The 113,676-nt window shown below is 66.8% G+C and carries 103 protein-coding genes, 6 tRNA genes, 1 other RNA gene, 1 pseudogene and 1 riboswitch (1 of these 112 only partly in view); of the genes and pseudogenes, 59 read left to right on the top strand and 52 right to left on the bottom strand.

All coding sequences use genetic code 11. From position 1 onward, the window contains the following. On the top strand, positions 1-1,312 hold the 3' portion of the coding sequence (gene mltB / locus CFB89_RS04810) for a lytic murein transglycosylase B (protein WP_179233375.1). It extends 32 nt beyond the left edge of the window; the window shows 1,312 of its 1,344 coding nt (coding positions 33-1,344); the start codon falls outside the window, past its left edge; the stop codon is at positions 1,310-1,312. Positions 1,313-1,399: 87 nt separating this feature from the next. Here the strand turns inward: mltB and cysM are convergent, their stop codons facing one another. The 16 genes from cysM to gyrA form a co-directional block, all read right to left on the bottom strand. Continuing rightward, positions 1,400-2,302, bottom strand: coding sequence for a cysteine synthase CysM (gene cysM / locus CFB89_RS04805; RefSeq protein ID WP_089466938.1), 903 nt, complete (start codon positions 2,300-2,302; stop codon positions 1,400-1,402). Positions 2,303-2,523: 221 nt separating this feature from the next. Next, complete coding sequence (locus CFB89_RS04800) at positions 2,524-2,871, bottom strand: helix-hairpin-helix domain-containing protein (RefSeq protein WP_089466937.1); 348 nt, start codon at positions 2,869-2,871, stop codon at positions 2,524-2,526. A 74-nt stretch (positions 2,872-2,945) separates the two neighbouring features. Continuing rightward, positions 2,946-3,938, bottom strand: coding sequence for an ADP-glyceromanno-heptose 6-epimerase (gene rfaD / locus CFB89_RS04795; protein ID WP_089466936.1), 993 nt, complete (start codon positions 3,936-3,938; stop codon positions 2,946-2,948). Between the two features lie 63 nt (positions 3,939-4,001). Beyond that, on the bottom strand, positions 4,002-4,952 hold the full coding sequence (gene rfaE1 / locus CFB89_RS04790) for a D-glycero-beta-D-manno-heptose-7-phosphate kinase (protein ID WP_089466935.1): 951 nt from the start codon (positions 4,950-4,952) through the stop codon (positions 4,002-4,004). Between the two features lie 7 nt (positions 4,953-4,959). Further along, a complete protein-coding gene (locus tag CFB89_RS04785) occupies positions 4,960-6,360 on the bottom strand; it encodes a UDP-glucose/GDP-mannose dehydrogenase family protein (protein WP_089466934.1) in 1,401 nt (466 codons plus the stop codon). A gap of 90 nt (positions 6,361-6,450) precedes the next feature. After that, positions 6,451-7,623: a lipopolysaccharide assembly protein LapB gene (lapB, locus tag CFB89_RS04780; RefSeq protein ID WP_089466933.1), complete on the bottom strand. Its 1,173-nt coding sequence runs from the start codon at positions 7,621-7,623 to the stop codon at positions 6,451-6,453. Positions 7,624-7,677: 54 nt separating this feature from the next. Then, positions 7,678-7,971, bottom strand: a complete 294-nt coding sequence (locus CFB89_RS04775; protein WP_012328123.1) for a lipopolysaccharide assembly protein LapA domain-containing protein — start codon at positions 7,969-7,971, stop codon at positions 7,678-7,680. 221 nt (positions 7,972-8,192) lie between these two features. After that, positions 8,193-8,516, bottom strand: a complete 324-nt coding sequence (locus tag CFB89_RS04770) for an integration host factor subunit beta (protein WP_089466932.1) — start codon at positions 8,514-8,516, stop codon at positions 8,193-8,195. A gap of 22 nt (positions 8,517-8,538) precedes the next feature. Beyond that, complete coding sequence (gene rpsA / locus CFB89_RS04765; RefSeq protein WP_011544885.1) at positions 8,539-10,251, bottom strand: 30S ribosomal protein S1; 1,713 nt, start codon at positions 10,249-10,251, stop codon at positions 8,539-8,541. 142 nt (positions 10,252-10,393) lie between these two features. Next, the gene (gene cmk, locus CFB89_RS04760; protein ID WP_044844836.1) at positions 10,394-11,080 is read right to left on the bottom strand and encodes a (d)CMP kinase; all 687 of its coding nucleotides are present in this window, start codon (positions 11,078-11,080) and stop codon (positions 10,394-10,396) included. Positions 11,081-11,093: 13 nt separating this feature from the next. Then, a complete protein-coding gene (aroA, locus tag CFB89_RS04755; protein WP_089466931.1) occupies positions 11,094-12,398 on the bottom strand; it encodes a 3-phosphoshikimate 1-carboxyvinyltransferase in 1,305 nt (434 codons plus the stop codon). 13 nt (positions 12,399-12,411) lie between these two features. After that, positions 12,412-13,341 (bottom strand): prephenate dehydrogenase/arogenate dehydrogenase family protein, encoded by a 930-nt coding sequence (locus CFB89_RS04750; RefSeq protein WP_089466930.1) that lies wholly within the window; start codon positions 13,339-13,341, stop codon positions 12,412-12,414. 186 nt (positions 13,342-13,527) lie between these two features. Next, entirely contained in the window at positions 13,528-14,610 is a 1,083-nt protein-coding gene (gene pheA, locus CFB89_RS04745; RefSeq protein ID WP_034206715.1) for a prephenate dehydratase, read from the bottom strand. A 33-nt stretch (positions 14,611-14,643) separates the two neighbouring features. Continuing rightward, complete coding sequence (serC, locus tag CFB89_RS04740; protein WP_089466929.1) at positions 14,644-15,726, bottom strand: 3-phosphoserine/phosphohydroxythreonine transaminase; 1,083 nt, start codon at positions 15,724-15,726, stop codon at positions 14,644-14,646. A gap of 154 nt (positions 15,727-15,880) precedes the next feature. Then, positions 15,881-16,480: a DUF2059 domain-containing protein gene (locus CFB89_RS04735; RefSeq protein WP_006486966.1), complete on the bottom strand. Its 600-nt coding sequence runs from the start codon at positions 16,478-16,480 to the stop codon at positions 15,881-15,883. 83 nt (positions 16,481-16,563) lie between these two features. Further along, positions 16,564-19,167, bottom strand: coding sequence for a DNA gyrase subunit A (gene gyrA / locus CFB89_RS04730; protein WP_089466928.1), 2,604 nt, complete (start codon positions 19,165-19,167; stop codon positions 16,564-16,566). A gap of 555 nt (positions 19,168-19,722) precedes the next feature. Between gyrA and ompA the strand changes: the two genes are divergently transcribed. The 4 genes from ompA (at position 19,723) to ssrA (ending at position 22,356) form a co-directional block, all read left to right on the top strand. Beyond that, the gene (gene ompA / locus CFB89_RS04725) at positions 19,723-20,391 is read left to right on the top strand and encodes an outer membrane protein OmpA (RefSeq protein ID WP_006476579.1); all 669 of its coding nucleotides are present in this window, start codon (positions 19,723-19,725) and stop codon (positions 20,389-20,391) included. A gap of 152 nt (positions 20,392-20,543) precedes the next feature. Next, positions 20,544-21,242, top strand: coding sequence for a bifunctional 2-polyprenyl-6-hydroxyphenol methylase/3-demethylubiquinol 3-O-methyltransferase UbiG (gene ubiG, locus CFB89_RS04720; protein WP_089466927.1), 699 nt, complete (start codon positions 20,544-20,546; stop codon positions 21,240-21,242). A 13-nt stretch (positions 21,243-21,255) separates the two neighbouring features. After that, a complete protein-coding gene (gph, locus tag CFB89_RS04715) occupies positions 21,256-21,969 on the top strand; it encodes a phosphoglycolate phosphatase (protein WP_089466926.1) in 714 nt (237 codons plus the stop codon). Positions 21,970-21,986: 17 nt separating this feature from the next. Next, positions 21,987-22,356, top strand: a transfer-messenger RNA (tmRNA) gene (gene ssrA, locus CFB89_RS04710). A gap of 282 nt (positions 22,357-22,638) precedes the next feature. Here ssrA and CFB89_RS04705 read toward each other — a convergent pair. From CFB89_RS04705 to CFB89_RS04695, 3 genes are all read right to left on the bottom strand, one after another. After that, positions 22,639-22,992, bottom strand: a complete 354-nt coding sequence (locus tag CFB89_RS04705; protein ID WP_089466925.1) for a DUF4148 domain-containing protein — start codon at positions 22,990-22,992, stop codon at positions 22,639-22,641. A gap of 354 nt (positions 22,993-23,346) precedes the next feature. Then, positions 23,347-23,616 carry a hypothetical protein gene (locus tag CFB89_RS04700; protein ID WP_089466924.1) on the bottom strand — a complete coding sequence of 90 codons (270 nt, stop codon included), beginning with the start codon at positions 23,614-23,616 and terminating at the stop codon, positions 23,347-23,349. A 101-nt stretch (positions 23,617-23,717) separates the two neighbouring features. Then, complete coding sequence (locus CFB89_RS04695) at positions 23,718-24,824, bottom strand: substrate-binding domain-containing protein (protein WP_089466923.1); 1,107 nt, start codon at positions 24,822-24,824, stop codon at positions 23,718-23,720. Between the two features lie 131 nt (positions 24,825-24,955). Between CFB89_RS04695 and CFB89_RS04690 the strand changes: the two genes are divergently transcribed. Genes CFB89_RS04690 through CFB89_RS04675 form a run of 4 tightly spaced genes read left to right on the top strand, consistent with a single transcriptional unit; the run spans position 24,956 to position 30,258 of the window. After that, positions 24,956-25,456, top strand: coding sequence for an NAD(P)H-dependent oxidoreductase subunit E (locus tag CFB89_RS04690; protein ID WP_089466922.1), 501 nt, complete (start codon positions 24,956-24,958; stop codon positions 25,454-25,456). Further along, a complete protein-coding gene (locus CFB89_RS04685) occupies positions 25,453-27,030 on the top strand; it encodes an NADH-quinone oxidoreductase subunit NuoF (RefSeq protein ID WP_089466921.1) in 1,578 nt (525 codons plus the stop codon). The genes CFB89_RS04690 and CFB89_RS04685 overlap by 4 nt, the downstream gene beginning before the upstream one ends. A 17-nt stretch (positions 27,031-27,047) precedes the next feature. Continuing rightward, positions 27,048-29,999, top strand: coding sequence for a formate dehydrogenase subunit alpha (fdhF, locus tag CFB89_RS04680; protein ID WP_089466920.1), 2,952 nt, complete (start codon positions 27,048-27,050; stop codon positions 29,997-29,999). Between the two features lie 7 nt (positions 30,000-30,006). Further along, positions 30,007-30,258: a formate dehydrogenase subunit delta gene (locus tag CFB89_RS04675; protein ID WP_089466919.1), complete on the top strand. Its 252-nt coding sequence runs from the start codon at positions 30,007-30,009 to the stop codon at positions 30,256-30,258. Positions 30,259-30,266: 8 nt separating this feature from the next. Here the strand turns inward: CFB89_RS04675 and CFB89_RS04670 are convergent, their stop codons facing one another. Further along, on the bottom strand, positions 30,267-31,922 hold the full coding sequence (locus CFB89_RS04670) for an FAD-dependent monooxygenase (protein WP_089466918.1): 1,656 nt from the start codon (positions 31,920-31,922) through the stop codon (positions 30,267-30,269). A gap of 58 nt (positions 31,923-31,980) precedes the next feature. On the opposite strand from CFB89_RS04670, the gene CFB89_RS04665 reads away from it, so the two are divergent. Then, on the top strand, positions 31,981-33,888 hold the full coding sequence (locus CFB89_RS04665) for a tetratricopeptide repeat protein (protein WP_089466917.1): 1,908 nt from the start codon (positions 31,981-31,983) through the stop codon (positions 33,886-33,888). A gap of 82 nt (positions 33,889-33,970) precedes the next feature. Here CFB89_RS04665 and CFB89_RS04660 read toward each other — a convergent pair whose 3' ends face one another. Further along, positions 33,971-35,266, bottom strand: a complete 1,296-nt coding sequence (locus CFB89_RS04660) for an MFS transporter (protein ID WP_089466916.1) — start codon at positions 35,264-35,266, stop codon at positions 33,971-33,973. Positions 35,267-35,467: 201 nt separating this feature from the next. Between CFB89_RS04660 and CFB89_RS04655 the strand changes: the two genes are divergently transcribed. Then, positions 35,468-36,568, top strand: coding sequence for a hypothetical protein (locus CFB89_RS04655; RefSeq protein WP_256979577.1), 1,101 nt, complete (start codon positions 35,468-35,470; stop codon positions 36,566-36,568). Positions 36,569-36,647: 79 nt separating this feature from the next. Here the strand turns inward: CFB89_RS04655 and CFB89_RS04650 are convergent, their stop codons facing one another. Both CFB89_RS04650 and CFB89_RS04645 read right to left on the bottom strand, forming a co-directional pair. Continuing rightward, positions 36,648-37,352, bottom strand: a complete 705-nt coding sequence (locus tag CFB89_RS04650) for a DUF2968 domain-containing protein (protein WP_089466915.1) — start codon at positions 37,350-37,352, stop codon at positions 36,648-36,650. A gap of 115 nt (positions 37,353-37,467) precedes the next feature. Next, the gene (locus tag CFB89_RS04645) at positions 37,468-38,658 is read right to left on the bottom strand and encodes a gamma-glutamyl-gamma-aminobutyrate hydrolase family protein (protein WP_089466914.1); all 1,191 of its coding nucleotides are present in this window, start codon (positions 38,656-38,658) and stop codon (positions 37,468-37,470) included. Between the two features lie 254 nt (positions 38,659-38,912). Here CFB89_RS04645 and CFB89_RS04640 point away from each other — a divergent pair, with 254 nt between their 5' ends. From CFB89_RS04640 to CFB89_RS04595, 7 genes are all read left to right on the top strand, one after another. Further along, positions 38,913-39,593 carry a GntR family transcriptional regulator gene (locus CFB89_RS04640; protein ID WP_089466913.1) on the top strand — a complete coding sequence of 227 codons (681 nt, stop codon included), beginning with the start codon at positions 38,913-38,915 and terminating at the stop codon, positions 39,591-39,593. 6 nt (positions 39,594-39,599) lie between these two features. Next, the gene (locus CFB89_RS04635) at positions 39,600-40,976 is read left to right on the top strand and encodes an amidase (protein WP_089466912.1); all 1,377 of its coding nucleotides are present in this window, start codon (positions 39,600-39,602) and stop codon (positions 40,974-40,976) included. A gap of 157 nt (positions 40,977-41,133) precedes the next feature. Further along, positions 41,134-41,646: a disulfide bond formation protein B gene (locus tag CFB89_RS04630; RefSeq protein WP_089466911.1), complete on the top strand. Its 513-nt coding sequence runs from the start codon at positions 41,134-41,136 to the stop codon at positions 41,644-41,646. 620 nt (positions 41,647-42,266) lie between these two features. Next, the gene (gene xdhC, locus CFB89_RS04620) at positions 42,267-43,271 is read left to right on the top strand and encodes a xanthine dehydrogenase accessory protein XdhC (protein WP_089466910.1); all 1,005 of its coding nucleotides are present in this window, start codon (positions 42,267-42,269) and stop codon (positions 43,269-43,271) included. A 17-nt stretch (positions 43,272-43,288) separates the two neighbouring features. Next, positions 43,289-44,314 (top strand): adenosine deaminase, encoded by a 1,026-nt coding sequence (locus CFB89_RS04615; RefSeq protein WP_089466909.1) that lies wholly within the window; start codon positions 43,289-43,291, stop codon positions 44,312-44,314. A gap of 403 nt (positions 44,315-44,717) precedes the next feature. Next, complete coding sequence (guaD, locus tag CFB89_RS04605) at positions 44,718-46,037, top strand: guanine deaminase (protein ID WP_089466907.1); 1,320 nt, start codon at positions 44,718-44,720, stop codon at positions 46,035-46,037. A gap of 100 nt (positions 46,038-46,137) precedes the next feature. Continuing rightward, positions 46,138-46,275, top strand: a riboswitch (yybP-ykoY riboswitch). A 78-nt stretch (positions 46,276-46,353) separates the two neighbouring features. Next, on the top strand, positions 46,354-46,926 hold the full coding sequence (locus CFB89_RS04595; RefSeq protein WP_012328109.1) for a TMEM165/GDT1 family protein: 573 nt from the start codon (positions 46,354-46,356) through the stop codon (positions 46,924-46,926). Positions 46,927-46,980: 54 nt separating this feature from the next. On the opposite strand, the gene CFB89_RS04590 is transcribed toward CFB89_RS04595, so the two are convergent. Further along, positions 46,981-47,691, bottom strand: coding sequence for a DUF4136 domain-containing protein (locus CFB89_RS04590; RefSeq protein ID WP_089466906.1), 711 nt, complete (start codon positions 47,689-47,691; stop codon positions 46,981-46,983). Between the two features lie 187 nt (positions 47,692-47,878). On the opposite strand from CFB89_RS04590, the gene pepN reads away from it, so the two are divergent. The 4 genes from pepN to CFB89_RS04565 all read left to right on the top strand — a co-directional run bounded on the left by pepN (position 47,879) and on the right by CFB89_RS04565 (position 53,324). Continuing rightward, positions 47,879-50,572, top strand: coding sequence for an aminopeptidase N (pepN, locus tag CFB89_RS04585; protein ID WP_089466905.1), 2,694 nt, complete (start codon positions 47,879-47,881; stop codon positions 50,570-50,572). 283 nt (positions 50,573-50,855) lie between these two features. Further along, complete coding sequence (locus CFB89_RS04580; RefSeq protein WP_006485729.1) at positions 50,856-51,869, top strand: class 1 fructose-bisphosphatase; 1,014 nt, start codon at positions 50,856-50,858, stop codon at positions 51,867-51,869. A gap of 206 nt (positions 51,870-52,075) precedes the next feature. Further along, positions 52,076-52,151: transfer RNA gene (locus CFB89_RS04575), tRNA-Thr, on the top strand. Positions 52,152-53,069: 918 nt separating this feature from the next. After that, complete coding sequence (locus CFB89_RS04565) at positions 53,070-53,324, top strand: GlsB/YeaQ/YmgE family stress response membrane protein (RefSeq protein ID WP_006476609.1); 255 nt, start codon at positions 53,070-53,072, stop codon at positions 53,322-53,324. Positions 53,325-53,424: 100 nt separating this feature from the next. On the opposite strand, the pseudogene CFB89_RS04560 reads toward CFB89_RS04565, so the two are convergent. From CFB89_RS04560 to CFB89_RS04550, 3 genes and pseudogenes are all read right to left on the bottom strand, one after another. Then, positions 53,425-53,589: pseudogene (locus tag CFB89_RS04560) on the bottom strand (TlpA family protein disulfide reductase); the annotation flags it as partial. Positions 53,590-53,678: 89 nt separating this feature from the next. Beyond that, a complete protein-coding gene (locus CFB89_RS04555) occupies positions 53,679-56,042 on the bottom strand; it encodes a TonB-dependent receptor (RefSeq protein WP_089466904.1) in 2,364 nt (787 codons plus the stop codon). Positions 56,043-56,169: 127 nt separating this feature from the next. Then, positions 56,170-56,559: a DUF2946 domain-containing protein gene (locus CFB89_RS04550; RefSeq protein WP_089466903.1), complete on the bottom strand. Its 390-nt coding sequence runs from the start codon at positions 56,557-56,559 to the stop codon at positions 56,170-56,172. A gap of 240 nt (positions 56,560-56,799) precedes the next feature. Between CFB89_RS04550 and CFB89_RS34765 the strand changes: the two genes are divergently transcribed. Both CFB89_RS34765 and CFB89_RS04545 read left to right on the top strand, forming a co-directional pair. After that, positions 56,800-56,904, top strand: a complete 105-nt coding sequence (locus tag CFB89_RS34765) for a chorismate mutase (RefSeq protein WP_179233363.1) — start codon at positions 56,800-56,802, stop codon at positions 56,902-56,904. 223 nt (positions 56,905-57,127) lie between these two features. Further along, entirely contained in the window at positions 57,128-57,721 is a 594-nt protein-coding gene (locus tag CFB89_RS04545) for a chorismate mutase (protein WP_089466902.1), read from the top strand. Positions 57,722-57,751: 30 nt separating this feature from the next. Here the strand turns inward: CFB89_RS04545 and CFB89_RS04540 are convergent, their stop codons facing one another. The 3 genes from CFB89_RS04540 to CFB89_RS34760 form a co-directional block, all read right to left on the bottom strand. Next, positions 57,752-58,879: an exonuclease domain-containing protein gene (locus CFB89_RS04540; RefSeq protein WP_089466901.1), complete on the bottom strand. Its 1,128-nt coding sequence runs from the start codon at positions 58,877-58,879 to the stop codon at positions 57,752-57,754. Between the two features lie 141 nt (positions 58,880-59,020). Beyond that, the gene (locus CFB89_RS04535) at positions 59,021-59,224 is read right to left on the bottom strand and encodes a cold-shock protein (RefSeq protein WP_027783827.1); all 204 of its coding nucleotides are present in this window, start codon (positions 59,222-59,224) and stop codon (positions 59,021-59,023) included. A gap of 231 nt (positions 59,225-59,455) precedes the next feature. Continuing rightward, positions 59,456-59,620 carry a hypothetical protein gene (locus tag CFB89_RS34760; RefSeq protein ID WP_179233374.1) on the bottom strand — a complete coding sequence of 55 codons (165 nt, stop codon included), beginning with the start codon at positions 59,618-59,620 and terminating at the stop codon, positions 59,456-59,458. Here CFB89_RS34760 and CFB89_RS04530 point away from each other — a divergent pair. Both CFB89_RS04530 and CFB89_RS04525 read left to right on the top strand, forming a co-directional pair. Beyond that, positions 59,619-59,885 carry a hypothetical protein gene (locus CFB89_RS04530; RefSeq protein ID WP_089466900.1) on the top strand — a complete coding sequence of 89 codons (267 nt, stop codon included), beginning with the start codon at positions 59,619-59,621 and terminating at the stop codon, positions 59,883-59,885. The genes CFB89_RS34760 and CFB89_RS04530 overlap by 2 nt on opposite strands. Before the next feature lie 498 nt (positions 59,886-60,383). Next, positions 60,384-61,529 carry a porin gene (locus tag CFB89_RS04525; protein WP_089466899.1) on the top strand — a complete coding sequence of 382 codons (1,146 nt, stop codon included), beginning with the start codon at positions 60,384-60,386 and terminating at the stop codon, positions 61,527-61,529. Positions 61,530-61,612: 83 nt separating this feature from the next. Here CFB89_RS04525 and greB read toward each other — a convergent pair whose 3' ends face one another. Further along, on the bottom strand, positions 61,613-62,176 hold the full coding sequence (gene greB, locus CFB89_RS04520) for a transcription elongation factor GreB (protein WP_089466898.1): 564 nt from the start codon (positions 62,174-62,176) through the stop codon (positions 61,613-61,615). Positions 62,177-62,305: 129 nt separating this feature from the next. Between greB and CFB89_RS04515 the strand changes: the two genes are divergently transcribed. The 3 genes from CFB89_RS04515 to CFB89_RS04505 all read left to right on the top strand — a co-directional run bounded on the left by CFB89_RS04515 (position 62,306) and on the right by CFB89_RS04505 (position 62,663). Beyond that, positions 62,306-62,382: transfer RNA gene (locus tag CFB89_RS04515), tRNA-Arg, on the top strand. 66 nt (positions 62,383-62,448) lie between these two features. After that, positions 62,449-62,525 (top strand) — tRNA-Arg (locus tag CFB89_RS04510). A 61-nt stretch (positions 62,526-62,586) separates the two neighbouring features. Beyond that, positions 62,587-62,663, top strand: a tRNA-Arg gene (locus CFB89_RS04505). 201 nt (positions 62,664-62,864) lie between these two features. Here the strand turns inward: CFB89_RS04505 and CFB89_RS04500 are convergent. The 4 genes from CFB89_RS04500 to CFB89_RS04485 form a co-directional block, all read right to left on the bottom strand. After that, positions 62,865-65,231 carry a bifunctional (p)ppGpp synthetase/guanosine-3',5'-bis(diphosphate) 3'-pyrophosphohydrolase gene (locus tag CFB89_RS04500; protein WP_089466897.1) on the bottom strand — a complete coding sequence of 789 codons (2,367 nt, stop codon included), beginning with the start codon at positions 65,229-65,231 and terminating at the stop codon, positions 62,865-62,867. 63 nt (positions 65,232-65,294) lie between these two features. Continuing rightward, the gene (gene rpoZ, locus CFB89_RS04495) at positions 65,295-65,498 is read right to left on the bottom strand and encodes a DNA-directed RNA polymerase subunit omega (RefSeq protein WP_006025620.1); all 204 of its coding nucleotides are present in this window, start codon (positions 65,496-65,498) and stop codon (positions 65,295-65,297) included. Positions 65,499-65,556: 58 nt separating this feature from the next. Next, the gene (gmk, locus tag CFB89_RS04490) at positions 65,557-66,240 is read right to left on the bottom strand and encodes a guanylate kinase (RefSeq protein WP_089466896.1); all 684 of its coding nucleotides are present in this window, start codon (positions 66,238-66,240) and stop codon (positions 65,557-65,559) included. A 7-nt stretch (positions 66,241-66,247) separates the two neighbouring features. Next, positions 66,248-67,171 carry a YicC/YloC family endoribonuclease gene (locus CFB89_RS04485; protein WP_089466895.1) on the bottom strand — a complete coding sequence of 308 codons (924 nt, stop codon included), beginning with the start codon at positions 67,169-67,171 and terminating at the stop codon, positions 66,248-66,250. 173 nt (positions 67,172-67,344) lie between these two features. Between CFB89_RS04485 and rph the strand changes: the two genes are divergently transcribed. From rph to CFB89_RS04435, 9 genes are all read left to right on the top strand, one after another. Continuing rightward, complete coding sequence (gene rph, locus CFB89_RS04480; RefSeq protein ID WP_089466894.1) at positions 67,345-68,085, top strand: ribonuclease PH; 741 nt, start codon at positions 67,345-67,347, stop codon at positions 68,083-68,085. Further along, positions 68,078-68,704 carry an RdgB/HAM1 family non-canonical purine NTP pyrophosphatase gene (rdgB, locus tag CFB89_RS04475; RefSeq protein ID WP_089466893.1) on the top strand — a complete coding sequence of 209 codons (627 nt, stop codon included), beginning with the start codon at positions 68,078-68,080 and terminating at the stop codon, positions 68,702-68,704. The genes rph and rdgB overlap by 8 nt, the downstream gene beginning before the upstream one ends. 34 nt (positions 68,705-68,738) lie before the next feature. Beyond that, positions 68,739-69,953: a radical SAM family heme chaperone HemW gene (gene hemW, locus CFB89_RS04470; protein ID WP_011544847.1), complete on the top strand. Its 1,215-nt coding sequence runs from the start codon at positions 68,739-68,741 to the stop codon at positions 69,951-69,953. 44 nt (positions 69,954-69,997) lie between these two features. Continuing rightward, positions 69,998-70,085 (top strand) — tRNA-Ser (locus CFB89_RS04465). 141 nt (positions 70,086-70,226) lie between these two features. Then, positions 70,227-70,622, top strand: coding sequence for a hypothetical protein (locus tag CFB89_RS04460; RefSeq protein ID WP_089466892.1), 396 nt, complete (start codon positions 70,227-70,229; stop codon positions 70,620-70,622). Positions 70,623-70,865: 243 nt separating this feature from the next. Then, positions 70,866-71,159 carry a hypothetical protein gene (locus tag CFB89_RS04455; RefSeq protein ID WP_089466891.1) on the top strand — a complete coding sequence of 98 codons (294 nt, stop codon included), beginning with the start codon at positions 70,866-70,868 and terminating at the stop codon, positions 71,157-71,159. A gap of 315 nt (positions 71,160-71,474) precedes the next feature. Continuing rightward, complete coding sequence (locus CFB89_RS04450) at positions 71,475-71,966, top strand: energy transducer TonB (protein ID WP_089466890.1); 492 nt, start codon at positions 71,475-71,477, stop codon at positions 71,964-71,966. A gap of 306 nt (positions 71,967-72,272) precedes the next feature. After that, positions 72,273-73,583 (top strand): MFS transporter, encoded by a 1,311-nt coding sequence (locus CFB89_RS04440; RefSeq protein ID WP_089466889.1) that lies wholly within the window; start codon positions 72,273-72,275, stop codon positions 73,581-73,583. A gap of 104 nt (positions 73,584-73,687) precedes the next feature. Further along, the gene (locus CFB89_RS04435) at positions 73,688-73,867 is read left to right on the top strand and encodes a hypothetical protein (protein WP_089466888.1); all 180 of its coding nucleotides are present in this window, start codon (positions 73,688-73,690) and stop codon (positions 73,865-73,867) included. 14 nt (positions 73,868-73,881) lie between these two features. Here the strand turns inward: CFB89_RS04435 and waaC are convergent, their stop codons facing one another. Next, the gene (gene waaC, locus CFB89_RS04430; protein ID WP_089466887.1) at positions 73,882-74,880 is read right to left on the bottom strand and encodes a lipopolysaccharide heptosyltransferase I; all 999 of its coding nucleotides are present in this window, start codon (positions 74,878-74,880) and stop codon (positions 73,882-73,884) included. 191 nt (positions 74,881-75,071) lie between these two features. Here waaC and CFB89_RS04425 point away from each other — a divergent pair, with 191 nt between their 5' ends. After that, a complete protein-coding gene (locus CFB89_RS04425) occupies positions 75,072-76,628 on the top strand; it encodes a chloride channel protein (protein WP_089466886.1) in 1,557 nt (518 codons plus the stop codon). Between the two features lie 116 nt (positions 76,629-76,744). Here CFB89_RS04425 and CFB89_RS04420 read toward each other — a convergent pair whose 3' ends face one another. The 5 genes from CFB89_RS04420 to CFB89_RS04400 all read right to left on the bottom strand — a co-directional run bounded on the left by CFB89_RS04420 (position 76,745) and on the right by CFB89_RS04400 (position 80,026). Next, positions 76,745-77,146, bottom strand: a complete 402-nt coding sequence (locus CFB89_RS04420; protein ID WP_089466885.1) for a YXWGXW repeat-containing protein — start codon at positions 77,144-77,146, stop codon at positions 76,745-76,747. A gap of 161 nt (positions 77,147-77,307) precedes the next feature. Further along, a complete protein-coding gene (gene minE / locus CFB89_RS04415; RefSeq protein ID WP_006476634.1) occupies positions 77,308-77,562 on the bottom strand; it encodes a cell division topological specificity factor MinE in 255 nt (84 codons plus the stop codon). 12 nt (positions 77,563-77,574) lie between these two features. Further along, positions 77,575-78,390, bottom strand: a complete 816-nt coding sequence (minD, locus tag CFB89_RS04410; protein ID WP_006476635.1) for a septum site-determining protein MinD — start codon at positions 78,388-78,390, stop codon at positions 77,575-77,577. 59 nt (positions 78,391-78,449) lie between these two features. Then, positions 78,450-79,232: a septum site-determining protein MinC gene (minC, locus tag CFB89_RS04405; RefSeq protein ID WP_089466884.1), complete on the bottom strand. Its 783-nt coding sequence runs from the start codon at positions 79,230-79,232 to the stop codon at positions 78,450-78,452. A gap of 170 nt (positions 79,233-79,402) precedes the next feature. Then, positions 79,403-80,026 (bottom strand): GNAT family N-acetyltransferase, encoded by a 624-nt coding sequence (locus tag CFB89_RS04400; RefSeq protein ID WP_256979659.1) that lies wholly within the window; start codon positions 80,024-80,026, stop codon positions 79,403-79,405. 556 nt (positions 80,027-80,582) lie between these two features. Here CFB89_RS04400 and CFB89_RS04390 point away from each other — a divergent pair. After that, positions 80,583-81,743 (top strand): alkane 1-monooxygenase, encoded by a 1,161-nt coding sequence (locus CFB89_RS04390; RefSeq protein ID WP_089467907.1) that lies wholly within the window; start codon positions 80,583-80,585, stop codon positions 81,741-81,743. 338 nt (positions 81,744-82,081) lie between these two features. Here the strand turns inward: CFB89_RS04390 and CFB89_RS04385 are convergent. Beyond that, positions 82,082-82,172 (bottom strand) — tRNA-Ser (locus CFB89_RS04385). Between the two features lie 115 nt (positions 82,173-82,287). Further along, positions 82,288-83,589, bottom strand: coding sequence for a serine--tRNA ligase (gene serS / locus CFB89_RS04380; RefSeq protein ID WP_089466883.1), 1,302 nt, complete (start codon positions 83,587-83,589; stop codon positions 82,288-82,290). Positions 83,590-83,834: 245 nt separating this feature from the next. On the opposite strand from serS, the gene CFB89_RS04375 reads away from it, so the two are divergent. Then, positions 83,835-84,104, top strand: coding sequence for a DUF2164 domain-containing protein (locus CFB89_RS04375; RefSeq protein ID WP_089467906.1), 270 nt, complete (start codon positions 83,835-83,837; stop codon positions 84,102-84,104). A 16-nt stretch (positions 84,105-84,120) separates the two neighbouring features. On the opposite strand, the gene CFB89_RS04370 is transcribed toward CFB89_RS04375, so the two are convergent. The 3 genes from CFB89_RS04370 to CFB89_RS04360 all read right to left on the bottom strand — a co-directional run bounded on the left by CFB89_RS04370 (position 84,121) and on the right by CFB89_RS04360 (position 88,740). Further along, positions 84,121-85,431, bottom strand: a complete 1,311-nt coding sequence (locus CFB89_RS04370) for a replication-associated recombination protein A (RefSeq protein WP_089466882.1) — start codon at positions 85,429-85,431, stop codon at positions 84,121-84,123. A gap of 260 nt (positions 85,432-85,691) precedes the next feature. Continuing rightward, the gene (gene lolA / locus CFB89_RS04365; RefSeq protein ID WP_089466881.1) at positions 85,692-86,384 is read right to left on the bottom strand and encodes an outer membrane lipoprotein chaperone LolA; all 693 of its coding nucleotides are present in this window, start codon (positions 86,382-86,384) and stop codon (positions 85,692-85,694) included. Between the two features lie 46 nt (positions 86,385-86,430). Further along, positions 86,431-88,740 (bottom strand): DNA translocase FtsK, encoded by a 2,310-nt coding sequence (locus CFB89_RS04360; RefSeq protein ID WP_089466880.1) that lies wholly within the window; start codon positions 88,738-88,740, stop codon positions 86,431-86,433. Positions 88,741-89,122: 382 nt separating this feature from the next. Between CFB89_RS04360 and trxB the strand changes: the two genes are divergently transcribed. The 3 genes from trxB to CFB89_RS04345 all read left to right on the top strand — a co-directional run bounded on the left by trxB (position 89,123) and on the right by CFB89_RS04345 (position 91,611). After that, complete coding sequence (trxB, locus tag CFB89_RS04355; protein WP_089466879.1) at positions 89,123-90,085, top strand: thioredoxin-disulfide reductase; 963 nt, start codon at positions 89,123-89,125, stop codon at positions 90,083-90,085. 136 nt (positions 90,086-90,221) lie between these two features. Continuing rightward, a complete protein-coding gene (locus CFB89_RS04350; protein WP_089466878.1) occupies positions 90,222-91,001 on the top strand; it encodes a Smr/MutS family protein in 780 nt (259 codons plus the stop codon). Continuing rightward, positions 90,988-91,611 carry a trimeric intracellular cation channel family protein gene (locus tag CFB89_RS04345; RefSeq protein ID WP_089466877.1) on the top strand — a complete coding sequence of 208 codons (624 nt, stop codon included), beginning with the start codon at positions 90,988-90,990 and terminating at the stop codon, positions 91,609-91,611. Before CFB89_RS04350 ends, CFB89_RS04345 begins: the two co-directional genes overlap by 14 nt. 97 nt (positions 91,612-91,708) lie before the next feature. Here the strand turns inward: CFB89_RS04345 and CFB89_RS04340 are convergent, their stop codons facing one another. The 4 genes from CFB89_RS04340 to CFB89_RS04325 all read right to left on the bottom strand — a co-directional run bounded on the left by CFB89_RS04340 (position 91,709) and on the right by CFB89_RS04325 (position 96,111). Beyond that, positions 91,709-92,827 (bottom strand): ABC transporter ATP-binding protein, encoded by a 1,119-nt coding sequence (locus CFB89_RS04340; RefSeq protein WP_089466876.1) that lies wholly within the window; start codon positions 92,825-92,827, stop codon positions 91,709-91,711. Positions 92,828-92,939: 112 nt separating this feature from the next. Continuing rightward, entirely contained in the window at positions 92,940-93,797 is an 858-nt protein-coding gene (locus CFB89_RS04335; protein ID WP_089466875.1) for a carbohydrate ABC transporter permease, read from the bottom strand. Continuing rightward, a complete protein-coding gene (locus tag CFB89_RS04330; protein ID WP_011544827.1) occupies positions 93,787-94,725 on the bottom strand; it encodes a carbohydrate ABC transporter permease in 939 nt (312 codons plus the stop codon). Before CFB89_RS04330 ends, CFB89_RS04335 begins: the two co-directional genes overlap by 11 nt. A 138-nt stretch (positions 94,726-94,863) precedes the next feature. Continuing rightward, positions 94,864-96,111: an ABC transporter substrate-binding protein gene (locus tag CFB89_RS04325; RefSeq protein WP_089466874.1), complete on the bottom strand. Its 1,248-nt coding sequence runs from the start codon at positions 96,109-96,111 to the stop codon at positions 94,864-94,866. Between the two features lie 431 nt (positions 96,112-96,542). Between CFB89_RS04325 and zwf the strand changes: the two genes are divergently transcribed. The 6 genes from zwf (at position 96,543) to CFB89_RS04290 (ending at position 102,565) form a co-directional block, all read left to right on the top strand. Continuing rightward, positions 96,543-98,012 (top strand): glucose-6-phosphate dehydrogenase, encoded by a 1,470-nt coding sequence (zwf, locus tag CFB89_RS04320; protein ID WP_089466873.1) that lies wholly within the window; start codon positions 96,543-96,545, stop codon positions 98,010-98,012. 88 nt (positions 98,013-98,100) lie between these two features. Next, positions 98,101-98,781 carry a 6-phosphogluconolactonase gene (pgl, locus tag CFB89_RS04315; protein WP_089466872.1) on the top strand — a complete coding sequence of 227 codons (681 nt, stop codon included), beginning with the start codon at positions 98,101-98,103 and terminating at the stop codon, positions 98,779-98,781. Next, a complete protein-coding gene (locus tag CFB89_RS04310) occupies positions 98,759-100,687 on the top strand; it encodes a bifunctional transcriptional regulator/glucokinase (RefSeq protein ID WP_089466871.1) in 1,929 nt (642 codons plus the stop codon). The genes pgl and CFB89_RS04310 overlap by 23 nt, the downstream gene beginning before the upstream one ends. 558 nt (positions 100,688-101,245) lie before the next feature. After that, positions 101,246-101,677: an STM2901 family protein gene (locus CFB89_RS04300; protein WP_089466869.1), complete on the top strand. Its 432-nt coding sequence runs from the start codon at positions 101,246-101,248 to the stop codon at positions 101,675-101,677. Continuing rightward, entirely contained in the window at positions 101,677-102,033 is a 357-nt protein-coding gene (locus CFB89_RS04295; protein WP_089466868.1) for a DUF1493 family protein, read from the top strand. The genes CFB89_RS04300 and CFB89_RS04295 overlap by 1 nt, the downstream gene beginning before the upstream one ends. A 103-nt stretch (positions 102,034-102,136) precedes the next feature. After that, positions 102,137-102,565 (top strand): type VI secretion system amidase immunity protein Tai4, encoded by a 429-nt coding sequence (locus tag CFB89_RS04290; protein ID WP_089466867.1) that lies wholly within the window; start codon positions 102,137-102,139, stop codon positions 102,563-102,565. Between the two features lie 60 nt (positions 102,566-102,625). Here CFB89_RS04290 and CFB89_RS04285 read toward each other — a convergent pair whose 3' ends face one another. Next, positions 102,626-103,843: a Bcr/CflA family multidrug efflux MFS transporter gene (locus tag CFB89_RS04285; protein WP_089466866.1), complete on the bottom strand. Its 1,218-nt coding sequence runs from the start codon at positions 103,841-103,843 to the stop codon at positions 102,626-102,628. Positions 103,844-104,091: 248 nt separating this feature from the next. Here CFB89_RS04285 and CFB89_RS04275 point away from each other — a divergent pair, with 248 nt between their 5' ends. From CFB89_RS04275 to CFB89_RS04235, 9 genes are all read left to right on the top strand, one after another. After that, positions 104,092-104,550, top strand: coding sequence for a hypothetical protein (locus CFB89_RS04275; RefSeq protein ID WP_089466865.1), 459 nt, complete (start codon positions 104,092-104,094; stop codon positions 104,548-104,550). A gap of 171 nt (positions 104,551-104,721) precedes the next feature. Beyond that, entirely contained in the window at positions 104,722-106,005 is a 1,284-nt protein-coding gene (gene hemL / locus CFB89_RS04270; protein ID WP_089466864.1) for a glutamate-1-semialdehyde 2,1-aminomutase, read from the top strand. Between the two features lie 15 nt (positions 106,006-106,020). Continuing rightward, entirely contained in the window at positions 106,021-107,142 is a 1,122-nt protein-coding gene (ribD, locus tag CFB89_RS04265) for a bifunctional diaminohydroxyphosphoribosylaminopyrimidine deaminase/5-amino-6-(5-phosphoribosylamino)uracil reductase RibD (protein ID WP_089466863.1), read from the top strand. A 14-nt stretch (positions 107,143-107,156) separates the two neighbouring features. Further along, positions 107,157-107,786, top strand: coding sequence for a riboflavin synthase (locus CFB89_RS04260; RefSeq protein WP_089466862.1), 630 nt, complete (start codon positions 107,157-107,159; stop codon positions 107,784-107,786). A gap of 315 nt (positions 107,787-108,101) precedes the next feature. Continuing rightward, a complete protein-coding gene (locus CFB89_RS04255) occupies positions 108,102-108,620 on the top strand; it encodes a DUF1993 family protein (protein WP_089466861.1) in 519 nt (172 codons plus the stop codon). A gap of 195 nt (positions 108,621-108,815) precedes the next feature. After that, positions 108,816-109,958 (top strand): bifunctional 3,4-dihydroxy-2-butanone-4-phosphate synthase/GTP cyclohydrolase II, encoded by a 1,143-nt coding sequence (gene ribBA, locus CFB89_RS04250; RefSeq protein ID WP_089466860.1) that lies wholly within the window; start codon positions 108,816-108,818, stop codon positions 109,956-109,958. A 53-nt stretch (positions 109,959-110,011) separates the two neighbouring features. Beyond that, on the top strand, positions 110,012-110,527 hold the full coding sequence (gene ribH / locus CFB89_RS04245) for a 6,7-dimethyl-8-ribityllumazine synthase (protein WP_006476661.1): 516 nt from the start codon (positions 110,012-110,014) through the stop codon (positions 110,525-110,527). After that, positions 110,524-110,961, top strand: coding sequence for a transcription antitermination factor NusB (gene nusB, locus CFB89_RS04240; RefSeq protein WP_006476662.1), 438 nt, complete (start codon positions 110,524-110,526; stop codon positions 110,959-110,961). Before ribH ends, nusB begins: the two co-directional genes overlap by 4 nt. A 70-nt stretch (positions 110,962-111,031) precedes the next feature. Continuing rightward, on the top strand, positions 111,032-112,228 hold the full coding sequence (locus CFB89_RS04235; protein ID WP_089466859.1) for a pyridoxal phosphate-dependent aminotransferase: 1,197 nt from the start codon (positions 111,032-111,034) through the stop codon (positions 112,226-112,228). Between the two features lie 85 nt (positions 112,229-112,313). On the opposite strand, the gene CFB89_RS04230 is transcribed toward CFB89_RS04235, so the two are convergent. After that, a complete protein-coding gene (locus CFB89_RS04230) occupies positions 112,314-113,642 on the bottom strand; it encodes an IS4 family transposase (RefSeq protein WP_089466718.1) in 1,329 nt (442 codons plus the stop codon). Between the last annotated feature and the right edge of the window lie 34 nt (positions 113,643-113,676).

The following is a 113,676-nucleotide window of genomic DNA, read 5'->3' as shown; positions in this document are numbered from 1 at the left end:
TAACTTACCACAACGGGGGCCGGCTTCGGCCCGGCGCGCCGGATGCGTCGGGTATACTGCGCCGAACACCATCGCCCTGCCCGCCCGCTTCGACATGAATTCCAGCAAGCCTGCCGCCCTTCTCTCCGCGCTGTTCCGTGTCCGCGCTCCGCTCGTCGCCGCTGCCGTCGCCGCTGCCCTCGGCACCGCGCCTGCCGTCGCGCAGACGCAGCCGGCGAAGCCCGCCGGCATGCTCGTCGCCCAGTCGCAGCCGCAGCAGCCGACCCCGCAAGGCCAGACCTTCGAAGAGGAAATCGTTCCGCAGCGTTACGCGAACAACGCGAAGGTCGACGCGTTCATCGACGAGATGGTGAGCCGCAACGGCTTCGATTCGGCGAGCCTGCATGCGCTGTTTTCGCGCATCAGCTATTCGGCGACGGCCGTCAAGCTCGTGAAGCCGGCCCCGACGCCCTCGGTGAAGAACTGGCGCGTCTATCGCTCGCGCTTCATCGAGCCGATCCGCATCAATGCGGGGGTGAAGTTCTGGAAGGCGAACCAGGCGACGCTGCAGCGCGCGTCCGAGCAGTTCGGCGTGCCGCCCGAGGTGATCGTCGGCATCATCGGCGTCGAAACCATCTATGGCCGCTACATGGGCAATTTCCGTGTGCTGGACGCGCTGACGACGCTCACGTTCGACTACCCGGACACGCCGAATCGCGACAGCCGCCAGGCCACGTTCCGCAAGAACCTCGAAGACTTCCTCGTCTGGACCCGCGACAACCAGCTCGACCCGACCACCGTGCTCGGTTCGTACACCGGCGCGATCGGGATTCCGCAGTTCCTGCCGAGCAGCATCCGGGAATATGCGGTCGACTTCGACGGCTCGGGCCACGTCGATCTGCGCAGCAGTCCTGTCGATGCGATCGGCAGCGTCGCGAACTACCTGAAACAGCACGGCTGGGAAACCGACCGCCCGGTGGTCTGGCAGATCACGCCCGACACGGGCAGCCTGGGCATCGCACAGGCCGCCGCCGACGGCCAGCCCGAACCGCACTGGGCGCTGTCGCAACTGCTGCGCGCGGGCATGACGCTGAACGAGCCGACGGTCAACATCACGACCGAAGCCGGCACGCCGGTGACCGTGGTCGACCTGCCGACGCCGGGGCGCGCGACCGAATACATGCTCGGCCTGAAGAACTTCTACGTGCTGACGCGCTACAACCGCAGTTTCTTCTACGCACTCACCGTGTACCAGCTCGGCGAAGCCGTGAAAGCGCAGATGGAAGCGAGCGGCGCGCTGCAACCCACCGCTGACGACGCGCAGCCGCAGTAATCACCGGCCACGCCCAAAGCAAAAGCGCCGCAGTTCATAGAACGCGGCGCTTTTTTCATCGATGCGCGAATCGCGCACCCCTGTCGCTCACGCGGGAAACACGCCCGTGGACAGGTAGCGGTCGCCGCGATCGCAGACGATGAACACGATCGTCGCATTCTCGACCTGGCGCGCGATGCGCATCGCGACTTCGCATGCGCCGCCCGACGAAATGCCCGCGAAGATGCCTTCGACCGCCGCGAGCCGGCGCGTCATCGTTTCCGACGCTGCCTGGCTCACGCTCTCGACGCGGTCGACGCGGCTGCGATCGAAGATGGTCGGCATGTACGCTTCCGGCCACTTGCGGATGCCCGGGATACGCGAGCCGTCTTCCGGCTGCGCACCAACAATCTCGATCGCCGGATTCCGTTCCTTCAGGTAACGCGACGTGCCCATGATCGTACCCGTCGTGCCCATCGCGGACACGAAGTGCGTGATACGCCCTTCGGTATCGCGCCAGATCTCCGGCCCCGTTGCTTCGTAGTGCGCGACGGGATTGTCGGGGTTGCCGAACTGGTCGAGGATCACGCCCTTGCCTTCGCGCTGCATCTGCTCCGCGAGGTCGCGCGCCAGTTCCATCCCGCCCTTCACCGGCGTCAGGATGATTTCGGCGCCGTACGCCGCCATGCTCTGGCGGCGCTCGACCGACAGATCCTCCGGCATGATCAGCACCATCTTGTAGCCGCGGATCGCCGCGGCCATCGCGAGCGCGATGCCCGTGTTGCCGCTCGTCGCCTCGATCAGCGTATCGCCCGGCTTGATGCGGCCACGCGCCTCGGCCTTGCTGATCATCGACAGCGCCGGGCGATCCTTCACGGAACCGGCCGGATTGTTGCCCTCGAGCTTCGCGAGCAGCACGTTGTTGCGCGCGCGAATCTCGTCGTCCGGCAGGCGGACCAGTTGCACGAGCGGCGTATTGCCGATCGTGTCTTCGATAGTTTTGTAAGCCATGGATATACCGTGAGTGCGAGGCCGATCAATCGATCGATTGTAAACCAGCACCGGCACCCGCGCCGGCAACCCCATTGCGACGATGGAATACGCGTGCCGCGCGGTTCGCGGTTCGCGTTTCGCCGCGCACGTGGTCCCACGCAAAAAACCCGCGGCATGCCGCGGGAAGCCGTCGCAACGACGGCGACTGAAGGAGCCCTGTGTCGGGTACGCGCGACCCGTTATTTCTGCGCGGTGCGGGCCGGTGCGGCGGCAGGCTTCGCTGCCGCCGGTTTGGTTGCGGCCGACGGCGTGGCACCCGGACTGGCCACCGCACCGATCGTCAACCCTTCCTGCTGAAGCCGCTCGACGGTATGCCCGCCCATGCCCTTCACGCGCGCGGCGAGATCGTCCGCATTCCTGAACGGACCGCGCGCGCCGCGCTCGTCGAGAATCGCCTTCGCCCGCGCCGGCCCGATGCCCTTGATGCCGACGAGCGCGTCCTCGTTCGCGGTGTTGACGTCGACGGCCGCCCACGCCGACGCCACTGCGCCGAGCATGACCGCTGCGGCAAACCATTTCCTGATCATGTGCTGGATCTCCGAAGAAAAACGGCCGGCGGCTGCCGACCGTGAGACCCAGTCTATCGATGCAACGCGCCGGTTTAAACCTGGCCGGATAGCCAACGCACGTAGCGGTCGACGCCTTCCTGCACGGTCAGGAACGGTGCGTCGTAGCCGGCCGCGCGCAGTTTCGTCTGGTCCGCCTGCGTGAAGCACTGGTACTTGCCGCGCAGCGCATCGGGAAACGGCACGTACTCGATCAAGCCCTGCTCGACCTGTTGCGCGAGCGTCAGCGGCGGCTGGTTGTCGAGCGCGCGCAGCGTGTTCACGACCGTCGACGCGATATCGTTGAACGGCTGCGCCCGGCCCGTGCCGAGGTTGAAGATGCCCGACTTCTCCGGATGATCGAAGAAGAACAGGTTCACCTTGGTCACGTCCTCGACCGACACGAAATCGCGCGTCTGTTCGCCCGGCGCATATCCGTTGTACTCGCCGAACAGCTTCACCTTGCCTTCCGCGCGGAACTGGTTGAAGTTGTGGAACGCGACCGACGCCATGCGGCCCTTGTGCGTCTCGCGCGGGCCGTACACGTTGAAATAGCGGAAGCCCGCGATCTGGCTCGTCGCGCTCGGCAGCACGCGTCGGATCACCTGGTCGAACAGGAACTTCGAGTAGCCGTACACGTTCAGCGGCGCCTCGACGTCGCGCTCCTCGACGAAGCGCGTCGAGCCGCCGTAGATCGCGGCCGACGATGCATACAGGAACTGCGTGCCCTGCGCGAGGCAGGTATCGAGCACCGCGCGGCTGTAGCGGAAGTTGTTGTCCATCATGTAGCGGCCGTCGGTTTCCATCGTGTCCGAACAGGCGCCTTCATGAAATACCGCGCGTACCTTGCCGAAATCGCCGCGCGCGAAGCGTTCGACGAATTCGGTCTTGTCGAGATAGTCGTCGATCTCGCAGTCGACGAGATTGCGGAACTTGTCCGCGCGCGTCAGATTGTCGACCGCGATGATGCGCGTCTCGCCGCGCGCGTTGAGCGCCTTGACGATGTTCGCGCCGATAAAACCGGCTGCGCCGGTGACGATGAGGGTCATGATCGTCCTGCCTGAAAAGTGCGAGCCATTCGCGCGGCGCGCTCGTCGCGCCGCCGAATGCGCTCAGTGAAACAGTTCGTCGTAGTCCACCGTGGCCGTGCCGAGCTTGCCGACCACGATGCCTGCCGCGCGATTCGCGAGCACCACGGCGTCGACGAGCGGCACACCGGCGCCGAGCATCGTCGCGACCGTCGCGATCACGGTGTCGCCCGCGCCCGACACGTCGAACACTTCGCGTGCGAGCGCCGGCGCATGCAGTTCGCCGCCCGCGGAAAAGAGCGTCATGCCCTCTTCCGAACGCGTGAGCAGCAGCGCGTCGATGCCGAGATCCGCACGCAGAGTCGCGACGCGTGCGCGCAGGTCGTCTTCCGATTTCCACTGCCCGACCACCTCGCGCAATTCCGCGCGATTCGGCGTGATCAGCGAGGCGCCGCGATAGCGTGCCCAGTCGTCGCCCTTCGGATCGACCAGCACCGCCTTGCCGGCCGCACGCGCCTTCTCGATCATCGTCGTGACGTGCGTGAGGCCGCCTTTGGCGTAATCCGACATCAGCACGACGTCGTGCTGCGGCAGCAGCGCATCGAAGCGCGCGAGCCCCGCGAGCAGCACCTCGTGCGTCGGCATCGCCTCGAAGTCCACGCGCAGCAGTTGCTGCTGGCGGGCGAGCACGCGCAGCTTGATCGTGGTCGGCAACGCCGGATCGCGCTCGAGATGCGGCGTCACGCCGCTGCTGCCGAGCAGCTCGACGATCCGCTCGCCGGGTTCGTCGCAACCGACGACGCACAGCAGCCCGGCCTGGCCGCCGAGCGTCACGGCATTGCGCGCGACGTTGGCCGCGCCGCCGAGCCGTTCTTCCTGACGCTGCACGTGCACGACCGGCACCGGCGCTTCAGGCGAAATGCGATCGACGTTGCCGAACCAGTAGCGGTCGAGCATCACGTCGCCGACGACGAGCACACGCGAACGCGCGAGTTGCTCGCGCGGCACCGGAACGACTTCGCGAAGAGTATTCATCGTACGTTCAGCCACGGGAAAACGACTGGGGATCGACGTACGGCCGGCCGATCGCGTAGTAGTCGATGCCGAGTTCGGCCATCGCGTCCGGCTCGTACAGGTTGCGCCCGTCGAAGATCACCGGCGCCTTCAGCTCGGCCTTCAGGCGCGTGAAATCGGGGCTGCGGAACTCCTTCCACTCGGTCACGATCACGAGGGCGTCCGCACCCGTGACCGCGGCGTCCTGCGTGTCGACGAGATGCAGTCGCGCCAGCACGGTCGCATCGTCGCCGAAATCCAGCGCGAACACGCGCCGCGCTTCGTCGACGGCCACCGGATCGTAGGCGCGCACGGTCGCGCCGCGCTCGAGCAGCGCGGCGATCAGGCGGCGGCTCGGCGCCTCGCGCATGTCGTCGGTGTTCGGCTTGAATGCCAGGCCCCAGACCGCGAACTCGCGGCCCGTGAGGTCGACGCCGAAGCGCTGCTCGATCTTGCCGATCAGCACGTCCTTCTGCGCATGGTTGGCGGCCTCGACGGCCTCCAGGATGCGCAGCGGCTGGCCGTTCTCGCCCGCGGTGCGGATCAGCGCCTGCACGTCCTTCGGGAAGCACGAGCCGCCGTAGCCGACGCCGGCGTACAGGAAGTGGTAGCCGATGCGCGGATCGGAGCCGATCCCGCGGCGCACGGCCTCGATGTCGGCGCCGACCTTGTCGGCGAGATTCGACATCTCGTTCATGAACGAGATACGCGTCGCCAGCATCGCGTTCGCCGCGTACTTCGCGAACTCCGCCGACCGCACGTCCATGTAGATCGTGCGCTCGTGATTGCGGTTGAACGGCGCGTAGAGCTTCTTCATCTTCTCGCGCGCGATCGTGCCGGCTTCGTCGTCGTCGACGCCGATGATGATCCGGTCCGGGCGCATGAAATCCTCGACCGCTGCGCCTTCCTTCAGGAATTCCGGGTTCGAGACGACCGAGAAGCGATGCGCGACGCTGCCCGCGAGCCCGCGGGCGGCGAGCGCCTCGTCGACCACGCCGCGCACGCGACGTGCGGTGCCGACCGGCACCGTCGACTTGTCGACGATCACCTTGAAGCCCGTCATGTGGCGGCCGATGTTGCGCGCGGCCTCGAGCACGTATTGCAGGTCGGCCGAGCCGTCCTCGTCGGGCGGCGTGCCGACCGCGATGAACTGGATCTCGCCATGCGCGACGCTCGCCTCGATGTCGGTCGAGAAACGCAGGCGCCCCGCCGTGCGGTTGCGCGCGATGATGTCCAGCAGCCCCGGTTCGTGAATCGGCATCCCGCCGTTGTTCAGGATGTCGATCTTGCGCGGATCGACGTCGAGACAGAAGACGTCGTGACCGATCTCCGCGAGGCAGGCGCCCGTGACGAGACCGACATAGCCGGTGCCGATGATGGTGATTTTCATAGATGTTCCGGTACTTCCCGGTAATTGACTAACTTGGCCGCCGGGCCGGGCCCGGCGGCAACCGCAGCGCGTTGGCTCCGCGTGCCGGGATCAGCCCGGCATCGCGGGTTCGACGCGGCGCGGCGCATAGGTTTCCCAGCCGCTGCATCCGGGGCACTGCCAGTAGAAGAGGCGTGCCCGGAAACCGCAATTCTGGCACGTATACCGTGGCAGATTTTTCGTGCGCTGCTTGATCAGCGCACGCATCATTTCAAGTTCCTTACGGCGCGGTTCGTCGGCCGCCGCGATCTGCGCATCGAGCAGGTGCAGCATTCCCGACAGGTTCGGCGACTTTTCCATCTGCGTGCGTGCGAGCGTGTGAGCCGCATCCTGGCCGCGCAACCCGGCAATATGCTGATAGGCGATGTCGAGCAAGTCGTTCGACGGATAACGATCGACGTACCCCATCAGCAGTTCGGCGCCTTCGACGTTCTTGCCGAGCGCGACATACGCCTTCATCAGCTTGTCCGCAACGAGCGGCAGATACGCCGGGTTCTGCGCTTCGACGCGCTTCCAGTGCTCGATCGCGGCCGCGTGGTCGCCCGCCGCTTGCGCCGCGTCGCCCGACAGGATCGTCGCACGGACATTCTGCGGATTCACGGTCAGCGCAAGGCGCAACTGCTCCGCCGCCGCCGCGGCATGCTTGCGCTGCAGCGCGTCCTGCGCGAGTTCGCAGTGAAACTGCGCAATTTCGATGCCAAGCGGCTTGTCGCTCATCGATTCGATGCGTTTCGCCGTATCGATCGACTTGTTCCAGTCCTTCTCGATTTCGTAGATCGTCAGCAGCGCCCGCTGTGCGCCGAGCGCGTAGTCGCCGTCCGCGAGCTTGTGGAACGCCTCTTCGGCGCGATCCAGCAGCCCGGCTTTCAGGAAATCCTGGCCCAGTTCGTACAGCGCGTGGTCGCGCTCGTTGACCGGCAGATCGGTACGGCTCAGCAGGTTCTGGTGCACGCGAATCGCGCGGTCGGTCTCGCCGCGGCGGCGAAACAGGTTGCCGAGCGCGAAGTGCAGCTCGACCGTTTCGGGGTCGAGCTTGGCCACCTCGATGAACGCATCGATCGCCTTGTCGGGTTGTTCGTTCAACAGAAAATTCAGGCCGCGAAAATACGAGCGCGGCAGGTTGGCGCTCTCCGACAGGAGATTCTTCAGGTCATAGCGTGACGCCGCCCAACCGAGCGCGAACGCGACCGGAATCGCGAGCAACCACCAGAAATCCAGATCCATGCGAAATATCGAAGCAGAGACGAAAACCGCGCGATTGATCGCGCGGCGTCCGGGTTAAATGACGGGCGGCATCGGCGGCTGATCGATGACGGCAGGCGTTTCGCGCGCCGCACGCAGATCGCGCTTCAAACGCCCGTTCTCGAGACGCAGACGGAAGATCGAAGGCAGCGCGGACAGCAGGCCGGCCAGCAGCCCCACGGCGAAGAATGCCAGGCCGATCAGGATCAGCGGCGCTTGCCATGCGTAGCCGGCAACGAAATTCAGCGTCGCGGTTTGTGTATTGGCCAGCGCAAGCACCAGCAGCAGGACGAACACCAATACCCGGATCAGCCAGACGATAAACTTCATGAAGCCCTCTCTTTGTTGAGGTTTGCCGCGGCGCGCGACTCCCCTTCGTCGCACCGAATCGACCCGTATTGTAAAGGAAGCGTTTCCGCGGCTGCGCACATCCTGTGCGCAGCATTGCGGGTCGGTTGCCGGACATGCCGCCGGAAATGAAAAAAGCGCCCGCAAGGGGCGCTTTTCTTTTCAGCCTTCGCCGGACAGGTTCCGGGCACACCGAACGACGCTCAATGCTCGTCGTCCGGATCGTCAGCCTTCAGCGGTTCACCGGCGCGGCCGTCGACGCGTTCACGCAATTCCTTGCCGGGTTTGAAGTGCGGCACGAACTTCTCGGGCACCTGCACTTTCTCCCCCGACTTCGGGTTGCGTCCGACGCGCGCCGGGCGACGATTGAGGCCGAAGCTGCCGAAACCCCGAATTTCAATGCGATGCCCTTTCGCCAGGGCGTCGGACATCGCATCGAGCATCGTTTTCACCGCGAAATCCGCATCCTTGAGGACAAGTTGCGGAAATCGCGATGCCAGCTGCGCGACCAACTCGGATTTGGTCATACTTCAGCAGACCTCGTAAGGCTTACTGGTTCTGGCCGTCGAGCTTCGCCTTCAGCAGCGCGCCGAGGTTGGTCGTACCGGTCGCAGCAGCGCTGGAGTCCGACTGCAGGCCGCGGATCGCTTCCTGTTGTTCAGCCGAATCCTTCGCCTTGATCGACAGGTTGATGCCGCGCGACTTGCGATCGATGTTGATCACCATCGCGTTGACCTTGTCGCCTTCCTTCAGCACGTTGCGTGCATCTTCGACGCGATCCTGCGAAATTTCCGATGCACGCAGGTAGCCTTCGATGTCGCCCGTCAGCGTGACGACCGCACCCTTCGCATCGACCGTCTTCACGACGCCGTCGACGATCGAGCCCTTGTCGTTCATTGCAACGTAGTTGCTGAACGGGTCGCCTTCGAGCTGCTTGATGCCGAGCGAAATGCGCTCCTTCTCGACGTCGATACCGAGCACGATCGCTTCGACTTCGTCGCCCTTCTTGTACTTGCGAACGGCTTCTTCGCCGGCTTCGCTCCACGACAGGTCCGACAGGTGGACCAGGCCGTCGATGCCGCCCGGCAGACCGATGAACACGCCGAAGTCGGTGATCGACTTGATTGCACCCGTGATCTTGTCGCCCTTCTTGAAGTTGCGGCTGAAGTCATCCCACGGATTCGGCTTGCACTGCTTCATGCCGAGGCTGATACGACGACGATCTTCGTCGATCTCGAGGACCATGACTTCGACTTCGTCGCCCAGCTGGACAACCTTCGACGGCGCAACGTTCTTGTTGGTCCAGTCCATTTCCGACACGTGGACGAGGCCTTCGATGCCCGATTCCACTTCGACGAATGCGCCGTAGTCGGTGATGTTCGTGACCTTGCCGAACAGGCGCGTGCCCGACGGGTAACGGCGCGAGATGCCTTCCCACGGATCGTCGCCCAGTTGCTTGATGCCCAGCGACACGCGGTTCTTCTCTTGGTCGAACTTGAGGATCTTCGCGGTGACTTCCTGGCCAACCGACAGGACTTCGCTCGGGTGACGCACGCGACGCCATGCGATGTCGGTGATGTGCAGCAGGCCGTCGATGCCGCCGAGGTCGACGAACGCGCCGTAATCGGTGATGTTCTTGACCACGCCGTTGACGATCGCGCCTTCCTTCAGCGTCTCGAGCAGCTTCGCGCGCTCTTCGCCTTGGGTTGCTTCGATCACTGCACGACGCGACAGCACGACGTTGTTACGCTTGCGATCGAGCTTGATCACGCGGAACTCGAGCGTCTTGCCTTCGTACGGCGTCGTGTCCTTGACCGGACGCGTGTCGACCAGCGAACCCGGCAGGAACGCGCGGATGCCGTTGACCATCACGGTCATGCCGCCCTTCACCTTGCCGGTGATCGTGCCGGTGACGAGTTCGTTGTTGTCGAGCGCCTTTTCCAGCGACAGCCACGATGCAAGGCGTTTTGCCTTGTCGCGCGACAGGATCGTGTCGCCGTAGCCGTTTTCGAGTGCGTCGATCGCGACGGACACGAAATCGCCCGACTGCACCTCAACCTCGCCCTGATCGTTCAGGAATTCCTCGATCGGAATGTAAGCCTCGGACTTCAGGCCTGCATTGACGACCACGAAGTTGTGGTCGACGCGCACGACTTCGGCGGAAATCACTTCGCCGGCGCGCATGTCTTGGCGGGTCAGCGACTCTTCGAACAGAGCCGCAAAGGATTCGGTATTCGGGGTGGAGGTTTGCAGGTCGGACATAAAAATCTGATTGTGCATGGCTCGCTGTGCCACGCCGGCCGGAATGGCAGGCTGAAAGGGCCAGATCGAGGACCACACGGGGTTAAGGGTTCGAAACACGCTCCGCGCTTGCGACGCGGAGCACCTACCGCTGCCCGCCTTCTCAGGCGGGCTGGCCGAGCGCCCGGTACCACTGCAGCACCTGGTCGACGGCTTCATCGACCGAAAGCGCCGACGTATCGAGCAGCTTGGCATCTGCCGCAGGCTTCAGCGGCGCGGCTGCGCGATTGCTGTCGCGCGCGTCACGTTCACGAAGATCCCGGAGCAAGTCATCTATATTAGCAGAAAAACCTTTTTGCATCAATTGCTTATGCCGCCTGGCCGCGCGCGCCTCGGCGCTGGCCGTCAGGAACACCTTCAGCACGGCGTCCGGGAAGATCACCGTGCCCATGTCGCGCCCGTCCGCGACGAGGCCCGGCGTCTTGCGGAACGCGCGCTGGCGCGCGACGAGCGCGGTGCGCACGGGGCCGTGCACGGCGATCGCCGACGCGCGGTTGCCGACCGCTTCGGCACGAATGTCGTTCGACACGTCGACGCCGTCGAGCTGCGCACAACCTTCACGGAACGTGATGTGCAGATCGTCGATCAGCTTCACCAGCGCGTCGATGTCTTCCGCGGCGATCCCGTAGCGCACGCTCGCGAGCGCGGCGAGCCGGTACAGCGCGCCGCTGTCGAGCAGGTGGAAGCCGAGGTGCGCGGCGACGAGCGCCGCGACGGTCCCCTTGCCGGAAGCGGTCGGGCCGTCGATCGTGATGACGGGGGTCGGGTGAAAGGGTCGGGTCGATTTCATCGGGTCAGTCGGGTCAGGCCTTGGCGAGCGCGGCGAAGCGGTCGAAATAGTCGGGGAACGTCTTGCCGACGCACTTCGGATCGTTGATCCGCACGGGCACGCCGCCCAGGCTGACGAGCGAGAAGCACATCGCCATCCGGTGATCGTCGTACGTATCGATCGCCGCGTTCGGCGTGAGCTTTTCCGGCGGCGTGACGACGAGATAGTCGGGGCCTTCCTCGACGATCGCGCCGACCTTGCGCAGCTCGGTCGCCATCGCGGCGATGCGGTCCGTCTCCTTCACGCGCCAGCTCGCGATGTTGCGCAGCGTGCTCGTGCCGTTCGCGAACAGCGCCGCGACCGCGATGGTCATCGCCGCGTCGGGAATCAGGTTGAAGTCCATGTCGATCGGCTCGAGCTTGCCGTGATCGTGACCGATGCCGCGCACGTCGATCCAGTCGTCGCCCATCGTCACGTTCGCGCCCATCTGCATCAGCGCGTTCGCGAAACCGACGTCGCCCTGGATGCTCGCCCGCCCGACGCCCTCGACCCGCAGCGGGCCGCCGCCCAGCGCGCCGGCCGCGAGGAAGTACGACGCGGACGACGCGTCGCCCTCGACCATGATCCGCCCCGGCGAGCGGTAGCGGACGCCGGCCGGCACGACGAAACGCTGCCAGCCGTCGCGCTCGACGGTCACGCCGAAGCGCGCCATCAACCGGATCGTGATGTCGATGTACGGCTTCGAGATCAGCTCGCCGTCGACTTCGACGACGGTCCTGCCGTCCTTCGCCTTCACGAGCGGCAGCGTCATCAGCAGCGCGGTGAGGAACTGGCTCGACACGTCGCCGCGCACGCGGATCGGCGCATCGACCGAAATCGTCGCGGGCTTGATCCGCAGCGGCGGGTAGCCTTCGTTCAGCTCGTAGTCGATCTGCGCGCCGATCTGGCGCAAGCCGTCGACGAGATCGCCGATCGGCCGTTCATGCATGCGCGGCACGCCGTGCACGCGATAGTCGCCGCCGTTTACCGCGAGCGCGGCGGTCAGCGGCCGGACGGCCGTGCCCGCGTTCCCGAGGAACAGGTCGGCCGTCTTCGCGGTGAACGCGCCGCGCGTGCCGGCGACCACGCAGGTGTCGCCGTCGCGCGCGAGCTTCACGCCGAGCTTGCCGAGCGCGTCGAGCATCACGCGCGTGTCGTCGGAGTCGAGCAGGTTGGTGATCGTCGTTTCGCCTTCGGCGAGCGCCGCGAGCAGCAGCACGCGATTCGAAATGCTCTTCGAGCCGGGCAGGCGCACGGTGCCCGAAGCGCTGGAATACGGGCCGAGATCGAGGTAGTCCATGGGAATCGTCCTGTTATTTCTTGACCGGTTCGGCGGCGGGCGCGCCGCCGCGCTCCTGCCATGCCTTGCGTGCGGCGCGCGAGCGCGTGAATACGGCTTCGAGCGCCGCGCCGTCGCCGGCGTCGATCGCCGCGCGCAGCCGCGTGAGCACGCGCGTATAGCCGTCGAGTTCGTCGAGCAGCGCCGCGCGGTTCGCGACGCACACGTCGCGCCACATTTCCGGGTTCGACGCCGCGATGCGCGTGAAATCGCGGAAACCGCCGGCCGCGTACGAGAATTTCAGTTCCGCGTCGGCCTCGCCGAGAATCTGCTCGACGAGCGCGAACGACAGCACGTGCGGCAGATGGCTGATCGATGCAAATACGCGATCGTGCTGTTCGGTGCTCATCATGCGCACGTCGGCGCCGGTCGCGCGCCACATCGCGTCGATCCGGGCCACCGCGTCGGGCGCGTTCTCCGGCAGCGGACACAGCACGACGTTGCGGCCGACGTAGAGATCCGGCAACGCTGCCTCGACACCGCTCGATTCGCGCCCCGCGATCGGATGACCGGGCACGAACTGCGCGATCCGCTCGCCGAGCGCGTCGCGCGCGGCCGCGACGACGTCGGACTTGGTGCTGCCCGCATCGGTGACGATCGTCGCGCCGTCGAGCCACGGCGCGATGCGCGCGAGCAACGGGCCCGTCTGCGCGACGGGCGCGGCCAGCAGGACGAGATCGGCGCCGGCGAGCGCGTCGCGCAACTGCGCGTCGTCGTCGTCGAGCGCCGCCGCGCGGTCGATCACGCCGAGCGACAGCGCGCGCTCGACCGACGCACGCGAACGGCCGACGCCGACGATCTCGCCCGCGCCGCCCGGCGCGCGCTCGCGCAGCGCGCGGGCCAGCGATCCGCCGATCAGGCCGACGCCGAAGATGACCAGTTTGTTGAATGCAAAGCCTGACACGACAAGAGCCAAGTTACGCGCGCGAAACGACGCCCCGCACGCGGAATTCCAGATTCCGGGCAACGGGCCCGCACCCGGCACAACCTGCGCCGGATACCGCCCGAACCCGCCTTCGACAGCGCCGATCGGCCTGCCCTGCCCGCCCGGCCGCCCCGCCTGCGTCAAGCACGCGACGGCCGCCGCGCGTCAGCGTGCGCGAGGATACGAACCGAGTATCTTCAGGAACGCGGCCTTCTGGCCGAGTTCCGCGAGCGCGGCCGCCACCGCCGCATCGTCGCGATGCCCTTCGATGTCGATGTAGAAGTAGTACTCCCACGTGCCGACGCGGGCCGGACGCGACTCGAAGCGCGTCATCGACACGCCGTGCCGCGCGAGCGGCTCGAGCAGCTTGAACACGGCGCCCGGCTCGTTCTTCACGGACACGATCAACGACGTCTGGTCGTGACCGCTCTGGCCGGCCGGCTGCTTGCCGACGATCACGAAGCGCGTGCGGTTGTGCGGATCGTCCTGAATCAGCGAGAACGCGATCTGCAATCCATAGTGTGCGGCCGCGCGGTCGCCGGCGATCGCCGCGACGGTCGGGTCGGCCGCCGCGAGGCGCGCGGCCTCCGCGTTGCTCGCCACGGCCTGCCGCTCGAGCTGCGGCGCATTCGCCGCGAGCCACTGCTGGCATTGCGCGAGCGCTTGCGCATGCGCGCAGACGCGCTTCACGCCGTCGAGCGTGCCGCTCTGCGTGAGCAGGTTGTGATGGATCGGCAGCGCGAGCTCGCCGCTGATCACCAGTTGGGTCTGCAGCAGGAGGTCGAGCGTGCGCGATACGGCGCCTTCGGTCGAATTCTCGACCGGCGCGATACCAAACGCGGACGCACCGGCCTCGACCGAGCGGAACACCTCGTCGATCGACGGGCACGGCAGCCCTTCGATCGACTGGCCGAAATACTCGAGCATCGCCTGTTCGCTGTACGTGCCGACCGGCCCGAGGAACGCGACGTGGATCGTCTGCTCGAGCGCGCGGCTCGCCGCCATGATCTCGCGCCAGATGGCGCTGATGTGCTCGCTCGCGAGCGGCCCGGCGCTCATGTCCTGCAGCCGCGCGATCACCTGCAGCTCGCGCTCCGGCCGGAACACCGGCGCGTTGAAATGCTTCTTGACCTCGCCCACCTCGAGCGCCACCGCGGCGCGCTGGTTCAGGAGCGCGATCAGCTGCGCGTCGATCGCGTCGATGCGGTCGCGCAGCGGTTTCAGGCGGGAATTCAGTTCGTCGTCCATGCGTTTTGCCGTGCTGTTTGAACCGCGCCGCCGTCAGGCGCCGCGCTGCTCGAAGTCCTTCATGTACTCGACGAGCGCCTTCACGCCCTCGAGCGGCACCGCGTTGTAGATCGACGCCCGCATGCCGCCGACGGACTTGTGGCCCTTCAGCTGCAGCAGCCCGCGCGCCTTTGCGCCGGCAAGGAAGTCTTCGTTGCGCGTTTCGTCGGCCAGGAAAAACGGCACGTTCATCCGCGAACGTGCTGCCGGCTCGACCTTGTTCAGATAGAAGCTGCTCGCGTCGATCGTGTCGTAGAGCAGCTTCGATTTTTCGATGTTGCGAGCCTCGATCGCTTCGAGGCCGCCCTGCCGCTTCAGCCACTGGAACACCAGGCCCGCGATGTAGATCGCGTAGGTGGGCGGCGTGTTGTACAGCGAATTGTTCGCGGCGATGGTCTTCCATTCGAACGCGGACGGGCAGATCGACAGCGCGCGATCGAGCAGATCCTCGCGCACGATCACGACCGTCACGCCGGCCATCCCGATGTTCTTCTGCGCGCCGCCGAACAGCACGCCGTACTTCGCGACGTCCATCGGGCGCGACAGGATGTGCGACGAGACGTCCGCGACCAGCGGCACGTCGCCGAGATCGGGAATCTCGAACGTCTCGACGCCATCGATCGTCTCGTTGGTGCACAGATGCACGTAGGCCGGATCGTCCGACAGCTGCCACTCGGCGCGCGCGGGCGCACGCGTGAAGCCGTCTTCCGTCTTGCCGCTCGCGGCCAGATGCGGCGTGCAGAACTTCTTCGCCTCGCCGAACGATTTCTGCGACCACGAACCCGTCACGACGAAGTCGGCCGTCTTGCGCGCGCCGAGCAGGTTCATCGGCACGATCGCGTTTTCCGCGATGCCGCCGCCCTGCAGGAACAGGATCCGGTGGCTCGCCGGCACGTCGAGCAGGTCGCGCAGGTCGGTCAGCGCGGCCTCGTGGATCGACATGAATTCCTTGCCGCGATGGCTCATCTCCATCACGCTCATGCCGCTGCCGTGCCAGTCGAGCATTTCGTCGGCGGCCTGCCGCAGCACTTCCTCGGGCATCGCCGCAGGGCCGGCGGAGAAATTAAAGACGCGCATCGTGAAAACCTCGGGAGGGACGCGACCGGCTTGCGCCGGCAGACCGCGCCAGAAAAGAAATGGCCGCTTGCGCTCGCGCGCAAACGGCCATTATCGCACTGTCGTCAGGCTCCCGCCAAACCCGGCCGAACGGCCGGGGGCGCGCCCGGACAGCTTACTTGCCCGGCTTGACTGCTGCGACTTCCTTGTCAGCCTGCGTACGCGTTGCCTGGATCGCTTGCGGCATGTACTTCTGCATCAGGCCGTTGACCACGTCGCGACCGACCTGATCCTGAACCTGGATGAACTTGCGGCCCGTCGGGCTCTTGTAGAACGTCGTCAGATCCTTGATCTCCGACGTGCTGTAGTACTTCGCGTATGCGTCGTACTGAGCCGACATCGCGTCGCTCTGGAACTGTTGCGTGCCGAACACCTTGCCCGCGCCGTCGACCAGCTTCGGCACCGCGTTCTTCTGCAGCGTCGGAACGGCAGCCTGCTTCTGCTTGTCGTTCAGCGTCTTGTTTTCCGACAGCGCGTCCGACAGGATAGCCGGCACGAGCTGCTTCGCCTGCATTTCGGCGCTGTTGCCGATTGCCGACACGAGCTTCGGCGCGTCGATCGCGTCGAGCAGATCCTTGATCGCTGCCTTCTTGTCGGCGTCGATCGGCGCAGCTGCCGCCGGAGCAGCCGGTGCGGAATTCGACAGCGCTTGCGCCATCGCGAACGTCGGCACCAGTGCAGCCAGCAGAACCAGTTGCTTGAATTGCTTTTGCATCATCACTCCCTTTTGGAAATATGAATGGTTGCTCGCCGGCCGCGGCGCTTTGCGCCCGCGGCGGCCAGAGTCTCATCCGTTCTTCAGGCTTCGCCGTCCGACGCCTCGTCGGCCTCGCCCTCTCCCTCTTCGGCCTCCGCGATCTGCTGCAGGCCAGAGAGCTTCGTACCCTCATCGAGACTGATGAGTGTAACACCTTGCGTGGCGCGACCCATCTCGCGTATCTCGGAAACACGGGTGCGAATCAACACGCCGGCCGTCGTGATCAGCATGATCTGATCCTCGGCGTCGACGAGCGTAGCGGCCACGACCTTGCCGTTGCGCTCGGACGTCTGGATCGCGATCATACCCTTCGTGCCGCGGCCATGGCGCGTGTACTCGGTGATCGGCGTGCGCTTGCCGTAGCCGTTTTCGGTCGCGGTGAGCACGGTCTGCTCCTCGCTGCCCGCGACCAGCATCGCGATGACCTGCTGCCCCTCCTCGAGCTGCATGCCGCGCACGCCGCGTGCCTCGCGCCCCATCGGACGCACGTCGTTCTCGTCGAAACGCACGGCCTTGCCGGAGTCCGAGAACAGCATCACGTCGTGCGCGCCGTCGGTGATCGACGCACCGATCAGGTAGTCGCCGTCGTCGAGGCCGACCGCGATGATGCCTTTCTTCATCGGGCGGCTGAACGCTTCGAGCGGCGTCTTCTTCACGGTGCCGAGCGACGTCGCCATGAAGATGAACTTGTCGGCCGAGAATTCCTTGACCGGCAGCACGACGTTGATCTTCTCGCCTTCCTGCAGCGGGAACATGTTGACGATCGGGCGACCGCGCGAGTTGCGCGAACCCTGCGGCACTTCGTAGACCTTGACCCAGTACACGCGGCCGCGGTTCGAGAAGCAGAGGATGTAGTCGTGCGTGTTCGCGATGAAGAGCGTCTCGATCCAGTCGTCTTCCTTCATCTGCGTCGCCTGCTTGCCGCGGCCGCCGCGCTTCTGCGCACGGTACTCGGACAGCGGCTGCGACTTCACGTAGCCCGCGTGCGACATCGTGACGACCATGTCCTGCGGCGTGATCAGATCCTCGGTGTTCAGCTCGGTCGCGTTCAGCTCGATCCTCGAGCGGCGCGCGTCGCCGAATTCGGCCTTCACCGCGGTCAGTTCCTCGCCGATCATCGTCGTGATCCGCTCGGGGCGCGCGAGGATGTCCAGCAGGTCGGCGATCTGTGCCATCACGTCGCGGTACTCGCCGATGATCTTGTCCTGCTCGAGGCCGGTCAGGCGCTGCAGACGCATCTGCAGGATTTCCTGTGCCTGCGTGTCGGACAGGCGATACAGCCCGTCGGTCTGCATCCCGAACGCCGGGTTCAGGCCTTCCGGACGGTACGCGGAACGGCCGCCGGCCGCCGCGTTCTCACTCTCGGCGCGCGTCAGCATCTCGCGCACGAGCGACGAATCCCACGGCTTCGCCATCAACTCCTGCTTCGCGATCGGCGGCGTCGGCGCGGCCTTGATGATCGCGATGAACTCGTCGATGTTCGCGAGCGCGACCGCGAGACCTTCGAGCACGTGGCCGCGTTCGCGGGCCTTGCGCAGTTCGTAGATCGTGCGGCGCGTCAGCACTTCGCGTCGGTGCGACAGGAAGCACTGCAGGATTTCCTTCAGGTTCAGCAGCTTCGGCTGGCCGTCGACGAGCGCGACCATGTTCATGCCGAACGTGTCCTGCAGCTGCGTCGCCTTGTACAGGTTGTTCAGCACCACTTCCGGCACTTCGCCGCGCTTGAGCTCGATCACCACGCGCATGCCGCTCTTGTCGGACTCGTCGCGGATGTCGGAAATGCCTTCGAGCTTCTTTTCGTTGACGAGCTCGGCGATCCGCTCGAGCAGCGAGCGCTTGTTCACCTGGTACGGCAGCTCGTCGACGATGATCGCCATCCGCTGACCGCGGTCGATCTCCTCGAAGTGCGTGGCCGCACGCATCACGACGCGGCCGCGCCCGGTGCGATAGCCGTCGCGCACGCCGGCGACGCCGTAGATGATGCCGGCCGTCGGGAAGTCCGGCGCGGGGATGATCTCGATCAGCTCGTCGATCGTCGCCTCCGGGTTGCCGAGCAGATGCTGGCACGCGTCGACGACTTCGTTCAGGTTGTGCGGCGGGATGTTGGTCGCCATGCCGACCGCGATGCCCGACGAGCCGTTGATCAGCAGGTTCGGAATGCGCGACGGCAGGACCGACGGCTGCATTTCGTTGCCGTCGTAGTTCGGCTCGAAATCGACCGTTTCCTTGTCGATGTCGGCGAGCAGCTCGTGACCGATCTTCGCCATGCGAATTTCGGTGTAACGCATCGCCGCGGCATTGTCGCCGTCGATCGAGCCGAAGTTGCCCTGCCCGTCGATCAGCATGTAGCGCAGCGAGAAATCCTGCGCCATCCGCACGATCGTGTCGTAGACCGCGGTATCGCCGTGCGGGTGGTATTTACCGATCACGTCGCCGACGATACGCGCCGACTTCTTGTACGCGCGGTTCCAGTCGTTGTTCAGTTCGTGCATCGCGAACAACACGCGCCGGTGCACCGGCTTGAGGCCATCGCGGACATCCGGGAGGGCACGTCCGACGATCACGCTCATCGCGTAATCGAGATACGAACGGCGCATTTCCTCCTCTAGGGAGGTGGGCAGGGTCTCTTTGGCGAATTGATCCATGTATCCGTATCGTTTCGGAGCGAAGACGGCGAACGCCTTTCGCGTGGGCGCTGCATGCGCAACGCAACGCGAGATTCTAACATGCGCCCATCAGCCGCCAATCCGCCTCCCCCTCTATATGTAAACAGCAAAAATCGCGGCCGCGACGAATCGACCGACATCATCGGTCGGAATCCGCACCGGCGAAATGACACGCGACGCGACGTCGAAGGCGATCGCATCCGCCATGTTTCCCGCGCACGAGTAAACAACTGCACGCGATCGCGCGATTTCGCCGCCCCGCTCTTGACAATCTCTAAAAGTTACGGCAGGCCGGTGTTGCGCATGCACCACAAAGTTGAAGCGATCTTGGGGTGGGGAGGATTTTTTTTCGTAGGAAGGGAACGATATGGCAAAATGCCAACGCACTGAAAGTTAGACGCTGCTCGAAGTCTACACAGAGCGGTGCCGCGTTTTTTGTGCCGCACCAATGTTATACTTCGAGCAATGTATGACTTGTCACCGTCAACAGGCTCGCAGTAAACCTGCGGTAATCTCAATTTCGAGAGGAGAAATATGAATAAACTTTCAAAGCTCGCGTTCATTGCAGCTACCGCAGTTATGGCTGCATCCGCTTCGGCACAGTCGGTGCCGGCGTCGCGTCAAGCCGTCAATGACAACTGGGTGAACGGCACGGGCGAATGGGTGTGGATGAACGGCACGAACGAGCTCTGCTGGCGCGATGCGTTCTGGACGCCGGCCACCGCCAACGCGAAGTGCGATGGCGCACTGGTCGCCCAGGCACCGCAGCCGCCGGTCGCTCCGGTCGCTCCGGCCATCACGAGCCAGAAGATCACGTATCAAGCTGATGCACTGTTCGACTTCGACAAGGCAACGCTCAAGCCGCTGGGCAAGCAAAAGCTGGACGAACTGGCTTCGAAGATCGAAGGCATGAACACGGAAGTGGTCGTCGCAACGGGCTACACGGACCGCATCGGTTCGGACAAGTACAACGACCGTCTGTCGCTGCGCCGTGCGCAAGCCGTGAAGTCGTACCTGGTCAGCAAGGGTGTGCCGGCCAACAAGATCTACACGGAAGGCAAGGGCAAGCGCAACCCGGTTACGACTGGCTGCAACCAGAAGAACCGCAAGCAACTCATCGCCTGCCTCGCACCGGATCGCCGCGTGGAAGTCGAAGTGGTTGGTACGCAGCAAGTGCAGAAGACGACCGTTCCGGCAAACTAAGCCGCGGTTTTCGACTGCTTCAAAGCCCCGCTCCGGCGGGGCTTTTTCATTGACGCCCGTCCAGGCGCTCGCTGGCCTCGTCGTCCGCCCGCTTATATACTCGGGGCTGACGCACCGAAGCACCGCCCTCCTCTCGTAGCCCGTTTGCCGACATGACCAACGCCGATCCGCACGAACTCCAGAAATTCAGCGACCTCGCCCACCGGTGGTGGGATCCGAATGCCGAATTCAAACCGCTGCACGACCTGAACCCGGTCCGGCTCGGCTGGATCGACGCGCATGCGCACCTGGTCGGCAAGCGCGTGCTCGACATCGGCTGCGGCGGCGGCATCCTGTCCGAATCGATGGCCGGACTCGGCGCCCAGGTGAAAGGCATCGACCTGTCGACCGAAGCGCTCGGCGTGGCCGACCTGCACAGCCTCGAAAGCGGCATTTCGGTCGATTACGAGGCGATCGCCGCCGAAGCGATCGCCGCGCGCGAACCGGGCACCTACGACGTCGTCACGTGCATGGAGATGCTCGAGCACGTGCCGTCGCCCGGCGATATCGTGGCCGCGTGCGCGACGCTCGTGAAGCCGGGCGGCTGGGTGTTCTTCTCGACGCTGAACCGCAACCTGAAGTCCTACCTGTTCGCGGTGATCGGCGCGGAATACATCGCACAAATGCTGCCGAAGGGCACGCACGATTACGCACGCTTCATCCACCCGTCGGAACTGGCCGGCTTCGTGCGCGCGACGGATCTGCACATCGCCGAGATCAAGGGCATCACGTATCACCCGATCGGCAAGCGCTTTGCGCTGTCCAACGACACCGACATCAACTACCTCGTCGCATGCCGACGCGGCGCATGACCTTTTGACCGGCATGACGACTCCCCTTTCGACCGCGCGGATCGCAGACGAACCGCGCCTGTTGCACTGCGATGCGGTCCTGTTCGATCTGGACGGCACGCTCGCCGACACGGCGCCCGATCTCGCGGCAGCCGTCAACAAGATGCAGCGCGAGCGCGGCCTGCCCGAAACGTCGATCGACGTGCTGCGGCCGCTGGCCTCGGCCGGCGCGCGCGGGCTGCTCGGCGGCGCGTTCGGCATCGATCCGCACACGCCCGGCTACGAGGCGATGCGCGACGAGTTCCTGGCCAACTACGCGGCCGACCTCTGCGTGCATACGACGCTGTTTCCCGGCATCGGCGACGTGCTCGACGAACTCGATGCGCGCGGGGTGCGCTGGGGCATCGTCACGAACAAGGCAATGCGGCTCACGGCGCCGCTCGTCGAACTGCTCGGCCTCGCGCCGCGCGCGGCCTGCATCGTCGGGGGCGACACAACGCCGCACCCGAAGCCGCATCCGGCCCCGCTGCTGCATGCGGCCGACCAGCTGACGCTCGCGCCCGCGCGCATCGTCTACGTCGGCGACGACCTGCGCGACATTCAGGCCGGCAGCGCCGCCGGGATGGCCACCGTCGCGGCCGCGTACGGCTATTGCGGCGACGGCGTCGCGCCGGCCGACTGGCAGGCCCAGCACCTCGTCGACACGACGCAGGAACTGCAGGCCCTGCTGCGCGATGTTGGGCTATAATGATCGATCTTATCCGCGGGGGCGACCTGGTTTCGACAGGGGTTGTGAAGCGGCTAGGGCATGTCGAGGACCCGTCACCTCGTTAATCAATGGGAAAATCGTAACTGCAAACGACGATACGTTCGCACTGGCAGCCTAAGGGCCGCCGTCCTCTGCCTAGTTCACTGACGGGCTAGTGTCGCAAGACCGGTAGCAATACCGCCAGAGGTCATTTACGTCAGTTAAGCCCTGTCGGCGTCGCGACGCCAGGGTCGAAAATCTAGCGAATCGCCGTAGTGCAGCGTGTTCGTCCGCGTCGCTGCGGTTAAATCAAAAGACTGGACTAAACATGTAGAACTAGTCGTGGAGCGCTTCTGGACGCGGGTTCGATTCCCGCCGCCTCCACCAAATTCCGCGCTCGTCGCACGAACCCCGCATGACGCAAGTCTGCGGGGTTTTTTGTTGCCGGCGAAACGCGCACGCCTGCCTCCTTCCCTTCCGAAAAAGCGCCCAGCCGCGGACGGGCCGGGCGGAATGCCGCCGGTATTCGGCGGCCGGAGGTGACCGATGTTTCTGCCGCGCCCGGGCCATCATCGATCGCGCCGGGCGGCGGCCGGCCCGGCGGCCAGGCTTCGGGCAACGCACGACGCGTCGCCGCGCCAGCGCCGCCCATACCGGGCGATGTGCGGCTTAGCTGCCGCGATACAGCGACTTCATTTCTTCCGCGCTGGCCGGGCGTACGCCCATTGCTCGCGAACCCGACGCCGATGCGCCCTGTGCCTGCGCACCGTAGCCACTGGCGTCGGCGCCTTGCGCTTGTGCGAGCGCACCGCGCTGCTGCTCCGCGATACGCGCCGTTGCGGCCTGGATGGCTTCCGGATAATGCGGATCCTCGCCGCGGGCGGTGTTGTAACCGGCCTGCTGGAGTTGAACCAGTTCGGCACGGACCTGCGCACGGGTGATCGCCGAACCCGACTGGGCGAACGACACGACCGGAGCAACGAGAGCTGCAGCAACGACGACGGCTTGAACGAGCGATTTCATGATGACCTACCTCCAGATTTGTCTGATTCGGCGGTGAACACCTTGATCAGCGCCGACAAACCGAAGTTTATGTAGGTGGATGCTTAAGAATAAGGCAGGTTTCAGGAAGACAGCCTTCCTGATTTACGGGTTAACCCTGAATTGCTTTCGGCGCGGCGTCGGCGAACGGCGGCCTCCTCCATGCTTGCATGGCACGAACGCTCGCAGAAAAGCACGAGCCCCGCGAAGCGACGGGCTTCGCGGGGCTCGAATCGAGCGGGATGGGGACGAAACGTACGCAGCGTCTGTCAGTTGATCAGGTCGCGGCGCAGAAGACAGACGCCCCGCTCGGAACGCCGACACGTTGCCTGCGCGTTACCGGGTATCCATTGGGCACTTCAGGTTGCAGCCGTTCGGGTCGCCCAGGTCACCCTTGCGGCGCAATGCGGACTTCTTGCCGCTCTGGTATTTCTCCGACGGCGCCGACGCCGCGAACGGCATCTGCGGATGTTCGTTCAGGCGGAACTGTTCGCTCAGGATGCCGCCGGGCACACCCGGGGAATTCTGCGCGAGCGCCAACGGAGAAGCGACGACCAGCAGCCCCGCGGTCAACGCTGCCGCGGCAAGGGGAACGGAAAATTTCATGGCGGGATGACGCCTGAACGGCGTGCTTGTTGGAACGTTGATCAAGCGGCAAGCGTAGCGCAAATCCCCCGCTGCTGCAGCGCGGTTCGATCGCCGTCTCGTTACCGGAAATTGCCGTCCGGCACACTCGCGCCGTCGCCGCCGGCCAGCCCCGTCGCGATGTGTTCCAGCGCGCCGCACGCGGCCGGATCGTAGCCGTCGAGATGCGCGACGCGCTCGACGAAGCGTGCGTCGCGCAACAGCGCCAGCACATCGGCCAGCGGTCGCACATCGAGCCGCGCGCGTTCGCATGCGAAGTAATAGTCCTCGTCGACGACCGGGATGAAGTCCAGCCCGAAATGACGGGCAGCCGGCTCGACGCCGAAACCGAGATCGGCCATGCCGCTCGCGACGAACGCCGCGATCGCCGAATGCGTGAGTTCGGCCGACGCATAGCCGTCGATGCGCTCCGGATCGATGCCGATCGCGCGCAGCGCGAGATCGAGCAGCATCCGCGTGCCCGACCCCGGCTGGCGGTTGACGAAGCGGATGTCGTTGCGTGCCAGATCCACAAGCCCGCGCACCTGTTTCGGGTTGCCGCGGGGGACGAACAGCCCCTGCTGGCGGCGCGTCAGGTGGATCAGCACGTGGCGCGTGTCGTCGAGCCACGGCCGGTAGATTTGCGCGCACTGCGCGCGAAACGCACCGCGCGGCAAATGGAAACCGGCGAGGTCGCATTCGCCGCGCGCAAGCGCCTGCACGGCCTCGACGCTCTCGCGGTATTTGATGTCGACGGCCGCCTGCGCATCGACGAGCGCGGAAACGAGCGTCGCCACCGCATACCCGTGCGACGCATGAATGCGCACGGCCCCGTCGCGCTGCGCGAGCCGCCGGTTCAACTCGCTGGCCACTTCGGCCGCCAGCGTGCGCAGGTTCCCGTCGAGGCGGCTGCGCGCGAGGCGCTGCGCGTCGACGACCGCCTGCCCGAGCGCCGACAACGTCGAACCCTTGCCGCGCGCGGTTTCGATCAACTCGCCGCCGATGCACGACTCCAGCGCGCGGAGCATGCCCCACGCGTGCCGGTACGACAGCCCCTTGGCTTGCGCGGCCTGCGAGATGCTGCCCGTATCGGCCACGAGCTCCAGCAGCGGCGCGACGTCGGACAGGCTGGCCGACCGGCCTTCGGTGTCGCGTACGGTCAGATACGCGTCGCATTCGATCCGAATCAATTATGCACTCCGATTTCCTATTGCGACCGCGAAATCTTCCGCTTATCGTTGGTGAAAATCAATCAGAACGAAGTCCCGCTGCGCACTATATGAATTTCGAGCGCATATGAGACTTTGGAGGAGCATAACCGATGTCCCCGAATTCCCCTGCGCCCGATGCGCTCGTCGAGCGCCATGCGCGCGCCGGCCGGTCGCTCGTCGCGATCCTGCACGCGATCCAGGACGATGCGGGCTACGTGCCGTCGGGCTGCGTCGCGCCGCTCGCCAAGGCGCTGAACCTGTCGCGCGCGGAAGTGCACGGCGTCCTGACCTACTACCACCATTTCCGCGCCGCGCCGCCCGCGCGCGTGACGATCCAGATGTGCCGCGCCGAAGCGTGCCGCAGCATGGGCTGCGAAACGCTCGCCGCCCACGCGGAAGCTCGCACCGGCTGCCGGTTCGACGCCGCGCACGGCGACGGCGCCGCAGGCCGCACGCCGGACGACGTCGCGCTCGAATCGGTCTACTGCCTCGGACTGTGCGCGCAATCGCCGTCGATGACGGTCAACGGCGTGCTCCACGCCAAGGTCACGCCGGAGAAGTTCGACGCGCTGCTGGCCGACGCGGTCGCCCATACGCCGGAGGCCGCATGACGACCCGCATCTACGTTCCGCGCGATTCGTCCGCGCTGGCGCTCGGCGCCGACGCACTCGCCGCCGCGATCGCGGCCGAAGCCGCACGCCGCGGCATCGCGATCGAACTGGTCCGCAACGGCTCGCGCGGGCTGCTGTGGCTGGAGCCGCTCGTCGAGGTCGGGACGGCCGCGGGCCGCGTCGGCTATGCGAACCTGTCGGCCGCCGACGTGCCGGCCCTGTTCGACGCCAACTGGCTCGACGGCGGCGCGCATCCGAGCGGCGTCGGCCTCGTCGACGCGCTGCCCTATCTGGCGCGCCAGCAACGGCTCACGTTCGCGCGGATCGGCCTGACCGATCCACTGTCGATCGACGACTACCTGCAACACGAAGGCCTCGCCGGCCTGAAGAACGCACTGGCGCTCGACGGCGATGCCGCATGCGAAACGCTGATCGAGTCGGGTCTGCGCGGCCGCGGCGGCGCGGCGTTCCCGGCCGGCATCAAGTGGCGCACCGTGCGGCAAGCCCGCGCCGCGCAGAAATACATCGTCTGCAACGCGGACGAAGGCGATTCCGGCACGTTCTCCGATCGCCTGCTGATGGAATGCGATCCGTACTGCCTGATCGAAGGGATGATCATCGCGGGCGTCGCCACCGGCGCGACGGTCGGCTACATCTACGTGCGCAGCGAATACCCGCACGCGATCGCCACGCTCGAAGCCGCGATCGTCCGCGCGCGCGAAGCCGGCTGGCTCGGCGAGCACGTGCTCGGCTCCGCGCACGCATTCGAGCTGCACGTCGCGAAAGGTGCGGGCTCGTACGTATGCGGCGAGGAAACGGCGCTGCTCGAATCGCTCGAGGGCAAGCGCGGCGTCGTGCGCGCGAAGCCGCCGCTGCCCGCGCTCGCCGGCCTGTTCGGCCAGCCGACCGTGATCAACAACGTGATCACGCTCGCGACCGCGCCCGTGATCTTCGCGCGCGGGGCCGCGTTCTATCGCGACTACGGGATGGGCCGCTCGCGCGGCACGCTGCCGTTCCAGCTTGCCGGCAACCTCCGTCACGGCGGCCTCGTCGAGCTCGCGTTCGGCGTCACGCTGCGCGAGCTGCTGTTCGACTTCGGCGGCGGCACGGCCAGCGGCCGGCCGGCCCGCGCCGCGCAGGTCGGCGGCCCGCTCGGCACCTACCTGCCCGACCACCAGTGGGACGTGCCGCTCGACTACGAAGCGTACACGGCGATCGGCGCGGTGGTCGGCCACGGCGGCATCGTGCTGCACGACGACACGTCGAATCTCGCCGAGCTGGCCGAATACGCGATGAAGTTCTGCGCGATCGAATCGTGCGGCAAGTGCACGCCGTGCCGGATCGGTTCGACGCGCGGCGTCGAGACGATCGCGCGGATTCGCGACGGCGACACGTCGGAGCGGCAAATCACGCTGTTGCGCGACCTCTGCGACACGATGCTCGCCGGTTCGCTGTGCGCGATGGGCGGCATGACGCCGTACCCGGTGCTGTCCGCGCTCGACCATTTCCCCGAAGATTTCGGGCTCGCTGCCGGCAAGGATGCCGCGTCGGGCCCGGTCAAGGCTGCGGCCTGACCCAGAAGGAGCCCTGCATGTCCCTCGACACGAACAACGTCCGCCAAGGCGGCTGCGGCTCGGGCCAATGCGCGTGCAAGAGCGCCGCCCAGGCGCGCGCACGCGATCCGCACGACGAAACCGACTACGGCACGCCGCAACGGTACGCCGATACCGACGTCACGCTCGAAATCGACGGCCAGCCGGTCACGGTGCCGGCCGGCACGTCGGTGATGCGCGCGGCGATCGAAGCCGGCGTCAACGTCCCGAAGCTGTGCGCGACCGATTCGCTCGAGCCGTTCGGCTCGTGCCGGCTGTGCCTCGTCGAGATCGAAGGCCGGCGCGGCTATCCGGCGTCGTGCACGACGCCGGCCGAAGCCGGCATGAAGGTGCGCACGCAATCGGACCGGCTGCAGTCGCTGCGCCGCAACGTGATGGAGCTGTACATCTCCGACCACCCGCTCGACTGCCTCACCTGCCCGGCCAACGGCGACTGCGAACTGCAGGACATGGCCGGCGTGGTCGGCCTGCGCGAAGTGCGTTACGGCTTCGATGGCGCGAATCACCTGAAGGACACGAAGGACGAATCGAATCCGTACTTCACGTACGATCCGTCGAAGTGCATCGTCTGCAACCGCTGCGTGCGCGCGTGCGAGGAAACGCAGGGCACGTTCGCGCTGACGATCGCCGCGCGCGGCTTCGAATCGCGTGTCGCCGCCGGCGAAAGCGAATCGTTCATGGCGTCGGAATGCGTGTCGTGCGGCGCTTGCGTCGCCGCCTGCCCGACGGCCACGCTGCAGGAAAAATCCGTCGTGCAGCTCGGGCAGGCCGAGCACTCGGTCGTCACGACCTGCGCGTACTGCGGCGTCGGCTGCTCGTTCAAGGCCGAGATGAAGGGTACGCAGGTCGTGCGCATGACGCCGCACAAGAACGGTCTCGCGAACGAAGGCCACGCATGCGTGAAAGGACGCTTCGCGTGGGGCTATGCGACGCACAAGGACCGCATCACGAAGCCGATGATCCGCGAGAAGATCACCGACCCGTGGCGCGAAGTGAGCTGGGACGAAGCCCTCACCTACGCGGCGACGCAATTCCGCAAGCTGCAGCAGAAGTACGGCCGCGATTCGATCGGCGGGATTACGTCGTCGCGCTGCACGAACGAGGAAACCTATCTCGTGCAGAAGCTCGTGCGCGCCGCGTTCGGCAACAACAACGTCGATACCTGCGCACGCGTGTGCCACTCGCCGACCGGCTATGGCCTCAAGACGACGCTCGGCGAATCGGCCGGCACGCAGACGTTCGCCTCGGTCGGCCAGGCCGACGTGATCGTCGTGATGGGCGCGAACCCGACCGACGGCCATCCGGTGTTCGGCTCGCGGCTGAAGCGGCGCGTGCGCGAAGGCGCGAAGCTGATCGTGATCGACCCGCGCCGCATCGACGTCGTCGACGGCCCGCACGTGAAGGCCACGCATCATCTGCAGTTGCGCCCCGGCACCAACGTCGCGATCGTCAACGCGCTGGCGCACGTGATCGTCACCGAAGGGCTGGTGGCCGACGCCTTCGTCGCCGAGCGCTGCGACACGCGCGCGTTCGAGCAATGGCGCGACTTCGTCGCGCAGGCGGACAATTCGCCCGAGGCGACCGCGGACGTGACGGGCGTGCCGGCCGGGCTGGTGCGCGAAGCCGCGCGCCTGTACGCGACGGGCGGCAACGCCGCGATCTATTACGGCCTGGGCGTCACCGAACACGCGCAAGGCTCGACGACGGTGATGGGCATCGCGAACCTCGCGATGGCAACCGGCAACGTCGGCCGCGAAGGCGTCGGCGTCAATCCGCTGCGCGGCCAGAACAACGTGCAAGGTTCGTGCGACATGGGCTCGTTCCCGCACGAACTGCCCGGCTACCGGCACATCAGCGACGCGGTCGTACGCACGCAGTTCGAACAGGCGTGGTCGGCCACGCTGCAGCCGGAGCCGGGGCTGCGCATCCCGAACATGTTCGACGCGGCGCTCGACGGCAGCTTCAAGGGGCTTTACTGCCAGGGCGAGGACATCGTCCAGTCGGACCCGAACACGCAGCACGTCGCGGCCGCGCTGTCGGCGATGGAATGCATCGTCGTGCAGGACATCTTCCTGAACGAAACCGCGAAATACGCGCACGTGCTGCTGCCGGGCTCGACGTTCCTCGAAAAGGACGGCACGTTCACGAACGCGGAGCGCCGGATCTCGCGCGTGCGCAAGGTGATGCCGCCGCTCGCGGGCTACGCGGACTGGGAGGTCACGCTGCTGCTGTCGCAGGCGCTCGGCTACGACATGCACTACACGCATCCGTCGGAAATCATGGACGAGATCGCGCGGCTCACGCCGACCTTCTCGGGCGTGTCGTACGAGAAGCTCGACGCGCTCGGCAGCATCCAGTGGCCGTGCAACGAACACGCGCCGGAAGGCACGCCGACCATGCACATCGACACGTTCGTGCGCGGCAAGGGCCGGTTCGTGATCACCAAGTTCATTCCGACGCCGGAGAAAGTCACGCAGCGCTATCCGCTGATCCTGACGACGGGCCGCATCCTGTCGCAATACAACGTCGGCGCGCAGACGCGCCGGACCGAAAACGTCCGGTGGCACGAGGAGGATCGCCTCGAGATCCATCCGCACGACGCCGAGGATCGCGGGATCCGCACCGGCGACTGGGTCGGCATCGAATCGCGCGCCGGGCAGACCGTGTTGCGCGCGCTGGTGTCCGATCGCATGCAGCCGGGCGTCGTGTACACGACGTTCCACTTCCCCGAATCGGGGGCGAACGTGATCACGACGGAGAGCTCCGACTGGGCGACGAACTGCCCGGAATACAAGGTGACGGCCGTGCAGGTGATGCCGGTTGCGCAACCGTCCGACTGGCAGCAGGCGTATGCGCGCTTCAACTCGGAGCAACTCGATCTGCTCGAGCGCCGCGCCGCTGCGTCGGCCATCGCGACGACGGGCAAGTGAGGCAGCCATGGACCACGACCACCTGATCGACATGGCCAACCAGATCGGCGCGTTCTTCGAATCGATGCCCGATCGCGACGAAGCGCTGGGCGGCATCGCCGAGCATATCCGGCGCTTCTGGGAACCGCGGATGCGTCGCGCGTTGCTCGCCGCGCTCGACGACCCGTCGAGCGAAGCCGGGCAACGCGCGGCGCCGATCGTGCGCGACGCGATCGCCGCGCATCGCGCGTCGCTCGTGCCTGCCGCGGCGCCCGCCTGAGCGCGCGGCTACGCGGACACCGACATGCCCGCGAACCAGCTTTCGCAGTGGCGCAGCAACGCGTTCGCGTCGGTCGCCGTGCGCCCGCGCGCGGCGACATAGCCGTCGGGCCGCAGCAGATAGAACGACGGCCGCGAGCGGCCGTATTCCTGCGCAAGCCCCGCCGCACCGTCGCCTTCGGCATCGGCGACGCGCCACACGCGCACCGCTTCCGGCATGATCCGTTCGAGCCCCTGCACGAGCGCCTGCGCATCGGCCGGGATCGGCGGCACCTCGCCGGCGTCGGCATTCGCCGGCTCTTCCAGCAGCAACAGCGTGAAACTCGCCGGATCGTGAAGATCGTATAGTCGCGCCGTGCCGGGCGCGCGACCGAGCGGCCCGTCGAGCACGTGCACGAGCGCATCGGGCGCGCGCTCGCCCGCGCGCGGGCCGCCGTCGAGCACGCGCTCGAGCGTGAGCGGACTCTTCCGGTACTGCACGCCGAGCTCGCTCACCGTGCGCCTGACCGCGTCGCGCATCGGCCCGAACGACGCGAGCAGCGGCACGACGTGATCGCGCAGCAGCTTCATCGCACCGCGCTCGGCTTCGACGACCTGCGTGACGAAACCGGTCTGCCGCAACACGTCGCGCTCGATCGGATGGCGCTCCGCGTGATACGTGTCGAGCAACCGCTCGGGCGCGCCGGCGCGGATCACGCGCGCGAGTTTCCAGCCGAGGTTGAACGCCTCCTGGATGCCGGTGTTCATGCCCTGCGCGCCGGCCGGGCTGTGGACGTGCGCGGCGTCGCCCGCGAAGAACACGCGGCCGTGACGCAGCCGGTCGACCATCCGGCTGTGCAGATGGAAATAGGACGACCACGCGAGATCGCTTGGCGAGATCGATACGCCGACGCGCGCGCGGATGATCGCGTCGCATTCCTCGAGCGACGGCGCCGCCGCGTCGGGCGACGCGCCGCTGCCGGGCGGCCGGTCCGCGACGAGCCGGTAACGGCCGCCGCCCATCGGAAACAGGCCCGCGATGCCCGCGGGCGTCGTGAACAGGTGGATCTCCTCGTCCGGCCAGTCGGGTATCGCCGCGAAATCGGCCAGCAGGAAAGTCTGTTCGAACGCATGCCCGGCAAAGCCCAGGCCGAGCAGGTGCCTGACCGTGCTGTGCGCGCCGTCGGCGGCAATCAGGTACGACGGGGCGAACGACTCGTCGCGACCGTCGGCGCCGCGCAGCGTCACGTCGAGCGACGTGCCGCCCTTCCCGCCCGTGTCGCACGCGGTCAGCGCCGTACCGCGTTCGACGGTCACACCCATTCCGGCCAGATGCTCCGCGAGCAGCCGCTCGGTGATGCTCTGGTCGAGAAACATCAGATACGGATAGCGCGTTTGCAGCGGATCGAAATCGAGCCGCGCGATCACGCGGCCGTCGGCATGCAGTTCGGCGGCATGGGCGCGATGGCCGAGCGCGAGAAACGGTTCGACCGCACGATGCTGCTCCAGCAGTTCGAGCGTGCGCGCCTGGATGCCGATCGCACGCGAAAACGGCGCGGGCGCGACGAGCCGATCGATGATGCGCACCGGCACGCGGGCCCGCGTGAGGCTCATCGCCGCGGCAAGGCCGGTCGGCCCCGCGCCGACGATCAGCACGGGTGGGATATCGGACTGTGTGTCAGCCATGGAGACCTCGATGACACGCGACCCTGCCAGTCTACGCCGCTCCGCGTGACGGGGCCATATGCCGGACGGCCGATGCGCGGCCCCGCCGCGCGGTGTGGGAAAATACGCGCTTTCCGCCAGTTATCGCGTCATGGATTCCGCATTCGACCGGGCGTACGCCGCACATCGTGCGGGCCGCCTCGCCGAGGCCGAGCACGGCTATCGCCACGCGCTCGCCTCCAACCCCGCCAACGCCGACGCGCTGCACCTGTTCGGCGTGCTGCGGCACCAGCAGGGCCAGCATGCCGAGGCAGCCGATCTCGTCGGCCGCGCCGTCGCGCTGCGTCCGGACGATGCCGCGCTGCAACTCAATCTCGGCAACGCACTGAAAGCGCTCGGCCGGCTCGACGAAGCGATCGACCGATTCCGCAACGCGCTGACGCTCGCACCCGAATTTCCGCTCGCGCACTACAACCTCGGCAACGCGTATGCGGCGCTGCAGCGTCACGACGATGCGATCGACGCGTTCAGCCGGGCGCTGCGGCTCACGCCCGACGACGCGTCGATCCACAACAATCTCGGCAACGCGCTGAACGCGCTCGGCCGCCACGGCGACGCGCTCGCCGCGTTCGGTCGCGCGCTCGAGCTCCGGCCCGGGCATGCGGGCGCGCACAACAACCTCGCGATGGCGCTGAGCGCGATGGGTCGCGCCGACGATGCGATCGCGCACTTCCAGGCCGCGATCGCCGCGCAGCCGCGGTTCGTCGCCGCGCATTTCAATCTCGGCAACACGTTCGATGCGGTCGGCCGGCATGCGGAGGCCGCCGCGGCATTCGAAGCCGCGCTCGCGCTGCACCCCCCGTTTCCGCTCGCGCTGTTCGGGCTCGCGAACGCGCTCTGCGCGCAAGCGCGCCATCGCGACGCGCTGCCCTACTACGAGCGCGCCGTCGGGCTCGATCCGTCGTTCGGGCTCGCATGGCTGAATCTCGGCAACGCGCATCACGCGCTCGGCGCGCACGAGATGGCGCTGCGCGCATTCGACCAGGCGCTGCGCGTCGCGCCCGATCTCACGCTCGCGCGGCTGCATCGCGCGGTCACGCTGCTGACGCTGCGCGACTTCACGCGCGGCCTGCCCGCGTACGAAGCGCGCCACGAGACGCCCGGCGCGACGCCGCTCGGCGCGCTGCCGCGCTGGCAGGGCGAGCCGATTGCGTCGCGCACGCTGCTGATCCGCGCGGAACAGGGGTTCGGCGACACGCTGCAGTTCGTCCGCTTCGTGCCGCAGGTGCGCGCACGCTGCGCGCGGGTCATGCTCGAGGTTCAGCCCGAACTCGTCGCACTGCTGACGCCGGCCGCCGCGCGCTGGCGCGTGACGCTCGTCCCGCAAGGCACCGCGAAGCCGCCGGCCGCGGACGTCGCCTGCACGCTGATGAGCCTGCCGTTCCTGCTCGGGCTTCAGCCGGAGGACATCGTCGGTTCGCGCTACCTCGATGCGCCCGACGGCGCCCGGCGGCGCTTTCGCGGCTCGCTCGGCGGGCAGTCGAAGCGCAAGTTCGGCCTCGCATGGTCGGGGCGCCGGCAGGCGCAGGAAAACCGCTCGATGCCGTTCGACGCGCTCGCGCCGCTGCTCGCGCTGCCGGACATCGACTGGATCGTGCTGCAGCCCGCGCTGGACGACGAAGAACGGGCGCGCGTCGACGCGCATCCGCGCGTGCATCGCCTCGACGGCCGGCTGAACGACTTTGCCGATACGGCCGCGCTGATCGAGCGGCTCGACGGCGTCGTCACGATCGACACGGCCGTCGCGCACCTCGCGGGCGCGCTCGGCAAGCCGCTGTGGGTCATGCTGCCGTTCGCGGCCGACTGGCGCTGGTTCACCGGCGGCGACTGCCCGTGGTACACGCGCGCCCGCATCGCCCGCCAGCCTGCGCCGGGCGCGTGGCCCGACGTGGCGGCCGCGGTGGCCGGCATGCTGCGCGAAGCCTGACCGCGAACGAACAAGGGAGCGCGATGCGCTCCCTTTTTTCAACGCGATGCGCGATGGACACCGCGCGCTATGCCGGCCGCCGTCAGGCCGACTTGTACTGATTGCGCGCGTCGGACGTGCGGTACAGCACGAGCGTCGCGATCAAGCCGCAGATCGCGGCCACACTCAACCACATCCCCGGCGCCGCCTTGTTGCCCGTCTGGTGGATCAGCAGCGTCGAGATCGCCGGCGTGAAACCGCCGATCGTCGTTGCCAGGCTGTACGCGAGCGAGAAGCCGGCTGTCCGCACGTCGGCCGGCATCACTTCGGTCAGCGCGACGACCATCGCGCCGTTGTACGACGCGTACAGGAACGACAGCCACAGCTCGACCGCGAGCAGCCGCAGGAACGACGGATCGCCGACGAGCCACAACACGGCCGGGTAAGCCGACAGCAGCGTCAGCACGGTGAACGCGATCAGCACCGGGCGGCGGCCGATGCGATCGGACAGCGCACCGGACAGCGGCAGCCACACGAGATTCGAGATCCCGACGCAGACGGTCACGACGAGCGCGTCGAGCGACGACAGGTGCAGCACTTCCTTGCCGAAGGTCGGCGTGTACGCGGTAATCATGTAGAACGACACCGTCGTCATGATCACCATCCCCATGCCGGCCACCACGACGCCCCAGTTGTCGAGCATCGAGCGCATGATCTCGCCCATCGTCGGGCGGTGGCGCTTCGCCAGGAATTCGTCGGTCTCCTTCAGCGAACGGCGGATCAGGAACAGGAACGGCACGATCAGGCAGCCGATCAGGAACGGAATGCGCCAGCCCCACGCGGTCATTTCCTCGACCGGCAGCGCGCGGTTCAGCACGACGCCGACGAACGCGGCGAACACGACGGCGACCTGCTGGCTGCCCGACTGCCACGACGTATAGAACCCCTTGTGGCCCTTCGTCGCGATCTCCGACAGATAGACCGACACGCCGCCGAGTTCGACGCCCGCCGAAAAGCCCTGCAACAACCGGCCGAGCAGCACGAGCACCGGCGCGAGCACGCCGATCGTCGCATAGCCCGGTATCGCGGCCACGGTGAGCGTGCCGATCGCCATCAGCCCGAGCGTCAGGATCAGCCCCTTGCGGCGGCCGTGATGGTCGATGTACGCGCCGAGCACGATCGCACCGACCGGCCGCATCAGGAAGCCCGCGCCGAATACCGACAGCGACAGCATCAGCGACGCGAAGGCGTTGCCGCTCGGAAAGTACGTTTTCGCGATGGCCGACGCGTAATACCCGTAGACCATGAAGTCGTACATTTCCAGGAAGTTGCCGCTGACGACGCGGAAGACGGTGCGGACTTTCGATTCCTGCGCGATGGCAGGCGACGCTGTGGACATGTTTTCTCGCTCAGCTCGGATGGCGCGCATACCGCGCCGCATGGATCCGGCGACGCGCGCCGCGCCGGACCGGGCCGACGCGCACGGGCATCGCTGCCCGCCAGCGGCACCGCGCGTAACGGCGCGCCGCCGGCATGATTCGCGAATCATGCCACGGCAAGCCGACATTTGCCTTGTAGCGCGCTCGTCACCGGCGTCGCGGTGGCCGCCTCGTACAAGTCGCCCGGAAACGGGCACAAGAATCAGATCGATCCGATCGACCGACCTTCGCCGGCTGACCACAATGTCAGGATTTGCGACGACATTTTCACGCCGCGTCGGCACGGGTCGCCCGTGTCGCACGACGCCCCCGCCATGATCCCATCCCCCCTCGTCCCGGTCGAAGGCGCACTTGCCCGCCCTCGCGCCACCCCGCTCGACCACGTCCCGCCGTTCGGCCGCGAATGGCGATTTAGCGACGCACGGGGTGCCGAGCCCGGCAGGCACTGCCTCGCGACCCTGACAACGTCCTGCATCGATGTCGACCGGCCGCACCGCACGTGCCAATGGCAGCCGCTATCCGTGACGGCGGCGCTGCCGGCCTCGGCCAGGTTGACTGTCACGCCGGCTGTCGTCCCCGGCCAGCGCTCGCGCCATCCGGCCCGCCGCCCTCGCGACCGGCGCGCGATGTACGCCGCCTGCTGGAGCATCGGCACACTCGGCATCATCGGCTGGCTGATCGGCGCGTACGAGCCACCGGCGGGTTTCGGCTCCCCGTACACGATTCAAGCCGCCGGCGGCGCGCCCGCGCACACCACGATATCGACCGGCACCGTACGTGTCGCCGAGGCTGAAACGGCCCCGTCGACGAACGCCATGCCGCGGCGCAAGATGGCAACGCGTGTCGCGAACACGACGGAGTCGTCGCCCGCCCCGCACAACATTCCGCTCCGCCACGCGTCGCTTCACCCGCAAGCGACCTCCGAGGTGCGGCACGCCGCCCCTGCTTCGCCACGTCGGGCAACGGGCCCGCGCACGACGCAAGCATCGCCCCGCACACCGGTCGTGCCGCGACCGGCTGCGCATGCGCCGCTCCCGCGCGCCGCGGGCGACACCCGCACACGCGATCGGCTCGCCCGGCCGCCGCGCATGGCAGACACGCGCGATACGCGCGACTCGCTCGACGATCCGGCCACGTTGATTGCCATCGCGAACGCGCTGCCCGTAACGCAGCCGACACACGCGCCCGCGGCCGGCTTCGACTGGACGACGCGACTGTCGCATCGCCGCTTGACCGACGTGCCGGACGCGTTCGCGCATTGACGTCCGCCCAATAAAAACCCCGGCGAAGATCGCTTCGCCGGGGTTTTCGCTCGTCTCGTTCCGTCCGTTCGACGAATCGTTACTTGTGCATGGACAGCCCCGTTTCGGTCTGCTTCTCGAGTTGCCGCACCTGCTCCTGCAGATCGCGCAACTGCAACTGCGCCGCCCGCTTCTCGACCTGCAGCGCCTGCGCCTGCTCCTGCGCCGACTTCTGCCGCTGCGCGACTTCGGCCTGCTGGCTGCGCGCGACGCTCAAGTCGGCCTGCAACTGCTGCGCACGATTCGCCTGCAGCGCGATCACGCGTTCGAGAAATGCCTTCTGCGCCTGCAGCTCGGTCCGGCGAATCTCGATATCGGCGAGCTGCGCCGTCTGCTGAACGAAATTCGCGTACACCATCTCCGCGCGATTCTTTTCCTGCGAACGGATCACGCGCCACAGGTTCTTGTCCTGGAACAAGGCGACGTAATACGTCATCTCGCGCGGATCGAACATCAGGCTCGCACCGTAGCTGCCGTTGTAGGTCGTGCGCATCTCGACGATCCGGCCGTCGTGCAGCATCTGCGTCAGCTCGGCGACGTTGCCTTGCGCGGCGGTGTCCGACGCGACCGAGGCCGATGCCGATGGCGCCGACGACGCGCTGCCGCTCAGGCTCGTGACTGCCGGACGCGTACCGGCGACGGGTGCGGTCGCATCGGCGGACCAGGCCGCGCCCGCTTGCGCGCAGGCGGCCAGCGCAACGATCCACGTTGCGCATCGTGCAGGGAAGAAGTTTCGGAAAGCCAACGTCAGACTCCGGCGAACAAATCGGAACTGGCGATTATCGTGCAAAACGAAACGGCCGCATCTCGAATTTATCGGGATGCGGCCGGCCTGCGTGCCACGCGAAAAATACGGCGTGCTACAAGCGCGTTTCGCGTGCCGCGCGCAGGAACGCGTCGAGCAGCGGCGTGCAGTCGAGCAGTTCGGAACCGCCCGCGCGATGGAACTCCGGATGCCACTGCACGCCGACGACGAACGGCGAACGACGATGGCGAATGCCTTCGATGATCCCGTCGCCGGCCGACACGGCCTCGATGTTCAGATCGCGACCGAGATCGCGGATCGCCTGGTGGTGAATCGAGTTGACGATCGCTTCGCTGCGCCCCGGGAACATGCTCGCGAGCGTCGACGAATCGGGAAAGCGGATCGCGTGACGATGCTGGTCGTAATGCTCGCTCACGTGCGCGTTCGCGGTCGGCACGTCGGTGGCGATGTCCTGGTACAGCGAACCGCCGAACGCGACGTTGATCAACTGGCAGCCGCGACATACGCCGAGCACGGGTTTGCCGGACTCGACGAATTCGTGCAGCAGCTCGAGCTCGTACATGTCGCGCACGCGATCGCCGGGCCATTCGGGGCGCGCGTCCGACGCCGCGCAGGTCTGCGGCGACACGTCGGCGCCGCCTTGCAGCAGCAGGCCGTCGAGATGCTTCGCGTAATCGCGCAGACGGATGTTGCTCGGATGGATCATGCCTTGATGGCCGACGGTCGGAATCATGAACACGAGCACGTCGCGCGACATCACCCAGTGGGCGATCGATTCCTCGAGATACTGCAGCGTCTTGCCGCGCAGCCCCTTCGCGCCCGGCTCCGGATGGAAGATCCGCGCCGATACGCCGATGCGCAGCGTGCGTTGCGTGATGCGCTGGCCGGCGCGGTCGAACAGCCGCCGTGCGCGGGCCGCGACGATCCGGCCGAATACCGACCACGGCGTGTCGCTCTGCTTCAGATAGGCGGGCGGCGCATTCTGCGCGCTCGCCGGCGGCGGTCGCGGCGTGTCGAAATCGGGCGGCGCGCCGAAGCCGGGCGGCGGCGCGCCTGGCTTCAGCGGTGCGACCGCGGCAGCGTCATCGCCGACGGCGCCTGCCGCACCGGGCGCGCCCGGCTCGGAGGCGGCCGTGACGGGCGATGCACCGTCATCGGCGACATGCTCCGCGGCGGCCTGCGTGGCCGGCGCATCGGGCGTTTTCGCCGGATCGGGACGAGGGGAATCGGAAGAAGCGGAAGAGGTGCCGGGCAGACCGGCCGGGGAAGGCGTGTTTTCGCTCATGACGATAGTCTGATGCGTCGCTCGCGCGTAGGGATAGACGAGGATTCATTATGCTTCAGTGCACGATCGCGCGGTAAACCTGCAACATCCTGTCGATATTGTTGCAAGTGGCGGCCACCCGCGCCGGGATCGTTACCCCCGTATCGCCGCGCTGGACATCGGTGATATATCACAATAATATCCAGCGATCGTCCATGCTTCCCGAGCCTCCGCGCCATGATCGCGCCCTTCCCCGCCACCGCGCCGCAACCGGCATGAGTACCGTGACCGACCTTACCCCCGACCGCGCCGCCGCGTCGCCGGCCAGTCTCGCCGACCGCGCGTACGCGCTGATCCAGCGGGACATCATCACGATGCGCCTGAAGCCGGGCGCCGCGCTGAACGAAGCCGACCTCGTCGCGCGCACGGGCATCGGCCGCACGCCGGTGCACCAGGCCGTGCATCGGCTCGTGCTCGAAGGGCTGCTGTCGGTGATCCCGCGCAAGGGCTTGATGGTGCAGCCGCTGTCGCTCGACGACATCGTCGCGGTGATCGACGTGCGGCGCGTCAACGAAGCGCACTGCGCCGACCTCGCCGCGCGCCACGCGACCCCCGACGATCTCGCGCGCCTGGCCGCGCTGCTCGACGACGGGCAGGCCTGTGTCGACACCCACGACGTCGAGGGCATGATGGAGCTCGACCGCGCGTTTCATCAGACGATCGCGGCGGCCACGCGCAATGCGGTGCTCGCCGACATCCTGCGCGCGCTGCACGAGCGCTCGCTGCGCTTCTGGTTCGTCACGCTGTCCGAACCGCACCATCTCGCCGACGTCCAGCACGAGCACCGCGCGCTGTTCGACCGGCTGTCCGCACGCGACGCCGCCGGCGCGCGCGCAGCCGTCGAAAGCCATATCGATTCGTTCCGCTCCACGCTTCTCCAACATCTTCGCCCCTGAGCCGCCATGACCACTTTCACGCCGTTCCCCCCGCTCGCCCAGCTCGCCGCCGACCTCGCCGCCGGCCGGACCACGAGCCGCGCGCTCGTCGACACCGCACTCGACCGGATCGCCGATCCGTCGGGCCAGGGCGCCGTCGTCTTCACCGAAGTCGATGCCGACAACGCCCGCGCGGCCGCCGACGCGCACGACCGGCTGCGCGCCGCGGGCACCGTGCTGTCGCCGCTCGCGGGCATTCCCGTGTCGATCAAGGACCTGTTCGACGTCGCGGGCCAGGTCACGCGCGCGGGGTCGCGCGTACTCGACGGCGCGCCGGCCGCGCGCACCGATGCGGTCGCCGTCGCGCGGCTCAAGCGCGCGGGCGCGGTGCTGGTCGGCCGCACCAACATGAGCGAGTTCGCGTTCTCGGGGCTCGGGCTGAATCCGCACTTCGGCAACCCGCGCTCGCCGTACCACCGCGACGTGCCGGGCGATGCGCGGATTTCGGGCGGCTCGTCGTCGGGGGCGGCCGCGTCGGTCGCCGACGGGATGGCCGCCGTCGCGCTCGGCACCGACACCGGCGGCTCGATCCGCATTCCGGCCGCGCTGTGCGGGCTGACCGGCTTCAAGCCGACCGCGAGCCGGATTCCGACGCAAGGCGGCGTGCCGCTGTCGACGACGCTCGACTCGTTCGGCCCGATCGGCCTGACGGTCGCGCGCTGCGCACTGGTCGACCGGATGCTCGCGGGGCTCGAGCCGCACGTGCCGGCCGCCCGGCCGCTCGAAGGCGTACGGCTCGGCGTGCTGACGAACTATGTGACGGATGGCGTCGATGCCGACGTCGCGGCGGCGCTCGACACCGCGCTCAAGCATCTCGAAGCGGCCGGCGCGATCGTCACCGAAGTACGCTTCCCCGCGCTCGACCGGCTGCCGGAAATCAACCGTTTCGGCTTCTCGCCGATCGAAGCGTACGCATGGCATCGTCCGCTGCTCGCCAAGCATCGCGACCAGTACGACCCGCGCGTGCTGACGCGAATCCTGAAGGGCGAACCCGCAAGCGCGGCCGACTATCTCGACCTGCTCGCCGCGCGCGCCGCGATGCTCGACGAAGCCGCGCACACGGTCTGGTCGCGCTTCGATGCGCTCGTCGCGCCGACGGTGCCGGTCGTGCCGCCGCGCATCGCCGAACTCGAAACGGACGACGACGCGTTCACGCGCACCAACGCGCTGATCCTGCGCAACCCGAGCGCGTTCAACTTCCTCGATGCGTGCGGCCTGTCGCTGCCGTGCCATCCGCGCGACGCGGCGCCGGTCGGCCTGATGCTCGCGGCAGCGCCGCATCGCGACGACGCGCTGCTCGCAATCGGCCAGTCGGTCGAGGCCGTGCTGAACACGATCCGCTGACCGCACCGCCGATGGCAAGCCGGTCGCGCACCGATCGCCTTCGGCCCGCGCGTGGTGCGGCAGGCTGCCGCACGCGGGCTGTCAGTTTCGTGCCAGATCATTCGCGCTAAAATCGCGCGATTGTTTTACGGACCGACCGACGAGGACCCCCGCCGACATGAATGACTACACGCTTGCACTCCGCCGCGAACGCCGCCTGCTGATGCTGCTCGGATGGGTGTGCATCGCCCTGCTGGCCGGCGCGCTGTACCTGCAGTACGTGAAGAACGAAGACCCGTGCCCGCTGTGCATCATCCAGCGCTATTTTTTCTGCGCGATCGGGATCTTCGCGTTCCTGGCCGCCGGGATCCGCAACTGGCGCGGCGTCTGGGTGCTCGAACTGCTGATCGCGATCGCCGCGGCCGGCGGTGTCGGCACGGCCGCGCGGCACCTGTCGATCCAGATGAATCCGGGCTTCAGCTGCGGCTTCGACACGCTGCAGCCGATCGTCGACAGCCTGCCGCCCGCGCAGTGGTTCCCCGGCATGTTCAAGGTCGCCGGGCTGTGCGAGACCGTCTACCCGCCGATCCTCGGCATCCTGCTGCCCGGCTGGGCGCTGATCGGCTTCGCCTTGATCCTGGTCGCGGTCGTCGCGAGCCTCTGGCGCCATCGCCGCAAGCTCGCGGGCTGACCCGCCGGCCGCGGTGCCGGCCCATCGCATGCGCGACCCGCGCGAATGGGCCGCGCGCCGCCGGCGCGTCGTCACCCGGCTGCGGCCTGCGCCGGCCCCGCCCGGCCGCCGCGCGTAAACACCTACCCCGCCGCCGCCCGGATTTCCGGGCGGGCGCGCGTCGCGCGATCGCCGCGCCCCTGCCCCGCCACGCATGCGTTTCGGCCCGATGTGCATGCATCGGTCCCCCGATCCCGCGCGGCGGGCCTATGATCGACATGATCGCCGCCTGATAGCCCGGATCACCGCCCGGCCATGTTCCCGCCGCGTGGCGGTGCTATCTTCGGGACTGGATGGCGATCTACGTGCGCGAGGCCAGGCGGTCTCACCGCTGCCTGCGTAACGCGCGCCCGATCCGCAATGTCGACTGGATTCATCATGACAACGCACACCATCCGCATCCGTCACCCTCATGGCGTCCGCGCGTCCGGCGGCGCCGTTCACGCACGCCGTCGGTCGGCCGCCGCCGCATGGCATCCGCCGTGCAGCCGGCCTGCCGCGCCCCCGTTCGTTCTCGTTGCCGCCGCGCCCGCCAGAGCGCGCCGCGCGTCGTGCCGCGTCGTCCCGAACGGAGCGTGCTGATGGAAGCCTGGCTCGGCGATCTGCAGCAACTGCTCGCGCACGGCGAAGCGGCCGTGCTCGTGACGGTCGCGCACACCGACGGCTCCGCGCCGCGCGAGGCCGGCACCAAGATGCTCGTCACGCGCGACACGGCCCGCCATACGATCGGCGGCGGTCATCTGGAATGGAAGGCGATCGAGATCGCGCGGCACCTGCTGAAGGACGGCGCGCACGTGCCGCACGCGCGCCGGCTCGAGCGGCTCGCGCTCGGCCCGAGCCTCGGCCAGTGCTGCGGCGGCGCCGTGGTGCTCGCGTTCGAGCGGCTCGACGTCGGCGACCTCGGCTGGATCATGTCGCTCGCGAAGCGCGTCGCGGCCGGCGCCGCGACCGTGCGTAGCGTATCATTCGGCCCCTCGCCGGGCGCGCCGCTGTTGAGCGAGCCCGAATCGGAAGCCGCGCGCGCCGACTGCCTGCTGTGGGAAACCGGCGGCGTCTCGCTGATGACCGAAACGATCGCGCCGTATGCGTTCCCCGTCGTACTGTTCGGCGCGGGGCACATCGGCACCGCGCTCGTGAAAGTGCTGGCGACGCTGCCGTGCCAGGTGCGCTGGATCGACCGGCCCGATGCGCTGTTCCCGCCGGCCGATGCGCTCGCCGGCATCGGCAACCTCGCGATCGACGCGGCCGCTTCCCCGGCGGACGCAGTCGACGCAGCGCCGCCGCAGTCCTACTTCGTCGTGATGACGCACGACCATGCACTCGATTTCGTGCTGGCCGAGCGCATCCTGCGACGCGGCGACTATGCGTACTTCGGGATGACCGGCTCGCAGACGAAACGCACGCAGTTCGATCATCGCCTCGCCGCGATCGGCATCGACCCGGCCCAGGTCGCGCGGATGCGCTGCCCGATCGGCGTCGAAGGCATCATCGACAAGGCGCCCGAAGTGATCGCGATCTCGGTGGCCGCGCAGTTGCTGCAGGCCGTCGAGGCGAATGCGTCCGCGCAGGCTTCCCCTACTGACTGACCGACCAAAACGACGCCATGACCCCGACATTCAAGAACAAGATTGCCCGCGCGCCGAAAGCGGAGCTGCACATCCACATCGAAGGCTCGCTCGAGCCCGAACTGATCTTCGCGCTCGCGCAGCGCAACGGCGTGAAGCTCGCGTACGACTCGATCGACGCGCTGCGCGCCGCGTACGCGTTCACCGACCTGCAGTCGTTCCTCGACATCTACTACGCCGGCGCGAGCGTGCTGCTCACCGAGCAGGATTTCTACGACATGACGGCCGCGTACTGCGAGCGCGCGCTCGCCGACAACGTCGTCCACACCGAACTGTTCTTCGACCCGCAGACGCACACCGAGCGCGGCGTGCCGATCGAGACGGTCGTCGCGGGCATCGAGCGCGCGCTCGCCGATGCCGAAGCGCGCGGGCTGTCGAGCAAGCTGATTCTGTGCTTCCTGCGCCACCTGTCCGAAGAGGACGCGCTCGCGACGTTCGAATCCGCATTGCCGCTGTTCGAGCGCTATCGCCATCGGCTGATCGGCGTGGGCCTCGATTCGTCCGAGCTCGGCCATCCGCCGACGAAGTTCGCCCGCGTATTCGAGAAGGCGCGCGCGCTCGGGCTCAAGCTCGTCGCCCATGCAGGCGAGGAAGGCCCGCCCGCGTACATCTACGAAGCGCTCGACGTGCTGAAGGTCGACCGGATCGACCACGGCGTGCGCAGCATCGAGGATGCGGCGCTCGTCGAGCGGCTCGCGAAAACGCGCACGGCGCTCACCGTGTGCCCGCTGTCGAACCTGAAGCTGTGCGTGTTCGACGACATGGCGAAGCACACGCTGAAGGCGCTGCTCGACCGCGGCGTCGCGGTGACGATCAACTCCGACGATCCGGCCTATTTCGGCGGCTACGTCAACGAAAACTACTTCGCGACGGTCGAAGGGCTGCAACTCACGGATGCCGAAGTGCATGCGGTGATCCGCAACGGCTTCGAGGCGTCGTTCATCGAACCGGCGCAGCGCGACGCACTGTACGCGCGCCTCGACGCGTACTGGCAGGCCGCGTGACGGCCCGCATCGAGGCACGCTGACAGATGAAACACGGCAACGGCATCCGCTTCGCGATTCCCCGTTCGGCGCCGCGCCGGGCTGATCGGCTGCATGCAGGCGTCGCGATCGCGCCGTACGGCGTCGCTCGCACGCACCGGCCGTCGCGGCTTGCCGTGCCGTTCGCCGTCGTATGGGTTGCGGACGTATCGGTTGCGGATGTACCAGTTGCGAACGCAACGGCCGCGAGGTGCGCCCGCAACCACTCGCGGGCGGCTTCGGCCGCCACGTTCGCCCGCGCAATCGCCTCCGGCCGTGCCGCACATCACGTGCCGCCGCAGCCGCCCGCGAAGCACCGCCCCGCCCCCGTGCGGCGTCGATCGCTTTCTTCTGTTCGCCTTACCTTGATGCAGGACCCTTCGTCATGACGCAAAACGCTTTCCGTTCCCAACTGCTGACCTTCAACGGCGACCCGGCGCAATCGAGCCAGGCCGCGAACTACGAGACCGACGGGCTCCTGATCGTCGACGACGGCAAGATCGTCGCGGCCGGCCCGTACGCCCGGCTCGCCGCGACGCTCGCGCGCGATGCGGTGATCCACGACCTGCGCGACAAGCTGATCGTGCCCGGCTTCATCGACACGCACATTCACTATCCGCAGACGGACATGATCGCGTCGCCGGCGCCGGGCCTGCTGCCGTGGCTCGACAAGTACACGTTCCCGACCGAGCGCCAGTTCGGCGATCCCGAGCATGCGCGCGAAGTCGCCGACTTCTTCGTCGACGAACTCCTCGCGTGCGGCACGACGAGCGCGCTCGTCTACTGCACCGTGCACAAGCAGTCGGCCGATGCGCTGTTCGCGGCGAGCGACGCACGCGACCTGCGGATGATCGCGGGCAAGGTGCTGATGGATCGCAACTGCCCCGAATTCCTGCGCGACACCGCGCAGTCGGGCTACGACGACAGCGCCGAGCTGATCGACCGCTGGCACGGCAAGGGCCGCCAGATGTACGCGCTCACGCCGCGCTTCGCGCCGACGTCGACCGAGGCGCAGCTCGAGGCGTGCGGCGAACTCGCGCGCCGCCATCCGGACGTGTTCGTGCAAAGCCACGTCGCGGAAAACGTCGACGAGGTGAAATGGGTGGCCGAGCTGTTCCCCGGCCATCGCAGCTATCTCGACATCTACGACCGCTACGGGCTGCTGCGTCCGCGCGCGGTGTACGGCCACTGCATCCACCTCGACGACGAGGATCGCCGCCGGATGGCCGAGACGCGTACCGTCGTCGCGCACTGCCCGACGTCGAACTTCTTCCTCGGCAGCGGGCTGTTCGACTTCGACAAGGCCGGCGAATACGACGTCCCCGTCACGCTCGCGACCGACGTCGGCGGCGGCACGTCGTTCTCGATGCTGCAGACGATGAACGAGGCGCACAAGGTCGCGCGGCTGTCGGGGCACCACCTGACCGCCACGCGGATGTTCTGGCTCGCGACGGCCGGCGCCGCGCAGGCGCTCGACCTCGCCGACACGGTCGGCACGCTCGCACCGCGCACCGAGGCCGACTTCGTCGTGCTCGATCCGCACGCGACGCCGCTGCTCGCGCGCCGCACGCAGCGCGCGGATTCGCTCGAGGAACTGCTGTTCGCGTTCGCGCTGCTCGGCGACGACCGTGCGGTATACCGCACCTATGCGGCCGGCGAACTCGTGCACGAACGCGGCGCCGCGCGCCGACCGGCCGCCGCGTAACGCCTCGCGGGTACGCCGTCGCGCTGCCGGGAATCGCGCGCATGGCGCGCCGCACGGCGGCCCCGGCCGCTTTCCCGTGCGCAACACGCCGTGCTAGAATTCGCCGCTCATTGGGGAGTAGCCGCTCCGCTCGATGTCCCGCGCCCCCGGCGCGCATCGTGACGGAGGCGTCCGTCAACAGACTTGGCCGTTCGGCCATGGCGGACGCAGCCACGTTGGCCTGGCGAGACCGATGGTTCACTGCGCGCCGCATCAGGGCCCGGCGCGCGGTGGATCGTCGCTCGCACGCACAACAACGGCCCGTGGAACCCCATTCGTGTCTCAAGCCTTCCTGATCTCCACCGGCGCCGTCGCCCTCGCTGAAATCGGCGACAAGACCCAACTGCTTTCCCTCGTTCTGGCCGCGCGCTATCGCAAGCCGGTACCGATCATTCTCGGCGTGCTCGTCGCGACGCTCGTCAACCACGGTTTCGCCGGCGCGCTCGGCGAATGGCTGGGCGTGCTCGTCACGCCGTCGATCATGCGCTGGGCGCTCGCGTTCTCGTTCATCGCGATGGGGCTGTGGATCCTGGTGCCGGACAAGCTCGACGAGGACGAAGCCAATGCGACCCGCTCGCGGCTCGGCGTGTTCGGCGCGACGCTCGTTGCATTCTTCCTCGCGGAGATGGGCGACAAGACGCAGATCGCAACCGTCGCGCTGGCCGCCCGCTTCCAGGATTACATCGGCGTGGTGGCCGGCACGACGTTCGGGATGATGCTCGCGAACGTGCCGGCGATCCTGCTCGGCGACCGCTTCGCGCACCGCTTGCCGACGAAGCTCGTGCACGGGATCGCGGCCGTGCTGTTCGTCGTGCTCGGCGCGCTGGCGCTGCTGGGTGTCGGGGTCTGACGAAAAGGCAGGTGGCCGGCGCGGCCGGGCGGCCGCGCCGAGAGGGATGCCGCGTTACTTCGCGGCGGCCGCGCCCGACGCTGGCGCCGCCGGCACCGCGCGCTCGTTGGCGGCCGGCGCCGCCGGCCCGCCGCGCTTGTCGACCGGCAGCCTGACCGTGCGGACCGCGCCGTTCGACAACGGGAAATCGGCGAGCGCGCTGCGCGCGAGGAACGGCATCGCGTAAAGCAGCGTGCCGTTGTCGCCGGTCGTGCGCGCGGACACGTTGTAGACCTCCTTGCCCGTCGCGCGCTCGGTGATGCGGATGCCGAGCGTGTAGTCGAATACCTGGTACGTCTGCGCGACGTAGCCGGCCGGCATCGGCCCCCAGGGACCCCACGGGCCCCAGGGGCTCCACGGCCCGCCTCGCCAGTACGGCCCCGGCCCCATGAACCACGGGTCGTAGTAGACGGGTTGCGGCACCGTCACGAGATCGCTGCCGACCGAATAGGTCAGCCCGACGAGATAGCGGGCCTGCGACGGCGGCACCTGACGGAACGCATACGCGGACAGCTCGTTCGCGACGATCGGCTCGTAGGTCGACTGCTCGATGCTGTTCTTCTGCGCGTCCGTGCGCGTGAACGCATAGGTGCGGGTCGCGTCGCTGCCGCTCCAGTCGGAGAAGGCCGTGACCTGGGTGGTCACGTAGCTGGTGCAGCCGGTCAGCAGCGCGACGCACAGCGCCGCTGCCCAGCCCGCACCGCGAAAAATCCATTCGCGTTTCATGTTGATCCTCGTCGATCCGTCACCCGTTCGTCGCACCGCGCGAAGCACAACGGGATGCCGATAATACGCGGACTCCCGGAAGCGGTAAAAAGTTCGCCCGGCACGCGGGCGCAAGCCTTTGTACAATGGCCCGGTTCGCCCGGCCCGCGCGACGGGCCCGCCCCCCACTCCACCGATCTCGACGACCATGTCCGACAACGCCTCCTCCACCGTGATCCGCCGCGCCGACTACACGCCCCCGGCCTTCCTCATCGATTCCGTCGCACTCGAATTCGATCTCGCGCCGGCCCGCACGATCGTCAGGAACACGATGCGCGTGCGCCGCAATCCGGACGCCGCGCCCACGCCCCACCTGGAGCTGATGGGCGAAGCGCTCGAATTCCTCGACGCGCGGCTCGACGGCGCGCCGCACGGCACTGTGCGCGCGCACGAACACGGCCTGACGGTCGAGAACGTGCCCGACGCGTTCGAGCTGACGCTCGAAAGCGCGTGCGCGCCCGATCAGAATACGACGCTGTCGGGCCTCTACGTGTCGAGCGGCAACTTCTTCACGCAGTGCGAAGCCGAAGGCTTTCGCCGCATCACCTACTTCCTCGACCGCCCCGACGTGATGGCGTCGTACACGGTCACGCTGCGCGCCGACAAGGCCGCCTACCCGGTGCTGCTGTCCAACGGCAACCTCGTCGATTCGGGCGACCTGCCCGACGGCCGCCACTTCGCGAAGTGGGAAGACCCGTTCCGCAAGCCGAGCTACCTGTTCGCGCTGGTCGCGGGCAAGCTGGTCTCGATCGAGGCAACGATCAAGACCGGTTCGGGCAAGGAGAAACTGCTGCAGGTGTGGGTCGAACCGGCCGACCTCGACAAGACGCGTCACGCGATGGATTCGCTGATCCACTCGATCCGCTGGGACGAAAAGCGCTTCGGCCTCGAGCTCGATCTCGACCGCTTCATGATCGTCGCGGTCGGCGACTTCAACATGGGCGCGATGGAGAACAAGGGGCTCAACATCTTCAACACGAAGTACGTGCTCGCGAACCCCGAGACCGCGACCGACACCGATTTCGCGAACATCGAATCGGTGGTCGGCCACGAGTACTTCCACAACTGGACCGGCAACCGCGTGACCTGCCGCGACTGGTTCCAGCTGAGCCTGAAGGAAGGCCTGACGGTATTCCGCGACCAGGAGTTCTCGGCCGACATGGCCGCGGGCGACGACGTCGAATCGGCGGCCCGCGCGGTCAAGCGCATCGAGGACGTGCGCGTGCTGCGCCAGTTGCAGTTCGCCGAGGACGCCGGCCCGATGGCGCACCCGGTGCGCCCGGAGAGCTACGTCGAGATCAACAACTTCTACACGATGACCGTCTACGAGAAAGGCTCGGAAGTCGTGCGGATGTACCAGACGCTGTTCGGCCGCGACGGCTTCCGCAAGGGGATGGATCTCTACTTCAAGCGCCACGACGGCCACGCGGTGACCTGCGACGACTTCCGTCACGCGATGGCCGACGCGAACGGGCGCGACCTCGCGCAATTCGAGCGCTGGTACAGCCAGGCCGGCACGCCGCGCGTGTCGGTGCGCACCGCGTACGACGCGGCCGCGCGCCGCTATACGGTCACCCTCGCGCAAGGCTACGGGGACGCGTCGCCGGCCGCGCGCGAAACGCAGCAAGGGCCGCTGCTGATCCCGTTCGCGATCGGCCTGATCGGCCGCGACGGCCGCGACCTGCCGCTGCGCCTGGACGGCGAAGCCGCCGCATCGGGCACGACGCGCGTGCTCGAGTTCACCGCCACCGAGCAGACCTTCACGTTCGTCGACGTGCCGGAAGCGCCGCTGCCGTCGCTGTTGCGCAACTTCTCGTCGCCGGTGATCGTCGAGTACGACTACAGCGACGACGATCTCGCGTTCCTGCTCGCGCACGACAGCGATCCGTTCAACCGCTGGGAAGCCGGCCAGCGCCTCGCGACGCGCGCGCTGCTGACGCTCGCCGCCCGTGCCGCCGCCGACGCGCCGCTCGCGCTCGGCGAGAACTTCGTCGCCGCGTTCCGCCGCGTGCTGACCGACGAAAGCCTGTCGCCGGCGTTCCGCGAACTCGCGCTGACGCTGCCGTCGGAAACCTACCTCGCCGACCAGATGGCCGAGGCCGACCCGGCCGCCGTGCATCGCGCGCGCCAGTTCGTGCGCCGCCAGCTCGCGACCGCGCTGCGCGCCGACTGGCTCGCCGCGTACGCGCAGCACCAGACGCCCGGCGCCTACGAGCCGACACCGGAAACGTCGGGCCGCCGCGCGCTGAAGAATCTCGCGCTCGCGTATCTCGCCGAACTCGACGATCCGGCCGATGCCGTGCGCCTCGCCACGGCCCAGTACGACGCGGCGAACAACATGACCGATCGCGCGGCGGCGCTCGGCGCGCTGCTGTCCGCGGCCGCCGCAGGCGCGAACGGGCCTGCCGAGCAGGCGCTCGACGACTTCTACCGTCGCTTCGAGAAAGAGGCGCTCGTGATCGACAAGTGGTTCGCGATGCAGGCGGCGCAACGCGGTACGCCCGCGCAGCCGACGCTCGCGAAGGTGCGCAAGCTGCTCGCGCACCCGGCGTTCAACCTGAAGAACCCGAACCGCGCGCGCTCGCTGATCTTCAGCTTCTGCGCGGCCAACCCCGCGCAATTCCACGCGGCCGACGGTTCCGGCTACGCGTTCTGGGCCGAACAGGTGCTCGCGCTCGACGCAATCAATCCGCAGGTCGCGGCGCGCCTCGCACGCTCGCTCGAACTGTGGCGCCGCTTCACGCCGGCGCTGCGCGACCGGATGCGCGAAGCGCTCGAACAGGTCGCCGCCGGCGCGAAGTCGCGCGACGTGCGCGAGATCGTCGAGAAGGCGCTCGCGTAAGTCACGCGATCGCCCCTGTCGCGTCCGGGCGATCGAGCCGGCGCCGCTTCACGCGGCGCCGGCTTTTTTATTGCACGAGCACGGCTGCAATCGCACCATGCGCGGGGTCGGACCGCTCGGGCGGCCTCCGCGGCAAGGCGCGCCCCGCCCCGGCGTCGCCGCCCGATACCGCGCCGATTCGGCGGCCCGGCCATGTAACCGGACGAAAAAAGCCGGCGGCACCGAAGGCGCGACGGGTAAAATTGCGGCCATTCAAGGATTCTTTGGCCTTTCGGAGTCTGTCATGTCCATTGCCCGCCGCACCACGCTGTCGAAGTTCCTGATCGAACAGCAACGTGAGACCAACAACCTCCCCGCCGACCTGCGCCTGTTGATCGAAGTCGTCGCCCGCGCGTGCAAGGCGATCAGCTACAACGTGTCGAAGGGCGCGCTCGGCGAAGCGCTCGGCACCGCCGGCAGCGAGAACGTCCAGGGCGAAGTGCAGAAGAAGCTCGACATCCTGTCGAACGAAATCCTGCTCGACGCGAACGAATGGGGCGGCAACCTCGCCGCGATGGCGTCGGAGGAAATGGAAACGTTCTTCCCGATCCCGGCGAACTACCCGCGCGGCGAATACCTGCTCGTGTTCGATCCGCTCGACGGCTCGTCGAACATCGACGTGAACGTGTCGATCGGCACGATCTTCTCGGTGCTGCGCTGCCCGGACGGCAAGCAGGCGACCGAAGAATCGTTCCTGCAGCCCGGCACGCAGCAGGTCGCGGCCGGCTACGCCGTCTACGGCCCGCAGACGGTGTTCGTGCTGACGACCGGCAACGGCGTGAACTGCTTCACGCTCGACCGCGAAGTCGGCTCGTGGGTACTCACGCAGAGCAACATGCAGATCCCGGCCGACACGCGCGAATACGCGATCAATGCATCGAACGCGCGCCACTGGTACGACCCGGTGAAGCGCTACGTCGACGAACTGAACGCCGGCAAGGACGGCCCGCGCGGCGACAACTTCAACATGCGCTGGATCGCGTCGATGGTGGCCGACGTGCATCGGATCCTGAACCGCGGCGGCATCTTCATGTATCCGGCCGACAAGCGCACGCCCGATCGTCCGGGCAAGCTGCGCCTGATGTACGAAGCGAACCCGATGTCGTTCATCGTCGAACAGGCGGGCGGCGCGGCGACGACCGGCACGCAGCGCATCATGGAAGTGCAGCCGACCGGCCTGCATCAGCGCGTGCCCGTGTTCCTCGGTTCAAAGAACGAAGTCGAGCGCGTGACCGGCTATCACGACGAAGCGAAATAATCGCACTGCAGCACTGGACGCAGGGGCGAGACATCAGTACAATCGCGCCTTCGCGATGTGGCCCTAACGGGCCGCGTCGCGGTGAAGTGAAAGCGGAAAGTCCGCCGGATCGAGGGTTTCGCGAAGCAGCCGCAGCACGCTGAAAAAATTTCGCAAAACCTATTGCCAAGATCTCGGATTTCACCATATAATTTCATTTCTCTGCTGCCGGTGTAGCTCAGTTGGTAGAGCAGCGCATTCGTAATGCGAAGGTCGTAGGTTCGACTCCTATCTCCGGCACCAAGACATAAAGGTCTGACAAGCATCGCTTGTCAGACCTTTTCTCTTTTGCGGCGCCAAAATCGTAAAGTCGTTCGACTGCGCACTCCCCCAATCACGCCGCGCACGGTGTTGGCGTCTTGGCGTACGAATTCGGCCATCTCCCCTGCGCGTTGTCCGGGGCCGATCCTCGCCGCGGCGCGTTATCTGCGCAACATCCGCACGACATATCCACGCACTCGGCGGCCGCCGGCCAATCGTATCGCCCCCCCTCTTGCGGTGCGTAACAGCACAGCCTGCGGCGGCCATGACGACGATGGCCGACTTGCCCGACCTAAGCAGCCCGCGCAACGGCATCCGCTTTTCCCCCGCACCCCGACCGTCAAGCGCTCGCCGGCACGACTGCACACTCTATCTCCCGCCCCCTCCGCACACATCATTCGAAGCCGATCCCTCAGGATCCCGAATGATGGCGGATATCGGATACGGCACACGCTACATCGATCGGTGCCATACGATGCCGCCGATCGGCGAACCGATACGCCGCGCTTCCCCACCCGTTTCGCGCTTCTGTCGATCGAAGCAATCGGCGATGCCGCGACCCTCGGGCGCGTGATCCCCGACGCAGCCGACGGACTACCCGAGGCCACCGTGCCACCAACGACGCTGGAGCGATGGCGTGCCCGACGGACGGACTTCGGCGACAGCCCATCCTTACAGATTCATTTCGCCATGCACGGGGCGCGCACCGCGCATGCGCTAGGCAGACAAATCCCCCTGGAAAATCTGTTTAAGGGTGCATAACATTACTTAACGATCCTGACCCGTCTATCGCGTTACATTGCGTGGGCGGCGCGACGGCCGCATGCCGCTTTCAACCCACTTGCGGCATGCGACAGCCGGTGCCCGGTCATTTCGACTCAACCCAAGGAGAGGACCACCATGACTCATGGCTTGATTATGTGGCTCATCATCGGCGCGATCGCCGGCTGGCTTGCCGGCTTGCTCGTGAAGGGCGGCGGCTTCGGGCTGATCGTCGACATCATCGTCGGGATTGTCGGCGCGGTGATCGGCGGCTGGCTCGCCGGCCTGCTCGGCATCAGCATCGGCAGCGGCTTCATCGGCTCGGTGATCGTCGCGGTCATCGGCGCGGTGATCCTGCTGTTCGTGATCCGGCTATTCAGGCGAGCGGCCTGACGTTTCTGACCACGCGCCTTCGGGCGCGTTTTCGCATCGGGCCGGCGCGCGGCCCGTTCGCCGCGCGCCACCCGCCCCGTCAACGCTTCGCGTACCGCAATCAGCCGTCGAGCACGTCGGCCGTCAACCATCCGCCGAACGCTTCATGCACACCATCGCGCCCGATCCACACGGTGCGCGGCATCTCCCCTCTCCATTCCGCACCGAGCGCTGCCCGTGGCCGCTCGGGCATGGGCTCCGCGTTCTCATACTGCGCGATCTGCGGATCGGCGGCTTTCGGCATGCCGGGCGCCTCGTGCGCACCGGCCCCGACGGCGCCGCGTGCCACGGCCCCGTATCCCGCCGCGAACGATTTCACAGCGACCATTTCAGTTCTCCATAGAAAGTGCGGCCCGGATACGGGTGGAACACGTAGTAGCGGCGGTCCGTCAGGTTGTCGATGCCGGCCGACGCGGTCCAGTGACGATCGAAGCGGTAGCGCGCCTTCAGATCGACGACGGTAAACGAACTCGTGCCGCCGTAGACGTCCGGATTCACGTCGCTGTTGTCGAGCGTGTTGAACTGGCGGCCCGAGTAGCGCACGCCGACGCTCGCGAGCCAGTGCTCGTCGAATCGATACGACGCGAGCAGGTTCGCGCGCATGCGCGGAATGCGCGGGAAACGCGAACCGACATAGGCCGGATTCGCGGCATCGGCGAGGATTTGCGCGTTGCTCGCCGACACGTTCGCGTCGAGATCGAGCCCGCGCAGCCCGACGTTCTCCCCGCTGAACGCGAGTTCGGCGCCGCGCACGCGCACGCGGTCGACGTTCGAGACGTTGGTGACGGTCGTCGCGCCCGACACCGTCGTCTGACTGTAGATCGAATCGCGCAAGTCGCTCTGGAACACGCTCGCGCGCACCACGCCGACACCCACGTCGCGCTCGGCCGTGAAGTCCCAGTCGATCGCCTTTTCCGGACGCAGGTTCGGGTTGTTGTTGACGATCGCGTTGTTCGAGATCGTGCCCTGGAACAGCTCGCCGACCGTCGGGAACCGCGTGCCGGTCGCGAACGACAGCCGGAAGCGCCAGACCTCCGTCGCATCCCATTGCAGCGCGGCTTTCGGCGACAGCGCATTCGCGCCGCGATCCGCGTAGCCGAGCGTGCCGTTGGCATTGCCGAGGGCGCCGCCGTACGCCTCCCAGCGCTCGTAGCGCAGCCCGAGCGTCGCGAGCCAGCCCGGCGCGAAACGCCACGCGTCCTGCCCGAACAGCGCCTGCGTGCGCGTGTCGCCGCGATAGACGCTCGCGAGCGACGTGGCCGGCCCGGCCAGCCAGTCGGCCGTGTTGACCGTGACGTTGCGCAGGAAGTAATTGTCGTAGTGATAGCCGAACGTGAACGTATGGCCCTTCACTTCCGGCGCCTCGGCCTTCAGATCGAGCGTGCGCCAGCCGGTGCCGTCGCCCTGGAACAGCGTGCCCGCCCCGCCCTGCACGGTCGAGGCCGCGCGCAGCACGTCGCGCGACACGTCGTACGCGGACACCACGCCCGATAGCCGCCAGCCGGAATCGAGCCGGCCGTTCAGGCCGAGCGCATACAGCCAGTTCTCCTGGTCGCCGCGTTGCGGGGCAAACGCGTTCGGCGCGACCGTCATGTTCTGTCCGCCGATCGACACGTTGCCGCCGTAAACCGGGTTGCCCGTCGCATCGCGCAGGAAGGTCTCGCCGTGCTGCCGGTAGTGGTTCTCCCAATGCCCGAGCGTCAGCGACGCGTCGACACGATCGGTGAACGCATAGCCCATCCGAACCGTCTCGTTGAGCTGCTCGGTCCGCTCGATCGTCTGCGCGCCGACGATGGTCCGCGGCTTGCCGTTGGGTCCGATGTCGGTCGCGGCGCCCGTCACGGGCACGGCGGCGCCCAGTTTCGGGTTGTAGGCCGAATTGGGGCTCGCGTACTGCATCGGCTGGCCGTCGTTCTCCAGCCGGTCGAGCGACAGCGCGAACCGGAACCGGCCGACGCGGTTCGCGATCCGCGCGGTCTGGTGATTGCCGCCGAAGCTGTCCGCCAACCCGTAGCCGTCGCGGTAGCGCTGCGTGAAGAATTGCGTCGACAGCGACGCCTCGAGCCGGTCGGGGCGGCGCGTGGTGAGCAGCACGGTCGAGCCGATCGCGTTGCCCGGGTACAGCGCGGAAAAGGGGCCATAGAGCACGTCGACGCGCGCGATGTCGTCGGGCGGAATCAGCGACCAGCGCGGCGGGTACGCATAGCTCGACCCGAGCAGGTTCGACAGCAGCACGCCGTCGGCATAGACGAGCCCGCGCGCGCTCTGCAATTCGTTGAAGTCGCGGCCCGCGAATACGCTGTTGCGGTCGCCGATGTAGCGCTTGCGGACCATCAGGTTCGGCGCGTACTTCAGCGCGTCCTCGGTGGTGACGTTGGTGTGCGCATCGATCTGCTCGCGCGTGATCGACGTGACGACGGCCGGCGTATCGGGGTCGACCGGCTGCCGCTGCGCGGTCACGCTGACGGCGGTCAGCGTGTCGCCTGCGGGGGCGGCCGCCGCGTCGACATCCATGGACGCCGACGCCCCGGCGGCGAGACGATCGATGCCACCGTTGCGGGCCGCGTCGGCGCGGGCATCGTCGGTCGACGCCGCGTGAGCGGCCGGCCATGCGAAAGCGGCCGCGCATGCGAGCGCGAGCCGGCCGCGCGACGACCGCGCGGCAAGGGGAGACGACATGAGTGCGTTCCTGAAAACGTGATCGGACGCCGCCGGGCATGGGGCGCGCGACGCGCACGTACGGCGCGACGCGCGGGCCGAGGCCGCAGGCGGCTCGCGCGCCACCGGGGCGCGCGCAGGACATCAATCAGACCGGAACGTTTTCAGGCGGGGCGCGCGGCTGCGCGAGACGGATGCCCTTGCGGGGCACGTCGGGAACGATCGGTGCAACCGCCCGATACGCGAACGTGCGTACGAAGCGCGGCATCGCGGGAAGGCTCGTGCCCAGCGCGACGTTCGCCGCGAAGCCGGGGCAATACACGCAATGCGGGACGCCGGCATGGTCGGCCGACGACGTGTCGCGCTCGTCGCCCGCTTGCGCGAGCACGATTTGACGCGCGCCCGCTGCACTGCACAACTCGAGCGTGAGCGCGCCGGAACCGCTCGACGCAAGGCGCGCGTAGCCGACGACGGGCGACAGTACGTTCAGTACCAGCGCCAGCCATACGAGGCCGATCCATCGCGTCGTTCGTCTCATCGCGGTCCAAGAAAAAGTGCGCGCAAGTATAGCAAGCGGCCCGCTGGATGCCGATCGCGCGGCGCGTGATAGCGGGCATCACACTTCGCGCCGGCACGCATGTGCCGTTAATACAACAGAGACAAAATCTAACGATTCGCCGCTGGCATAAATCCGAGCACGAGGTTGATAATCATTGAACCTGCTGGAGAAACGATCATGGACGAAAGACCAACTCGCATGCCCCCGCCCGAGCAAGTGATGAGCCCGGATCCGGAACCCGTCGGCGTGGAATTCCTCGCCGAATTGCCCGAGCACGTTCGGGCATTCTTCGACGAGCAGCACCGGCTGTACTCGCCGAAGTGAACGTCAGTTCGGTTCTGTAACCGCCACGTGTCGATCATCGCTATCGTGCGGTTCATCCCTGCGCTTCGCGCGCAATTCGCCTCGCACCCGGGCCGCAACAGCCTGACGGTGCCGGATCAGCTCGCCTGCTGATTCTCCTGTCGCGACGCTACGCCGCGCGACTGTCTTCGTCTATCCTTCTGTTTTTCCACGTCCGGCCCGCCCGGCTCTCCCGATCGTTCCGATGAAGCAAGCCATTCGTGCCAGCATCGCTGTCGCCGCGCTCGGCGTCGCCCCCCTTTCGTCGCCCCCTACCGCCCGCGCGGACGGCGACGACACCGCCCTCACCAACGTCGTGGCGCTCGCGTCGCAGCGCCTCGCGCTCGCCGAACCGGTCGCGCGATGGAAATGGGCGAATCACAAGGCCATCGAGGACCAGCCGCGTGAAGCGGCCCTGCTCACCGCCGTCGAAAAGCGCGCGGCCCAGGCCGGCGTCGACCCCGCCTTCGCTCGCACGTTCTTCGAGGATCAGATCACCGCAAGCAAGGACGTGCAGAACGCACTGTTCGCGACCTGGCGCACGACGCGGCCGCCGGAAGGCACGCCGCCCGATCTCGCGACCAGCACGCGGCCCGCCCTCGATCGGCTGACGCAGAAAATGCTCGCCGGTCTCGCGCAGGTTGCCCCGCTGCGCGATGCGCCCGATTGCCAGGCGCGGCTCGCGCGCAGCATCGCGAACTGGAAGACGCTCACGCGCTACGATTCCACGCAGACGCGGGCACTCGATACCGCGCTGTCGCATGTCTGCTCCGCCGGCGGAGCCAGCGCGATCGGCTGACGGGGGCAGGCGCGGATCGTCCCGCGGCGCTCAGTCCGCAGGCGTCAGCGCCATGAGCGGAATCACCTGCAGGCCGCGCGCGAGATGCGTCTGCAGCAGGCGATGGGTGAAAGGTTCGAACGTGGCGGCCGCCGCGTCGGCCACGAGCCGTGCGGCCGCATCGAGCGAGTCCGCCGAACCGAGATAGCACCAGCCGTCGATCACATGAAACAGGCGGCGCTCGCTGTTCGCCTCGAACGCGACCGCGCCTTCGAACGGCCAGGGTGCACCGCCCGCGCGGCCGGCGTCGGCCGTGGGCCGCCGGTTGTACGACGGGCGCAACCGGGCGATCCATTGCGCTTCGGCCAGCATCGCCCCCAGCTCGTTGCCGGTCTCGCGCCATTCGACACGCCGCACCTGCTGCGCGAGCCGCATTTCCTTCGACGAACGGCGCTCGCCGGTCAGCAGGGCGCGCAGCCGCTGGCGCACGCGCACGCTGCGGCCGACATACAGCGCTTCGTCACGTTCGCCGAACAGCGCATACGCGCCGCACCCTGCCGGCGCGGTATCCAGCCAGGCTTCGGTCAGATCGCCGCCCAGACGGAAGTGGCGCGTCGTGCGCGCGATCTGGTCGCGCAGCCGATCGAGCGGCACGATGTCGTGCAGCTGGCGCCAGAACTGCCAGATCAGGTCGGCATCGGCCAGCGCGCGGTGACGCGCGGCCGGAACGAGCCCATGCCGTTCGATCAACGCATCGAGCCCGTGCCGCGATTCGCGCGGAAACAGCGCGCGCGACAGCCGTACCGTACAGAGCACATCGGGATTGAACGCCAGGCCGGCGCGCTCGAATTCGGCCCGCAGGAAGCCGCGGTCGAAGCTCGCGTTGTGCGCGACGAACAGCTTGCCGTCGAGCCGCTCGAACAGCGCCGGCGCGAGCGAAGCGAACGTCGGCGCATCGCGCACCATCGCGTCCGAGATGCCCGTCAGTTGCTGAATGAACGGCGGAATCGCCTGCCCCGGATTGACGAGGCTCGTCCACGTCGACACGCCGAGCGGTCCGATTTCGACCACGCCGATTTCGGTGATGCGGTGGTCGGCGGACGAGCCGCCGGTGGTTTCAAGGTCGACGAAGACGAGTGGCTGCTCGCGGGCGGGATCGGACGGAACGGAATCGGACATGAAAAGACAGGGAAACGATGCTTCCGTGAGTATGCACCGGCACGCGTACTCGGGCCAGCCCGGACCGGCCCCGCCCCGTCTCCGGAAAACAAAAAGCCCCCGCCATGCGGGGGCCGGACGTGATCGGCAATGCGCGGCGCGTCAGACCGCCTGGATATTCGCTGCCTGCTTGCCTTTCGGCCCGACTTTGACCTCGAACGAAACACGCTGGTTTTCCTTCAACGTCTTGAAGCCGTCCATCCGGATTTCGGAAAAGTGCGCAAACAAATCTTCACCGCCATTGTCCGACGTAATAAAGCCAAAACCTTTAGCATCGTTAAACCATTTCACGATACCGGTATCCATGTCTTCGTTCCCCACTCTATAAGATCAAAAAAGCTATTTTTATAGCCGTTTCCCGAAATCCCGAAACATTGCGCCAGCACCCGCACCAGCACGCCGCCCGAGGACGGAGTGCTGACTTTATAAATTGGACAATCCGGGTGCGTCAAGAAAATTTTTAGCCGCTGCTTTCTTGAAAAGACGCTAATACCACTGGAATCGGTACACCATCACCGATTGATTAATTGATTCGCATCAAAAACCTGTCAACATTACCGGGATCGGATCGTTAATAATCCCCGCAAGTGAAATTTCTACCGGGGACAAATCGACCCGGTAAAATCCTCGGGTTTTTTCGGGTTGCATAACGTCGGCGACGTTGCGATCCTGAATCAACACCGAAAGGAAGGAGAAGGTCATGTGGCTGGACGCAATCAAGCGCTTCGCGAGCCGGCTCGGACGCGTACGCCGCAAGTCCCGCGCCTTGGCCGAGTCCCCCCGCGAAGCGCCGTACGATACTGAATTCGATATGACGTGGCACGGCGATCACTGGCAGAACCTGCTCGCATCGCCGCTGGATGCCCGTCACTACGTGATGGAAGACTGGACCAACACACCGGCGCCGATCGAAGCGGAGAAGGCCGCGCCCGCGGGCAAGCGCAAGCGTCGCTCGTACACGCCGTAGCGCCCCGAGCGGCGGGCAAAAAAAAGCGCGACTGGGAAGTCGCGCCGACAAAGGTTTGGAGATCTTTTCCGTCAACGAAAAAGTCTGCTTCGGAAAGCAGAGATCGCAGTATAGCGATAGAACTACCTTTCATTATCCATGCTCCACACAAACCTCTATTGCCGATGTGTCAATAATCGCGCTATAGCTGCCCCCGCCTACCCCTGATCGTCTGTCGCACACGCGCAACGCTCGTTGCGCGGTCCCAATCGTCATTTCGATTCGCTGCACCGCAGCGAACCCTTACGTGGCAATCGTTGACGCGCCTCTGCCGATTTTTGCGGATTCCAAAACACACTGTTTCTTAAAGCGTGGAGCGCCGCCTCTCCGCACACTTCGTACACTGCAGATGGATGTCTGATAAGCGCACCGCCGTTCTGCCGGACCGGCTACAGCGTCAAGCAAAACACGGCCGTCCGCCCAGGTTCGATCGACATCATCGTGTTGGGAGACAGATCCATGAAGAAAGCTCTGATCGTCGCCGCGTTGTCGGGGGTATTCGGTACCGCTGCCCACGCTCAAAGCAGCGTGACGCTGTACGGCCTGATCGACGCAGGCATCACCTACACGAACAATCAAGGCGGACACAGCGCCTGGCAGGAAACGAGCGGTTCGATCAACGGCAGCCGATGGGGCTTGCGCGGCACCGAAGATCTCGGCGGCGGCCTGAAAGCCATCTTCACGCTGGAAAACGGTTTCGGCATCAACAACGGCACGCTCAAGCAGAACGGTCGCGAATTCGGCCGGCAAGCGTTCGTCGGGCTCGCGCACAACACCTACGGCTCGCTGACGATGGGCCGGCAGTACGACAGCGTCGTCGACTATCTCGGGCCGCTGTCGCTGACCGGCACCCAATATGGCGGCACCCAGTTTGCCCACCCGTTCGACAACGACAACCTGAACAACTCGTTCCGGATCAACAACTCGGTCAAGTACCAGAGCGCGAACTACGGCGGCCTCAAGTTCGGTGCGTTGTACGGATTATCGAACTCGTCGGCGTTCGCGAACAACCGCGCGTATAGCGGCGGCGTGTCGTACAGCTACCTCGGCTTCAACCTCGCCGCGGCCTACTTGCAGTTGAACAGCGACGTGAACGCACTCGCGCAGGCCGCATCCGATCCGGGCGCGGTCACCGGCGACTGGACCTTCGCGTCGCGCGTGCAGCGCACCTGGGGAGCCGGCCTGAATTACGGGTTCGGCCCGGCCACGGTCGGCTTCGTGTTCACCCAGACGCGCCTGACCGGCCTGCGCGCGATCAGCGCCGGCCAATCGGGCGTGGTGGGCGGCATCACGGGCCTCGGCGACAGCGGGCGCTTCAGCAACTACGAAGTCAACGGCCGCTACGCGCTGACGCCGGCCCTGTCGCTCGCCGGCTCCTACACGTACACGCAGGGTCGCCTGTCCGGCGACAAGCCGACCTGGCACCAGTTCAACCTGCAAGCCGACTATGCGCTGTCGAAGCGCACCGACGTGTACCTGCAGGGCGAGTTCCAGAAGGTCAACAACGACGGACTGGACATCGGCGCCAACATCAACGGCCTGGGCGCCGCGTCATCGACCAACAAGCAGATCGCGGTCACGGCCGGCCTGCGTCACCGCTTCTGAGCGACCGGCACATTCGCCGTGCGCCGAAAGACGAAGCGCCCCATCGGGGCGCTTTTTCTCGGCCACGGCGCGCGGGCCGCGACTCAGGCGTCGCTCCGCGCCGGATACCGGACGTCGAGTATATCGATCGGCTGCGGGCCGACCGGTGTCATCAGCGTGACGGTGTCGCCGATCTTCGCCTTGATCAGCGCACGCGCGACCGGCGAGATCCAGCTGACGCAGCCGCGGTCTAGATCGACCTCGTCGATCCCGACGATCGTCACCGTGTGCGCCTCGCCGTCCGGCGTCTCGTAATCGACCGTCGCGCCGAAGAACACCTGGTCGACATTCTCCTGCCGGCTCGCGTCGACGACTTCGGCGAGGTCGAGCCGCTTCGTCAGGAAGCGGATGCGACGATCGATCTCGCGAAGCCGCCGCTTGCCGTAGATGTAGTCGCCGTTTTCCGACCGGTCGCCATTCGACGCTGCCCACGACACGAGCCGCACGACCTCGGGACGTTCGACGTCGATCAGGTTCAGCAGCTCGTCCCTCAGCCGCTTGTGGCCGGCCGGCGTGATGTAGTTCTTGGCGCCCGCCGGAATCGCGGGTTGAGCCTGGTCGAGATCGTCGTCGTCACCGTCCGACTCTTTGACAAACGCCTTGTTCATGATGCAGATTCAACGTGGATGACTGATTCCCAAAGGGTACACGAAGGGCGGCCGGCCAACGCCATGGCACCAAATTCGCGAATAAGGCTTCCCTTTTTATACGACTCTGCTATACTTCCGCTTCTGCGTGCGGCTGTAGCTCAGTTGGATAGAGTACTTGGCTACGAACCAAGGGGTCGTGGGTTCGAATCCTGCCAGCCGCGCCACTTTTTCGAGGGCCTTCCGAACCGAAGGCCCTTTCAGTTCAAAGCAGTAGAAGTTTGTTGTTGCGTGCGGCTGTAGCTCAGTTGGATAGAGTACTTGGCTACGAACCAAGGGGTCGTGGGTTCGAATCCTGCCAGCCGCGCCACTTTTTTGGGGGCCTTCCCATCGCAGAAGGTTCCGACAGTTGAAGCAGTACCGTTTTGCGTGCGGCTGTAGCTCAGTTGGATAGAGTACTTGGCTACGAACCAAGGGGTCGTGGGTTCGAATCCTGCCAGCCGCGCCACCTTAAAAGGGCTTTCCTCCGGGAAAGCCCTTTTTCTTTGTGCGCCCGCCTCCCCCGTCGTTCCCGCCCTCGCCCCGCGCGCCTTCGGCCGGGCACCGTCAACATCGCTCCCGCCGCGCTTTCGGCAGCCCCAATGAAAACGGCGGCCATCAGCCGCCGTCCGTCGATCATCGAATCCGCCCGCCGCGGCGCGCGTCAGCGTCAGTAATCCTGCCGCTCGCGCTCGATACGCATGCCGCCGTCATGGCGCGCATGCGCACCGTCGTCGGTCGAGCGCTCGCGCATGATCCGCATCACGTCCGGATTGGTCCTCACGCGCCGCATCACGTTCGCGAGATGCACGCGGTCGCTGACCTGGATCACGAAGCGCAGCACCGTCGACTCGTGCGTCAGATCCTCGTCCATCGCGATATGAACGATATTCGCGTCGGCCGACGTGATGTCCGCCGCGACGCGCGCGAAGATGCCCTTCGTGTTCTTCACGAGCGCCTTCACCGCGACATCGAACAGGCGGCCCGGCTGCGGCGCCCATTCGACGTCGATCCAGCGGCCCGGATCGCGGCGATGGATGCGCTGCGCGACACGGCAATCCGTCGTATGAATCGCCATGCCCAGACCGATGCCGATATACCCCATGATCGCGTCGCCCGGGATCGGGCGGCAGCACGCGGACAACTGCACGGACATCCCTTCGGTGCCGGTAATCACGACCGGCGGCGCATGATGCGCGGGATGCCGCTCGGACTTCGGCAGATCGTCGTCGGCGTCGCGGCCGCTCATCAGCACTTCGATGCGCTTGGCCATCACCGCGGCGACACGGCGGCCGAGGCCGATGTCCGCGAAGATTTCCTGACGGCTCTTGTTGCCCGTCCACTGCACGAGCTTCTCCCACACCTCCGGCTCGACATCGGCCAGCGAGAAACCATAGCCCTTCAGGCTCTGGTCGACGAGCCGCTCGCCCAGCTGCACGGACTCGTTCAGGCGCATCGTCTTCAGGTAGTGGCGGATCGCCGAACGCGCCTTGCCGGTACGCACGAAGCCGAGCCATGCGGGATTCGGCTTCGAATACGGCGCGGTGATCACCTCGACGATGTCGCCGCTCTTCAGCTCGGTGCGCAGCGGCAGCAGCTCGTTGTTGATCTTCACGGCCACGCACTGGTTGCCGAGATCGCTGTGGATCGAATACGCGAAATCGAGCGCCGTCGCGCCTCGCGGCAGCGCCATGATCTTCGACTTCGGCGTGAACACGTAGACCGCATCCGGGAACAGGTCGATCTTCACGTGCTCGAGGAATTCGCTCGAATCGCCCGCTTCGCTCTGGATGTCGAGCAGCGACTTCAGCCACTGGTGCGCGCGCTTCTGCACGTCGCTGAGATCGGCGCTGCCGTTCTTGTACAGCCAGTGCGCGGCGACCCCCGCCTCGGCGATCTCGTGCATCTTGCGCGTGCGCACCTGGAACTCGATCGGCGCGCCGAACGGGCCGACGAGCGTCGTGTGCAGCGACTGATAGCCGTTGATCTTCGGAATCGCGATGTAGTCCTTGAACTTGCCGGGCACCGGCTTGTACAGCGCGTGCAGCGCGCCGATGCACGTGTAGCAGTCGAGCGGGCTGTCGACGACGACGCGGAAGCCATACACGTCGAGCACCTGCGAGAACGACAGCTGCTTGTCGCGCATCTTGCGATAGACGCTGTAGATGGTTTTCTCGCGGCCCGTGATCTCGGCGTCGATCTTCGCGTCGGCCATCGCGCGCTGCGCGGCCTCGAGGATCTTGCTGATCACTTCGCGGCGGTTGCCGCGCGCGGCCTTCACCGCCTTCTCGAGCGTCGCGTAGCGATGCGGGTTGAAGTTCGCGAAGCTCATGTCCTGCAGCTCGCGGTACGTGTTGTTCAACCCGAGCCGGTGCGCGATCGGCGCGTAGATGTCGAGCGTCTCGCGCGCGACGCGGCGGCGCTTTTCCATCGGCACCGCGCCGAGCGTGCGCATGTTGTGCAGGCGATCGGCGAGCTTGACGAGAATGACGCGCACGTCGCGCGCCATCGCGAGCAGCATCTTGCGGAAGTTTTCCGCCTGCGCTTCCTCGCGGCTGCGGAACTCCATCTTGTCGAGCTTCGACAGGCCGTCGACCAGTTCGGCGACCTTCGGGCCGAACCGCTCGGCCAGCTCGTTCTTGGTCACGCCCTGGTCTTCCATCACGTCGTGCAGCAACGCGGCCATCACGGCCTGCGCGTCGAGCTTCCAGCCGGCGCAGATTTCAGCGACGGCGACGGGATGGGTGATGTAGGGTTCGCCGCTCTGGCGATATTGACCGAGGTGGGCTTCGTCGCTGAAATGGAACGCCGCCTTGACCTCTTTGATTTCGTCCGGAGCGAGATACTCGGCAAGCGCCGCCGTCAGTTTCGCGATCGAAACGACGCCGTGCTTGCGCGGCTGCTCCGGGGTGGCGGTCGGCCCGAACAGATGCCGAAAGGACTGTTCGAGGACCGCGTCGATGTATTGGCGCGCAGGCGACTGGGCCGTGGCTTCGGTGGTCGAATCCGCGGAGGCGGACGATGGGGTGGTGCTCATATTCGCCTCCAGGTCGAGTCGTTGCGCGCGTGGACTACATGGCTGGAACGGGCCGGATGCGCGTTACACCGGCACCTTCTTCAGCATCTCGACGCCGACCTGGCCGGCGGCGATTTCGCGCAGCGCGACGACGGTCGGCTTGTCGCGGCTTTCGATCTTCGGCGTATGGCCTTGCGCGAGCTGCCGCGCGCGATAGGTGGCGGCGAGCGCCAGTTCGAAGCGATTCGGGATTTGCTTCAGGCAGTCTTCGACGGTAATGCGAGCCATGTTGGTAATTCCTTCTGAATATAGTCCTTATTCTGCCTTATGTCCCTCGTGCCCCGCGTCATTCCGCGTGGGGCAGATGGATGCCGAGCTCGATGAACAGCTCCGCGTGTCGCGCGTACTGCGAAGCAAAACGCAGGCGCGTCGCCGCGACGATGCATTCGAGTTCCGCGAGCGCCCGCTCGAAATTCTCGTTGATCACCACGTACTCCGCTTCCGACGCGTGCGCGATCTCGCTGCCGGCGGCCAGCAGGCGTCGCGTGATCACGTTCGGCTCGTCCTGGCCGCGCTTCTTCAGGCGTTCCTCGAGGGCGTCGAGCGACGGTGGCAGGATAAAGATGCCGACCGCGTTGCGGAACTGCTTCTTCACCTGCAACGCGCCCTGCCAGTCGATTTCGAGCAGCACGTCGTGGCCGTTCTTCATCTGCTCTTCGATCCAGACGCGCGACGTGCCGTAGTAGTTGCCGTGCACTTCCGCGCTCTCGAGGAATTCGTGCGCCGCGTGACGCGCGCGGAAATCCTCGACGCTCGTGAAGTGGTAGTGCTGGCCGTCCTGCTCGCCCGGGCGCGGCTTGCGCGTCGTGTACGAGATCGACAGGCAGATGTCGCTGTCCTTCGACAGCAGCGCATTCACGAGCGTCGACTTGCCGGCGCCCGACGGCGCGACGACCATGAACAGGTTGCCGGGATAGACGCCGCCGTGCAGCGAATGCGACGCGTGGCCGTCGCGGTTGGGGTCGATCATGTTGCTTTTACTCCAGGTTTTGCACTTGCTCGCGCATCTGCTCGATCAGCAGCTTCAGCGCCATCGACGCGTCGGCGAGTTCCTTCGCCGCCGCCTTCGAGCCGAGCGTGTTCGCTTCGCGATTCAATTCCTGCATCATGAAGTCGAGACGCTTGCCGACGCGGCCGCCCTTCTCGATCACGTGACGCGTTTCGTTCAGGTGCGCGGTGAGCCGCGACAGCTCTTCCGCGATGTCGATCCGGATCCCGTACATCGTCACTTCCTGACGGATGCGCTCCGCGGCTTCCTCGCGCGTGACGACCGTCGAGCCGCCTTCGGGCGCCGCGAGGCCGAGCGCTTCCTGCAGCCGCTCGACGATCTTCTGCTGGTGCTTCGCGATCAGCTCCGGCACGAGCGGCGTGATGCGCGCGACGATCGCCTCCATCTCGGTGACGTTCGACAGCAGCATCGTCGCCAATTGCGCGCCTTCGCGCGAACGCACGACGACGAGCTCTCCGATCGCTTCCTTGCCGCAGGCGAGCACCGCGTCGCGGATCGCTTCGGCCGACACGCCGCTCTCCGCGAGCACGCCGGGCCAGCGCAGGATTTCACCCGCGCGCAGACGGCCGACGCCCGGGAACGAATCGAGCACCGCGCGTTCGAGATCGGCAAGCTGGCCGAGCGCCGACTGGTTCAGCGCGCCCGCGCCGATGCTCTGCTCGCCGCGCTGCAGGTTGATGCGCACGTCGACCTTGCCGCGCGACAGCTTGTTCATCAGCATTTCGCGCAACGCGGGTTCGCACGCGCGCACGTCGTCCGGCATCCGGAAATTGAGATCGAGGAAGCGCGAGTTCACGGTGCGCAGTTCGACCGACACGCTGGTGCCGCCGTTGCCGGCGGCCGTCGCGAGTTCGCGCGTCGCGCTCGCGTAGCCCGTCATGCTGTAGATCATGGTTCGTCTCGCCGTCTGGTGCCCTCGCGGGCGGGGAATACATCGAGGCGCCCGGCGCATCGGAAGGCGCGGGGCGGGAAGCGCGCATTATCCCATTTTTGCGGACCACCCCGCCGGGCACGCCCGCCGTTCGGCGCTAAAATCGGGGTTTCCTCTCCTTCCGCGATTTCCCCATGACGTCTTCCGTTTCCCGCCCGAGCGGCCGCCGTGCCGACGCACTGCGCCAGGTCGCCCTCACGCGCCACTACACGAAACACGCCGAAGGCTCCGTGCTGGTCGAATTCGGCGACACCAAGGTGCTCTGCACCGCCAGCGTCGCCGAGCGCGTGCCCGAGTTCCTGCGCGAGCGCGGGCAAGGCTGGCTGACCGCCGAATACGGGATGCTGCCGCGCGCGACCCACACGCGCAGCGACCGTGAAGCGGCGCGCGGCAAGCAGACGGGCCGTACGCAGGAAATTCAGCGCCTGATCGGCCGCGCGCTGCGCGCGGTGTTCGATCTCGAGGCGCTCGGCCCGCGCACGATCCACATCGACTGCGACGTGATCCAGGCCGACGGCGGCACCCGCACGGCCAGCATCACCGGCGCGTTCGTCGCCGCGCACGACGCCGTGACCAAGCTGATCGCGGCCGGCAAGCTCGCGCGCTCGCCGATCACCGACCACGTCGCCGCGATCTCGGTCGGCGTGTACGAAGGCGCGCCCGTGCTCGACCTCGATTACGCGGAAGACTCGCGCTGCGACACCGACATGAACGTCGTGATGACCGGCGCGGGCGGCTTCGTCGAAGTCCAGGGCACGGCCGAAGGCGTGCCGTTCTCGCGCGCCGAGATGAACGCGCTGCTCGACCTCGCGCAGGGCGGGATCGCCGAACTCGTGCGGTTGCAGAAAGACGTGCTGGGTGTGAACCATGCCTGACGACCGCGCCGTCGCGCCGCTGTCGCGCATCGTTCTCGCGTCGAACAACGCCGGCAAGCTGCGCGAATTCACCGCGCTGTTCTCGACGGTCGGCATCGAGATCGTCCCGCAGGGCGACCTCGCGGTGCCGGAGGCGGAAGAACCGTTCGGCACGTTCATCGAGAACGCGCTGACCAAGGCGCGCCACGCGTCGCGGCTCACCGGGCTGCCGGCGATCGCCGACGATTCCGGCCTGTGCGTGCGCGTGCTGCGCGGCGCGCCGGGCGTCTATTCGGCGCGCTACGCGCAGCGCGCGGGCCGCGACAAGGGCGACGCGGCGAACAACGCGTATCTCGTCGAGCAGTTGCGCGGCGTCGACGACCGGCGCGCGTACTACTGCTGCGTGCTCGCGCTCGTCCGCCACGCGGACGATCCGGAACCGCTGTTCGCCGAAGGGCGCTGGGCCGGCGAGATCGTCGATACGCCGCGCGGCGAACACGGTTTCGGCTACGACCCGTATTTCTACCTGCCGTCGCTCGGCGCGACGGCCGCCGAACTCGAGCCGGCCGTGAAGAACACGCACAGCCACCGCGCGCTGGCGCTGAAGGCGTTGCTCGCGCGGCTCGCGGAGGAAGCATGAACATGCCCGACACCCCTTCGCTGCGGGAGGCGGCATGAGCCAGGCCGCGGACACCGGCGCGCGCGTCGTCGCGACCTTCACGTCGCCCGGCCAGGTGCGCCTCACGTCGCTGCCGCCGCTCGCGCTGTACGTGCATTTCCCGTGGTGCGTGCGCAAGTGCCCGTACTGCGATTTCAACTCGCACGAATGGAAAGGCGAACGGTTTCCGGAAGCCGACTATCTCGACGCGTTGCGCGCCGACCTCGAGCAGGCGTTGCCGCTCGTGTGGGGTCGGCAGGTGCATACCGTGTTCATCGGCGGCGGCACGCCGAGCCTGCTGTCGGCGGCCGGTCTCGACCGGATGCTGTCCGACGTGCGCGCGCTGCTGCCGCTCGACGCCGATGCCGAGATCACGCTCGAGGCGAATCCGGGCACGTTCGAAGCCGCGAAGTTCGCGCAGTTCCGCGCAAGCGGCGTGAATCGCCTGTCGGTCGGCATCCAGAGCTTCAACGAAGCGCACCTGAAGGCGCTCGGCCGGATTCACGACACCGCGCAGGCACGCGCGGCCGTCGAGATCGCCGCGAAGAACTTCGACAACTTCAACCTCGACCTGATGTTCGCGCTGCCGAACCAGACGCTCGACGAATGCCGCACCGACATCGAGACCGCGCTGTCGTTCGCGCCGCCGCACCTGTCGCTGTATCACCTGACGCTCGAGCCGAATACGCTGTTCGCGAAGTTTCCGCCCGTCGTCCCCGACGACGACGCGTCGGCCGACATGCAGGAATGGATCCACGCGCGCACGGCCGAAGCCGGCTACGGGCGCTACGAAGTATCCGCGTACGCGAAGCCGAATCATCAGTGCAAGCACAACCTGAACTACTGGCGCTTCGGCGACTATCTCGGGATCGGCGCGGGCGCCCACACGAAGCTGTCGTTCCCGAACCGGATCCTGCGGCAGGCACGCTACAAGCATCCGGCGACCTTCATCGAACAGGCGAAGGCCGGCACGGCCGTGCAGGAAGAGCGTGAAGTCGGCGCGCGCGACCTGCCGTTCGAATTCATGCTGAACACGCTTCGGCTCGTCGAGGGCTTCCCCGTGCACAGCTTCGCCGAACGCACGGGCCTGCCGATGAGCACCATCGAGCCGGCGTTGAAGGAAGCGGAACGGCGCGGATTGATCACGCGCGATTTCACGCAAATCGCGCCGACGCCGCTCGGCCAGCGCTTCCTCAACGACCTGCAGGAATTGTTCCTGCGCGACGACTGAACGGATGAACGAGGCGGCATTTCGGTTACAATGCCGCCTCGTGTGGAAGCGTGGCCGAGCGGTTTAAGGCACTGGTCTTGAAAACCAGCGACGGGAAACTGTCCGTGAGTTCGAATCTCACCGCTTCCGCCAGGAAGTTCGCCGAACCCCGTCCATTCGCAGAATGACGGGGTTTTTGTTTGTCCGCACGCGTGCGCCCCGCACGTTCCGACGCATCGCGCCGGATGCCGTTACAATCCCGCGCTCCGATTCGCGAAACGGGAAATCCACGTCATGAAGCCCTTCCTCGTCTCGTCGCTCGTCGCCGTGCTGGCCGCCGTCAGCACGCATGCGGCGGCCGACACCGCCTCCGGCAGCGACGCGCAGGCGTCGTGCGCGATCGCGTACGTGACCGGCGTCGGCGGTTCGCCGCGCGGCCTGAGCGAATATCTCGCGAGCCCGTCGCCGTACAACTACCTGAAGGACAACGAGCTGCAGTGCAAGGTGGGCGACGACGGACGCACGTCGAACTGCACCGGCGTGACCTACCTGCGCAACGAACAGGTCAGCGTGTACGACGATTCCGATCCGGCGACGCTGACCGTCGTCGCGCGCGTGGAACTCGATCATGGCCAGACGTATCCGGTGATCGTCGTGGTGCAGCGCAAGGACGCGCGCTGCAAGCAATGACGCGAAAAATACGATGATCCCCGTTTCCGTCGCCCGCTGATGGAACCGGCGCCCGATCGTCGACGCGCCGAAGCGACAGGGTGCGAGCGTCCGGGACGCCAGCCGCCGCACACCGTCGGACGCCTCCCGGCCCGCCCCGCCATCGCCTAGAATTCGTTCAACACGGCGACACGAACGCCGCCGCGTGTTCGATGTATTCGATGCCGCACGCGCCACCCCTGCGCGCGGCACACGGAGATCGCCATGACCGACCTGTCGAGCGCGACGGACCACGTCGATTACGAAGGCTTCGAGATCCATGTCGTGCCGGCCGCGATGCCCGGCAGCGACACGCGCTATACCTACACCGGCTACGTGTGCCATCCGGGCGTGAATCCCGCGCTGCCCGGCCATGCGGTGCCGTTCCACGCGGACGGCGAGGAAAGCTTCGCGAGCGTCGACGAGGCGATCCACGAAGCCGTGCATATCGGCAAGAGCATCATCGACGGCACGCACCCCGACCTGTCGGTCCTGTCGCTCGTGACGCACGGCTTCTGACGCGGCCGGAAGGCATCGCAGGTGATGGGTCGGCAGGCTGGCCGAGGTTGCCGCATCGGCCGAGCGCGCCGCCCGGCCGCACGATTGCAGCGCGCCGTGGCTTTCAACCTTCCGACACGCGCGTGCGCCGCAAGCGCCGTCACATGTCGCGTCACATCGCGATGCATCGCGCCCGATGCACGTTGCCCGACGCGGCGTCCAGCCGGCATCATCCGCGATCGCAACGACCGGTCCCGCGCGCTATGCGTTTCCCCCCATATCGTCTCGCGTCGGTACGCCTATCATTTTTTTATCGTCCCTCCCGGCCATCCCGTCATGCGCCCCCTTCTCCGTCCGCGCGTCGCCCGGCTGCGTGTTGCCGCGCTGGCCGTCGTCGCCCTGCTTGCCGCGTGCACGATCACGCCGCCTTCGTCGTTACGCTCGGTCCTGACGATTCCGTCGGTCATACGCGGCGGCAATCTCGACCAGTATCGCGTCGAGGTCGCGCACCGCGTCGCCGAGCGCAATCCGTCCGGCATGCTGCACGGCACACCGCAGGCCATGCTGCGCTCGCTCGTCGTCGTGGCCTTCACCGTCGATGGCAGCGGCCGCGTGATCAACGCATCCGTCTATCGCAGCAACGGCGACAGCGAGGCGGAAGCGCTCGCGCTCGCGTCGCTGCGCCGCTCGGCACCGCTGCCGGCGCCGCCGTCGCGGCTGCTCGACGGCAACGGTCGACTCGAACTGATGGAAGGCTGGCTCTTCAACGACGACGGCCACTTCCAGCTGCAAAGCACCGCGTCCGCGCAGGCGCAATCGATCGACTGACGCGCCGCCGCGGCCCGATTGCCGGTGGGCGGCGGCGCTGGCTATAATTTTCCGCACTCGCGCGGCCATCACGCCGCGCGCGCGTTCGCGCGCCGCACCCGGCAAGCGAGCCGACCACGCCGGCACCGGGCGGCGGCGACGTACCCGTCTCCATCGTCGACCGGCGAGTGACGTCCGCGCCACGGCGCGCATCCACGCCGCCACCGCGTCATCCGCATCAATCATGTGCCCGGCGGCTCCCGGCAGGCAGTCGCCTGCCCCAGCGCACGCCCAGCCCGCTGCCCCAACGACAAAACGGAGACATCCATGTCCGCATCCCCCCCGGCCGTTGCACACGCAACCGGTTCGGCCGGCGCCGTCAGCCACCGGCGCATCGTGTTCGCGAGCTTCATCGGCACCGCGATCGAGTTCTACGATTTCTACGTGTACGCGACGGCCGCCGCGCTCGTCATCGGCCCCGTGTTCTTCCCGCACGGCTCCGCGACGGCGCAAGCGCTATCCGCGTTCGTCACGTTCGGGATCGCGTTCATCGCGCGCCCGATCGGCTCGTTCCTGTTCGGGCACTTCGGCGACCGCATCGGTCGCAAATCGACGCTCGTCGCATCGCTGCTCGTGATGGGCGTGTCCACCACCGCGATCGGCTTCGTGCCCGGCTACGACACGATCGGCGCGCTCGCGCCGGTGCTGCTGTGCGTGCTGCGCTTCGGCCAGGGGATCGGCCTCGGCGGCGAATGGGGCGGCGCGGCGCTGCTCGCGACCGAGCACGCGCCGCAGGGCAAGCGCGGCTGGTTCGGGATGTTCCCGCAACTGGGGCCGTCGGTCGGCTTCCTGATGTCGAACGGGCTGTTCTTCGCGCTCGCGCTGTCGCTGTCCGATGAGCAGTTCCGCACTTGGGGCTGGCGGATTCCGTTCCTCGTCAGCGCGGTGCTCGTTGCGCTCGGCCTGTACGTGCGGCTCAAGATCACCGAAACGCCCGCGTTCCAGGCGGCGCTCGATCGCAACGAGCGCGTGCGCGTGCCGGTCGCGACCCTCGTCACGCAGCACTGGCGGCCGACGCTGCTCGGCGCGCTCGCGATGGTCGTCTGCTACACGCTGTTCTACATCTCGACGGTGTTCTCGCTGTCGTACGGCGTGTCGGCGCTGCATATTCCGCGCCAGAGCTTCCTCGGCCTGCTGTGTTTCGCGGTCGTCTTCATGGGCCTCGCGACACCGCTGTCCGCATGGGCGTCGGACCGCTTCGGGCGCAAGCCGGTGCTGGTCGTCGGCGCGCTCGCCGCGCTGCTGTCGGGGTTCGCGATGGAACCGCTGCTCGGCAGCGGCTCGATGCCGCTCGTCGCGCTGTTCCTGACGATCGAGCTGTTCCTGATGGGCGTGACGTTCGCACCGATGGGCGCGCTGCTGCCGGAATTGTTCCCGACCAACGTCCGCTACACGGGCGCGGGCGTCGCGTACAACCTCGGCGGGATCCTCGGCGCGTCGATCGCGCCGTATATCGCGCAACTGCTGGCTGCGCGCGGCGGGCTGTCGTGGGTCGGCGGCTATGTGTCGGTGGCGGCGGCGATCAGCCTGATCGGCGTGCTGCTGATGCGCGAGACGCGCGACGCGTCGCTCGTCTGACCCTTCGGGGCGACCCGGGTTGTACGACGGCGGGCGCTGCCTATACTCGATCCTGGGCGCGTCGATGCGCGCCCGGAGATCCCGCCCCGACAGGAGCCGCCGCCATGAACATCCGCCTTGCCAATGCCGATCTCGTGCTGATTCTTGCGCTCGCGCTCGGTGGCGCGCTGCTGCTCGCGCTGCGATTCCGACCGAAGACCTGGCGTGGCCTCGTGTTCGAGGCGCTGCTGGCGAATCTGGCGGCCATCGCCGCCGTCGTCACGATCGAAGCGCTGCTCGCCTGAGCCTCGGCGCCGAGTCAGGCGGACAGCCGCGCGCGCAACGCGCCATAGGCCGGGCAGACCGTATCGATCGCGTCCAGCGCCTCGTCGACGGTCGGCATCGCGCCCGGCTCGCCGATCGACAGCGCATTCGGCGTGCCGCCGATGCCGCAATGGTGGCGCGACGTCGCGACGAAAATCATCACGGTCGGCCGCTGCAGTGCGTGCGCCATGTGCACGAACCCCGTATCGACGCCCACCACCAGCGCGGCCCGGCCCAGCGCCGCGCCGAGCTCCCGTACCGTCATCGCCGGTAACACGATCGCGCCCGGCGCCCGCGCGGCGATATCGCGTGCATCGTCGTGCTCGGCTGCCGATCCCCACGGCACCAGCACGCGCACGCCGCGCGCCATCATCTCCGTGGCCAGCGCGGCCCAGTGGTCGGCCGGCCACTTCTTGTCCGGATTGGACGTCGCATGGAACAGCAGCATGAACGGCCCGCCGTCGGTCACCGCGGCCGGCAGACTCGCATCCTGCGGCGCGACGATGCCGTGCCTGGCCGGCCCTTCCGGCACGTAGCCGAGCGCCTCGCCGGCACTCACGCGCATCCCGTGCCATGCGTCACAGTCCGGACGCGGGCCGAAACGGTGCGAATACGCGAAACGCGCGCCCGTTTCGCCGAGATCCTGCGTCTGGTAGCCGACCCGGCGCGCGGCGCGCGCCAGCGACGAGATGATCGCGCTCTTGTACACGCCGTGCAGATCGATGACCGCGTCGTAGCGATGCGCACGCAACGCACCGATCGACGCCGAGATCGCCTTCAGGTCGCCGGCATTGCGCAGTTTCTTGAAGCGGCGCAGCGGCGCGCACAGGACGGCGCTCACGCCCGGATGCCAGCGTACGACCTCCGCGCACGATTCGTCGACGGCCCAGTCGACCGTCACGCCGGGGAACGCGCGATGCAGGTCGGCGACGACAGGCAGCGTCTGGACGACGTCGCCGAGCGACGTCACTTTCACGATAAGGATACGTTTCACGATAAGCGGGGGTCCTTGACTGGCCATTTGGGCATGCTAACGAGGGTTGCCATGTACAGACATTACGCGAACATTACATTTGCAACAAATTGCTTCGCTTTTGTGAATTTTTGTCGTCCGTCTCGAAGCGTTGTCGTCCCGCTGGCATCGGTTCCTTTTTATAATCTTCTCTTTGCCCTCCGGCCGAACCCATGCCGCGCCCCACTCTCCCCGCGCTGTTTCCCGCCCTCACCCGCCGCTCGCTCCGGATCTGGCGCCAGTATGGTGTTTTCTGGCTCGGCGCGATCGTCGTCGGCCTCGCGGCCGTCCTGTACGCGCGATTGATCGACTGGGGTTACGAGACTTTCCGCGCGATGCGCGATCACGCCGTCTGGCTGCCGCTGCTGCTGACGCCGGCGATCGCCGCGTTGTCGGCGTGGACCACGCGGCGCTTTTTCCGCGGCGCCGAGGGCAGCGGTATCCCGCAGGTGATCGCGACGCTGCATGCCAGCCCGAGCGCATTCGGCGCCCGACTGCTGACGCTGCGCCTCCTGTTCGGCAAGGTGCTGATCTCGTTCCTCGGCATTCTCGGCGGCTTCACGATCGGCCGCGAAGGGCCGACCGTGCAGGTCGGTGCGGCGCTGATGTTCAACCTGCGGCGCTTCTACCCGCGCTCGAACGCGCAGATCGAACGCCAGCTCGTGCTGGCCGGCGCGGCGGCCGGGTTGTCGGCCGCGTTCAATACGCCGCTCGCGGGCATCGTGTTCGCGATCGAGGAACTGACCCGCAGCTTCTCCGCGCGCGCCAGCGGCGTGCTGATCACCGCGATCATTCTCGCCGGCGTCGTCGCGCTCGGGCTGAACGGCAACTACACGTATTTCGGCACGATCAACGCCGGGCTCCATTTCCCGAAGCTGCTGGCGGTCGCGGTGCTGGTCACCGCGATCGTGACGGGCATCGCGGGCGGTCTGTTCTGCTGGTTGCTGCTGAACACGGGGCGCTGGCTGCCCGCGCAACTGCTGGGCCTGTATCGCGAGCGGCCGGTCGCGTTCGCCGCGCTGTGCGGCTTCACGATCGCCGTCGTCGGGCTCGTGTCCGGCGGCACGACGTTCGGCAGCGGTTATGCGGAGGCGCGCGGCCTGCTCGACGGCAGTCAGCAGCTGTCGGTCTTCTATCCGTTCCTGAAGATGGTGTCGATGGTCGCGTCGTACCTGCCGGGCATCCCGGGCGGGATCTTCGCGCCGTCTCTGTCGATCGGCGCCGGCTTCGGCAACGTACTGCATGCCGTATTCAGCAACATGAGCCTGCCGATGCTGATCGCGCTCGCGATGGTCGGCTATCTGGCCGCCGTCACGCAGGCGCCGATCACGTCGTTCGTGATCGTGATGGAAATGATCAACGGTCATGCGCTCGTGATTTCGCTGATGGCGACCGCGCTGGTATCGAGCCGGGTATCGCGCTTTTTCGCGCCGCCGCTCTACGAAACGCTCGCGCAGCGTTATCTGGCGCCGCCCGTCGCGGCCGCCGCGCCGGCCGCGGCAACCGCAGCGGCCGCGGCGGGCGACATGACCGACGTGACCGAACCCCGGGACGCGACCGCGGCCCCCGCCGATCCGCTCGACACGCTGCGCGACGAAGGCGGCGACGAGCCGACCGCCGCGGCGCCGGCCGACGGCGCAGCGCACACGGCGGCGGCGCACGATGCCGGGCCGGCTGCGCCCGACGCAAACGACCCGGCGCAACGGCACGGCCCGCGCGACGCTCAGTAGATCACGACGGGCGCCGGCCGGTAGTAGACCGGCCGCGCCGGCACGACGATGCACCCGGCCAGCGTGATCGCGACGAGCGCGATGGCGATTGCGGTTCTTTTCATCGCGCGCCTCCCTCAGGCCCAGTGGCCGCGCGTCCAGAACCAGTTCGGACCGCGCTGGTCCCAATGCCCGGGCACCCAGTGCATGCCGACGCGCTCGGCCTCCCAGTGGCCGCCGATCCACACGTAGCGCCCATGGTCCCAGTGCCAGTGCCCGCGGTCCCACACGTAGCCCACGCGCGCGGCCGGTACGACCTCGTAGCGCACGGGCGGCGGCGCATTCGGCGCGACGACGACGATTTCCTCGGTGCGCACGGCGGCCGGCTCCGCGATGACCATGCGCCCCTGCGGCGCGATCACCGGCGTGCCGACGAGAATCTCGTCCGCGTGCGCGGCAAACGGTGCGACGACGGCTGACAGGCCCGCGGCGAACAGCGCGAGCGCAACGATACGGCGGGAAACGATAGAGACAGCCATCACAACCTCCTGATTGAACAAGTCACGTGAGCGTATTCGTTCAATGCGGGAGGGTCGATGACGGCCGACAGGCGTCGTGTTACGGCATGCCCGAAAGTGCAACAGGGCGTAAGACGCGCACGGCGGCGGGCGCCGCCGTGCGGAGGGACACACGCCAAGCGTCAGGCTTGCGGAATCTCGATCTTCACTTCGAGGACTTCGAGGTCGTCCTGACGCTCGAGGCTCACGCGGATGTCATCGTCCGAAATATGGACGTACTTCGAGATGACCGCGACGAGCTCTTTCTGCAGCGCCGGCAGGTAATCGGCCGGCGGCCGGCCGCCGACCCGCTCGTGCGCGATGATGAGCTGCAGGCGCTCCTTCGCGACCGATGCGGACTTCTTCTTCTCGCCGAGGAGAAACGAAAGGATGGACATGGGCGGCCTCCGTTACTTGCTGCCGAAGAGGCGCTGCAGCAGGCCCGGCTTCTGGTAATCGGTGAAGCGCAGCGGCTTGTCCTCGCCGAGGAAGCGGGCGACGACGTCCTTGTACGCTTCCGCGACGTCCGTGCCGTCGATATGCACGGCCGGCAGACCCTGGTTCGACGCATGCAGCACGGCTTCCGACTCGGGCACCACGCCGATCAGCTTGATGCGCAGGATCTCGCTGATGTCCTCGAGCGACAGCATCTCGCCTTCGCTCACGCGCTTCGGGCTGTAACGCGTGATCAACAGGTGTTCCTTGATCGGCTCCTTGCCTTCGGTCGCGCGCTTCGTCTTCGACGACAGGATGCCGAGAATGCGGTCCGAGTCGCGCACCGACGACACTTCCGGGTTCGTGACGATCAGCGCTTCATCCGCGAAGTACATCGCGTGCAGCGCGCCGGCCTCGATACCGGCCGGCGAATCGCAAACGATGTATTCGAAGTCCATCGCGACGAGGTCGTTCAGCACCTTCTCGACGCCGTCGCGCGTCAGCGCATCCTTGTCGCGCGTCTGCGACGCCGGCAGGATGAACAGGTTCTCGCACTTCTTGTCCTTGATCAGCGCCTGGTTCAGGTTCGCTTCGCCCTGGATCACGTTCACCAGGTCATACACGACGCGACGCTCGCAGCCCATGATGAGATCGAGGTTGCGCAGGCCGACGTCGAAGTCGATCACGGCCGTCTTGTGGCCGCGCAGCGCGAGACCCGACGCGAAGCTCGCGCTCGTCGTCGTCTTGCCCACGCCGCCCTTGCCCGAGGTCACCACGATGATTTTTGCCATTTACCCAATACCCTGTGTTCGTCAATGAGAGCCGATCGACCCGGAGCGCGCCGCGTGAATCACGTCAGGCGCAGCGGTTCGATCATCAGTTTTTCCTCTTCGAGCCGGATCTGGACCGATTTGCCCAGTACGTCGGCGGGCAGCGGGTTCTCGGTCGTTCGATAGATACCCGCGATCGAAATCAGTTCCGGTTCGAGACACGTGCAGAAAATGCGCGCGTCGTGATTGCCGTGCACGCCCGCGAGTGCGCGGCCGCGCAACGGCGCGTAGATGTGGATATTGCCTTCCGCGATGATTTCCGCGCCGTGACTGACCGGCGCGAGCACCACGAGGTCTCCTTTCGCATAAATCTGCTGCCCCGAACGCAACGGCCGGTCGATCACCAGCGTCTGGCCGCCGGCCTGCACGAGTGTCGGCGCAGGCTCTAACGGCTGTTCGGGCGCCGCTGCGGCTGCCGCGGCGGCGGGCTCGACGGCTGGCACGGCCGCCGGTTCCGCTTCGTCGGCCGGTTTCGCGGCCGGCGCGCGGCGATCGCGCGCCTCCAGCAACGGCAAGCCGGCTTCCCCCGCCCAGGCCTGCGTTGCCAGTGCGACGACGCCCACCGGACGCATCCGCACGTCGTTCAGCATCTGGCGGATGTCCGCGAGCGCGACGCGCTCGCCGTCAGCCAGGCGGCGGACGTCGATCGCGACGACATCGTCGGCGAAAAACTCGGGAGTCGCTTCGAAGCGCTTGACCAGTTCGGTACGCAACGCGTCGAGATCGGTCGTCTTCACGGTGAACAGCAACGTATCGACCGATCCGCTGCGCAGCTCGAAGAATGGCGATTTTTTAAGCGACATGGACACTCTGCAAAAATTTTTTGCGTATTTTACAGGCGTCCACGCAGGCGGCCATTATTTTTGGGACTCGGGATGGCGGCGGCCTGGACGGACGCACCACCGGCAGGCGGGCGGGCCAGCGGGCGATCGGGCTTTCGTCGCGCCGCGCGGCTGGCCATGTCGAGGTCGCGTCAGTGCTTCACCTGCGACACGAACAGCGATTTCATCGCGCCGGGCATCCGCGCGATCGGCGCATGTTCGCCGGTGTTGCCGAAACCGGCACGCTCGTAGAAGCGGATTGCGTTGCGGTTCGCATCGGCGATCCATGCGTAGACGTCGGTGGCGCCGCGCTCGGCAAGCCATGCGGTGGCCGTCTCCAGCAGCAGCACGCCGCCGCGCAGATGACGCACCGCATGCGCGACCCACAGTTCGCTGACGAACGCGCGCCGATCGGGCGTGTTGTCGAAATACGCGCCGATCATGCCGGCCGGGTGGCCTTCGGTGTACAGCAGGAAAGTCGTCGACTCGTCGGACACGGCGCGCTGCGCGGCGATCGCCGACGCCGCGTCCGTTTCGACGGTCAGCAATTCGGCCTCCGGCGCTTCGCCGGGCGCATAGGGCTCACGCAGTGATGCGGCGCGGAGTTCGCGATATACCCCGCCCTGATCGGCAGCGATACGACGAACGGTCAAGGTCGAACTCATGCAGGCACAGCCCCCTTCGGACAGCAAGCTAGTAGCTTCAACCGAAAGCGGGGCATGAGTCAAATCGTAATTTTCAAACGGCGGCGCGAATCGAAAGACAGCGGATGTCATCCACGACGACGTGCGCGGCCCGATGTGCAGGTGCAGCATCGGTACGTCGACGCCGGGTGTTGGACGGTGAGCGCACTCTCATGATCCGGCGCTTCGCGTCGTTCTCCTTGCAATGCGCGGCCGGCCGGTTTCGAGCCGCGTTGCAACGCGTCGCCGCGGCCGTAACGCTACGTAATATAAGCGAACGAAAAGCGCTCGGCGCCCTTACTTCGGCGGCCTCATTATTGCGACGCAACATTCGTTGCAGCCCGCTCACACGCGCTCGCCCGCACTGCAGGCCGCGCCATTCGTCTGACAAACGCGTCGCCGTCGCGAGCCCATCCGCCGCCGTCGGCCCGTTTCAATCGGCGCGTGTCGGCCCCTCCTCGCCCTGCGTCTTGGGCAGCGCGTCGTTTGGAGCATCGCGCCTAGCGGCGGTATTTGGCAAGCGCGCGCGCCGGTCGTATAACAGGCAGAACCGGACACCGATCCGGCGCCGCCGCGCGCATCGCGGACCACGAGGATTCGAACAATCATGCATGCGGCCGCCCGCGGGCCGGCCGACTGGAGGGAGACAATGGCAATGACCGACGGATCGGCCTCGGGCTGGTCGGATGGCAAGCGTTACCTGTGGCTGCTCGGCGCGCTGACGATCACGCTGCCGATCCTCGCCGCGCAGCTCGCGCTGTCGACGGGCCTTCACGTGTTCTGGTGGTTCGGCCCGCTGTTCGCGTTCGGGGTGATCCCGATTCTCGACACGCTGATCGGCGACGATCGCGACAATCCGCCCGAAGCCGTCGTGCCGCGGCTCGAACGGGAGCGCTACTACCGATACATCGTCTATCTCGCGACTTTCGTCGAATACGTCGCGTTCTTCATGGGCGTGTGGATCGTCGGCACGCACGCGCTCGCGTGGTACGACTACGTCGGCTTCGCGCTGTCGCTCGGCGCCTCGACGGGCATCTCGATCAACACCGCGCACGAGCTCGGGCACAAGACCGACCGCTTCGAACGCTGGCTCGCGAAGATCACGCTCGCGCCGGTCGCATACGGCCACTTCTACGTCGAACACAATCGGGGCCATCACGTGCGCGTCGCGACGGCCGAGGATCCGGCGAGCGCGCGCTACGGCGAGTCGTTCTGGGCGTTCCTGCCGCGCACGGTGACCGGCAGCATCCGTTCCGCGTGGCGGCTCGAGAAGGCTCGCCTCGAACGGCTCGGGCATTCGCCGTGGAGCTGGCGCAACGAAGTGCTGCACGCATGGGCGATGACCGCCGTCGTGTGGGGCATCGCGATCGCGATGGCCGGCAAGGTCGTGATCCCGTTCCTCGTGATCCAGGCCGTCTACGGCGCGTCGCTGCTCGAAGTGGTGAACTATGTCGAGCACTACGGGCTCGGCCGCCGCAAGCTGCCGAACGGGCGCTACGAACGCTGCACGCCGCAGCATTCGTGGAACAGCAATCACGTCGTCACGAACCTGTTCCTGTACCAGTTGCAGCGACACGCCGACCATCACGCGAATCCGACGCGCTCGTACCAGGCGCTGCGCCACTTCGACGATGCGCCGCAATTGCCGGCCGGTTACGCGACGATGATCCTGTTCGCGTACGTGCCGCCGCTGTGGTATCGCGTGATGAACCCGCGGGTCGTCGCGCACTATCGCGGCGACATGGCGCAATCGAATATCAAGCCGTCGATTCGGGACAAGGTGCTGGCGCAGTATCCGGCGGCGGCGTGATGGGAGGGCAGGACTGTGTGAATGCCGGCGAGCGCTGCTCGATGCGGTCGGCGCGCCGGCATCCGGCTTGCATGCGCACGGTTCGGCAGCGACGCCGTCACGCCATTTCCGGCAACGCGAACATGGCCCGGGGACGACGGCAGCCAGCAATGTAAAACCGTCAGGACTTCCGACAGTCGGTGCGGGACGATCGCGCCGCTATCGTCCCGGCACGATCCGATGCCCGCCGTTGGCCTGTCGCCACCGCATCCGCATCCGCATCCGCAATCGACACGCCGCACCGACGGCCCAAAACGAAAAACCCCTTGATCCTTTTCGGATCAAGGGGCTTCGTATTTTGGCGGAGAGGGTGGGATTCGAACCCACGGTACGGGGAAACCGTACGCCTGATTTCGAGTCAGGTACATTCGACCACTCTGCCACCTCTCCTTCCTTACTGCCTTCGCGGCTGGTCGTTTCCGCGAGAAAAAGATTATAAGACGAGTGCTTCGCGGCTGACAAGCCCTTTCTGCAAATTTTTTGCGAGGGCTTCGAAAGACCCGCGTTACGACGCCTGTGCCGGCGCGTCGATCCGCTCCATGCCGCCCATGTACGGACGCAGCACTTCCGGCACCGTGACCGAGCCGTCCGCGTTCTGGTAGTTCTCCAGCACCGCGACGAGCGTGCGACCGACCGCCAGACCCGAACCGTTCAGCGTATGCACGAGCTCCGGCTTGCCCTGCGCGTTGCGGAACCGCGCCTGCATCCGGCGCGCCTGGAACGCCTCGGTGTTCGAGCAGCTCGAGATCTCGCGATAGGTGTTCTGCGCGGGCAGCCACACCTCGAGGTCGAACGTCTTCGCGGCCGAGAAGCCCATGTCGCCCGTGCACAGCGTGATCACGCGGTACGGCAGGCCGAGCTTCTGCAGGATCGCTTCCGCGTGGCCGACCATCTCGTCGAGCGCCGCGTACGACGTTTCCGGCGCGACGACCTGCACCATCTCGACCTTGTCGAACTGGTGCTGACGGATCATCCCGCGCGTGTCGCGGCCGTACGAACCGGCTTCCGAGCGGAAGCACGGCGAATGCGCGGTGAGCTTGATCGGCAGCGCCGACGCGTCGACGATCGACTCGCGCACGGTGTTCGTCAGCGAAATCTCGGACGTGGAGATCAGGTATTGCGTGACCGTGTTTTCCGCGCCGCCCTTCTCGACGCGGAACATGTCGTCCGCGAACTTCGGCAATTGGCCCGTGCCGTACAGGATCTCCGGGTTCACGATGTACGGCGTATACGTTTCGGTATAGCCGTGCTGCTGCGTGTGCGTGTCGATCATGAACTGCGCGAGCGCGCGGTGCAGGCGCGCGATCGGGCCGCGCAGCATCGTGAAGCGTGCACCGGCGAGCTTCGCGCCCGTCTCGAAATCGAGGCCGAGCGGCGTGCCGACGTCGACGTGATCCTTCACCGCGAAGTCGAACTGGCGCGGCGTGCCCCAGCGGCGCGTCTCGACGTTGTCGGCTTCGTCCTTGCCGACCGGCACGCTTTCGTGCGCGACGTTCGGCATGCCCAGCATCAGGTCGGACAGACGCGCCTGGATCTCGCCGAGCCTGGCTTCCGACGCCTTCATTTCATCGCCGATCCCGCCGACCTCGGCCATCACGGCCGACGTGTCCTCGCCCTTGCCCTTCATCGCGCCGATCTGCTTCGACAGGCTGTTGCGGCGCGCCTGGAGCTCTTCGGTGTGGGTCTGGATCGCGCGGCGTTCCGCTTCGAGTGCGGAGAACGCGGCGACGTCGAGGGTGTAGCCGCGATCGGCGAGGCGCTTGGCGACGCCGTCGAGGTCTTTGCGCAGCAACTGGATGTCGAGCATGGGAGGACTTGGAAAATCGTTGTGTAAGACGGGAATTCTAACGCACCGCGCGGCCGCCACGGCGTCGGCCGGATGGACAATGCCGCAAATGGGCGACCATGGCAGTATCGCATTGGCGGTCCGCCGCATCGGCGCCCGGCGAATTGCCGCGCCTGGCCATGACGGATCGCAACACGCCCGCGCCGGCTCGCGGCAATCGAATCGAGCGGCGCGCCGGCTCCGCGTCACAGCTCCCAAGGAATCCGATGACCATCGAACTCGACAAGGATGTACGCGACCGCGCGATCGCGTCGCTGCAACGTTATTTCACAGAAAACATGGACGAGCCGATCGGCAACATCCAGGCCGGCGCCCTGCTGCATTTCTTCATTCAGGAAGTCGCGCCGGCGATCTACAACCTCGCGATCGCCGACGCGCAGGAACGCCTGCATGCACGGGTCGCCGAACTCGACATCGAATGCCACGAAGAGCCGTTCGAATACTGGAAGCAACAGCAGCCGGGCCGCAAGCGCTGACGCGCGCGCGGCGGCGTCAGTCCTTCTTGCCGGCCTCGCGATCGAGCTCGCGCAGCCACGCGAGCTTCTCGGCGATCTTCGATTCGAGCCCGCGCGGCACCGGCTGATACCAGCGCGGCTCGCGCATCCCGTCCGGCAGGTACGTCTCGCCGGCGGCGTACGCGTTCGGCTCGTCGTGCGCGTAACGATAAGCGTGACCGTAGCCGAGCTCCTTCATCAGCCTGGTCGGCGCGTTACGCAGGTGCACGGGCACCTCGCGCGACTTGTCCTGCTTCACGAACGCCATCGCCTGGTTGAACGCGTTGTAGCCGGCGTTGCTCTTCGCCGCGCACGCGAGATAGATCACGGCCTGCCCGAGCGCGAGTTCGCCTTCCGGCGAGCCGAGCCGCTCGTAGGTTTCGGCCGCGTCGTTCGCCACCTGCAACGCGCGCGGGTCGGCCAGGCCGATGTCTTCCCACGCCATCCGCACGATGCGCCGCGCGAGATACTTCGGATCCGCGCCGCCGTCGATCATCCGGCAGAACCAGTACAGCGCGCCGTCCGGGCTCGAGCCGCGCACCGACTTGTGCAGCGCCGAAATCTGGTCGTAGAAGTTGTCGCCGCCCTTGTCGAAGCGCCGCGCGTTCAGGGTCATCGCATTGCTGACGAAATCGGCATCGATCGTCGCGACCCCGGCCGACGTCGCCGCCGTCTGCGCCTGTTCGAGCAAGTTCAGGAAGCGGCGTGCGTCGCCGTCCGCGTAGCCGACCAGCGTATCGATCGCCTTGTCGTCGAACGCGAGGCCGTCGAGCGCGATTTCCTGCGCGCGCTTCAGCAACTGGCGCATCTCGTCGTCGTTCAGCGACTTCAGCACATACACCTGCGCCCGCGACAGCAACGCCGAATTGACCTCGAAACTCGGGTTTTCGGTCGTCGCGCCGATGAAGGTCACGAGGCCCGACTCGACGAACGGCAGCAGCGCATCCTGCTGCCCCTTGTTGAAACGGTGGATTTCGTCGACGAACAGGATCGTGTGGCGACCGGTACGGTTCAGCGTATCCTTCGCCTGCTCCATCGACTCGCGGATGTCCTTCACGCCGCCGAGCACCGCGGACAGCGCGATGAACTCGCAGTCGAACGCGGCCGCGGTGAGCCGCGCGAGCGTCGTCTTGCCGACGCCGGGCGGCCCCCACAGGATCATCGAATGCGGCTTGCCCGATTCGAACGCGAGCCGCAGCGGCTTGCCTTCGCCCAGCAAATGCGTCTGGCCGATCACCTCGGCGAGCGTTTTCGGCCGCAGCGCCTCGGCGAGCGGGCGGCGCGGCTCGACTTGAAACAGGTCGGACATGAACCCTCGCTCCACATCAAACGGTCGCGGCCGAACCGGCCGCCGGACCTGACATTATGACAGCCGCGCGACGGCGCCGCCGCGGCCCGGCGGGCAGTGCCCGGGTCTGTTGCCCGGGTCTGTTGCACGCGTCTGTTGCACGCGTCTGTTGCACGCGCCTGTTGCACGCGCCTGTTGCACGCGCCCGTTGCACGCGCCCCCAAACAACACGGGCCTGCCGTTGCCGGCAGGCCCGTATCGGGAAAACGGTGCAGCGACGGTCAGCCGTTGATCACGTCCGCGCCCTTCGGCACGACGAACTTGAACGTATCGCCCTTCAGCGGCAGGTTCGTCTGGATGTTCGTGAAGGTCAGCAGCGTCACGTTGCCGAACACGTCGTGCAGCTCCATCGCGGCGAGCGTGCCGTTGCGGAAACCGATGCCGATTCGCTGAAACTGCGTGTCCTGCGCCTTCGGCAGCATCTCGAGCCAGTCGATGCCGCCCTTCTCGCCGGCGTCGCGCAGCGTGTAGTTCTTGTCGAGATCGTTGCTGCCGAACAGGATCGCCGCGGGGCTCGCGCCCAGCGCGCCGTTCAGCTTGCGCTCGGTGACCTGGTTCAGGTCGCGGTCGTACACATAGAGCTTGTCGCCGTCGGCCTGCAGCACCTGCTGGTACGGCTTCTGGTACGTCCAGATGAACTTGCCCGGCCGCGCGAACATGAACGTGCCGCTCGAATTGTCGGTGGGCTTCGGCGCGGCCTGCACGGCGCTCGCGCCTTTGGCCGCCGGCGCCTTGACGATCTGCTGCGTGAAATCGCCCTTCGCCGAACGCACCTGCGACACGAAGGCCTTCAGTTGCTCGGTGCCGCCCGCGAACGCGTGCGTCGCCGCGAGCATCAGCGATGCGCCGGCGAGCGCCGCGCCGAGCCAGCGCCGCGTCGAACGAAGGGAAGGGGCGAACGAAAGTTGCTGCATGATGCGGTTTTCTCCGTGGGTGGCCGGCGCTGCGGGCGCCGCGGACTCATTCCGCGTCGCGCGCCGGCACAAGAATTTCGCGGTTGCCGCTCGACGACATCGCCGACACGAGCCCCGACTGCTCCATCTGCTCGAGCAGCCGCGCCGCGCGGTTGTAACCGATTCGCAGATGACGCTGCACGAGCGAGATCGACGCACGGCGGTTCTTGATGACGATCTCGACCGCCTGGTCGTACAGCGGATCAGACTCGCCGCCGCCTTCGCCGGTTCCCGCGCCGGCCGAGCCCTCGTCGCCGTCGGCGGTGCCGCCTTCGAGCAGGCCCTCGACGTAGTTCGGCTCGCCCTGCTCCTTGAGCTTCTCGACGACGCGATGCACTTCGTCGTCGGCGACGAACGCGCCGTGCACGCGCACGGGCAGCCCCGAGCCGGGCGGCAGGTACAGCATGTCGCCCATCCCGAGCAGCGATTCGGCGCCCATCTGGTCGAGAATCGTGCGCGAGTCGATCTTCGACGACACCTGGAACGCGATCCGCGTCGGCACGTTCGCCTTGATCAGGCCGGTGATCACGTCGACCGACGGACGCTGCGTCGCGAGGATCAGGTGGATGCCGGCCGCGCGCGCCTTCTGCGCGATCCGCGCGATCAGCTCCTCGACCTTCTTGCCGACGACCATCATCAGGTCGGCCAGCTCGTCGATCACGACGACGATGTTCGGCAGGCGGCCGAGCGGCTCCGGATCGTCCGGCGTCAGGCTGAACGGGTTCGGGATCTTCTCCTCGCGCTTCGCCGCCTCGTCGATCTTGTTGTTGTAGCCCGCGAGGTTGCGCACGCCGAGCTTGCTCATCAGCTTGTAGCGGCGCTCCATCTCCGCGACCGTCCAGTTCAGCGCATGGCCGGCCTGGCGCATGTCGGTGACGACCGGGCACAGCAGGTGCGGAATGCCTTCGTAGACGCTCATTTCGAGCATCTTCGGATCGATCAGGATCAGGCGCACCTGCTCGGCGGTCGCCTTGTACAGCAGCGACAGGATCATCGCGTTGATCCCGACCGACTTGCCCGAACCGGTCGTGCCGGCCACCAGCAGGTGCGGCATCTTCGCGAGATCCGCGCACACCGGCTTGCCGCCGATGTCCTTGCCGAGGCTCAGCGTCAGCGCCGACGATGCGGCCGCATACACCTCGGAGCCGATGATCTCGGACAGATGCACCGTCTGGCGGCGCTGGTTCGGCAGCTCGAGCGCCATGTAGTTCTTGCCGGGAATCGTCTCGACGACTCGGATCGACACGAGCGACAGCGAACGCGCGAGATCCTTCGCGAGGTTGACGATCTGGCTGCCCTTCACGCCGGTGGCCGGCTCGATCTCGTAGCGCGTGACGACCGGGCCCGGATACGCGGCGACGACGCTCGCCTCGACGCCGAAATCCTTCAGCTTCTTCTCGATCAGACGCGACGTGAATTCGAGCGTATCGGCGGAAATCGCTTCCTGCGTCTTCGGCGCGGGGTCGAGCAGCGACACCGGCGGCAGCGTCGAATCGCCCGGCAGGTCGGTAAACAGCGGCACCTGGCGCTCGCGCTCGACGCGCTCGGACTTCGCCGGCGTGACGACCGGCGGCACGATCGTCACCGGCTCGTGATCCTCGATGCGCACGCGCTCCTCTTCGACCTTGCCTTCGCGGCGCACCGCCGCGGCCTCGCCGAGCTTGCGGTCGCGCTCGGCCTCGCGGCGCAGCTTCGCGACGTTGACGGCGGACAGGATCGCGCCGCCGACGCGCTCGGCGACCGACAGCCACGAGAAGCGGAAATACAGCGACAGGCCGATCGCGAGCGCGATCAGCAGCAGCAGCGTGCCGCCCGTGAAGCCGAACGCATGCGACATCGCGCCCGCGACGGCTTCGCCGACGACGCCGCCCGGCGCGCGCGGCAGCTGCACCTTCAGCGACCACATGCGCAGCGCCTCGATGCCGTCGCACGCGAGCACGACCAGCACGAACGCGAAGATTTCGGTGAGCCAGCCGATCGGCCGCTCCGGTTCGTCCGGCATCGCGTCGTGGCGCGTGATGCGGCGGTAGTTGACGGCGATGCGCCGCCCGAGCGGCACGATCAGCCAGTAGGCCGACAGGCCGAACAGCAGCAGGATGATGTCGGCCGTCCACGCGCCGACGCGGCCGGCCCAGTTCGAGATGTGATCGACCTGGGCGGCGTGCGTCCAGCTCGGATCGCGCCGGCTGTAGCTCAGCAGGGCCATCACCAGAAACGCGCAGAGCGCGACCTGGAGAATCCAGCGGATCTCCGTGAGGAGCTTCGACATCCGGTGCGGCAACGCCTGTGCCTGGGCGGAATAAGGAGCTTTTGCCATGAATCCGTATAAAGAGGACGGGCCGTGCGCCCGCCTGTCGTTCGATCGCGCTTATTGTAAACGCTGCATCGGGCCGCCAAGTGTAAATGACGGTTACATAACGGGGACGGGGTGCCGAACCGGCGCCGCCGGCAGCCGGCCGGATGCGCGCCCCCGCGACAACGCGCCACCGCATCGCGGGCCGCCGCCCGGCTCACCGCCGCGGTACGCGGGGGCACGCCACGAAACGCTATCGCCACGATTGAAACTCTCGTTCGGCAGCGCAGCAACGGGGCCTTTATAATGCGCGTCTGATACCCACCTATGACGGCATCCCGGTCAACCCGGACCGTCCGGCGAGCCCCTACCCCGCCCGCCGCAGCCGCCTTTTACGGATTCGCACATGTCCACGCCCAAACACGCCAAAGTCCTGATTCTCGGTTCCGGCCCCGCCGGCTACACGGCTGCCGTCTACGCGGCCCGCGCCAACCTGTCCCCGGTGCTGATCACCGGCATCGCGCAGGGCGGCCAGCTGATGACCACGACCGACGTCGAAAACTGGCCGGCGGACGCGAAAGGCGTGCAAGGCCCGGAACTGATGGCGCGCTTCCAGGAGCACGCGGAGCGCTTCAACACCGAAATCGTCTTCGATCATATCCACACCGCCAAGCTGCACGAGCAACCGATCCGCCTGATCGGCGACTCGGGTGAATACACGTGCGATTCGCTGATCATCGCGACCGGCGCGTCCGCGCAGTATCTCGGCCTGGCCTCCGAGGAAGCGTTCATGGGCAAGGGCGTGTCGGCCTGCGCGACCTGCGACGGCTTCTTCTATCGCAACCAGGAAGTCGCGGTGATCGGCGGCGGCAACACGGCCGTCGAGGAAGCGCTCTACCTGACCGGCATCGCGAAGAAGGTCACCGTGATCCACCGCCGCGACAAGTTCCGCGCGGAGCCGATCCTGATCGATCGCCTGCTGGAGAAGCAAAAGGAAGGCGTCGTCGACATCAAGTGGGATCACGTGCTCGACGAAGTGACGGGCGAGGAATCGGGCGTCACGGGCCTGCGCATCAAGAACGTGAAGACCGGCGCGACGGAAGACCTGCACGTGCAGGGCGTGTTCGTCGCGATCGGCCACAAGCCGAACACCGACCTGTTCCAGGGCCAGCTGGAGATGAAGGACGGCTACATCCTGACGAAGAGCGGCCTGCAAGGCAACGCGACGTCGACGAGCGTGCCGGGCGTGTTCGCCGCGGGCGACGTGCAGGACAACGTGTACCGCCAGGCGATCACCAGCGCGGGCACGGGCTGCATGGCCGCGCTCGACGCGCAGCGCTACCTCGAAAGCCTGCACGACAAGAAGTAAGCCGGGAGCCTTGCCGCAGCGGGCGCTACAATGGCGTCCGCTGCCGCGAAGCGGGCTCGACCGGAAAGCCGCTGCCGCCGCGCAGCGGCTTTTTTTGTGCCCGCGCGCCCGAACGCGCCTGCCCCGTTACCGAATCATGGCGAAGAACCAGCCCCATCCGAGCGATCCCGCGAAGCGGAAGATCGCTGCCCGTCCCGTGACCCCGGCGCCCGCCGCGCCGCCGCCCGCGCCCGATGCGGCCGCGTTGCGCGGCCAGGGCCTCGCGGGCCTCGGCGCGTTGCGCAAGTCGCTGCAAGGCGAAGCTGATCGTCGCGAGCGCGCGCGCATCGAAACCGCGCAGGCCGAGCGCAAGGCGGAAGCCGACGCAAACCTGTTCCGCAACGAAATCGGCACGATCCGGCCGCTGAACGCGCCGCCGCGCGCGTCGTCGGGCCGCATGCCGCCCGACCCGGTGCCAAAACAGACGCAGCGCGACGAGGAGGCCGTGCTGAACGCGACGCTGTCCGACGAATTCGATCCCGAGACGCTGCTCGACAGCGACGACTCGCTCTATTACCACCGCCCCGGCATCAGCCGCGACGTCGTGCGCAAGCTGAGGAGCGGCGCGTGGATCGTGCAGGCGCAGATCGATCTGCACGGCATGCGGCGCGACGAAGCGCGCGATGCGCTCGCCGAATTCATCCGCGAAGCCGGCAAGAAAGGGCTGCGCTGCCTGCGCGTGATCCACGGCAAGGGCCTCGGTTCGATCGGCAAGGAACCGGTGCTGAAGGGCAAGGTGCGCGCGTGGCTCGTGCAGAAGGAAGAAGTGATCGCTTTCTGCGAGGCGCGCGGCCACGACGGCGGCGCGGGCGCGGTGCTGGTGCTGCTGCAGCCGCACGCGGCGCCGGCCGACCGGGGGCCGCGTGCCGCATCCTAGGCTGACGCTCGCGATCGCGATACTGGAGGCGATCGCCACGCTGGCTTTCGCGATTTCGGGGTTCATCGAGGCGCGCAAGAACCGCCTCGACTCGGTCGGCACGTTCGTCGTCGCGCTCGCGACCGCCTTCGGCGGCGGCACGCTGCGCGACATCCTGCTCGAGCGCCGGCCGTTCTACTGGGTCATGCACGACGACTACGTGATCGCGATCTTCGTGCTCGCGCTGTTCGCGCCGTTCGTGCTGCGCATGCTGTCGCGGCTATCGGCCGAACGGCTGCTGCTGATCGCCGATGCGATCGGGCTCGGCATCTTCAGCATCTCGGGCACGTCGATCGCGCTCGACGCCGAGATGCCGCGCTTCATCGCGGTGATGATGGGCGTAATCACCGGCGTGGTCGGCGGGATCGTCCGCGACGTGCTGTGCAACGACATCCCGCTGATCCTGCGCGATTCGCGGCCGTACGCGACCTGTGCATTCGTCGGCTGCTGGTTCTACCTGCTGCTCGTGTGGCTGCAGTTCGACTCGGTGTACAGCGTGCTGCTCGCGACCGGCTTCATCCTCGTCGCGCGGCTCGCGACGTTCAAGTTCGACGTGCGGTTGCCGCACTGACCGGCGCATCCGCGCGCGCGTCAGCCGCATCGGCGAAACGAAAAAGGGGCCGCTCATCGAAACGGCCCCTTCGTCTTTCATTCACCCAAGCGTCGCGTCACGCGATCCGCTCTTCCGACGCCGGATCGAACAGCACGGCCTTCGACACGTCGAACAGCAGCGATTGCGTCTGCCCCGGCTGCGGGTTCGCGGCCGGATGCACGCGGCTCACGATCCGTTTGCCGTTCACCTGCGCGAACACGTGCGTGTCCGGGCCGGTCGGCTCCGTCACGTCGACGCGCACGTCGATCGGCTGCAGCTTCGACGCCTCGCCGTGATGTGCGTTGCGCGCGTCGGTGATGCGCTCCGGACGCAGGCCGAGGATCACCTCGCGGCCGACGTGCGACTTCAGCTTCGCCGCGTCGAACGGCAGGATCAGCGCGCTGCGCGCGAGGCCCGTGTCGATCTCGAGCGCGATCCCGCCGCCCTGCTCCACCAGCTTGCCGTTGATGAAGTTCATCGGCGGCGCGCCGATGAAGCCCGCGACGAACAGGTTCGACGGCGAATCGTAAATGTCCTGCGGCGCGCCGAACTGCTGGACCACGCCGTCCTTCATCACCGCAATGCGATCGCCGAGCGTCATCGCCTCGATCTGGTCGTGCGTCACGTAGACGATCGTCGTGCCGAGACGCTGGTGCAGCAGCTTGATTTCCGCACGCATCTCGATGCGCAGCTTCGCGTCGAGGTTCGACAGCGGCTCGTCGAACAGGAACAACGACGGATCGCGCGCGAGCGCGCGGCCCATCGCGACGCGCTGGCGCTGGCCGCCCGACAGCTGGCCCGGCTTGCGGTCGAGCAGGTGCTGGATCTGCAGCATCGACGCCACGCGGTCGACGATCTGCTGCTGCTCGCTCTTCGGCACCTTGCGGATGTTCAGCCCGAACGAGATGTTCTCGCGCACCGTCATCGACGGATACAGCGCGTACGACTGGAACACCATCGCGATGTCGCGATCCTTCGGCGACAGGTCGTTGACGACCTTGCCGTCGATGCAGATCTCGCCGCTCGTGACGGTCTCGAGCCCGGCGATCATGTTGAGCAGCGTCGATTTCCCGCAGCCCGAGCCGCCGACCAGGATCAGGAACTGTCCGTCCTCGATCTCGATGTCGACACCCTTCAGGACCGGCACCCCGTTCGGGTAGGTCTTGTACACGTCACGGATGGAAAGGCTTGCCATGCTGTGAATCCTCTGTCTCGTCTCGCGCGGCGCACTCGGGCGCCGCGTCGGGTTCGTTTCGATGCGCCGCGCGTGGTGCGCGGCCGGTTCGTCGTATCGGATAAAGCCGCGCCTACCCCTTCACCGCGCCCGCCGTCAGCCCGCGCACGAAGTAGCGGCCGGCGACGATGTAGACGAGCAGCGTCGGCAGCGCGGCGATGATCGCGCCGGCCATGTCGACGTTGTATTCCTTCACGCCCGTCGACGTGTTGACGAGGTTGTTCAGCGCGACCGTGATCGGCATCGAGTCGACGCCGGAGAACACGATCCCGAACAGGAAGTCGTTCCAGATCTGCGTGAATTGCCAGATCAGGCACACCATGAAGATCGGCAGCGACACCGGCAGCAGGATCTTCGTGAAGATCGTGAAGAAGCCGGCGCCGTCGATGCGCGCGGCCTTCACGAGTTCGGCCGGCACGCTCACGTAGAAGTTGCGGAAGAACATCGTCGTGAACGCGATCCCGTACACGACGTGCACGAACACGAGGCCCGGAATCGTGTTCGCGAGGCCGAGCATCCCCTGCAGGCGCGCCATCGGCAGCAGGATCACCTGGAACGGGATGAAGCAGCCGACCAGCATCATCGTGAACAGCGCGTCCGCGCCGCGAAAGCGCCAGTGCGTGAGCACGTAGCCGTTGAACGCGCCGATCAGCGACGAGATCAGCACGGCGGGAATCACCATCTGCAGCGAGTTCAGGAAGAACGGCTTCATCCCGTCGCAACGCACGCCGGTACAGGCGCCGCTCCATGCCTTGATCCACGGATCGAAGGTCCAGTGCGTCGGCGGCGTCAGCAGGTTGCCGGTGCGCAGCTGGTCGAGATCCTTGAACGACGTCGACAGCATCACGTAGATCGGGAACAGGAAATACAGCGCGAACAGGATCAGTGCCGCATAGATCACTGCCCGGCTGATCGTCATCTTAGGCTGCATTGCGGGTGCTCCTCGATTCCATATACATCAGCGGCACCAGCACCGCGACCACGGTCGCGAGCATCATCACCGAGGACGCCGCGCCGAGCCCGAGCTGGCCGCGGTTGAACGAAAACGTGTACATGAACATGGCCGGCAGCGACGACGACGTGCCCGGGCCGCCCGCCGTCAGCGCGACGACGAGGTCGAAGGTCTTGATCGTGATGTGGCAGAGGATCAGCAGCACCGAGAAGAACACCGGGCGCATGCTCGGGATCACGATCTTGCGGTAGATGGTGGGCAGCGTCGCGCCGTCGACCTGCGCGGCCTTGAAAATCTCGCCGTCGACACCGCGCAGCCCCGCGAGGAACAGCGCCATCACGAAGCCGGTCGACTGCCACACGGCCGCGATCACCACGCAGAAGATCGCCTTGTCCGGATCGTCGAGCCAGCCGAACGAGAAGCTCGTCCAGCCCCAGTCGTGCATCACTTTCTCGAGGCCGAGGCCCGGGTTCAGGATCCACTGCCATGCGGTGCCGGTCACGATGAACGACAGCGCCATCGGGTACAGGAAGATCGCGCGCAGCGCGCCTTCGTTGCGGATCCGCTGGTCGAGCAGGATCGCGAGGAACAGGCCGAGCCCGACGCAGATCGCGATGAACGGAATCCCGAACCAGCCGAGGTTCGCGGCGGAGGTCCACCACACGTCGTTCTGGAACAGGTCCGTGTAACGGCCGAAGCCGTCGAATTCGTAGTTGGGCAACAGCCGCGAGCGGGTCAGCGACAGATAGCCGGTAATCAGGATGAAGCCGTAGATGAACACCACGGCGATCGCGACGCTCGGCGCGAGCACGAGCTTCGGGATCCAGCGATCGGCGAAGGCCGACATCGGCGACGTACGCCGTGCGGCGGCAGCGCCGGATCCGTTTCCGCTAAGAGGGGCAGCCACTTGATTCGACTCCTGGAACGAGGGCGGCGCAGGCCGGGCCGGCGCCGGGTACGGCACGGGCCCGCGGGCGAGCCCGTTTGCTGCACATGCAAAAACGCCCGGCCGATGAAGCGTTTCCGGCCGGGCGCCTGGCGCGCGTTACTTGACCTTCGCGGCCTTCGCGAGCGCGGCGACCGCGCTCTTCGAATCCTGCTGCGAGTTCATGAACTTCGTCACGACGTCCGTGATCGCGCCGGCGGTCGCGTCGTTCTGCGCCATCCCGTGCGCGAGCGACGGCACGTAGCCGCCCGACTTGATCGCGACCTGCTCGTCGGCGTACGACTTCTTCGCGCAGTCGTCGAACTTGTCCATCTTCACGCCGAGGCGCACCGGGATCGAGCCCTTCAGCAGGCTGAACTGCTCCTGGAAGTCCGGCGTCATGATCGTCTTCGCGAGCGCGAGCTGGCCCGGCGTCGCGTTCTTCTCGCCCTTCTGCTGGAAGAACACGAACGAGTCGACGTTGAACGTGTATGCGTTCGCGGTGCCCGGCACCGGCGCGCAGATGTAGTCCTTGCCCGACTTCTTGCCGGCGTTCTCGAACTCGCCCTTCGCCCAGTCGCCCATGAACTGCATGCCGGCCTTGCCGTTGATGACCATCGCGGTCGCGAGGTTCCAGTCGCGGCCGTTACGACCGGTATCGAAGTAGCCCTGGATCTTGCGCACCGTGTCGAACACCGACAGCATCTGCGGCGACGTCAGCGTCGCCTGGTCGAGGTCGACCAGCGCCTTCTTGTAGAACGCCGGGCCTTGGGACAGCACCACGTCTTCCCACAGCGTCAGGTCCTGCCACGGCTGGCCGCCCATCGCGACCGGCTGGATGCCCACGGCCTTCAGCTTGTCGGCCACCGCGAAGAATTCGGGCCAGGTGGTCGGCACCTTCGCGCCGACCTTGTCGAGCGCGGCCTTGTTGATGTACAGCCAGTTGACGCGGTGCACCGAGAACGGCGCGGCGACGGTGTGGCCCTTGTACTTGATGATCTTGTCGATTTCCGGCGGCAGGTTCTGCTTCCAGTCGCCTGCGACGGAATCGATGTTGACGAGCACGCCCTGGTCGGCCCAGTCCTGGATCAGCGGGCCCTTGATCTGCGCGGCCGACGGTGCGTCGCCGCTGATCACCTTGGTCTTCAGCGCGGTCATCGCCGCGGCGCCGGCGCCGCCCGCGACCGCGAAGTCCTTCCACACGTAGCCCTGCTTCTGCAGGTCGTCCTTCAGCACGCCGACGGCCTTCGACTCGCCGCCCGAGGTCCACCAGTGCAGCACGGTTACGTTCTCGGCTGCCTGCGCCGCCACGGCGCCAGCCATCAGACCTGCGGCGCAGAGCGCGCCCATGATCGAGCGAACTTTCATTACTTATCTCCTCCAGACTGAATCAACTCGTGAGGTTCCCTCACCGGGAACCGGCTTCTTGATAACGACGGGGAAATCGAGCCGCGGGACGCATGCAGCGTACGGGGCCGATGACCGGCCGGGCTCTTACAGAAAGCGTGAATCGAGATTCAACGGCGTGTCTCCTCTTTGTGTTTCTGGCCCGCCGCGATGATGCGACGCGAGCCCGGGGCCGACGGCGCGCGGACGATGCGCACCGCCAATGTCCGATAACATTCGGCACAAGGCGCTCCCGAAGGCGAAGCTCGCGCAGCTCATCGACCGCGCTTCTTTTTTTCTTCACCCAGGTGCTACCCCTTGCGGCGGATTGTAGTTAAACTACAATTCAGTGTCAAAAATATTTTTATCGCACTACGGATCGCTTCCGGGCACCCCCAACACGGCGGAGACACATGCATACCGATTCCAGCTTTACCTTCGTACTTTTCGGCGGCACCGGCGATTTGTCGATGCGCAAGATCCTGCCCGCGCTGTTCGAAGCGCACCGCGCGAACATGCTGGCGGCGAGCGGCCGGATCGTCGCCGTGGCGCGACACGAATCGGATCGGGCGGCCTATCTCGAATGGGTCGACACGCACGTGAAGCCGCATGCGGCGAAGGCGGCCGGCAACGCGTTCGACGACGCGGCATGGAAGTCGTTTCTCGACCGCATCGAGTACGTGAAGCTCGATCTCGGCCGCGCGGAGGATTACGTCGTGCTGCGCGACGCGGTTGCATCGCTGCCCGGCATCCGCGTGTTCTATCTCGCGACGGGCCCGTCGCTGTTCGTGCCGATCTGCAAGGCGCTCGCGTCGGTCGGCCTGAACGAAGGCGCGCGCATCGTGCTCGAGAAGCCGCTCGGCTACGACCTGAAGTCGTCCAACGCGATCAACGACGCGGTCGGCGAGATCTTCGCGGAAGGCCAGATCTACCGGATCGACCACTACCTCGGCAAGGAGCCCGTGCAGAACCTGCTCGCGCTGCGCTTCGGCAATGCGCTGTTCGAGCCGCTGTGGCGCCGCGAATGGGTCGAGAGCATCCAGATCACGATCGCCGAGGAGCTCGGCGTCGAGGCGCGCGGCGATTTCTACGACAATACGGGCGCGCTGCGCGACATGGTGCAGAACCACCTGCTGCAGTTGCTGTCGATCGTCGCGATGGAGCCGCCGCACTCGATGGATTCCGACTCGGTGCGCGACGAGAAGCTGCGCGTGCTGCGCGCGCTGAAGCCGGTGGACCCGCGCGACATCGGCAAGGTGGCCGTGCGCGGCCAGTATCATGCGGGCGTGATCAAGGGCGCGCAGGTGCCGGCCTACGCGACCGAGCCGGGCGTGAAGCCCGACAGCCAGACCGAAACCTTCGTCGCGCTGAAGGTCGAGATCGAGAACTGGCGCTGGGCGGGCGTGCCGTTCTTCCTGCGCACCGGCAAGCGTCTGGCCGACCGCGTCGCGGAAATCGTCGTCAACTTCCGCCCGGTGCCGCACTCGGCGCTCGGGGCCTCCGCGCTGCGCGCCGGTGCGAACCGCCTCGTGATCCGGCTGCAGCCGAACGAGACGATCCGCCTGTACTGCCTCGCGAAGCAGCCGGGCGAAGGGATGAACCTCGCGAGCGTGCACCTCGACCTCGCGTTCGACCAGTTCTTCAAGGAAGGGCAGATGGAGGCGTACCAGCGCCTGCTGCTCGACGTGATCAACGGCCGGCTCGCCCTGTTCGTGCGTCGCGACGAACAGGAAGCCGCATGGCAGTGGGTCGAGCCGATCCTGAACGAATGGGCGCGCACGCTGAAACCGCCGAAGCCGTATGCGGCGGGCACGTGGGGGCCGGCCGCGTCGAGCGCGATGCTCGCGCAGCACGACACCTGCTGGCTCGAAGAAGAAAACTGATGCAAACCGTTGCGGCGTACGTCACCGTACGCGGCAACGCGCCTCACGATTCGTACGATTTGAACAGACAAAGCAGTCCGGAGGAGATGTGATCGAGATCCACGCTTTCGACACCCAGGAAGCGCAAAGCGAAGCGCTCGCGCGCGCCGTCGGCGATGCGCTGCGCGCGGCGCTCGCGGGCCCCGCGCGCCCGACGCTCGCGGTGTCCGGCGGCACCAGCCCGCGCCCGTTCCTGCACACGCTGTCGCACGCGGCGCTCGACTGGGCCGGCGTCGACGTCACACTGGTCGACGACCGCTGGGTGCCGGACGACGACGCGGCCAGCAACGCGCAACTCGTGCGCGACACGCTGCTGCGGCACGCGGCGGCCCCTGCCCGCTTCCTGCCGCTCGTCGACACACGTGTGTCGCTCGACGCGCACGTCGCCGCGCTCAATGCGAACGCCGACTACCGCGTGCCGACCGTCGCCGTGCTCGGCATGGGCGAGGACGGCCACACCGCGTCGATTTTCGCCGACGCGCCCGAATGGGACCACGCGATCACGACGTCCGAGCGCTTCGTCGCCGTGCATCCGGGCGCGGCGCCCCATGCACGCGTGAGCTATTCGCTCGATGCGCTGAAGCGCGTCGACCGGCTGTTCCTGCTGATCGCGGGCGCCCGCAAGCGCGACGTGCTCGACGCGGCAGCCGCGTCGCTGCAGAAGAACGCGATTTCCCAACTGGCCAACGACAAGGGGACCCAGCTCGATGTCTACTGGTGCGCAAAGTAAGGCGGTCGTCGCGGGTCAGCATGCCGACGGCCCGCGCCTGCTCGCGGACGTCGGCGGCACCAACGCGCGCTTCGCGCTGGAAACCGGCCCGGGCGAGATCACGCAGATCCGCGTCTATCCCGGCGCCGATTATCCGACGATCACCGACGCGATCCGCAAGTATCTGAAGGACGTGAAGATCAGCCGCGTGAACCACGCGGCGATCGCGATCGCGAACCCGGTCGACGGCGACCAGGTCACGATGACCAACCACGACTGGAGCTTCTCGATCGAGGCGACGCGCCGCGCGCTCGGCTTCGACACGCTGCTCGTCGTCAACGATTTCACCGCGCTCGCGATGGCGCTGCCCGGTCTGACCGATGCGCAGCGCGTGCAGGTGGGCGGCGGCGCGCGCCGCCAGAACAGCGTGATCGGCCTGCTCGGACCCGGCACCGGGCTCGGCGTGTCGGGGCTGATCCCGGCGGACGACCGCTGGATCGCGCTCGGCAGCGAAGGCGGTCACGCCTCGTTCGCGCCGCAGGACGAGCGCGAGGATCTGGTGCTGCAATACGCGCGCAAGAAGTTTCCGCACGTGTCGTTCGAGCGTGTGTGCGCGGGCCCCGGCATGGAGATCATCTATCGTGCGCTCGCCACGCGCGACAAGAAGCGGGTGGCCGCATCCGTCGACACGGTCGAGATCGTCGAGCGCGCGCATGCGGGCGATGCGCTCGCGCTCGAGACGGTCGAATGCTTCTGCGGGATTCTCGGCGCGTTCGCCGGCAGCGTCGCGCTCACGCTCGGCGCGCTCGGCGGCGTGTACATCGGCGGCGGCGTCGCGCTGAAGCTGGGCGAGCTGTTCACGCGCTCGTCGTTCCGCGCGCGCTTCGAGGCGAAGGGCCGCTTCACGCACTATCTGCAGAACATCCCGACCTACCTGATCACCGCCGAGTACCCGGCGTTCCTCGGCGTATCGGCGATTCTCGCGGAGCAGTTGTCGAACCGTTCGGGCGGCGCGTCGTCGGCCGTGTTCGAGCGGATCCGCCAGATGCGCGACGCGCTGACGCCGGCCGAGCGCCGCGTGGCCGATCTCGCGCTGAACCATCCACGCTCGATCATCAACGATCCGATCGTCGACATCGCGCGCAAGGCCGACGTGAGCCAGCCGACCGTGATCCGGTTCTGCCGCTCGCTCGGGTGCCAGGGGCTGTCGGATTTCAAGCTGAAGCTCGCGACCGGCCTCACCGGCACGATCCCGATGAGCCACAGCCAGGTGCATCTCGGCGATACGGCCACCGACTTCGGCGCGAAGGTGCTCGACAACACGGTGTCCGCGATCCTGCAGCTGCGCGAACACCTGAATTTCGAGCACGTCGAGAACGCGATCGAGATCCTGAACGGCGCACGCCGCATCGAGTTCTACGGGCTCGGCAACTCGAACATCGTCGCGCAGGACGCGCACTACAAGTTCTTCCGCTTCGGGATCCCGACGATCGCGTACGGCGACCTGTACATGCAGGCCGCGTCGGCCGCGCTGCTCGGCAAGGGCGACGTGATCGTCGCGGTGTCGAAGTCGGGACGCGCGCCCGAGCTGCTGCGCGTGCTCGACGTCGCGATGCAGGCCGGCGCGAAGGTGATCGCGATCACGTCGAGCAACACGCCGCTCGCGAAGCGCGCGACCGTCGCGCTCGAGACCGACCACATCGAGATGCGCGAGTCGCAGTTGTCGATGATCTCGCGGGTCCTGCACCTGCTGATGATCGACATTCTCGCGGTCGGCGTCGCGATCCGTCGCGCGTCGACCAACGGCGAATTGCCGGAGGCCGTGGCGCAGGCGCGCGCGCGGGCGAGCGACGACGAAACGGCCGACGTGCTCGACTGGTTGAGCCACGGCGCGTCGCCGGCGGCGAAGGACGTCGCGCGGGACTGACGCTTCGGCGAAACACCGTCGATCCACGACACCCCGAACGCTGGATTCAAACCCGGCGTTCGGGGCGTTTTGCATCAGCGGCACCGGTGCGAACCACATCAGCCCGGCAGGCATCGATGACGGCACGTGACGTCATACGTTCGTACATCCCCACATTTTCGAACAAGTCCGATTGTCGGCAGTTGTCCTGGCTCGGTAACTTCCTTCACTCCGCGTGATGCCGCCATCCCGGTCCGACGCGAGAAACGACGCGTTTCTCACCGAACCCCGATTGGCATCGACGGCATCACGTTCATCCAGTTTGCGGAGAGGGATATGCCTGGACCATGTTTTTCAGCCGCATGGGCAGCAGCAATGCGCATTTACGCGCCGATAAATTCCGCGGAGAAAGTTGCGCGAACGATTGGGGACAACGTTGCCACCCATATCCAGCGATGGAACAAAGCAGCAGTGATCAAATTCCCGCCTTCGCTGGGCGGCAGCACCCTGGACGATAGGCAGGGGATCGTTCTCTTCGAGATTTCAGCCTCGTCGATAGCCTGAGAGAGGAATACTATAATGAACAATACCTATGCCTTTGGTACACATCGAGATCTCACGCCGATGGAGCTGTTTTTCCTTGTCTTTATCGATGAGACATGCAAGGAGCTTGGTGTTGACGATGTGGCAGCAGTGGTTGCCATTGTGGCCGGTCAAAATTGGATGCCAACACGAGCGAAGCCCTTTGGTACCACGCCGGGTACTTCCGTTGCGTCGATATTGAGTCGCAAGTATCTGGACTACGATTTGAAGAAGAAGATCCTCCCAACGCTGACCAATGCCAGCGTCAAGCGCTTGAAGTTCATTCTGGTAAGAAACATTGGGGTTTTCGTTGGGCGCGCGGTTCCTGTCGTTGGCTGGGTCATTGCTGCCAAGGATGTCACGATGATCAGCATTCGTTCCGTGTCGCGCTATAACGCACTTGTTAAACCTGAGGACAAGGTGTTCTGATGAGTCAGTTTACGTGGAACGAGTTTGAGGATTTTGTGAGAAGGGAGGCCGGTGTTGGTCCCCAAAAAATTCTCACAAAAGATCATGCCGTCGAGGGTGATTTGGATATCACTGGCGATGATGCGGTCGAGTTTATGGAGCGCTTCTTTGATAAATTTCCAGTGCAAGTTGGAGATTTTGAATTCAATCGCTACTTCTCAGGAGAGGGCTTTAGCTTGATTGAAGTTGCGCGGATGGCTTTCTCCAGAAAACGCCGAGAAAAATATGACAAAGTGCCACTGACTCTAGGCATGCTCTATCAGGCTATTCTGGATGGAGCGTGGAGCAATCAGCGCTTGGAAAGCCTGCCGCGCTGATTGCACCTCGCCAAATAGACCGGTTCATCTTTTAGGCGATGTGTTGGATCTGTGCATACCTCTGGAGTCTGCCATCAGACAAAATCCGCTGCTCCGGTGTGTGATGTTCTGGGCGCTGATGTTCGCGGCACAACCCAGCCACGCCGCGGATACGTCGTCGCCGCAAGCCGGCGCCCGAACCTACGCGCAGAACTACAAGGACATGGTGCTCGCCGAATGCATCGCGACCGCTTATCGGAATGAACCGACCGCTGCGATGGACGCGGGAAGCAGTGCCAGTGCGCTGATGGACTGGACCGACTTCGATCTGGAGCGGAACCCCGACGCGAGCAAATCACTGGTCAATCGTTTTCTTGCACGCGACTATCGCAATCCGGTCGTCGAGTCCGAAATCAAGGGCGTGAGATTTGATTTTTTAAAATGCCTAGATCTGTATCACAGCCAGGAACTCGAGACTGAAGTCAGGCGATTCGTGATCAACCCGAAGCGCAGCTATCGACTCGACAATCGCTCGTCAGACCGTTCAAAGTGATGCAGAGGTGGGAAGTTCAAACCCGTCGACCGCCCTCCTCCGCCAGTTCCGCCGCGCTGCTTAAGCCCCGGTCGGCACGGGCGGTCCATGCCAGCGCAGCACCAGATAGCGCCCGACGAAGCACAGCACGCCGGTGATGCCGATCGTCACGCCCATCGCGAACGGCGTGCCGTCCGCGAGTACGCCGATCGCGACACTCGCGAGTGCACCCAGCGCGAGCTGCATCGCGCCGAACACGGCCGCCGACGCGCCCGCGTTGTGCGGATAGCGGTGCATCAGGTCGGTCGTGCAGTTCGCGGACAGGATCCCGACCACGCCGACGACGAAGAACAGGCACACGACGATCGACCACAGCCCGCCCCACCCCGTCAGCGCGACGAGCGCAACCGCGAGCGACGCGATGCAGCTCACGAGCGACGCGGCCGCGATGATGCGCAGCGACCCGATGCGGCCGACGAGCCGCGTGTTCGCGAAGTTGCCGATCATGATCCCGACGACGTTCAGCCCGAACAGCAGCCCGTAGTGCTGCGGCGACACGTGGAAATACTCGATGTACACGAACGGCGTCGCGGTGATGTACGAGAACATCGACGCGAACGCCATCCCGCCGCACAGCATGTGCCCCCATGCGACGGGGTCGGACAGGATGCGCCCGTACGATGCGAACGACGCGAGCACGGCCGCGCTCTTGCGCCGCTCCTTCGGCCAGGTTTCGGGCACGCGCAGATACGCGGTCGTCGCGCAGATCGCGCCGAACACGGCCAGCACGACGAACACGCCGCGCCAGCCGGAGAAACGCAGGATCTGGCCGCCGATCAGCGGCGCGAGCAGCGGCCCGACCGCGGTGACGATCGCGACCATCGACAGCACCTTCGCCGCGTCGCTCGGTTCGTGCGCGTCGCGCGCGATCGCCCGCGCGAGCACCGACGCGGCGCCGGCGCCGAGCGCCTGCAGGAAACGCACGACGATCAGCACGTCGATCGAACCCGACACGAAGCAGCCGATGCTCGCGAGCGTGAACAGCGCGATCCCGCCAAGCAGCACCGGGCGGCGGCCCCACGTGTCGGACAGCGGGCCGTACAGCAGCATGCCGATCGAGAAGCCGGCCATGAAGCTCGTCAGCGTGCGCTGCGCGGCGCCGGGGCTCACGGAAAAGCCGTCGGCAATCGACGGCAAGCTCGGCAGGTACATGTCGGTGGCGATCGGCCCGCAGGCCGCGAGCGCGCCGAGCAACAGGATCAGCCGGGCATCGGGCCGGCGCCGGACGACGTGAGACATGGGTATCCGGAATGGGTGCCCGCACGCATCGGGGCGCGCGTGGCGGTGAAGACGGCAGGCCGCGCCGCAAGCGGCGCGTTCAGGCTCATGATTGTACGCGCAACTTTTTTGCGTGCCTCGGCCCGCACGCGGCGGCGGCCGGGGACACGCCCATGCGCGTCGCGCGCCGAACGAGCCCGCGGGCGGATTCGATTAAGCTTGCTGCTGCCCGCCCCTCTCGTCTGACCTATTCGACGTACGACCGACCGATGACCGCTTTCCTGCTGATCTGGAGCCCCAAGAAATGGCCATGGCCCGAGCTGCCCGACGTCGCCGCGCGCGTGAAGGCCGGCGAGGCCGTGCATGACGTGTGGGGCTGCGGCTTCGCGCGCGGCATCCTGCCGGGCGACCGCGTGTTCCTGCACCGCGTCGCGAAGGAACCGAAGGGCGTGTTCGGCTCCGGCTACGTGACGCGCGCGCCGTACGAGGTGCCCGATCCGTCGACCAAGCGCGGCTACCGGCTGTGCATCGACTTCGTGTACGACTGGCTCGTCGACGCGCATCAGGACGTCGTGATCGCGCGCGACGCGCTGCGCGTGCATCCGTACTCGGTGCAGACGTGGGACGCGCAGAGTTCCGGCACGTCGATCAAGCCGATGGTCGAGGGCCCGCTCGAAAAGCGCTGGGCCGAGCTGACCGGCAAGCGCAAGCCGCCGCGATCAGCGTAAACCGGGTCGAATCGGGGCCTTTCCGCCCGGCCGATTCCCCAACGCGCCGAAAGGCCGCACAAGCGCTGGCGGGCCTGCCGCGCGTGTCTCCGGTACAATCAGACGATCGTTCCGCCCAGGCGCCGCGGCCCGTGCACAGGCCCCCGCGCCCTTCTCTCGCAGGTTTCGCTCATGTCCAACAATCAGATCCTCTTCGAACGCGCCCAGAAGACCATTCCCGGCGGCGTCAACTCGCCGGTGCGTGCGTTCCGCTCGGTCGGCGGCACGCCGCGTTTCGTCGCGCGCGCGCAAGGCCCGTATTTCTGGGATGCCGACGGCAAGCAGTACATCGACTACATCGGCTCGTGGGGCCCGATGATCGTCGGCCACGTCCATCCGGACGTGCTGTCGGCCGTGCAGAACGTGCTCGCCGACGGCTTCTCGTTCGGCGCGCCGACCGAAGCCGAGATCGAGATCGCCGAGGAAATCTGCAAGCTCGTGCCGTCGATCGAACAGGTGCGGATGGTGTCGAGCGGCACCGAGGCCACGATGAGCGCGCTGCGTCTCGCGCGCGGCTTCACGGGCCGCAGCCGCATCGTGAAGTTCGAGGGCTGCTACCACGGCCACGCGGACAGCCTGCTGGTCAAGGCCGGCTCGGGCCTGCTGACGTTCGGCAACCCGACGTCGGCCGGCGTGCCCGCCGACATCGCGAAGCACACGACCGTCCTCGAATACAACAACGTCGCCGCGCTGGAAGAAGCGTTCGGCGCGTTCGGCGACGAGATCGCCGCGGTGATCGTCGAGCCGGTCGCCGGCAACATGAACCTCGTGCGCGGCACGCCCGAATTCCTGAACGCGCTGCGCGCGCTGTGCACGAAGCACGGCGCCGTGCTGATCTTCGACGAGGTGATGTGCGGGTTCCGCGTCGCGCTCGGCGGCGCGCAGGCGTATTACGGGATCGCGGCCGACCTCACCTGCCTCGGCAAGGTGATCGGCGGCGGGATGCCGGCCGCCGCGTTCGGCGGCCGCCGCGACATCATGGCCCACCTCGCGCCGCTCGGCGGCGTGTATCAGGCCGGCACGCTGTCGGGCAACCCGATCGCCGTCGCCGCGGGCCTGAAGACGCTGCAACTGATCCAGGCGCCGGGCTTCTACGACGCGCTCGCCGCGCAGACGAAGCGCCTCGCCGACGGCCTCGCGGCCGAAGCGCGCGCGGCCGGCGTGCCGTTCGCGGCCGATTCGATCGGCGCGATGTTCGGCCTGTACTTCGCCGAGCGCGTGCCGACGAGCTTCGCGGAAGTCACGAAGAGCGACACCGAGCGCTTCAACCGCTTCTTCCACCTGATGCTCGACGAGGGCGTGTACTTCGCGCCGTCCGCATACGAAGCCGGCTTCGTGTCGAGCACGCACGACGACGCGGTGATCGACGCGACGCTCGCGGCCGCGCGCCGCGCATTCGCGGCACTCGCCGCCTGACCCGGGGCCGCCCGCATGTTCTCGGACACCGATTTCGCCCACATGCAGCGCGCGCTCGCGCTCGCCGCGCGCGGCATGTACACGACCGCGCCGAATCCGCGCGTCGGCTGCGTGATCGTCAAGGACGGCGACGTGATCGGCGAAGGCTTCACGCAGCCGGCCGGCCAGGACCACGCGGAAGTGCAGGCGCTGAAGGACGCTCGCGCACGCGGCAACGACGTCGCGGGCTCGACCGTCTACGTGACGCTCGAACCGTGCAGCCATTTCGGCCGCACGCCGCCGTGCGCGAACGCGCTGATCGACGCGCGCGTGGCCAAGGTCGTCGCGGCGATGGAAGATCCGAACCCGCAGGTGTCGGGCCGCGGCCTCGGAATGCTGCGCGACGCGGGCATCGACGTGCGCTGCGGGCTGCTCGCGCATGAGGCCGGCGAGCTGAACATCGGCTTCGTGTCGCGGATGACGCGCGGCCGCCCGTGGGTGCGGATGAAGACCGCCGCGTCGCTCGACGGCCGCACCGCGCTGCCCTCGGGCGAAAGCCAGTGGATCACCGGTGAAGCCGCGCGCCTCGACGGGCACGCATGGCGCGCCCGCGCCTGCGCGATCCTCACCGGCATCGGCACCGTGCGCGAGGACAATCCACTGCTGACCGTGCGCGGCATCGACACGCCGCGCCAGCCGCAACGCATCCTCGTGGACAGCCGCCTCGACCTGCCGCTCGACGCGCGGCTGCTCGAAGGCGCGCCGTTGCTGATCTTCTGCGGCCGGCTCGACGCCGCCGGCGAACTACGCGCGAACGTGCTGAAGTCGCGCGGCGCGGAAATCGTGCCGCTCGCGAATGCGCACGGCAAGGTCGACCTGCCGGCGATGCTGGCGGCGCTCGCCGCGCGCGGCGTCAACGAGTTGCACGTCGAGGCCGGCCACAAGCTGAACGGTTCGCTGCTGCGCGAGCACTGCGTCGACGAATTGCTGGTGTATCTCGCGCCGAGCCTGCTGGGCGCCGACGCGGCCGGCATGTTCGATCTCGCCGCGCCGGCCGGCCTCGATGCGCGCACGCGGCTGTCGTTCCACGGTATCGAGCGGATCGGCGACGACCTGCGGATCCTCGCGCGTGTCGCGCCGCCCGACGCCGCTCACTGAACGGAATCGTCACGATGTTTACCGGAATTGTCGCGGCCATCGGCCGCATCGAAACGATCGCCCCGCTCGGCACGTCGGCCGATGCCGGCGTGCGCCTGACCGTACAGGCCGGTGGGCTCGACCTGGCCGATGTCGCGCTCGGCGACAGCATCGCGATCCAGGGCGCGTGCATGACGGTGATCGAAAAGACCGCCGCCACGTTCGACGTCGACGTGTCGCGCGAAAGCCTGAACCGGACGGTCGGCCTCGCGCAGCCCGGCGAAGTGAACCTCGAGAAGGCGCTGCGCGCGCACGACCGCCTCGGCGGGCATATCGTGTCGGGCCATGTGGACGGCCTCGGCACCGTCACGCGCTTCGCGCCGGTCGGCGAGTCGCACGAACTGCGGATCGTCGCGCCGCGCGAACTCGGCCGCTATCTCGCGTACAAGGGCTCGATCACGGTGAACGGCGTGAGCCTGACCGTGAATACGGTCGACGATCGCGCGGACGGCTGCGAATTCTCGATCAACCTGATTCCGCATACGGTCGAGGTCACGACGCTGCGTCACGTGAAGGCCGGCGACAAGGTCAATCTCGAAGTCGACATGATCGCGCGGTATGTGGAGCGGATGTTGTCGGCATCGCAGGGCGTGCATCAGGACTGATCGGGCAGTTCCATTCTGTCCTGTATAGGGAACGATGGCTGACGGCTCGGTCCGGCATTGTTCGGCGCGCCGCGGCGCCCCCGGGCGTTGCCCCCATTCTGTTTCGCGCGGTGCCGCCCCGTCGCCGGCCATCCGAAGCGAGAGCAGCGCGATCGCGTCCGCTCGATGGCCGTCCGGCCAGCCGGCACCTGGACGAACGGCCAACGACGCGCACGGGTCATGCCGTCGCGCTAAGATGCGTCGACAGCGGTTTCCACGCCGCCACGCACGACGCGCCGCGTAGCGGCCGCGCCTCATCCCACAGGAGTCGTCCCCATGTCCATCTCGATGTACCAGGCTTCGCTGCCCGTCCTGATCCGCGGCCTCACCAACCTGCAGCACATCCTCGGCAAGGCGCAGGCCCATGCGGCCGAAAAGCAGATCGATCCGTCGGTATTCGTCGGCGCACGCCTCTACCCTGACATGCTGCCGCTCGTCCGCCAGGTCTACATCGCGACCGACACGGCCAAGGGCTGCGCCGCGCGGCTCGCCGGCGCCGAGATTCCGAGCTACCCGGATGTCGAGCAGACCTTCGACGAACTGCACGCGCGCATCCAGAAGACGATCGACTACCTGAAAAGCTTCGACGCCGCGCAGATCGACGGCAGCGAGACGCGCCAGATCGTGCTGAAGATGCGCGTGGGCCCGATCGAGTTCACCGGCCAGTCGTACCTGCTGCATTTCGTGCTGCCCAACTTCTTCTTCCACGTGACGACCGCGTACGACATCCTGCGCCACAGCGGCGTCGAACTCGGCAAGCTCGACTACCTCGGCGGGCGCGACCAGCACGCATGACGCGCGGCCGGGGTCGACCCGGCCCGCAACCGTCCGCACCCGCGTGCCGGCCACGCGCGGCGGCGGCCCGCCGGGCCTGCCGCGCAGGCCGCCCGCTCCGTTTTCCGGAGCGCTTGCCCGCCGCGCGCGGCCCGCGCCAGCCGAAACGCCGTCCGGCTGGCGTAAAATACGCACTTTCCTCTTTCTCGCCCCCTTATGACGCTCGCCTCCACGCTCGACATCATCGCCGAGCTGAAAGCCGGCCGGATGGTGATCCTGGTCGACGAAGAAGACCGCGAAAACGAGGGCGACCTCGTGATCGCCGCCGAATTCGTCACGCCGGAAGCGATCAACTTCATGGCCAAGTACGGCCGCGGCCTGATTTGTCTGACGTTGACGCAGGAACGCTGCAAGCAGCTTCACCTGCCGCTGATGACCTATCGCAACGGCACGCAGTACGGCACCGCGTTCACGGTCAGCATCGAAGCGGCCGAAGGCGTGACGACCGGCATCTCGGCCGCCGACCGGGCGCACACGATCGCCACGGCGGTCGCGCACGACGTGCGCCCCGAGCACATCGTGCAGCCGGGCCACGTGTTCCCGATCATGGCGCAGCCGGGCGGCGTGCTCGTGCGCGCCGGCCATACCGAGGCCGGCTGCGACTTCACCGCGCTCGCGGGCCTGACGCCCGCCGCGGTGATCTGCGAGGTGATCAAGGACGACGGCACGATGGCGCGCCTGCCCGACCTGCTCGAGTTCGCGAAGGAACACAACCTGAAGATCGGCACGATCGCCGATCTGATCCAGTATCGCAGCCGCACCGAATCGATCATCGAGCGGATCGCCGAGCGCACGATGCAGACCGCGCACGGCACGTTCCGCGCGGTGCTGTACCGCGACCAGCCGAGCGGCTCGCCGCACATCGCGCTGGTGCGCGGCACGCCGTCGCCCGACGTCGATACGCCGGCGCGCGTGCACGAGCCGCTGTCGGTGCTCGATCTGCTCGAGACGGGCGTGTCGACCCACTCGTGGACGCTCGACGCGGCGATGCGCGAGATCGCGGCACGCGACCTCGGCGTGATCGTGCTGCTCAACTGCGGCGATACGAAGGAACACCTGATCGACGTCTTCAAGGCGTTCGACGAGGAAGAAAAGGCGGCTGCGCTCAAGCGCCGGCCGGTCGATTTCAAGACGTTCGGCATCGGCGCGCAGATCCTGCGCGATGTCGGCGTCGGCAAGATGCAGGTGCTGTCGAATCCGCGCAAGCTGGGCAGCATGTCCGGCTACGGCCTCGAAGTCACGGGCTTCATTCCGATGCCCGGCGGCGAAGCCACGTCCTGCCCGGCGTCCCACGCGTAACCCGCCACGGCGCTTTCGCCCTATAACCGTTCATCCACACCACGGACCAGATCATGGAAATCGGACAATACCAACCGAATCTCGAAGGCGACGGCCTGCGTATCGGCATCGTGCAATCGCGCTTCAACGAACCCGTGTGCAACGGCCTCGCCGACGCGTGCGTCGAGGAACTGGAACGCCTCGGCGTCACCGGTGAAGACGTGCTGCTCGTGTCGGTGCCCGGCGCGCTGGAAATCCCGCTCGCGCTGCAGAAGCTCGCCGAAAGCGGCCAGTTCGACGCGCTGATCGCGCTCGGCGCGGTGATCCGCGGCGAGACCTATCATTTCGAACTCGTGTCGAACGAGAGCGGCGCGGGCATCACCCGCATCGGCCTCGACTTCAACCTGCCGATCGCGAACGCGGTCCTGACGACCGAAAACGACGAGCAGGCCGTCGCGCGCATGACCGAAAAGGGTCGTGACGCCGCGCGCGTCGCCGTCGAAATGGCGAACCTGACGATGGCGCTCGACCAACTCGGCGACGACGAGGACGAAGAGGAAGACGAAGACGACGAAGAGGAGCGCGCATGAAGAAGAGCGCCCGCCGACAATCGCGCGAGCTGGCGACGCAGGGCCTGTACCAGTGGCTGCTGTCGAACGCGCCCTCCGGCGAGATCGACGCGCAACTGCGCGGCGCGCTCGGTTACGACAAGGCTGACAAGGAGCTGCTCGAAGCAATCCTGCACGGCGTGATCCGCGAGCATGCGACGCTCGTCGAAGCGCTGGCGCCGTCGCTGGACCGTCCGATCGATCAGCTGTCGCCGGTCGAACGCGCGGTGCTGCTGATCGCGACGTTCGAGCTCACGCACCATGTCGAAACGCCGTACCGCGTGATCATCAACGAAGCCGTCGAACTCGCGAAGACGTTCGGCGGCTCCGACGGCTACAAGTACGTGAACGGCGTGCTCGACAAGCTGGCCGCGAAGCTGCGCCCCGCCGAAACGCAGGCGCGTCGCAACGGCTGATGCCGTTTGTTTGTCCACGGGCGCGCAAGCGCCCGTTTTTCATTCTTTTCCCCCTCCGCCCTGCCCGCCGATGAATACCACCGCCGATTCGCTCGTCACGCTCGCCGCACGCGTCGACGCGATCCAGCCCTTCTACGTGATGGAACTGATGAAGGAGGCACAGCGGCTCGAGTCCTTGGGACGCGATGTTATCCACATGGGCATCGGCGAGCCGGATTTCACCGCGCCGGAGCCGGTTGTCGAGGCCGCCGCGGCCGCGCTGCGCCGCGGCGTCACGCAATACACGAGCGCGCTCGGCATCGCGCCGCTGCGCGAGGCGATCGCCGCGCACTATGCGCACGCGTACGGCCTCACGATCGCCCCCGAGCGGATCGTCGTGACGGCCGGCGCATCGGCCGCGCTGCTCCTCGCGTGCCTCGCGCTGGTCGGTCGCGACGACGAAGTGCTGATGCCCGACCCGTCGTATCCGTGCAACCGGCACTTCGTCGCGGCGGCCGAAGGTCGGCCGGTGCTCGTGCCGAGCGGCCCGGACGCGCGCTTCCAGCTCACCGAAAACGACGTCCGCACGCGCTGGAACGATCGCACGCGCGGCGTGCTGCTCGCGTCGCCGTCGAACCCGACCGGCACGTCGCTCGAACCGGACGAGCTGAAGCGGATCGTCGAAGCCGTGCGCGCCCGCGGCGGCTTCACGATCGTCGACGAGATTTACCAGGGGCTCAGCTACGACGCCGCGCCCGTGTCGGCGCTGTCGTTCGGCGACGACGTGATCACCGTGAACAGCTTCTCCAAGTATTTCAGCATGACGGGCTGGCGGCTTGGCTGGCTCGTCGTGCCGCCGGCGCTCGTCGGCGCGTTCGAGAAGCTGTCGCAGAATCTGTTCATCTGCCCGTCCGCGCTCGCGCAACATGCGGCGCTCGCCTGCTTCGAGCCGGCAACGCTCGACATCTACGAAACACGCCGGCTCGAGTTCAAGCGCCGCCGCGATTTCATCGCACCGGCGCTCGAACGGCTCGGCTTTACGGTGCCGGTGATGCCGGACGGCGCGTTCTACGTGTATGCGCATTGCGGCGGCGTCGCCCACCCGGCGGCTGGCGACAGCGCCGCGCTCACACAGGCGATGCTGCACGACGCGGGGGTGGTGCTGGTGCCGGGGATGGACTTCGGTGTCCATGCGCCGCGCGACTATATCCGCCTGTCCTATGCGACCGCGTACTCGCGGCTCGAAGAGGCCGTCGACCGGCTCGCGACGCTGTTCGGACAGCGCTGAGGCCACGCGCCGCCGGTTTCTGCCGGCCATCGGCCCACCCACGGCGGCCGCGCACAAAAAAAGCACCCGCTCGGGTTAATGCCGTTCAGTTAAGGTTCTTTTTAAGGACACGGACGGCATAGCGTTTTGGCACAGCCTTCACGGCCCGCTCGAATTTTCGAGCGGGCCGTTCTTCTTTGAGTAGCGCGACCAAACGTAGTCGCAGTCGTTGCAGCAGGGCTGGGAGTTTGCCCTGCGCACGGGTAACCGCGGCCCAGTGCAATTCGTACTGGATGACGTGGAAGGCGCGCACGAAGCTAATCTCAGTCGGCTCGCACTTCACCGCAAGCGCGGCCTTGGCAATCTCCAATCGCACGAGGTTGTAGGCAATCAGCGCGCCCCAGATTTCCTGATACACCCCCTCAACGCTGCGGCTGCGCAGGATCGGCGCCATGCCCATCATCGTCTGCTTGAGTTCTCGATAGCTGGTTTCAATTTGCCAGCGGCGCGCATAGCAGGCCACGATATCGGCGCTCGTGTAGCGTTTTCGGTCGAACAGTGACGTCAGCAGTACGCGCTTGCGGGCACTTGAGTCGACCAGGGTGACGGCTCGCGCCTGCCACACCTCTGGCAGGTCCGGGCATTTCTTGCGTGCCTGGGGCGACACGCGCATGCTTACCACCGCATCATCAGGCGTTCCCTCGATGACTTCCCATTTGGTGTTGGCCTTGGCCGGGATGAGGAAGTGACGGTTCGAACCCGCGCGGCTCAAGCCACACAGGATTTCTGCAGATAGAAACCCCTTGTCGAATACCGTCAGCGAATCATCGGGGATGGCGTCGAGCAGATCCTTGGCATATAGCATCTCGTTCGTGCCATACGGACCGAACGCCGCGCTGCGGATCAGGTGCGTGGGCACGGCAGTCAGCGTCACGCCACGGACCTGCGGATAACTGGCGATGGTGTTGCCGGCATAAACCTGGGCGCCGAAATGAGCCCGATGTTCGGGGGTGTCCGCCGTCCTGAGCGTCGTGCCATCCATCGCAAACAGGCTCAACCCCTTGAACAGGTATTGTTTGCGGTCCTGCTCGGCCCACGCCTTGGCCGACAATTCGAACAGCGCCTTCAGTGGTTGCGCGCCCAGGCGCTGCCGGGCCTGAGCGACAGCGCTCTTGCTGACGAACGGCGCCTGCATATCCGGTAGCGCAAGATCGAGATCGTCGACAACCTCGCTGATCGATTGATGCCGATACAATGCCAGCGCAATAACCAGCCAAACAACCTGTTCAGCGGGCAAGCGGCGTTGCCGGATGCTCGCCCGTCCCGTGTAAGCCACCACCTGCTCAATCCACTCGTAGGGCAAGTGCTCACCCAGACGAGCCCAGTCGGGCGTCTCCTGTTCTTCAGCGAGAAAATTCAGGGTGTCATCAAGCATGGCGACGCAGGTTAACAGCCTCCATCACCGTTTA

This window comes from Burkholderia sp. AU16741, assembly GCF_002223345.1.
Taxonomy (GTDB): Bacteria; Pseudomonadota; Gammaproteobacteria; order Burkholderiales; family Burkholderiaceae; genus Burkholderia; species Burkholderia sola.
Note: the sequence above shows the minus strand (reverse complement) of the source record. Positions and strands in the feature narration are given on the sequence as shown.

Bases quoted from the DNA above. Each gene is read 5' to 3' on its own strand.
- CFB89_RS04310 (WP_089466871.1), top strand. From the start codon at position 98,759: ATGTCTACTGGTGCGCAAAGTAAGGCGGTCGTCGCGGGTCAGCATGCC.
- CFB89_RS04775 (WP_012328123.1), bottom strand. From the start codon at position 7,971: ATGAAGTTTATCGTCTGGCTGATCCGGGTATTGGTGTTCGTCCTGCTG.
- CFB89_RS04485 (WP_089466895.1), bottom strand. From the start codon at position 67,171: ATGATCTACAGCATGACGGGCTACGCGAGCGCGACGCGCGAACTCGCG.
- rdgB (WP_089466893.1), top strand. From the start codon at position 68,078: ATGCCTGACGACCGCGCCGTCGCGCCGCTGTCGCGCATCGTTCTCGCG.
- rfaE1 (WP_089466935.1), bottom strand. From the start codon at position 4,952: ATGAATACTCTTCGCGAAGTCGTTCCGGTGCCGCGCGAGCAACTCGCG.
- CFB89_RS04545 (WP_089466902.1), top strand. From the start codon at position 57,128: ATGAAGCAAGCCATTCGTGCCAGCATCGCTGTCGCCGCGCTCGGCGTC.
- minC (WP_089466884.1), bottom strand. From the start codon at position 79,232: ATGTCGCTTAAAAAATCGCCATTCTTCGAGCTGCGCAGCGGATCGGTC.
- hemW (WP_011544847.1), top strand. From the start codon at position 68,739: ATGAGCCAGGCCGCGGACACCGGCGCGCGCGTCGTCGCGACCTTCACG.
- CFB89_RS04670 (WP_089466918.1), bottom strand. From the start codon at position 31,922: ATGGCTGACACACAGTCCGATATCCCACCCGTGCTGATCGTCGGCGCG.
- CFB89_RS04550 (WP_089466903.1), bottom strand. From the start codon at position 56,559: ATGAGACGAACGACGCGATGGATCGGCCTCGTATGGCTGGCGCTGGTA.
- serC (WP_089466929.1), bottom strand. From the start codon at position 15,726: ATGCGCGTCTTTAATTTCTCCGCCGGCCCTGCGGCGATGCCCGAGGAA.
- CFB89_RS04540 (WP_089466901.1), bottom strand. From the start codon at position 58,879: ATGTCCGATTCCGTTCCGTCCGATCCCGCCCGCGAGCAGCCACTCGTC.
- CFB89_RS04735 (WP_006486966.1), bottom strand. From the start codon at position 16,480: ATGCAAAAGCAATTCAAGCAACTGGTTCTGCTGGCTGCACTGGTGCCG.
- hemL (WP_089466864.1), top strand. From the start codon at position 104,722: ATGTCCAACAATCAGATCCTCTTCGAACGCGCCCAGAAGACCATTCCC.
- CFB89_RS04675 (WP_089466919.1), top strand. From the start codon at position 30,007: ATGGACCACGACCACCTGATCGACATGGCCAACCAGATCGGCGCGTTC.
- CFB89_RS04615 (WP_089466909.1), top strand. From the start codon at position 43,289: ATGACCCCGACATTCAAGAACAAGATTGCCCGCGCGCCGAAAGCGGAG.
- CFB89_RS04230 (WP_089466718.1), bottom strand. From the start codon at position 113,642: ATGCTTGATGACACCCTGAATTTTCTCGCTGAAGAACAGGAGACGCCC.
- pepN (WP_089466905.1), top strand. From the start codon at position 47,879: ATGTCCGACAACGCCTCCTCCACCGTGATCCGCCGCGCCGACTACACG.
- CFB89_RS04370 (WP_089466882.1), bottom strand. From the start codon at position 85,431: ATGTCCGACCTGTTTCAAGTCGAGCCGCGCCGCCCGCTCGCCGAGGCG.
- CFB89_RS04350 (WP_089466878.1), top strand. From the start codon at position 90,222: ATGGCGAAGAACCAGCCCCATCCGAGCGATCCCGCGAAGCGGAAGATC.
- CFB89_RS04530 (WP_089466900.1), top strand. From the start codon at position 59,619: ATGTGGCTGGACGCAATCAAGCGCTTCGCGAGCCGGCTCGGACGCGTA.
- CFB89_RS04285 (WP_089466866.1), bottom strand. From the start codon at position 103,843: ATGTCTCACGTCGTCCGGCGCCGGCCCGATGCCCGGCTGATCCTGTTG.
- gph (WP_089466926.1), top strand. From the start codon at position 21,256: ATGACGACTCCCCTTTCGACCGCGCGGATCGCAGACGAACCGCGCCTG.
- CFB89_RS04400 (WP_256979659.1), bottom strand. From the start codon at position 80,026: ATGACATCCGCTGTCTTTCGATTCGCGCCGCCGTTTGAAAATTACGAT.
- xdhC (WP_089466910.1), top strand. From the start codon at position 42,267: ATGGAAGCCTGGCTCGGCGATCTGCAGCAACTGCTCGCGCACGGCGAA.
- CFB89_RS04630 (WP_089466911.1), top strand. From the start codon at position 41,134: ATGAATGACTACACGCTTGCACTCCGCCGCGAACGCCGCCTGCTGATG.
- CFB89_RS04800 (WP_089466937.1), bottom strand. From the start codon at position 2,871: ATGATCAGGAAATGGTTTGCCGCAGCGGTCATGCTCGGCGCAGTGGCG.
- CFB89_RS04290 (WP_089466867.1), top strand. From the start codon at position 102,137: ATGTTCTGGGCGCTGATGTTCGCGGCACAACCCAGCCACGCCGCGGAT.
- CFB89_RS04425 (WP_089466886.1), top strand. From the start codon at position 75,072: ATGCCGCGCCCCACTCTCCCCGCGCTGTTTCCCGCCCTCACCCGCCGC.
- CFB89_RS04640 (WP_089466913.1), top strand. From the start codon at position 38,913: ATGAGTACCGTGACCGACCTTACCCCCGACCGCGCCGCCGCGTCGCCG.
- CFB89_RS04275 (WP_089466865.1), top strand. From the start codon at position 104,092: ATGACCGCTTTCCTGCTGATCTGGAGCCCCAAGAAATGGCCATGGCCC.
- CFB89_RS04300 (WP_089466869.1), top strand. From the start codon at position 101,246: ATGAACAATACCTATGCCTTTGGTACACATCGAGATCTCACGCCGATG.
- CFB89_RS04295 (WP_089466868.1), top strand. From the start codon at position 101,677: ATGAGTCAGTTTACGTGGAACGAGTTTGAGGATTTTGTGAGAAGGGAG.
- CFB89_RS04335 (WP_089466875.1), bottom strand. From the start codon at position 93,797: ATGCAGCCTAAGATGACGATCAGCCGGGCAGTGATCTATGCGGCACTG.
- minD (WP_006476635.1), bottom strand. From the start codon at position 78,390: ATGGCAAAAATCATCGTGGTGACCTCGGGCAAGGGCGGCGTGGGCAAG.
- zwf (WP_089466873.1), top strand. From the start codon at position 96,543: ATGCATACCGATTCCAGCTTTACCTTCGTACTTTTCGGCGGCACCGGC.
- CFB89_RS04770 (WP_089466932.1), bottom strand. From the start codon at position 8,516: ATGACCAAATCCGAGTTGGTCGCGCAGCTGGCATCGCGATTTCCGCAA.
- rpsA (WP_011544885.1), bottom strand. From the start codon at position 10,251: ATGTCCGACCTGCAAACCTCCACCCCGAATACCGAATCCTTTGCGGCT.
- gmk (WP_089466896.1), bottom strand. From the start codon at position 66,240: ATGATCGACCCCAACCGCGACGGCCACGCGTCGCATTCGCTGCACGGC.
- rpoZ (WP_006025620.1), bottom strand. From the start codon at position 65,498: ATGGCTCGCATTACCGTCGAAGACTGCCTGAAGCAAATCCCGAATCGC.
- ubiG (WP_089466927.1), top strand. From the start codon at position 20,544: ATGACCAACGCCGATCCGCACGAACTCCAGAAATTCAGCGACCTCGCC.
- CFB89_RS04500 (WP_089466897.1), bottom strand. From the start codon at position 65,231: ATGAGCACCACCCCATCGTCCGCCTCCGCGGATTCGACCACCGAAGCC.
- ompA (WP_006476579.1), top strand. From the start codon at position 19,723: ATGAATAAACTTTCAAAGCTCGCGTTCATTGCAGCTACCGCAGTTATG.
- CFB89_RS04705 (WP_089466925.1), bottom strand. From the start codon at position 22,992: ATGAAATCGCTCGTTCAAGCCGTCGTCGTTGCTGCAGCTCTCGTTGCT.
- CFB89_RS04340 (WP_089466876.1), bottom strand. From the start codon at position 92,827: ATGGCAAGCCTTTCCATCCGTGACGTGTACAAGACCTACCCGAACGGG.
- aroA (WP_089466931.1), bottom strand. From the start codon at position 12,398: ATGGACTACCTCGATCTCGGCCCGTATTCCAGCGCTTCGGGCACCGTG.
- CFB89_RS04785 (WP_089466934.1), bottom strand. From the start codon at position 6,360: ATGAAAATCACCATCATCGGCACCGGCTATGTCGGTCTCGTCACGGGC.
- lapB (WP_089466933.1), bottom strand. From the start codon at position 7,623: ATGGATCTGGATTTCTGGTGGTTGCTCGCGATTCCGGTCGCGTTCGCG.
- CFB89_RS04360 (WP_089466880.1), bottom strand. From the start codon at position 88,740: ATGGCAAAAGCTCCTTATTCCGCCCAGGCACAGGCGTTGCCGCACCGG.
- CFB89_RS04635 (WP_089466912.1), top strand. From the start codon at position 39,600: ATGACCACTTTCACGCCGTTCCCCCCGCTCGCCCAGCTCGCCGCCGAC.
- ribBA (WP_089466860.1), top strand. From the start codon at position 108,816: ATGACGCTCGCCTCCACGCTCGACATCATCGCCGAGCTGAAAGCCGGC.
- lolA (WP_089466881.1), bottom strand. From the start codon at position 86,384: ATGCAGCAACTTTCGTTCGCCCCTTCCCTTCGTTCGACGCGGCGCTGG.
- CFB89_RS34765 (WP_179233363.1), top strand. From the start codon at position 56,800: ATGAGCCCGGATCCGGAACCCGTCGGCGTGGAATTCCTCGCCGAATTG.
- CFB89_RS04455 (WP_089466891.1), top strand. From the start codon at position 70,866: ATGACCGACCTGTCGAGCGCGACGGACCACGTCGATTACGAAGGCTTC.
- CFB89_RS04460 (WP_089466892.1), top strand. From the start codon at position 70,227: ATGAAGCCCTTCCTCGTCTCGTCGCTCGTCGCCGTGCTGGCCGCCGTC.
- pheA (WP_034206715.1), bottom strand. From the start codon at position 14,610: ATGGACGACGAACTGAATTCCCGCCTGAAACCGCTGCGCGACCGCATC.
- rph (WP_089466894.1), top strand. From the start codon at position 67,345: ATGACGTCTTCCGTTTCCCGCCCGAGCGGCCGCCGTGCCGACGCACTG.
- CFB89_RS04690 (WP_089466922.1), top strand. From the start codon at position 24,956: ATGTCCCCGAATTCCCCTGCGCCCGATGCGCTCGTCGAGCGCCATGCG.
- CFB89_RS04435 (WP_089466888.1), top strand. From the start codon at position 73,688: ATGAACATCCGCCTTGCCAATGCCGATCTCGTGCTGATTCTTGCGCTC.
- CFB89_RS04565 (WP_006476609.1), top strand. From the start codon at position 53,070: ATGACTCATGGCTTGATTATGTGGCTCATCATCGGCGCGATCGCCGGC.
- nusB (WP_006476662.1), top strand. From the start codon at position 110,524: ATGAAGAAGAGCGCCCGCCGACAATCGCGCGAGCTGGCGACGCAGGGC.
- CFB89_RS34760 (WP_179233374.1), bottom strand. From the start codon at position 59,620: ATGACCTTCTCCTTCCTTTCGGTGTTGATTCAGGATCGCAACGTCGCC.
- CFB89_RS04440 (WP_089466889.1), top strand. From the start codon at position 72,273: ATGTCCGCATCCCCCCCGGCCGTTGCACACGCAACCGGTTCGGCCGGC.
- CFB89_RS04700 (WP_089466924.1), bottom strand. From the start codon at position 23,616: ATGAAATTTTCCGTTCCCCTTGCCGCGGCAGCGTTGACCGCGGGGCTG.
- CFB89_RS04420 (WP_089466885.1), bottom strand. From the start codon at position 77,146: ATGGCTGTCTCTATCGTTTCCCGCCGTATCGTTGCGCTCGCGCTGTTC.
- CFB89_RS04260 (WP_089466862.1), top strand. From the start codon at position 107,157: ATGTTTACCGGAATTGTCGCGGCCATCGGCCGCATCGAAACGATCGCC.
- CFB89_RS04580 (WP_006485729.1), top strand. From the start codon at position 50,856: ATGTCCATTGCCCGCCGCACCACGCTGTCGAAGTTCCTGATCGAACAG.
- CFB89_RS04450 (WP_089466890.1), top strand. From the start codon at position 71,475: ATGCGCCCCCTTCTCCGTCCGCGCGTCGCCCGGCTGCGTGTTGCCGCG.
- CFB89_RS04590 (WP_089466906.1), bottom strand. From the start codon at position 47,691: ATGAAACGCGAATGGATTTTTCGCGGTGCGGGCTGGGCAGCGGCGCTG.
- CFB89_RS04665 (WP_089466917.1), top strand. From the start codon at position 31,981: ATGCCGGACGGCCGATGCGCGGCCCCGCCGCGCGGTGTGGGAAAATAC.
- rfaD (WP_089466936.1), bottom strand. From the start codon at position 3,938: ATGACCCTCATCGTCACCGGCGCAGCCGGTTTTATCGGCGCGAACATC.
- trxB (WP_089466879.1), top strand. From the start codon at position 89,123: ATGTCCACGCCCAAACACGCCAAAGTCCTGATTCTCGGTTCCGGCCCC.
- guaD (WP_089466907.1), top strand. From the start codon at position 44,718: ATGACGCAAAACGCTTTCCGTTCCCAACTGCTGACCTTCAACGGCGAC.
- CFB89_RS04235 (WP_089466859.1), top strand. From the start codon at position 111,032: ATGAATACCACCGCCGATTCGCTCGTCACGCTCGCCGCACGCGTCGAC.
- cysM (WP_089466938.1), bottom strand. From the start codon at position 2,302: ATGGCTTACAAAACTATCGAAGACACGATCGGCAATACGCCGCTCGTG.
- CFB89_RS04555 (WP_089466904.1), bottom strand. From the start codon at position 56,042: ATGTCGTCTCCCCTTGCCGCGCGGTCGTCGCGCGGCCGGCTCGCGCTC.
- CFB89_RS04255 (WP_089466861.1), top strand. From the start codon at position 108,102: ATGTCCATCTCGATGTACCAGGCTTCGCTGCCCGTCCTGATCCGCGGC.
- CFB89_RS04645 (WP_089466914.1), bottom strand. From the start codon at position 38,658: ATGAGCGAAAACACGCCTTCCCCGGCCGGTCTGCCCGGCACCTCTTCC.
- CFB89_RS04660 (WP_089466916.1), bottom strand. From the start codon at position 35,266: ATGTCCACAGCGTCGCCTGCCATCGCGCAGGAATCGAAAGTCCGCACC.
- CFB89_RS04390 (WP_089467907.1), top strand. From the start codon at position 80,583: ATGGCAATGACCGACGGATCGGCCTCGGGCTGGTCGGATGGCAAGCGT.
- minE (WP_006476634.1), bottom strand. From the start codon at position 77,562: ATGTCCATCCTTTCGTTTCTCCTCGGCGAGAAGAAGAAGTCCGCATCG.
- ribD (WP_089466863.1), top strand. From the start codon at position 106,021: ATGTTCTCGGACACCGATTTCGCCCACATGCAGCGCGCGCTCGCGCTC.
- CFB89_RS04535 (WP_027783827.1), bottom strand. From the start codon at position 59,224: ATGGATACCGGTATCGTGAAATGGTTTAACGATGCTAAAGGTTTTGGC.
- CFB89_RS04525 (WP_089466899.1), top strand. From the start codon at position 60,384: ATGAAGAAAGCTCTGATCGTCGCCGCGTTGTCGGGGGTATTCGGTACC.
- CFB89_RS04685 (WP_089466921.1), top strand. From the start codon at position 25,453: ATGACGACCCGCATCTACGTTCCGCGCGATTCGTCCGCGCTGGCGCTC.
- cmk (WP_044844836.1), bottom strand. From the start codon at position 11,080: ATGAAATCGACCCGACCCTTTCACCCGACCCCCGTCATCACGATCGAC.
- serS (WP_089466883.1), bottom strand. From the start codon at position 83,589: ATGCTCGACATCCAGTTGCTGCGCAAAGACCTCGACGGCGTCGCCAAG.
- fdhF (WP_089466920.1), top strand. From the start codon at position 27,048: ATGTCCCTCGACACGAACAACGTCCGCCAAGGCGGCTGCGGCTCGGGC.
- greB (WP_089466898.1), bottom strand. From the start codon at position 62,176: ATGAACAAGGCGTTTGTCAAAGAGTCGGACGGTGACGACGACGATCTC.
- gyrA (WP_089466928.1), bottom strand. From the start codon at position 19,167: ATGGATCAATTCGCCAAAGAGACCCTGCCCACCTCCCTAGAGGAGGAA.
- CFB89_RS04375 (WP_089467906.1), top strand. From the start codon at position 83,835: ATGACCATCGAACTCGACAAGGATGTACGCGACCGCGCGATCGCGTCG.
- CFB89_RS04325 (WP_089466874.1), bottom strand. From the start codon at position 96,111: ATGAAAGTTCGCTCGATCATGGGCGCGCTCTGCGCCGCAGGTCTGATG.
- ribH (WP_006476661.1), top strand. From the start codon at position 110,012: ATGGAAATCGGACAATACCAACCGAATCTCGAAGGCGACGGCCTGCGT.